General features: G+C 55.2%; 104 protein-coding genes, 2 tRNA genes and 1 pseudogene (1 of these 107 running past the window's edge). 35 read left to right on the forward strand and 72 right to left on the reverse strand.

Going from position 1 to position 115,343, the window contains the following annotated elements; genetic code table 11:
* Positions 1-95 precede the first annotated feature (95 nt).
* A tRNA-Ser gene (locus KF752_01945) sits at positions 96-177 on the reverse strand.
* 146 nt (positions 178-323) lie between these two features.
* Positions 324-1,637: a DUF1559 domain-containing protein gene (locus KF752_01950; GenBank protein ID MBX3420297.1), complete on the reverse strand. Its 1,314-nt coding sequence runs from the start codon at positions 1,635-1,637 to the stop codon at positions 324-326.
* A gap of 36 nt (positions 1,638-1,673) precedes the next feature.
* On the opposite strand from KF752_01950, the gene KF752_01955 reads away from it, so the two are divergent.
* The 7 genes from KF752_01955 (at position 1,674) to KF752_01985 (ending at position 11,747) form a co-directional block, all read left to right on the forward strand.
* Positions 1,674-3,077, forward strand: coding sequence for a choice-of-anchor M domain-containing protein (locus tag KF752_01955; GenBank protein MBX3420298.1), 1,404 nt, complete (start codon positions 1,674-1,676; stop codon positions 3,075-3,077).
* Between the two features lie 278 nt (positions 3,078-3,355).
* Complete coding sequence (locus KF752_01960; GenBank protein ID MBX3420299.1) at positions 3,356-3,970, forward strand: aminodeoxychorismate/anthranilate synthase component II; 615 nt, start codon at positions 3,356-3,358, stop codon at positions 3,968-3,970.
* A 72-nt stretch (positions 3,971-4,042) separates the two neighbouring features.
* Positions 4,043-5,554 carry a shikimate dehydrogenase gene (aroE, locus tag KF752_01965; GenBank protein MBX3420300.1) on the forward strand — a complete coding sequence of 504 codons (1,512 nt, stop codon included), beginning with the start codon at positions 4,043-4,045 and terminating at the stop codon, positions 5,552-5,554.
* 64 nt (positions 5,555-5,618) lie between these two features.
* Positions 5,619-7,397 (forward strand): VCBS repeat-containing protein, encoded by a 1,779-nt coding sequence (locus tag KF752_01970; protein ID MBX3420301.1) that lies wholly within the window; start codon positions 5,619-5,621, stop codon positions 7,395-7,397.
* Between the two features lie 265 nt (positions 7,398-7,662).
* Positions 7,663-9,267 (forward strand): hypothetical protein, encoded by a 1,605-nt coding sequence (locus tag KF752_01975; protein MBX3420302.1) that lies wholly within the window; start codon positions 7,663-7,665, stop codon positions 9,265-9,267.
* Positions 9,268-9,270: 3 nt separating this feature from the next.
* Positions 9,271-10,140, forward strand: a complete 870-nt coding sequence (locus KF752_01980) for an NAD(P)H-hydrate dehydratase (protein MBX3420303.1) — start codon at positions 9,271-9,273, stop codon at positions 10,138-10,140.
* Positions 10,141-10,550: 410 nt separating this feature from the next.
* Entirely contained in the window at positions 10,551-11,747 is a 1,197-nt protein-coding gene (locus KF752_01985) for a hypothetical protein (protein ID MBX3420304.1), read from the forward strand.
* 91 nt (positions 11,748-11,838) lie between these two features.
* Here the strand turns inward: KF752_01985 and KF752_01990 are convergent, their stop codons facing one another.
* On the reverse strand, positions 11,839-12,990 hold the full coding sequence (locus KF752_01990; GenBank protein ID MBX3420305.1) for a hypothetical protein: 1,152 nt from the start codon (positions 12,988-12,990) through the stop codon (positions 11,839-11,841).
* A gap of 478 nt (positions 12,991-13,468) precedes the next feature.
* Here KF752_01990 and KF752_01995 point away from each other — a divergent pair, with 478 nt between their 5' ends.
* From KF752_01995 to KF752_02010, 4 genes are read left to right on the forward strand one after another with little or no spacing between them, the layout of a single operon-like run.
* Positions 13,469-14,482, forward strand: a complete 1,014-nt coding sequence (locus tag KF752_01995) for an ABC transporter ATP-binding protein (protein ID MBX3420306.1) — start codon at positions 13,469-13,471, stop codon at positions 14,480-14,482.
* The gene (locus tag KF752_02000) at positions 14,479-15,354 is read left to right on the forward strand and encodes a hypothetical protein (protein ID MBX3420307.1); all 876 of its coding nucleotides are present in this window, start codon (positions 14,479-14,481) and stop codon (positions 15,352-15,354) included. The genes KF752_01995 and KF752_02000 overlap by 4 nt, the downstream gene beginning before the upstream one ends.
* Entirely contained in the window at positions 15,351-16,403 is a 1,053-nt protein-coding gene (locus KF752_02005; protein ID MBX3420308.1) for an ABC transporter ATP-binding protein, read from the forward strand. Before KF752_02000 ends, KF752_02005 begins: the two co-directional genes overlap by 4 nt.
* Entirely contained in the window at positions 16,403-17,191 is a 789-nt protein-coding gene (locus tag KF752_02010) for an ABC transporter permease (protein ID MBX3420309.1), read from the forward strand. The genes KF752_02005 and KF752_02010 overlap by 1 nt, the downstream gene beginning before the upstream one ends.
* Positions 17,192-17,307: 116 nt before the next feature.
* On the opposite strand, the gene accC is transcribed toward KF752_02010, so the two are convergent.
* The 6 genes from accC to nadA form a co-directional block, all read right to left on the reverse strand.
* Positions 17,308-18,657 carry an acetyl-CoA carboxylase biotin carboxylase subunit gene (gene accC, locus KF752_02015; GenBank protein ID MBX3420310.1) on the reverse strand — a complete coding sequence of 450 codons (1,350 nt, stop codon included), beginning with the start codon at positions 18,655-18,657 and terminating at the stop codon, positions 17,308-17,310.
* A 13-nt stretch (positions 18,658-18,670) separates the two neighbouring features.
* Positions 18,671-19,183, reverse strand: coding sequence for an acetyl-CoA carboxylase biotin carboxyl carrier protein (accB, locus tag KF752_02020; GenBank protein ID MBX3420311.1), 513 nt, complete (start codon positions 19,181-19,183; stop codon positions 18,671-18,673).
* Positions 19,184-19,237: 54 nt separating this feature from the next.
* Positions 19,238-20,338: an aminopeptidase P family protein gene (locus tag KF752_02025; GenBank protein MBX3420312.1), complete on the reverse strand. Its 1,101-nt coding sequence runs from the start codon at positions 20,336-20,338 to the stop codon at positions 19,238-19,240.
* Positions 20,339-20,349: 11 nt separating this feature from the next.
* A complete protein-coding gene (locus tag KF752_02030; protein MBX3420313.1) occupies positions 20,350-21,417 on the reverse strand; it encodes a sugar phosphate isomerase/epimerase in 1,068 nt (355 codons plus the stop codon).
* Between the two features lie 112 nt (positions 21,418-21,529).
* Positions 21,530-22,174: a class I SAM-dependent methyltransferase gene (locus tag KF752_02035; GenBank protein MBX3420314.1), complete on the reverse strand. Its 645-nt coding sequence runs from the start codon at positions 22,172-22,174 to the stop codon at positions 21,530-21,532.
* Positions 22,175-22,201: 27 nt separating this feature from the next.
* On the reverse strand, positions 22,202-23,350 hold the full coding sequence (gene nadA, locus KF752_02040; protein MBX3420315.1) for a quinolinate synthase NadA: 1,149 nt from the start codon (positions 23,348-23,350) through the stop codon (positions 22,202-22,204).
* Positions 23,351-23,605: 255 nt separating this feature from the next.
* On the opposite strand from nadA, the gene KF752_02045 reads away from it, so the two are divergent.
* A complete protein-coding gene (locus tag KF752_02045; protein ID MBX3420316.1) occupies positions 23,606-23,920 on the forward strand; it encodes a FliM/FliN family flagellar motor switch protein in 315 nt (104 codons plus the stop codon).
* Between the two features lie 137 nt (positions 23,921-24,057).
* Here the strand turns inward: KF752_02045 and KF752_02050 are convergent, their stop codons facing one another.
* From KF752_02050 to KF752_02070, 5 genes are all read right to left on the reverse strand, one after another.
* On the reverse strand, positions 24,058-24,795 hold the full coding sequence (locus tag KF752_02050) for a lipoate--protein ligase family protein (GenBank protein ID MBX3420317.1): 738 nt from the start codon (positions 24,793-24,795) through the stop codon (positions 24,058-24,060).
* 37 nt (positions 24,796-24,832) lie between these two features.
* The gene (fusA, locus tag KF752_02055; GenBank protein MBX3420318.1) at positions 24,833-26,929 is read right to left on the reverse strand and encodes an elongation factor G; all 2,097 of its coding nucleotides are present in this window, start codon (positions 26,927-26,929) and stop codon (positions 24,833-24,835) included.
* 137 nt (positions 26,930-27,066) lie between these two features.
* Positions 27,067-27,537, reverse strand: coding sequence for a 30S ribosomal protein S7 (rpsG, locus tag KF752_02060; GenBank protein MBX3420319.1), 471 nt, complete (start codon positions 27,535-27,537; stop codon positions 27,067-27,069).
* 101 nt (positions 27,538-27,638) lie between these two features.
* Positions 27,639-28,007, reverse strand: a complete 369-nt coding sequence (rpsL, locus tag KF752_02065; GenBank protein ID MBX3420320.1) for a 30S ribosomal protein S12 — start codon at positions 28,005-28,007, stop codon at positions 27,639-27,641.
* Positions 28,008-28,164: 157 nt separating this feature from the next.
* Positions 28,165-28,247 (reverse strand) — tRNA-Leu (locus tag KF752_02070).
* A 522-nt stretch (positions 28,248-28,769) separates the two neighbouring features.
* Here KF752_02070 and KF752_02075 point away from each other — a divergent pair.
* From KF752_02075 to KF752_02085, 3 genes are all read left to right on the forward strand, one after another.
* Positions 28,770-29,489 carry a zinc metallopeptidase gene (locus KF752_02075; GenBank protein MBX3420321.1) on the forward strand — a complete coding sequence of 240 codons (720 nt, stop codon included), beginning with the start codon at positions 28,770-28,772 and terminating at the stop codon, positions 29,487-29,489.
* Between the two features lie 227 nt (positions 29,490-29,716).
* The gene (locus KF752_02080) at positions 29,717-30,772 is read left to right on the forward strand and encodes a TAXI family TRAP transporter solute-binding subunit (GenBank protein ID MBX3420322.1); all 1,056 of its coding nucleotides are present in this window, start codon (positions 29,717-29,719) and stop codon (positions 30,770-30,772) included.
* A complete protein-coding gene (locus KF752_02085) occupies positions 30,773-32,974 on the forward strand; it encodes a TRAP transporter fused permease subunit (GenBank protein MBX3420323.1) in 2,202 nt (733 codons plus the stop codon).
* A gap of 135 nt (positions 32,975-33,109) precedes the next feature.
* Here the strand turns inward: KF752_02085 and trmB are convergent, their stop codons facing one another.
* The gene (gene trmB / locus KF752_02090; protein ID MBX3420324.1) at positions 33,110-33,760 is read right to left on the reverse strand and encodes a tRNA (guanosine(46)-N7)-methyltransferase TrmB; all 651 of its coding nucleotides are present in this window, start codon (positions 33,758-33,760) and stop codon (positions 33,110-33,112) included.
* Positions 33,761-33,878: 118 nt separating this feature from the next.
* Here trmB and KF752_02095 point away from each other — a divergent pair, with 118 nt between their 5' ends.
* Positions 33,879-34,706: a sugar phosphate isomerase/epimerase gene (locus KF752_02095; GenBank protein ID MBX3420325.1), complete on the forward strand. Its 828-nt coding sequence runs from the start codon at positions 33,879-33,881 to the stop codon at positions 34,704-34,706.
* 38 nt (positions 34,707-34,744) lie between these two features.
* On the opposite strand, the gene KF752_02100 is transcribed toward KF752_02095, so the two are convergent.
* Both KF752_02100 and KF752_02105 read right to left on the reverse strand, forming a co-directional pair.
* Positions 34,745-36,139: an NAD(P)/FAD-dependent oxidoreductase gene (locus tag KF752_02100; GenBank protein MBX3420326.1), complete on the reverse strand. Its 1,395-nt coding sequence runs from the start codon at positions 36,137-36,139 to the stop codon at positions 34,745-34,747.
* Between the two features lie 133 nt (positions 36,140-36,272).
* Positions 36,273-36,524 carry an acyl carrier protein gene (locus tag KF752_02105; protein MBX3420327.1) on the reverse strand — a complete coding sequence of 84 codons (252 nt, stop codon included), beginning with the start codon at positions 36,522-36,524 and terminating at the stop codon, positions 36,273-36,275.
* Positions 36,525-36,783: 259 nt separating this feature from the next.
* Here KF752_02105 and tkt point away from each other — a divergent pair, with 259 nt between their 5' ends.
* Positions 36,784-38,841, forward strand: coding sequence for a transketolase (gene tkt / locus KF752_02110; GenBank protein MBX3420328.1), 2,058 nt, complete (start codon positions 36,784-36,786; stop codon positions 38,839-38,841).
* Here tkt and KF752_02115 read toward each other — a convergent pair.
* The 3 genes from KF752_02115 to folP form a co-directional block, all read right to left on the reverse strand.
* A complete protein-coding gene (locus tag KF752_02115) occupies positions 38,793-39,599 on the reverse strand; it encodes a methyltransferase domain-containing protein (GenBank protein ID MBX3420329.1) in 807 nt (268 codons plus the stop codon). The genes tkt and KF752_02115 overlap by 49 nt on opposite strands.
* A gap of 114 nt (positions 39,600-39,713) precedes the next feature.
* Positions 39,714-40,739: an ABC transporter substrate-binding protein gene (locus tag KF752_02120; protein ID MBX3420330.1), complete on the reverse strand. Its 1,026-nt coding sequence runs from the start codon at positions 40,737-40,739 to the stop codon at positions 39,714-39,716.
* A 120-nt stretch (positions 40,740-40,859) separates the two neighbouring features.
* On the reverse strand, positions 40,860-41,636 hold the full coding sequence (folP, locus tag KF752_02125; protein MBX3420331.1) for a dihydropteroate synthase: 777 nt from the start codon (positions 41,634-41,636) through the stop codon (positions 40,860-40,862).
* 273 nt (positions 41,637-41,909) lie between these two features.
* Between folP and KF752_02130 the strand changes: the two genes are divergently transcribed.
* Positions 41,910-43,289, forward strand: a complete 1,380-nt coding sequence (locus tag KF752_02130) for a Gfo/Idh/MocA family oxidoreductase (GenBank protein MBX3420332.1) — start codon at positions 41,910-41,912, stop codon at positions 43,287-43,289.
* 296 nt (positions 43,290-43,585) lie between these two features.
* Here KF752_02130 and KF752_02135 read toward each other — a convergent pair whose 3' ends face one another.
* Entirely contained in the window at positions 43,586-43,885 is a 300-nt protein-coding gene (locus tag KF752_02135; protein ID MBX3420333.1) for a hypothetical protein, read from the reverse strand.
* 285 nt (positions 43,886-44,170) lie between these two features.
* Between KF752_02135 and KF752_02140 the strand changes: the two genes are divergently transcribed.
* A complete protein-coding gene (locus KF752_02140) occupies positions 44,171-46,651 on the forward strand; it encodes a YidC/Oxa1 family insertase periplasmic-domain containing protein (protein ID MBX3420334.1) in 2,481 nt (826 codons plus the stop codon).
* Here the strand turns inward: KF752_02140 and KF752_02145 are convergent.
* Both KF752_02145 and KF752_02150 read right to left on the reverse strand, forming a co-directional pair.
* Positions 46,648-47,700, reverse strand: a complete 1,053-nt coding sequence (locus tag KF752_02145) for a tetratricopeptide repeat protein (protein MBX3420335.1) — start codon at positions 47,698-47,700, stop codon at positions 46,648-46,650. The genes KF752_02140 and KF752_02145 overlap by 4 nt on opposite strands.
* Positions 47,682-48,380, reverse strand: coding sequence for a glycosyltransferase family 2 protein (locus tag KF752_02150; GenBank protein ID MBX3420336.1), 699 nt, complete (start codon positions 48,378-48,380; stop codon positions 47,682-47,684). The genes KF752_02145 and KF752_02150 overlap by 19 nt, the downstream gene beginning before the upstream one ends.
* Before the next feature lie 748 nt (positions 48,381-49,128).
* Here KF752_02150 and KF752_02155 point away from each other — a divergent pair.
* Together KF752_02155 and KF752_02160 are read left to right on the forward strand one after the other, a co-directional pair.
* Positions 49,129-50,268, forward strand: a complete 1,140-nt coding sequence (locus KF752_02155; protein ID MBX3420337.1) for a CoA transferase — start codon at positions 49,129-49,131, stop codon at positions 50,266-50,268.
* A 279-nt stretch (positions 50,269-50,547) separates the two neighbouring features.
* Entirely contained in the window at positions 50,548-51,975 is a 1,428-nt protein-coding gene (locus tag KF752_02160; protein MBX3420338.1) for an MATE family efflux transporter, read from the forward strand.
* 133 nt (positions 51,976-52,108) lie between these two features.
* On the opposite strand, the gene KF752_02165 is transcribed toward KF752_02160, so the two are convergent.
* The 3 genes from KF752_02165 to KF752_02175 form a co-directional block, all read right to left on the reverse strand.
* Positions 52,109-53,731 carry an AMP-binding protein gene (locus KF752_02165; GenBank protein MBX3420339.1) on the reverse strand — a complete coding sequence of 541 codons (1,623 nt, stop codon included), beginning with the start codon at positions 53,729-53,731 and terminating at the stop codon, positions 52,109-52,111.
* An 82-nt stretch (positions 53,732-53,813) separates the two neighbouring features.
* A complete protein-coding gene (locus KF752_02170) occupies positions 53,814-55,268 on the reverse strand; it encodes an FAD-binding protein (protein MBX3420340.1) in 1,455 nt (484 codons plus the stop codon).
* A 27-nt stretch (positions 55,269-55,295) separates the two neighbouring features.
* On the reverse strand, positions 55,296-56,480 hold the full coding sequence (locus KF752_02175) for an alanine--glyoxylate aminotransferase family protein (protein MBX3420341.1): 1,185 nt from the start codon (positions 56,478-56,480) through the stop codon (positions 55,296-55,298).
* Between the two features lie 280 nt (positions 56,481-56,760).
* Here KF752_02175 and KF752_02180 point away from each other — a divergent pair, with 280 nt between their 5' ends.
* Complete coding sequence (locus KF752_02180; GenBank protein ID MBX3420342.1) at positions 56,761-57,108, forward strand: DUF721 domain-containing protein; 348 nt, start codon at positions 56,761-56,763, stop codon at positions 57,106-57,108.
* Between the two features lie 62 nt (positions 57,109-57,170).
* Here the strand turns inward: KF752_02180 and KF752_02185 are convergent, their stop codons facing one another.
* From KF752_02185 to KF752_02195, 3 genes are all read right to left on the reverse strand, one after another.
* Complete coding sequence (locus KF752_02185; protein ID MBX3420343.1) at positions 57,171-58,070, reverse strand: hypothetical protein; 900 nt, start codon at positions 58,068-58,070, stop codon at positions 57,171-57,173.
* A gap of 13 nt (positions 58,071-58,083) precedes the next feature.
* Entirely contained in the window at positions 58,084-58,341 is a 258-nt protein-coding gene (locus KF752_02190; GenBank protein MBX3420344.1) for a hypothetical protein, read from the reverse strand.
* A gap of 368 nt (positions 58,342-58,709) precedes the next feature.
* Complete coding sequence (locus KF752_02195; protein MBX3420345.1) at positions 58,710-60,374, reverse strand: putative manganese-dependent inorganic diphosphatase; 1,665 nt, start codon at positions 60,372-60,374, stop codon at positions 58,710-58,712.
* Between the two features lie 222 nt (positions 60,375-60,596).
* Between KF752_02195 and recJ the strand changes: the two genes are divergently transcribed.
* Positions 60,597-62,396 carry a single-stranded-DNA-specific exonuclease RecJ gene (gene recJ / locus KF752_02200; protein MBX3420346.1) on the forward strand — a complete coding sequence of 600 codons (1,800 nt, stop codon included), beginning with the start codon at positions 60,597-60,599 and terminating at the stop codon, positions 62,394-62,396.
* Positions 62,397-62,412: 16 nt separating this feature from the next.
* Here recJ and KF752_02205 read toward each other — a convergent pair whose 3' ends face one another.
* Positions 62,413-63,723, reverse strand: a complete 1,311-nt coding sequence (locus KF752_02205; GenBank protein MBX3420347.1) for a glucose-1-phosphate adenylyltransferase — start codon at positions 63,721-63,723, stop codon at positions 62,413-62,415.
* Positions 63,716-63,994 carry a hypothetical protein gene (locus KF752_02210; protein ID MBX3420348.1) on the reverse strand — a complete coding sequence of 93 codons (279 nt, stop codon included), beginning with the start codon at positions 63,992-63,994 and terminating at the stop codon, positions 63,716-63,718. The genes KF752_02205 and KF752_02210 overlap by 8 nt, the downstream gene beginning before the upstream one ends.
* A 157-nt stretch (positions 63,995-64,151) precedes the next feature.
* Here KF752_02210 and KF752_02215 point away from each other — a divergent pair, with 157 nt between their 5' ends.
* Entirely contained in the window at positions 64,152-65,294 is a 1,143-nt protein-coding gene (locus KF752_02215) for a M20/M25/M40 family metallo-hydrolase (protein MBX3420349.1), read from the forward strand.
* Between the two features lie 66 nt (positions 65,295-65,360).
* On the opposite strand, the gene KF752_02220 is transcribed toward KF752_02215, so the two are convergent.
* Both KF752_02220 and KF752_02225 read right to left on the reverse strand, forming a co-directional pair.
* A complete protein-coding gene (locus tag KF752_02220) occupies positions 65,361-66,227 on the reverse strand; it encodes a type III pantothenate kinase (GenBank protein ID MBX3420350.1) in 867 nt (288 codons plus the stop codon).
* Positions 66,227-67,090 carry an aquaporin gene (locus KF752_02225; protein ID MBX3420351.1) on the reverse strand — a complete coding sequence of 288 codons (864 nt, stop codon included), beginning with the start codon at positions 67,088-67,090 and terminating at the stop codon, positions 66,227-66,229. The genes KF752_02220 and KF752_02225 overlap by 1 nt, the downstream gene beginning before the upstream one ends.
* 20 nt (positions 67,091-67,110) lie before the next feature.
* Here KF752_02225 and KF752_02230 point away from each other — a divergent pair, with 20 nt between their 5' ends.
* A complete protein-coding gene (locus KF752_02230; GenBank protein ID MBX3420352.1) occupies positions 67,111-67,275 on the forward strand; it encodes a hypothetical protein in 165 nt (54 codons plus the stop codon).
* Between the two features lie 7 nt (positions 67,276-67,282).
* Here KF752_02230 and KF752_02235 read toward each other — a convergent pair whose 3' ends face one another.
* From KF752_02235 to KF752_02250, 4 genes are all read right to left on the reverse strand, one after another.
* Positions 67,283-67,954, reverse strand: a complete 672-nt coding sequence (locus tag KF752_02235) for a hypothetical protein (protein ID MBX3420353.1) — start codon at positions 67,952-67,954, stop codon at positions 67,283-67,285.
* Positions 67,955-68,090: 136 nt separating this feature from the next.
* Complete coding sequence (locus tag KF752_02240; GenBank protein MBX3420354.1) at positions 68,091-68,435, reverse strand: DMT family protein; 345 nt, start codon at positions 68,433-68,435, stop codon at positions 68,091-68,093.
* Positions 68,436-68,460: 25 nt separating this feature from the next.
* Positions 68,461-68,874, reverse strand: coding sequence for a hypothetical protein (locus KF752_02245; GenBank protein MBX3420355.1), 414 nt, complete (start codon positions 68,872-68,874; stop codon positions 68,461-68,463).
* Positions 68,875-68,988: 114 nt separating this feature from the next.
* Complete coding sequence (locus KF752_02250) at positions 68,989-70,026, reverse strand: DUF1559 domain-containing protein (protein ID MBX3420356.1); 1,038 nt, start codon at positions 70,024-70,026, stop codon at positions 68,989-68,991.
* 506 nt (positions 70,027-70,532) lie between these two features.
* On the opposite strand from KF752_02250, the gene KF752_02255 reads away from it, so the two are divergent.
* A complete protein-coding gene (locus KF752_02255) occupies positions 70,533-71,978 on the forward strand; it encodes a DUF1501 domain-containing protein (protein ID MBX3420357.1) in 1,446 nt (481 codons plus the stop codon).
* Positions 71,979-72,105: 127 nt separating this feature from the next.
* Here the strand turns inward: KF752_02255 and KF752_02260 are convergent, their stop codons facing one another.
* From KF752_02260 to KF752_02355, 20 genes and pseudogenes are all read right to left on the reverse strand, one after another.
* Positions 72,106-73,476: a hypothetical protein gene (locus KF752_02260; GenBank protein MBX3420358.1), complete on the reverse strand. Its 1,371-nt coding sequence runs from the start codon at positions 73,474-73,476 to the stop codon at positions 72,106-72,108.
* Between the two features lie 252 nt (positions 73,477-73,728).
* Positions 73,729-74,748: a hypothetical protein gene (locus tag KF752_02265; protein MBX3420359.1), complete on the reverse strand. Its 1,020-nt coding sequence runs from the start codon at positions 74,746-74,748 to the stop codon at positions 73,729-73,731.
* A gap of 323 nt (positions 74,749-75,071) precedes the next feature.
* Positions 75,072-75,494: a DUF790 family protein gene (locus KF752_02270; protein MBX3420360.1), complete on the reverse strand. Its 423-nt coding sequence runs from the start codon at positions 75,492-75,494 to the stop codon at positions 75,072-75,074.
* Positions 75,495-75,564: 70 nt separating this feature from the next.
* Entirely contained in the window at positions 75,565-75,732 is a 168-nt protein-coding gene (locus tag KF752_02275) for a DUF790 family protein (GenBank protein MBX3420361.1), read from the reverse strand.
* A complete protein-coding gene (locus KF752_02280) occupies positions 75,684-76,127 on the reverse strand; it encodes a DUF790 family protein (GenBank protein ID MBX3420362.1) in 444 nt (147 codons plus the stop codon). The genes KF752_02275 and KF752_02280 overlap by 49 nt, the downstream gene beginning before the upstream one ends.
* 141 nt (positions 76,128-76,268) lie before the next feature.
* Positions 76,269-76,451 (reverse strand): hypothetical protein, encoded by a 183-nt coding sequence (locus KF752_02285; GenBank protein ID MBX3420363.1) that lies wholly within the window; start codon positions 76,449-76,451, stop codon positions 76,269-76,271.
* A 47-nt stretch (positions 76,452-76,498) separates the two neighbouring features.
* Complete coding sequence (locus KF752_02290) at positions 76,499-76,900, reverse strand: DEAD/DEAH box helicase family protein (GenBank protein MBX3420364.1); 402 nt, start codon at positions 76,898-76,900, stop codon at positions 76,499-76,501.
* Positions 76,875-77,189, reverse strand: coding sequence for a DEAD/DEAH box helicase family protein (locus KF752_02295; GenBank protein ID MBX3420365.1), 315 nt, complete (start codon positions 77,187-77,189; stop codon positions 76,875-76,877). Before KF752_02295 ends, KF752_02290 begins: the two co-directional genes overlap by 26 nt.
* Positions 77,190-77,408: a hypothetical protein gene (locus tag KF752_02300; protein ID MBX3420366.1), complete on the reverse strand. Its 219-nt coding sequence runs from the start codon at positions 77,406-77,408 to the stop codon at positions 77,190-77,192. It abuts the gene before it with no gap.
* A 427-nt stretch (positions 77,409-77,835) separates the two neighbouring features.
* Positions 77,836-78,159 carry a hypothetical protein gene (locus KF752_02305; GenBank protein ID MBX3420367.1) on the reverse strand — a complete coding sequence of 108 codons (324 nt, stop codon included), beginning with the start codon at positions 78,157-78,159 and terminating at the stop codon, positions 77,836-77,838.
* Between the two features lie 36 nt (positions 78,160-78,195).
* The gene (locus KF752_02310) at positions 78,196-79,272 is read right to left on the reverse strand and encodes an EscU/YscU/HrcU family type III secretion system export apparatus switch protein (GenBank protein MBX3420368.1); all 1,077 of its coding nucleotides are present in this window, start codon (positions 79,270-79,272) and stop codon (positions 78,196-78,198) included.
* A gap of 127 nt (positions 79,273-79,399) precedes the next feature.
* Positions 79,400-80,185: a flagellar biosynthetic protein FliR gene (locus KF752_02315; protein MBX3420369.1), complete on the reverse strand. Its 786-nt coding sequence runs from the start codon at positions 80,183-80,185 to the stop codon at positions 79,400-79,402.
* A 30-nt stretch (positions 80,186-80,215) separates the two neighbouring features.
* Complete coding sequence (gene fliQ, locus KF752_02320) at positions 80,216-80,488, reverse strand: flagellar biosynthesis protein FliQ (protein ID MBX3420370.1); 273 nt, start codon at positions 80,486-80,488, stop codon at positions 80,216-80,218.
* 81 nt (positions 80,489-80,569) lie between these two features.
* A complete protein-coding gene (gene fliP / locus KF752_02325) occupies positions 80,570-81,505 on the reverse strand; it encodes a flagellar type III secretion system pore protein FliP (protein MBX3420371.1) in 936 nt (311 codons plus the stop codon).
* Positions 81,502-82,356, reverse strand: a complete 855-nt coding sequence (locus KF752_02330) for a flagellar biosynthetic protein FliO (protein MBX3420372.1) — start codon at positions 82,354-82,356, stop codon at positions 81,502-81,504. The genes fliP and KF752_02330 overlap by 4 nt, the downstream gene beginning before the upstream one ends.
* Before the next feature lie 106 nt (positions 82,357-82,462).
* Positions 82,463-82,708: pseudogene (gene fliN, locus KF752_02335) on the reverse strand (flagellar motor switch protein FliN).
* Positions 82,709-82,978: 270 nt separating this feature from the next.
* Positions 82,979-83,527, reverse strand: a complete 549-nt coding sequence (locus KF752_02340; GenBank protein ID MBX3420373.1) for a dihydrolipoamide acetyltransferase — start codon at positions 83,525-83,527, stop codon at positions 82,979-82,981.
* 177 nt (positions 83,528-83,704) lie between these two features.
* Entirely contained in the window at positions 83,705-84,457 is a 753-nt protein-coding gene (locus tag KF752_02345; GenBank protein ID MBX3420374.1) for an OmpA family protein, read from the reverse strand.
* A 3-nt stretch (positions 84,458-84,460) separates the two neighbouring features.
* Positions 84,461-85,225, reverse strand: coding sequence for a motility protein A (locus KF752_02350; protein MBX3420375.1), 765 nt, complete (start codon positions 85,223-85,225; stop codon positions 84,461-84,463).
* Positions 85,226-85,230: 5 nt separating this feature from the next.
* Positions 85,231-85,473: a flagellar FlbD family protein gene (locus KF752_02355; GenBank protein MBX3420376.1), complete on the reverse strand. Its 243-nt coding sequence runs from the start codon at positions 85,471-85,473 to the stop codon at positions 85,231-85,233.
* A 496-nt stretch (positions 85,474-85,969) separates the two neighbouring features.
* Between KF752_02355 and KF752_02360 the strand changes: the two genes are divergently transcribed.
* Positions 85,970-87,943: a TolC family protein gene (locus KF752_02360; GenBank protein MBX3420377.1), complete on the forward strand. Its 1,974-nt coding sequence runs from the start codon at positions 85,970-85,972 to the stop codon at positions 87,941-87,943.
* Here KF752_02360 and KF752_02365 read toward each other — a convergent pair.
* Both KF752_02365 and KF752_02370 read right to left on the reverse strand, forming a co-directional pair.
* Entirely contained in the window at positions 87,900-88,703 is an 804-nt protein-coding gene (locus KF752_02365) for a PIG-L family deacetylase (GenBank protein MBX3420378.1), read from the reverse strand. The genes KF752_02360 and KF752_02365 overlap by 44 nt on opposite strands.
* Positions 88,704-88,750: 47 nt before the next feature.
* Entirely contained in the window at positions 88,751-90,106 is a 1,356-nt protein-coding gene (locus KF752_02370) for an MFS transporter (protein ID MBX3420379.1), read from the reverse strand.
* A 257-nt stretch (positions 90,107-90,363) separates the two neighbouring features.
* Between KF752_02370 and KF752_02375 the strand changes: the two genes are divergently transcribed.
* Entirely contained in the window at positions 90,364-91,068 is a 705-nt protein-coding gene (locus KF752_02375) for an HAD family phosphatase (protein MBX3420380.1), read from the forward strand.
* A 107-nt stretch (positions 91,069-91,175) separates the two neighbouring features.
* On the opposite strand, the gene KF752_02380 is transcribed toward KF752_02375, so the two are convergent.
* Positions 91,176-91,499, reverse strand: coding sequence for an HU family DNA-binding protein (locus KF752_02380; GenBank protein ID MBX3420381.1), 324 nt, complete (start codon positions 91,497-91,499; stop codon positions 91,176-91,178).
* 318 nt (positions 91,500-91,817) lie between these two features.
* On the opposite strand from KF752_02380, the gene KF752_02385 reads away from it, so the two are divergent.
* Entirely contained in the window at positions 91,818-92,933 is a 1,116-nt protein-coding gene (locus tag KF752_02385; protein MBX3420382.1) for an SMP-30/gluconolactonase/LRE family protein, read from the forward strand.
* Positions 92,934-92,943: 10 nt separating this feature from the next.
* Here the strand turns inward: KF752_02385 and KF752_02390 are convergent, their stop codons facing one another.
* Positions 92,944-94,275, reverse strand: a complete 1,332-nt coding sequence (locus KF752_02390) for a hypothetical protein (GenBank protein ID MBX3420383.1) — start codon at positions 94,273-94,275, stop codon at positions 92,944-92,946.
* A gap of 220 nt (positions 94,276-94,495) precedes the next feature.
* Between KF752_02390 and KF752_02395 the strand changes: the two genes are divergently transcribed.
* Positions 94,496-95,287, forward strand: coding sequence for a hypothetical protein (locus KF752_02395; GenBank protein ID MBX3420384.1), 792 nt, complete (start codon positions 94,496-94,498; stop codon positions 95,285-95,287).
* 38 nt (positions 95,288-95,325) lie between these two features.
* On the opposite strand, the gene KF752_02400 is transcribed toward KF752_02395, so the two are convergent.
* From KF752_02400 to KF752_02410, 3 genes are all read right to left on the reverse strand, one after another.
* On the reverse strand, positions 95,326-95,589 hold the full coding sequence (locus KF752_02400; GenBank protein MBX3420385.1) for a hypothetical protein: 264 nt from the start codon (positions 95,587-95,589) through the stop codon (positions 95,326-95,328).
* A 223-nt stretch (positions 95,590-95,812) separates the two neighbouring features.
* A complete protein-coding gene (locus KF752_02405) occupies positions 95,813-96,154 on the reverse strand; it encodes a hypothetical protein (GenBank protein ID MBX3420386.1) in 342 nt (113 codons plus the stop codon).
* 49 nt (positions 96,155-96,203) lie between these two features.
* Positions 96,204-98,363, reverse strand: a complete 2,160-nt coding sequence (locus KF752_02410) for a S9 family peptidase (GenBank protein ID MBX3420387.1) — start codon at positions 98,361-98,363, stop codon at positions 96,204-96,206.
* Between the two features lie 268 nt (positions 98,364-98,631).
* Between KF752_02410 and KF752_02415 the strand changes: the two genes are divergently transcribed.
* Together KF752_02415 and KF752_02420 are read left to right on the forward strand one after the other, a co-directional pair.
* Positions 98,632-99,918 carry an amidohydrolase family protein gene (locus tag KF752_02415; protein ID MBX3420388.1) on the forward strand — a complete coding sequence of 429 codons (1,287 nt, stop codon included), beginning with the start codon at positions 98,632-98,634 and terminating at the stop codon, positions 99,916-99,918.
* A gap of 235 nt (positions 99,919-100,153) precedes the next feature.
* The gene (locus KF752_02420) at positions 100,154-101,530 is read left to right on the forward strand and encodes a DUF1501 domain-containing protein (GenBank protein MBX3420389.1); all 1,377 of its coding nucleotides are present in this window, start codon (positions 100,154-100,156) and stop codon (positions 101,528-101,530) included.
* Positions 101,531-101,669: 139 nt separating this feature from the next.
* Here the strand turns inward: KF752_02420 and folE are convergent, their stop codons facing one another.
* The 3 genes from folE to KF752_02435 all read right to left on the reverse strand — a co-directional run bounded on the left by folE (position 101,670) and on the right by KF752_02435 (position 105,677).
* The gene (folE, locus tag KF752_02425; GenBank protein MBX3420390.1) at positions 101,670-102,260 is read right to left on the reverse strand and encodes a GTP cyclohydrolase I FolE; all 591 of its coding nucleotides are present in this window, start codon (positions 102,258-102,260) and stop codon (positions 101,670-101,672) included.
* Positions 102,261-102,544: 284 nt separating this feature from the next.
* Positions 102,545-104,359 carry a sulfurtransferase gene (locus KF752_02430; GenBank protein MBX3420391.1) on the reverse strand — a complete coding sequence of 605 codons (1,815 nt, stop codon included), beginning with the start codon at positions 104,357-104,359 and terminating at the stop codon, positions 102,545-102,547.
* Between the two features lie 82 nt (positions 104,360-104,441).
* Positions 104,442-105,677 (reverse strand): hypothetical protein, encoded by a 1,236-nt coding sequence (locus KF752_02435; GenBank protein MBX3420392.1) that lies wholly within the window; start codon positions 105,675-105,677, stop codon positions 104,442-104,444.
* A 196-nt stretch (positions 105,678-105,873) separates the two neighbouring features.
* Here KF752_02435 and KF752_02440 point away from each other — a divergent pair, with 196 nt between their 5' ends.
* The 3 genes from KF752_02440 (at position 105,874) to KF752_02450 (ending at position 107,514) form a co-directional block, all read left to right on the forward strand.
* A complete protein-coding gene (locus tag KF752_02440; GenBank protein MBX3420393.1) occupies positions 105,874-106,614 on the forward strand; it encodes a hypothetical protein in 741 nt (246 codons plus the stop codon).
* A gap of 72 nt (positions 106,615-106,686) precedes the next feature.
* Positions 106,687-107,241, forward strand: coding sequence for a hypothetical protein (locus KF752_02445; protein MBX3420394.1), 555 nt, complete (start codon positions 106,687-106,689; stop codon positions 107,239-107,241).
* Between the two features lie 15 nt (positions 107,242-107,256).
* Complete coding sequence (locus KF752_02450) at positions 107,257-107,514, forward strand: hypothetical protein (protein MBX3420395.1); 258 nt, start codon at positions 107,257-107,259, stop codon at positions 107,512-107,514.
* A 14-nt stretch (positions 107,515-107,528) separates the two neighbouring features.
* Here the strand turns inward: KF752_02450 and KF752_02455 are convergent, their stop codons facing one another.
* The 5 genes from KF752_02455 to KF752_02475 form a co-directional block, all read right to left on the reverse strand.
* On the reverse strand, positions 107,529-108,476 hold the full coding sequence (locus tag KF752_02455) for a deoxyribonuclease IV (GenBank protein ID MBX3420396.1): 948 nt from the start codon (positions 108,474-108,476) through the stop codon (positions 107,529-107,531).
* Positions 108,477-108,805: 329 nt separating this feature from the next.
* Positions 108,806-110,689: an arylsulfatase gene (locus KF752_02460; GenBank protein ID MBX3420397.1), complete on the reverse strand. Its 1,884-nt coding sequence runs from the start codon at positions 110,687-110,689 to the stop codon at positions 108,806-108,808.
* Positions 110,679-112,010, reverse strand: a complete 1,332-nt coding sequence (locus KF752_02465; GenBank protein ID MBX3420398.1) for a sulfatase-like hydrolase/transferase — start codon at positions 112,008-112,010, stop codon at positions 110,679-110,681. The genes KF752_02460 and KF752_02465 overlap by 11 nt, the downstream gene beginning before the upstream one ends.
* Positions 112,011-112,146: 136 nt before the next feature.
* Positions 112,147-112,347 (reverse strand): hypothetical protein, encoded by a 201-nt coding sequence (locus KF752_02470; GenBank protein ID MBX3420399.1) that lies wholly within the window; start codon positions 112,345-112,347, stop codon positions 112,147-112,149.
* Positions 112,348-112,627: 280 nt separating this feature from the next.
* Positions 112,628-115,343: the 3' portion of a serine/threonine protein kinase gene (locus tag KF752_02475; protein ID MBX3420400.1), read on the reverse strand. 278 nt of this gene lie beyond the right edge of the window; only the last 2,716 of its 2,994 coding nucleotides appear in the window; its start codon lies off the right edge, out of view; it ends in the stop codon at positions 112,628-112,630.

Below are 115,343 nucleotides of genomic sequence, written 5' to 3' on the forward strand. Positions count from 1 at the left end.
TATGTATGCTTGGCCAATCAGAACCAGGTCGACCTGAACGAACATGTCGAGTCAGGTGGATAACGGCGGGTTGCTTGCACGGCAACCTGCCCAAGCGGAGGGCACGGGACTCGAACCCGCAACTGGCAAGCCAGCAACTGATTTCGAATCAGCTCCCTAACCATTCGGATACCCTCCGGAAATTTGCTAGCCGGATGGTATTCTGGCTGTCGCGTTCGATTTCGACAAGGGCAGATAAATAGTTTGCCAATCTCTACAATGCTCGGCAAATCGCGGTAGGCGAATTGCAACATGAAATCACGGTGCACAATTGCGAAGGCGACTCATGGTACAGAGAGTTGCTCGACTTCGCCACCATTGCGGCTGCCGATGGCCCACCAGATCTGTCGGTCAATCGACGAAGATGTGAAGGTAACGCGACCGTCGCCCATCAGCGTATTGGCACCAGCGGCATGACGACTACTGGCGGTTACAATGTTTTCGCCGGTGTGCTCGCCTCCATATAGATGACAATTGCGACTGTTGATGCCAGGTGGATAGACGTGCATGTAGGTATTGGCAGCTAACGTCCAACCCGAAATCCAAGCCCGACCATGCGGCTTGGAGAAGACAGGATCCGGGTCATCCACCGCATCACAAAAGTTGATCCAAGCAGCCAAATCACGAGTTCGTCCAGTAGTGGCACCGCAATAGGACAACAGTGATTTAGGCGTGGCAGAAGTAATGTCGTAGTTCTGCCAACCCCAAGCTGACTGTGTTGGCGTGAGCGTTTGCATCAACCGTTCGGATACAGCAGCGGTGTTGGACAGTCCATCGGTTATATCCTGGCTGCGTATGTCGGCTTGATGCCAGCCGATGGGATTACGTGGATTGACTAGTCCCAAGAAGCCATTGTGTTTAGCAATCGGGGCCTGGCCGGGAAGCGACGACTTCATGGGCCAACCAACGTTGCCCGCATAACTGCCTGGCGCAGGCGAAGCGCTGCCCAGATCTTCGTTGCGCACCAAGCTATCGGATGGGCAGATAAAAGTTGGCACCAGCGTGGCTGCCGCGCGCGCGTTAGGGTGATTGGCGAGAATCCAGACGGAGCGATGGCTAGTGGCTGAATTCAAGTTGCACTGGGAGACCATCCCCATCCGGAAGTCGATTTGGTCATATAGGGCCGGCTGCTCGATCTGCGGTAGTAGCTGCGACAGCCAACTGTACAGACCACTCTGACAGTCGCTGCCCGAACCGGCCGCTGAAGTAGAAGAATGGGGGAACATCCCGAATGAGGAATGATAGTTGTGCAGCCCAAGTCCAATTTGCCGCATGTTGTTGGCACACTGAGTTCTCCGCATCGCTTCGCGAGCCGCCTGGACTGCCGGCAGCAGCAGTCCCACCAGCACTCCAATGATGGCGATGACGGTCAGCAATTCAACCAAGGTGAATCCAAGCTGTCGTTTGGCTCGTAGAGAATTCTTGTCACCGGTCATCTGCACTGCTCCGCGCGGAATATTTTGCCCACTTCGCTTGACACGTCCACCCATTAGTCTAGAATCGATTTGCATTTGCACAATAGGTGCATCTGCATGTCGCTTTACCGGGGCGGTTTGATCTGCCACATTACAAACGGTGAAGTCCGTATTGGAACTCATACTTTTCATTCCAGTTTTTGCGAGGAGCGTCTCAACATGAAATTCAATCTAATCGCTTTTGGTTGGCATGTCACTTGGCCATCTACAGTTAAAGCAGCGATGATTTGTGCGATGTTAGCCACGGTCAACTTGCTGGTGAGCGATGACAAACTGGCGGCGCATGAGATCGCGGTGGAGGGGCATTTGGATATAGGGGTCCTGTACGAAAGTGGGCAACTTAGCTGGCATATTTTGGCAGAGGAGGCCACGCAGGAGGGCGGAGAAGCTGGTGAATTAGAGGGGATGTTTGCACCCAACGAGCTTGCCATTCGAGTGCCGGACCTGGTTAAAATTGACTCGCCACCATTTCCTGGCAATTCATTGTTTACAGGCGCGACGACTGGACCTTTTTGGACAATTCCATCCTCGGGAATCGAAGGTGCGCCCTTTCCTGGATTCTCATGGGACTTAGGGCTTCCATCTCCTCCGCAGCTCGATTTGGGCCAATGGCAAAATGGTCGCTTGGTCATCCAGTTGATCGACGCTGACATGCCCGCAGGTGGAAATTTTTCTCTGTGGACAAATACCATCAACCATGTGTCGACATTTAACCCCGCGCTGAGTAACGCACCGTCAGTCAGTCCCGGTACGAACAGCTTTGTTTTATCGATACACACACATTACAACTGGGGGTTCACCGCTCCTGGAATCTACGATCTCACCTTCCGAGCTTCGGGCACACACAATGTGGACGGCTTCAAATCCACGCAGGCCACCTTCCGATTCTTGGTGGGCGACACAACGACTCTGGAGCCGCCAGCACAGGTTATCGCCACTCATGTTTACCATTCAATGTGGTCGGGTACGCCGTGGCAAGCCATCGATACGTCCAAGGTTCCCATTCGGGAGGGTTTGGGGCCTCAAACGTTGGGACTGGCACAACTGATCAACACCCAGCACGGCATCAATGGCTTTGTGTTTGAGGTTGAGCATCTGGCTGATCCGGGATCAATTACCGCCGGGGATTTTCATATTCAGTGGAGTCCGCAATCAGCGTATTCTGTGGAAAATCATCCGCCTGCGGATTGGCAGGAAGCCCCGGAGCCTGCTGTCAATGTCTACCCCTGGTCTGGCGACAGCCACCGCATTCTTTTGCAGTGGCCTAACGAAACGATTGTCAATCGCTGGCTGCGGCTAACGATGCTGGCCAACGCAAACACAAATCTGCCTGAACCTGCAACCTACTATGTTGGTCATTTGTTAGGTGAGATGACGGGACCGGACCAGGGCGTGTATACCGTTTCGTTCGCAGATATCACGCTGATTCGGCAAGACGTGAGCCTTACCGGAGGTGCGAACTTGGCAGCCGACATAACCAAAAATGGACTTGTCGCCTTTGCCGACATCACCGCTATGCGTTCAAGCGTCAGTCTGCAACTTTCCAATTTGACGGTTCCGTAGCTCGCTGGGTAACCCGACAAGCCCTTTGTCCAGCCAAGAACCGCTTAACGCTATGCTCATTTTCTGCTACAAATTCCTGTAGTACGAGCGGTGACTATGGCCATCGGCGTTAGCTGCTCTCCCCCAGATTACAGCTCCTGTCGCCAGACAGTAGCCGATATTTGCGGGAGGGCACTCTCAAAGTCCACGGTCTGACGACCGTAGCTACGAGGAGCATTACAGCAGCAGCTCGTAAATCACGTTGAATGAAATGAGTGGCAAGCTACGGTGGCTGGTGGATGATTCTAGTACTGGATAATTACGATTCGTTTACCTACAACCTAGTTCAGCGGCTTGGCGAGATCGATCCGAGCGTTGACATTCGCGTAGTGCGAAACGATAAGACTTCGGTTCAGGAAATACGTGCATGGGCTCCAGCACGCATACTGATTTCCCCTGGCCCTTGCTCGCCCAGCGAAGCCGGGATTAGCGTTGAAATTGTTCAGGAGTTGCAAGGGCGATTTCCGATTCTGGGAGTTTGCCTAGGGCATCAGTCGATCGGTCAGGCATTGGGGGGGCGTATCGTTCGAGCACCCCAGCTGATGCATGGCAAGACGGATCGAATTTTTCATGATGCAAGAGGCTTTTTTCAGGGTCTCGACAATCCGTTTGTGGCAACTCGTTACCATTCGCTGGTGATTGATCCGGCCAGCTTGCCAGAACAACTGGAAGCATCCGCCTGGACGCAGGCCCCCGATGGCTCGCGCATTATCATGGGGGTTCGTCATCGCAGCCTGCCGATCGAAGGTTGGCAATTTCACCCGGAGAGTTTTTTAACCGAACCGGGGATTGAGCTGTTGAAGCGATTTCTAAACTGGAATCCCCAATGCCAGCCGGCCTGTGCTAGCGGTTGACGGGCGACGGTGACGCGTCTTTTGAAACTCGAATTATCTCACATCCACCTGTTCAACAAGTAACCCACCAGCATGTTATGTGTCACGATCGGTCGCACACGACACACGGCGATGATTGCCGAATACGAGCACCTGGGGCAGCGCGGCGCTGATCTCACCGAGATGCGACTGGATTTTATTGGTCGCAGTGTGGACTTGCGCCGATTGTTGGCCAAGCGTCATACGCCAGTTTTGATTACTTGCCGTCGCCGCGAGGACGGAGGCCGGTGGGATCGGGATGAAGGCGAGCGATTGATGATCTTGCGCTCGGCGATTGCGACGGGTGTAGATTTTGTTGACTTAGAAGAGGACATCGCCGCCCAGATACCGCGCTACGGCAGTACCAAGCGTATAGTCAGCCTGCATAATTTTGAAATCACGCCCCCGGACCTGCCCGAAATTCATGCTCGATTGGCCAGATTGGATGCCGATGTGGTCAAAATTGCCACCCTGGCCAATTCTTTCGAGGATTGTATTCGCATGATGGAATTGGTTCGTAGCGCGCAGATTCCAACAGTTGGAATCTGCATGGGCGAAATTGGCATGGTGACGCGCATCTTAGCATTGCACTTGGGAGCCCCTCTGACCTACTGTGCTATGTCCAGCGAGCGAAAACTCGCTCCGGGTCAAATCTCTTACGAACACATGAAGGACTTGTACCGCGTCAAGCAAATCAATGGCCAGACACGGCTGTTTGGCGTGGTTGCCGACCCCGTCGCGCATTCGCTTAGCCCGCTAATTCACAACACCGCTTTTGCCCATCACGGACTAAACGCCTGCTACTTGCCGTTTCGCGTTCCAGCAGACGATCTGCCACTGTTCTTTGATTGGTGTCGCCAGTCGGGTGTGGCTGGTCTAAGCGTTACGATTCCACACAAGGAAGCAATGCTCAAACTGGTTGATGAAGCCGAATCCGCCGCAGTGGATATCGGTGCGCTGAACACCGTTGTCTTCCGAGGCGGTGCGTCGGCCGGCTACAACACCGATTACCGCGCGGCCATGGACTGTTTGCAGGCGGCATTAAAAACGCAAAAGACTGTTCGCAAGAGCGATGACCGTGACGATGACCTTCTGCGTGGGCGCAGTGTGCTGCTGTTGGGAGCAGGCGGCGTGGCACGAGCCATTGGCTACGGCGTTCGCCAGCGAGGAGGCAAGGTAATAGTGGCCAGCCGAACGGTCGCTCGTGCTGAAGAGTTGGCCCATGAACTGGGCGGCGAATTTGTACCTTGGTCAGAACGCCACTCAGTGGCCCCAGGTATCTTGGTCAATTGCAGTCCGATCGGTATGCACCCGGACATCGACAGCTCGCCTTTCCAAATTGGCAAGGGCTTCTCGGCAGATACGATCGTCTTTGATACTGTGTATAATCCAGAAAATACGGTGCTAATCAAAGATGCGAAACGGGAAGGTTGTTTTTTTATCAACGGCTTGGACATGTTCGTGCGTCAGGCCGCCTACCAATACAAGTTGTTCACTGGTCAGGAAGCACCGTCATCACTCCTGCGCGATACGGTCAAGCGCGCCACATCGCCCGTGAATTTTTAGCCAACAGATTTCTGCTTTGAAGCCCAGAGTCGATTTCAATTTACTTCTGCTTGCGAGTTTCAACATGACTGACCGCTCTCTTAGGCATGGGCGCGTTGCGTTTCCACGAATGCTGCGTCTACTCACTCAGCTGACTCATGCGGTCGCTGCGCCAGTTACGCTGGCCGTCGTGATCGGCGGTTTAGGGGCGGCCGAAAAACCTGCGCCGACCGCACAGGCAACGGAAATTACATTTGATCGCATTCAATTGAGCGATCAGTTCTATGCCGAAGGCGGTGCGATCGGCGATTTCAATGCTGATGGAAAGTCCGATGTAGTCGTTGGCCCATGGATTTATTGGGGGCCAAACTACTTAGATTCTTCGCGAATTTACGAAGGCGATGCGCTAGATCCAATCGGCTATAGCAAGAATTTCTTGATGGATGCTGGTGACGTCAACGGTGACGGTCTGGTGGATATCTATGTCATCGGCTTTCCCGGTGAAGAGAGTTGGTGGTTTGAGAATCCCGGAGTTGCCAATGTGCGCTCAATCTGGCCGCGCCACGTCATGCTGGCTTCGGTAGACAACGAGTCGCCACTGATCGCGGATATTGACCGCGATGGCAAAGCGGATTTGATCTGTAGCAGCGGGGGACACTACGGCTATGCAACTCATGCTGGCCAAGACCCACGACAGCCATGGCGATTTCAAACCATTTCTCCAAACAACAAGTACCATCGCTTTACACATGGCCTAGGAGTTGGCGACGTAAACAACGACGGACATCTGGATCTGTTGGAGAAAGACGGATGGTGGGCGAATCCTGGCCGGCAGACGCAGGATGTGTGGACGTTTCACGCCTTTCAGTTTTCGCCGGGCGGCGGTTCACAAATGTATGCGGTTGATCTGGATGGCGACGGTCGAAACGAAGTGGTCACCAGCTTGGCAGGCCATGGGTTCGGGCTGGTTTATTACAAAGCCTCTGACGCCGAGGCGACCAGTTTTGATCGTCACGACATTATGACCGATGATCCAGCCACAAGTCCGGTGGGCTTGGCGGTCAGTCAGCTGCATGCCGTGGCAATTGCCGACATCAATGGCGATGACGTGCCCGACTTAGTCACCGGCAAGCGCTGGTGGGCGCATGCCAATCAAGACCCTGGTAACGAGCAACCTGCGACACTACTGTGGTTGGAAACTCAGCGCTCAGGCGGGCGAGTTCGTTTTGTAGCTCACGTCGTGGATAATTCGTCGGGAGTGGGATGTGATATAACGACAGGCGATCTCAATGGTGACGGGCTAATTGACATCCTGTCTGGGACCAAGCGTGGGGCTCACGTTTTTCTGCAGCGACCATCAAAGATGGTTGTCGGCCAGCCACTGGTCGCTGCCCAAGCCAAACTGGATAGATTTGGCCAGCGACCGGCTGTGCAATCGCAAGCGATTGATGGTGGATTTGTGCCAGCACTCGACTCGCGTAAGCTGAATTTTGATTTTGAAGCCCCAGAATTATTAGACTGGGAAGCGCGCGGGCCTGCGGGCCGTCAAGCTTTGCAAGCAGGTACCATCGACACCGGTAGCGGTCAGCCCAATCTCGTCGGCGAGCTGGTTAGTCGACCTTTTCTATTGAGTCACGGTATGCTGAGCATTGAATTGTCCGGCAGCCAAGTGCCGGAAGTCTTTGTCGAACTGATCGCGGAGAGCACTGGACGCCGCGTGGCATATTTGAATCCAACTTCAGCCGACTTGATGACTCGGCAGGATATGGATGTCTCCTCGGCGCGAGATCAAATCGTACGATTGAGAGTAGTGGACCACTCAAATGCCGGATTTATTCGCTGCGACAATATCCGGATGCAGTAGTTTGACAGCCCAGTTGGGATATTGACCACGGCATTAATCAGGTGGGACGCGAATTGTGGCTGCTGCGTTTGCCTGGAACTCCGTGGACGATGTATACTTGAGGTACGTTGGCTATTGAGTTGCCCAACCATTGCCGACATAGCTCAGTAAGTTGTAGAGGCTTCGAGTAGTCGTGCTGCGAAGGCGACTTGTGATCCTTCACCCTCTGGCAAGTTTAGCTAGGGGACTTGAGTGCGGTTCCATAGGACATCCCAGGGGCTCGATCATGCAGCAGCTTCATCACCAATCTCGAATCGCACAACGACGTTTGATCGTCCAACGCTTTCTGAGCCTTGCACCTCAAAGCTTTGGTACGCTCATAGGGATAGCCAGTGTGGCAGTGATGCTTCCCAAAATCATGGCGCTGCCAGTGCCTGACGGAGTGTGGTATGGGTGTTGGCTTGGCTCTGCTGCACTCCTGGGATTGCTGGTCAATAGTGTGTTGACCTGGACCAGCCGACCTTCGCTGTCGGACACTGCCGCCGAAGTTGATCGGCGTTTTGGCTTGCGCGAACGCCTGTCTAGCGCTGTGTTATTGACTCCGCAGGATCAGCAGACATCCTTGGGGCAAGCGCTGATGGCGGATGCCGAAAGCCGCGCTGAAGTATTAGACGTCGCTTCACGATTTGGGTGGGGTTGGAATCGGCGGCTCCTTGTGCCATTAAGCTTGGGCCTGCTGAGCACGGGCTACTTTGTCATTCCCAATCGACAACCCGCAGAAGCTTCTACGGAATCGGCAACTCTGCCTGTCAAGCAAGTAAAGAGCGCAACACAGCCTCTCCTGGACCAAGTCCGACGAAAACGTCAAGAAGCGGAAGATAAACAGCATGATGAAGCCGCCGAGATGCTGAAACGGCTTGAGGGCGAGCTGGAGAAAATGCAGTCCAATGCCAAACTTGATACCAAGCAAGCTCTGGCGCAGCTGAATAACATTAAGAAGCAGCTCGACGAGCGACGTCAAGAACTGGGCAGCGCGGAAGCCCTGAAGAAGAACTTGCAGAATCTAGAAAAGTTTGAAAGCGGTCCGATGCAGCAATTGGCATCCGCGCTCAAAGACGGCGACTTCCAGAAGGCCCAGCAATCGGTGGACGAACTGCTTAAGAAGCTGAAGAGCGGTGAGATGGACGCCACGCAATTGGAAAAACTGCAACAGCAAATGGAACAATTGCAGAAAGCGCTCAGCGACGCCCAGCAAGCCCATCAGCAGACCATGAAGAATTTGGAAGAGCAGATTCGCCAAGCCCAGCAGACCGGTGATCTGCAACGCGCCGGCGAGCTGCAACGCAAGTTGGAACAGTTGCAGGCCATGGACAGTAGCTTGTCAAGAATGCAACAATTGTCCGAGATGCTGTCGCAATGCAGGAATTGTGCAAGCAAAGGGGACCAGCAAGGGGTACAGGATTCCTTGGAAAGCATACAGAGTCTACTGGATCAGATGGACGCCAGCGACAGCCAACTGCAGGATATCGACCAGTTGATGGACAGCCTTTCTCAATGCAAGTCGGGAATGTGCCAGGGGCAGGGCATGATGAACTCCCAAAGACCAGGGCATGGCTTGGGCGAAGGCCAAGGCGAGGGCGAGCGACCTGAAGAAGAGGAGGATGTTGACTTCTTTCAGTCTCAAGTACGTGCGCAAAGGAGGCAGGGTGAAAACGTGTATAGCGGCAAGATTGGTGGCGAGAATCGCAAAGGTGTGTCGCGTGTAGCCGTACAAGAAGAGATAGCGCGCGAGTTAGCATCTGAGCCAGAGCCACTGGATGAAACGCCTCTTCCACGTAGCCAACGCGAGCATACGCGTGACTACTTTAACGCGCTGCGCGAGGGCAAATAGTCTGTGCCGCCTCACTCGCTTCCGCGACTGGCACCTCGACCAGCCGACTCGCACAAAGGCGATTATGGTCACGCGCTGCTGATCGGTGGATCGCGTGGCATGGCAGGTGCCATTGCGCTGGCAGGCATGTCGGCGGTTCGCAGCGGGGCGGGGTTGGTTCGCTTGGCTGTACCGGACCCAATACTAGAAACCGTCGCCGGTTTCTCGGCCTGCCCCATGTTGCTGCCGCTGCCTGCTGATAGTCAGGGAGCGATTGCCGGTGAATCTGAGCAGTTTGAACATTGGTTGAAGCAAAGTTCCTGCATTGCATTGGGTCCAGGTCTTGGGCGCGGACCAGAGCAGATTCGATTCGTGCTCGATACACTGGCCTGGCTATCAGAGCATCGCCCCCTTTGCCCACTGGTAGTAGATGCAGACGGTCTGTTCGCACTTTGTCAGCATCCCAACTGGGGCTCAGCCATCCGAAATCCCGCCGTGCTGACTCCGCATCCTGGCGAGTGGGCAAGATTGAGCGGAATCCCGGCCGACAAAACCGCCGAACAAGCCGCCGTCGCCGAACAACTGGCTGCGGAATACGACTGTGTGATCGTGCTGAAAGGCCATCGTACCTTGATAACCGACGGAATCAGTAGCATTCGCAATTCAACTGGAACGCCCGCCATGGCTACCGGAGGTAGTGGCGATGTATTAACCGGCGTGATCACCGCCCTGATTTGTCAGGGACTAGCACCTCTGCCGGCAGCGCAGCTGGGGGTGCACGTTCATGGCCGAGCTGGAGAAATCGCCGCCCAGCGTGGCGGCTCTCATGTTGTCTTACCCACCGAGATCATCCAGTCGTTACCAGCAGCCTTGGCCGAGGTGATTGATCTATGAAATCCTGGGATGAAGCAATGAAAACGTATCCGTTCCCGCAGTTCGTAGGGTGGAACAAGCGGGGCCAGTGCCAATTGGAATTGAGATTCAAGTTTTGCGCTGATGACAAAGTTCATTTCACTGCACTTGCATTGGCCCCGCGCCGGCCCTCCACTGCCGTAAACCGTTACGTGCAATCTAGGTCGATAGGGCAAGTCGCAGCACGCAGCACCAGTGCTCCGGTTATCTGGTCGTTCAAACATCGGCCCATCGTTGTTGCAATGATGACAATCAGCCTACTCTGTATGGCAGGCTGCCGCCCACAGGATATCGCGGCGCCAGAATCCACATCTACAGAAACGCCTACATCGCTGGCAACTTCCAGTTCAACAGTCCCGCTTCGCGCCTGGATCGTGGCGTCAAGAGCGGACGTGGATGCAATTGACAGGTTGGCGCGAGCCGACACCGAGTTGAAAGTCGAATGGCAAATGATGACCCCGCAACAGTTTTTGGGGAAGCAGCAGTGCGCAGCCGATGTACTCGTATTTCCTTCGCGGCTGTTGGGTGAGCTTGTCCATCGGCAATGGATCGTTCGGTTGCCTGGAAGATTGCAGCTGCGTCTTAATTCGAATGAGCAGCAACCAGAGGCCAACGATTACGGTTCCCGGACTGAGTGGTCGTCGATACCAGCGGGGCAGCGTAGCGCCATCAGCTATGCGGGCGTGCAGTATGGACTGCCCTTGGGGTACTCATCGGTCAGCTTAGTGCGCAGCCCGAATGCAGAGGCCGTTGATAGCTGGTCAGACTTGGCTAGTGAGCTGCAGATGGATCGCACCGCCGAAGATTCGCCGCCGCAATCAAACGACGGCCAAGCGAATCAAGAGCAACCAGTGGTGGATGTTGATGCACTCGTCGATCGCTTTTTGACGATTGCCATCGGCCAGAGTCAGATCAATGCAAAATATGGAATACTGTTCGACGTCCGGACGATGAAGTCCAGGTTGACTGCCGACGAGTTTGTGTTCGCTGCCCAGTTAATGAAGGTGATGGCCGGGCAGCCGGAAGGCTTAACTGCCGTACTGGGGTCACATGCACAAGTTTGGGCCTGGGTACAGCAGCACGAGCAGCCGGTTTATGCACTGGTGTCGGCTACAGAACTGCCGAGCAGCGCTTGGGGGCTGGATCACGCTGTAACGGTGGAGTTGCCCGAAGTGCGTGCATGGAATAATGGTGCCGGCATAATGGTCGCATTAGCGACTGATTGTCGTCAATCGGCCCGTTCTCAGCGGTTGATCGAGTGGCTTGCAAAACAGCAAACCCTTGTGTCGCTGCGTCCCTTGGTGCCGGGAGTAGCCACCAACCAGCCTGCTGGCACGACGGCCGTCGATCGAATGAATCGCGCGATACTTGCCCGATTTGCCGATGCCAATTTGAGCTGTGAACCCCGCATTCCTCGAACCGAGGAGTATCGACATGCTCTTGCAGAGCAGTTGGCCCGGATAGTTATGGGAAAAGTCGAAATCGCCGACGGATTGAAAAACGCAGCGGCGGCCTGCGATGTAATCACTCAGCGGAATCTATCGTCACAGCGACAGGAATACGAAATGTCGCTGGGGTTGACGCTGTAGAACACAACGGTCGATGGTCGGAGCATCCGAGCCGCCAGAACTGTTGGCGGACGGATGGTCTCAACTGTCTATTGGCGAGACAACCACCTGACTAGCGATTCAATTCGATACCGAACGTCAAACCAGCCATAAACAGATGTTGGTTTGAACGATTCGGGATACCCGTCACAGGTAGATTGGTTGGCTCGCTGCCGCGCCAGATACCACGAGCGAAATCAACTACATCGATACCGCTACGAACTGCGAGGTATTTGGTCAACTGATAGGCAGCCTCGGCGCGGGCCTCAAATCCCCATACCAATGATTGATCGGTACGGTAGTTCTGAACCGTCTGAAAAGTTCCCAGATCCGTGTTGTCTAGATCTGCGAATATGAAGTTGAACGTGCGCGTGTTCGTTTGGAAATTGGCCGACATGAAGCCACGAAACTCGGTGCTTAGTCTCCAGCGATGATAGTGTGTGAAGTACCGGAATCCCAACTGGCCACCCAACATGCGATTGAGCGCCTCTTGTCGATCTGATTCCCAATTACCGAACGTAACTAGAGTACTATCGGGATCTAATGGATCTTCAAGCTCTTCAGTTAGTGTAAATGATTCTCTTCGAAAGCGATCTGTAAAACTGTCGTATCTCAGACCCACCAGCGGTTCTAGGATTCCACCATAGCGATACGGACGCTTACGCCAGGTCTTGTTGAGTTCAAAGTGATGCAACGCTCCCGAGTTGACGCTGTTGACAACTGGGAAGTTGAAATAATTGAACGCAGAATCTGTACCTTCTCCCAATGTCCCCAAGATTTCTTGGATGAACGCGAGCACGATATCGTAGTTGCCATCGATGATTTCAAAGTACGAAGTGTGATTCTGGTCGACATTCATCGAGCGGAACGAACCGAGCCAGCCGTGATCGTTCTCGCGCATAAATCCTACGTCGACTCGATGTCCCCATCCAAAGTCGCCAGCAACACCTCGGGGTGAAGCATCCGCATTGAACGATGCAGGCCTAGTAACCCACAGACTGGTAACATCGTAGGTGCCGAAGAATCCTGTGTTTGCTCGCTTGCGCGGCGACAGTTCGGCCAACGAGAACGAATCGACAGGCGCGAACCATTGCCAGTCTGGCTTGAATTCCAGCGGATCGGCAAATGGCAACTGATCAAAATGGACTTGCCCCCGCGCTATGGGAGCAACCATCAAGCAAGCCACCACCGCGATCCAGCGCCAAGTTTGTCTGTGTAGCGACATAACTGCCTTCCAACGTAGCAACGCAGGCACCCCAGTGCACCGCGAGCCGCTTATCGGACGCGATACACCCTCAATAAAATTCCGGTTGTGCGGATAGTATCGGTTGATCCTTGAAGAAGAGTTGAATCACTCTAGGCAAACCTTGCCGAAAACAGCGTTTGTTAACGGCGGTCCAGTCGCTGATGAACCCGGTAACCGCAGCTCAGGTAGGCTGGGAGGTTCAGTCATAAAGGCTTTCCATTTACAGCAGCTTGTCACGGATAATAGTAGCATTGCAACAGCTCAAGTGGCTGGCGGATTGGTAGCGATCGTCGCCAGTCGGCCGAACCAGCGCTCGTCCATCGTCGGGCGATGGTGGCTACGTTGCTGTCGCGCGACAACAGCCCGCCAGGTGGGTGACCAACACTGCTGTTTTTGACTAAAATACAGCCCACAGCCACAGCCGGATGAACCATCGCCAGCCCAGACCCGCTAACAAATGCCCGAAACGACCAGTGAATTCACGACACTGCCGCAGACCGAGAAGGGGTCGGCAGCCACGATTGTGCAGCTTGAAAATCTGCAAGTTCGCTATGGCGACTTCGAGGCGTTGCGGGGAATTTCCCTGAGTTTACCGGCGGGCGCCATCGGCCTGGTCGGTCGCAATGGAGCCGGAAAGTCAACTCTCATGCGACTTTTGCTGGGATTAATCGCTCCGTCAGCTGGCCAGGGGCAGGTACTGGGCATTGATTTGAAGGCCGCCGGTTCGGTTCTGAGACGGACGGTGGGCTACATGCCGGAAAACGATGCATTTCTAGTAGGCATGCGAGGTCTGGAGCAGGTGGCTCTAGCCGGCGAGCTGTGCGGCCTGGGGCAGCGGCAGTCGATTCGTCGCGCCCATGAGGTTTTGACCTATGTCGGCTTAAGCGAAGCCCGCTACCGAAACGTTGAGCAATATTCGACCGGTATGAAGCAACGCCTCAAATTGGCCGTCGCCCTGGCTCATGACCCGCAATTGTTGCTGCTGGACGAACCAACGGTGGGCCTAGACCCTCCAGGCCGCCAACGAATGCTAGATTTGATTGATGGCTTGGTAAATCGCTTCCGTAAGTCGCTGATCATTTCCACACACCTGTTGGACGACATTCAACAGACTTGCAAATACGTGGTCATGATCGAGCGCGGTCAAGTATTGTTTTCCGGCTCGCTGGCGACGCTGATGCGTTATGAACAGCCCCAGTATCGCTTGCGCTGGGACGGTGATGGCAGCCAGTTCTTGCAGTCACTTCGTAATCGTGGTGCTCGAATCCTGCCTGACCCTCGGGGGTTGTCTGCGGAGGAATCGCCTGAAAATGATGCTGAGGTACGGGTCGCTATGCCACCTGAATTCGACACGCGAGAATTTTTCTTGATCGCCGCCGAGTGTTCGCTGCGGCTGAGAACGCTTGAGCCCAACCACGAAGACCTGTCGGATTTATATCATCGCCTTCTGGAACAGGGGAAGCCAAAATGAGCGGCGATAATATAGGATATCGTGGAGTCCAGCGCGAATCATGGCCCTGGCTGCGGAGTGTGTGGGCGATCTTTCGCTGCAATATCCGCATGATTCTGCGGTATCGCTTGTTCTGGGTGATCATGGCGCTCAGCATGTTGCATTTTCTGGTGCATTATGTGCTGATCTATATCAAGGCACAGATAGCACTCGAAGGCGGTTGGTTTGCCGAAGTTGTCGATCGCTTTCAAGTGACCGGCAACGGAGAAGGCTATTTCAGCTTCATATCTCAACAGTCCAACGCCGTGATCGTCATGTTAGCCTATGCCTCCAGCGTGATGGTGGCCACCGATTATGCCGCCGGTGGCATCGTTTTCTACCTGTCAAAACCGATTGGCAAGTCGCACTGGATCGCAGGCAAGGCACTGGCACTGATGGCCGTGGTCAGTCTGCAAACGTTGATACCAGCCTTGATTTTGTATATTGAGTGTGGTCTCTATTCGCCGTCGATGTTCGACTACTGGCGCGAAAACAGCTCAATCGCCGTTTCCATCATCGGCTACAGTTGGCTCATCATGCTCGTGCTCAGTTCGGTGGCCTTAGCCGTTGGCGTCGTGTGTCGCCGGACGGCACCGCTGGTGCTGATGTGGGGTGCCATTGTGCTGGTGATTCCGGCTTTTGCTGAGATGCTGCGAGCCATCTTGGACAACCCCGATTGGATGCTGCTGCACATTCCCCGCAACTGCCGCTTGGTGGGCCGCTGGATGTTCCACATGCTGGATGAGGACCGGCGCACTCAAACTTATGATGCCTTGATTGTATTGGGTACAGTGACCAGTGTCGCGTGGCTGACTTTATTTAATCGCCTGCGGCCGGTGGAGGTGGTTACGTGAGTTCACAGCACACTTCGCATATGGTCCCGTCTGGCACGCCTACCCAAGGCGGCCAGCCGCAACACAAGGACCATGCGGACTTGACAGCGCCTTTGAAGCCTGCCGACGCCACGACAAGCGTTGCCTGCGAATTGCCGATTTGGATGGACCGCGTGAGCAAGTGGTATGGCGCAGTCATCGGGGTCAACGAAGTCAGCCTCCAGGTAGCGGGCGGCATCGTAGGCCTGCTCGGACCAAACGGCGCCGGCAAGAGTACACTCATGAAGTTGTTGACCGGACAACTGCGACCCAATCTGGGCCAGATTCGCATCTACGGTCAATCCGTTCGCTCTGTCGCTGCGCGGCGCAAACTAGGTTATGCTCCAGACGTCGACGCCTACTTTGAAGAAATGACCGGTCGACAATTTGTGCAGACGATGCTCCGGCTGGCTGGCTACCGGCAAAACGAGACACAGCACTTGGCTCAGCGCGCACTGGAAACGGTCGGCATGTCCGGCTCACGTGCAGATAAAGTACTGCGCGGATGTTCCAAAGGTATGCGACAACGAATCAAACTAGCTCAGGCCATTGCACATGATCCGGACTTGTTGATTCTAGACGAGCCGCTCTCGGGGCTCGACCCAGTGGGGCGCCGTGAGTTCTGTCAGTTGTTCAATGACCTGTCACGGCAGGGAAAGACGCTGCTGGTATCGAGCCATGTGCTGGAAGAGGTCGAGCAGATTACCGATAGCGTCATTCTGGTTGGCAGCGGCCGGGTACTGACGCAAGGTTCCTGGGGAGATGTTTCCAGCTTTCTCAATGACTTACCACAACAGGTACACATCGTGAGCGATCGGATACGAGAGTTTGTTGGAGGGCTGATTCAGTGGCCCGGAGTTATTGATGTCCACTTTCGCGGAAACGATCAATGCGTGCTGACGACTCGAGATCCCAGTGGGCTGTGCGCTGAGATTGGTCGCTTGGTTTGCCAACACCAGTATCGAGTTGACCACTTGGAATCCGAAGCGGGCTGGGCCGAAGCCCTGTTCCATTTGGCGGAGGCACAATAATGCGTGAATTGGCTGGATTGGTGTCACTGAGTCTACTGACCTTTCGTCGGCAAATCCTGGCGCGGAAGAGCTTTGTGGCCGCCGTGCTAATCGCAATGCTGACGATGGCCACCGGCATTTGGACGCAGCGCCGCCATCATTTCCACGAGCAGGACGAACTCGATCCGCTGATCGCGCAGCTCGATTTCATGACCAATACGGTGGTTGTACGCTTGTTCGTCTCCTTTTTACTGCCAATTCTGGTACTGACCTACGCTACAGCGGCAATTGGCGAGGAGCGTGAGGAGCGCACGCTGGTATATACCTTAATTCGCCCATTGGCTCGCTGGCGAATATACCTGGCCAAAGCAGCGGGTATCATGCCCATTGTGCTGCTGGCCTCGCTGGGTGGCTTTTCGCTCGTGTGTTTAGCTGGTGCCGAGGCTGGACACATCGCTTGGCGGGATTACTGGCCGGCCATCTTGTATGGCTGCCTGACTTACACGGCGCTGTTCTTACTGTTTGGTGCTGCATTGCCCAGACCGGTTATCATGGCGGTCGTGTATTCATTTTTGATTGAAGCCCTGCTGGGCAGTATGCCGGGAACGATAAAACGCTTGGCTGTTTCCTACTACGCTAACTGCATGATCTATGAAGCAGCCGCCAAGCACGGCGTGCAGCCCGAACAGTCGCAGTTCGGCAATATTAGTGGACACTCGGCAATGATCGTTTTGGCATCGCTCACAATCGTCTTGCTACTGTTGGGGGCGGCCTGGTTCCAGCGTCGCGAATACCGCGACCTGGCATAGCACCCTCAGGCGAGGGTCGGCGGCGAACGCGCGGCTACCGTCGCCAGACGGTGGGCACACTTGGTTTCCAGCCACTGCTGAGCGTGGCGGCTAGTTGCATCTGATGGTGGCGATCGTTACGGCTGCAGCAGCAGTTCACGCTCGACCCACTTGGTATCCACGTTACCCGAAATGAAATCGGGATGCTCTAAAACGCGGATTTGGAAACCGACTGTCGTGTGAATGCCTTCGACTTGCAGCTCGCGCAGCGCTCGCACCATACACGCGATGGCCTGCTGTCGCGTCGGTCGATGCACGATTAATTTGCCGATCATCGAATCGTAATAGGGGGGAACACTATATCCAGCGTGAACGTGCGAATCGAATCGCACGCCCAATCCGCCCGGCACAAACAAGTGGCCAATTTTGCCTGGACTGGGCTGAAAACCTTTAGCTGGGTCTTCGGCATTGATGCGGCACTCGATCGCAGCGCCCCGCAGAGTAATATCATCCTGACTAAACGGCAATGGCTCGCCAGCCGCGACTCGAATTTGAGTCTGGATCAAGTCGATGCCGGTCACCATCTCGGTCACTGGATGTTCGACCTGAATACGCGCATTGACCTCAATGAAATAGAAATTGCCTTGCTGATCAACAATGAACTCTACCGTCCCGGCATTCTCGTAACCAGCTGCGGCTACCAAACGGGCTGCCGCCTGACAAATCGCGGTTCGGGTTTTGGGGCTTAACAGCGGTGAAGGGCTTTCTTCGATCAATTTCTGATGGCGGCGCTGCACTGAACAGTCACGTTCGAACAGGTGACAGACCTTACCATGCTTGTCCGCGATGACTTGTACTTCTACGTGCCTCGGCTTGGTGACCAGTTTCTCAATGTACACTCCGGCGTTGCCAAAGGCGGCCTGAGCTTCGATTTGGGCCTGCTGCAACGCGGCCGGTAGCATATTCTCATTTTCGGCAATTCGCATGCCTTTGCCACCGCCACCGGCTGTGGCTTTAATCAGTACCGGAAAGCCAATATCTCGAGCAATGTGCAATGCATGTTGTTCATCAGTAATCAGGCCATCGCTACCGGGCACGACGGGCACTTTAGCTTCCAAGGCAACATTCCGCGCCGAATTCTTGTCGCCCAGACACTGCATCGCCTCTGGCGAAGGACCAATAAAGTCGAATCCACTGCTGCGACAAACTTCATTAAAGTGGGCATTCTCGGATAAGAAGCCATAGCCTGGATGAATAGCCTGCGCCCCACTGACCTCGGCAGCACTGATAATCTGCTCGATGCGCAGATAACTATCTTTGGAACGGGCCGACCCGATGCAATATGCTTGATCGGCCAGACGTACAGGCGCTGAATCACGATCAGCCTCGCTAAACACGGCGACCGATTCAATTCCCATCTCACGACAGGCGCGGATGACTCGCAGAGCGATCTCACCACGATTGGCAATTAAGATTCGATTATACATGCCGCTGTCGTCGCTATCCGCGCGTATCGATCTTGAACAATGGCCGATTGAAGTCCACGGCCTCTTCGTTCTTCACCAATATTTCAACGACCGTGCCGCTGCACTCGGCGGGAATGTCGTTGAATACCTTCATGGCTTCGACGATGCACAACACGGTCTCAGGACCAACTCTGCTGCCGATTTTGACGTAATCGTCGGCGCCCGGCTTGGGGCGACTATAGAACGTGCCGACCATAGGCGAACAAACCAGCTTGATATGCGGTCCATCCACAGGTTTGGCCGGTTCGGAAGAGCCCGCGCCACTTGCCGCAGCAGCCGATGATGCGGCAACCGGTTGCGATAGTGAGCTAGGCAAAAACACTGGCGAGGAACCCTGACCGCCGCGCGCCAAGCGAATCTGTTGATCGGCCTGCATCAGGTCGATTTCATTCAAGTCAAACTCACGCATCAACTCCAACAATTCGCGCAGTTTGTCGACGCTAAACACGTCTCCACTCGAGCTAGGGCTAGTCGACTTTTTCGTCATCTGTATTCCTATCCAGGCAAATCTAGCGATCGCGAACGGGCGAGCTAGCCCGCGCTAGCTCGACAATGTAACCAAGTTGGACTGCAAGTCGGTCGGCAAGTCGCTCAGCACTTCACAGCCGGACTGAGTAACCAAAACATCATCTTCAATGCGCACGCCGTACAAATCCGGAAAGTAAACGCCAGGCTCGACCGTAACTACCATTCCTGGCTCCAATTCACGCTCCTGGTTCTTATTGAGTCGAGGAGCCTCGTGGACTTCCAATCCAATGCCATGACCCAGCCCATGACTGAAGCGGTCGTTGATCCCGGCTGCTTCGAAAACTTGCCGAGCCGCACGGTCAACGTCACTCGCTCGAATCCCGGGCCTGATTACAGCGATAGCAGCCTGCTGAGCCTCCAAAACCGTCTGGTATATCGCTGTGAATTTGGGGGGGATTTTACTTGTCCAAAGTACACGAGTCAAGTCGCTGCGATAACCGTCAACGGTAGCTCCCCAGTCAATTAACACTAACCCACCGCTGCCCAAATTGGCATCTCCGGCACGCGCGTGCGGTAGCGCGGCCCTGGCACCGACAGCCACAATCGGCTCAAAGCTACAGCCACCACCACCCAGTTTGCGAATCGTCCACTCCAGCTCGGCGGCTACATCCCGTTCCGTGTGCGAGGTGGAAAGCGTCTTGCGCACGGCCAGGAAAGCTCGCTGTGCAACATCGATTGCGCGTTTTAGTATCGCAATTTCGTCAGCATCCTTAAGCTCGCGGAGGCTTTCGACTTGCACGCCACCTTTGTGCACACGCTCCGCTACGGACTGCTGGCATAGAACGTCAAACACTTCTACCGACATCGTCGATGTTTCGACGACCAGATCGGACAACCGACGTGCGCGAAGTTGTTGGCAAGTCACCTCGGCGATCGGCTCACCTGGCTGGCGTATCAGGCTGGGCAAGCCTGGACATTCTTGCCGAAGCTGCTCTTCAAAACGCCCGTCACTAATCAACAACTCCTCCTGGTCTGTCACCAGTAAGTAACTGTCTTCACCCGTAAAACCAGTTAAATAGCGGACGTTGGGCGCGTGCGTAACAAGCATCGCGCTGCGCCCAGCCGCTTCCAACAGTTGTCGCAGGCGATCGCGCCTGCGGCTAGTACCTGACATCCTGTCTCCTCTCAACTTCGCCCGAGCAGTCGGTCCAATGAATCGGAGGTCTGATAGATGAGTGCTTCGGGGTAATGCGGATACGGATGGAAGTATTCAAACGTCAAATAGCCGTCGTACCCGATTCGATCGAAGGCATCGACCACCGCTGGCCAATTGGTTGTCCCATCCAGCAGCGGGCGAAAGGATTCCAGCGATGAATCCGTCCCCTTTTTAGTAAACTCCTTCAAGTGAACATTTTTGATTCGCTTGCCTAAAATGGGAATCCAATGTTCAGGAAATTGAAACAACATGATATTGCCGGTGTCAAAATGAACGCGAACATGAGAGCTGGCGAAACTATCGACAAATTGCACCATCTCCATCGGCGACATCAAGTATCCGTTGAAGAAGATGTTTTCGATGTTTAAATATACCCCCAACTTCTCGGCACCCGGCAACAGCCGCGCCACCGCATCGCGAGCCCGTTGATCGCAGACATCGTTGGGGGTTGGCTGGTGATCGGCGCGCCAGGGCATGTGGACGGCACCAGGCACCACCAACAGATTCTCAGTACCAAGATCGTGCGCCGCCTGCGTCATTAATTCGGCCAAATGCATCCCGCGTGCACGTTCGTCGGGATCGTTACTGGTCAGCGGATAGGGCCAGAACAAAAATGAGCACAGCCCACTGATCGAAATACCTATCTCCTCGGACATTCGCCGAATTTTGACAAAATCCTGAGCTTTGGCCTGTGGGGACAGGTCACTGTCCAAGTCATAATTCAGTTCAATGCCATCGAACCCGGCGCGCTTGGCCAGCTCCAAACATTGCCTCAAATTCATGCGTTGAGGATATGGGAAGGCCCATAGGTTGATCGACTTTTTCATGGAATATCGCTTGTCGGAACGCGCCAGCGGAGCCGCTGAGACTGCGGTTGTCGCGCTACCGGAGGCCGGTGCTTCGCCTGCTCCGGCGACCGAATCTACTCCAGCGACAGACGCTGACACTGCCTGCGGACCGACCGCGCTACTGAGCGCGGCTGACGAAAATGCGGCGTAAGCCAATAACTGGCGTCGATCCATTCGCGAGAATTCCATGTTGCCCACTCCCCTGCAAAAAACTTCGAGGCCAATCGGTATCACCAAACCCGCCGCATCTCTCAAAGTACAGCCTTGGTCAGGGTGTCAGCTATAGCAGCATAGGCCGCTATCATGCCGACACTTCGCCGCCAGATTTTACCGCGTTTCCGTGGTAGATGTATCCAGCAAAGCGGGGAACTTGAGGCAAGTATTCCTGGTTCTGGCTGGTGATTTCGAATTCGGCCTGGCGAATCAAATCTGCAATGGGACGATTCAAATGACAGCCACCAGCCAATCGGCGCCAGATAGGAGTCAAGCGGTCCTGTGTGCGCCGCACTGCCGCGTCGGGGCTTCGGCCATGTTCACAGAACAACAATTGCCCTCCCGGTTTGAGCACGCGATACATCTGCCTGAGAGCTGCGGCGTAATCACCGATGGTACACAAAGTAAAAGTCAACAATACGGTATCTACAGTACTATCGGCTAGCGGTATATCTTCACCGGGCAAATTCAACCATTGCACGAATGAGTTACCAACTGGCAGCCGCGACTTCCTGACAGCCTTACGACGCATACTAGCGGATGGCTCCAGCGCGTACACCTGCTGGACTTGAGTGGGATCGTAAAGCGGAAAATTGATTCCCGATCCAGCACCGACTTCTAACACCGTACCGCGACAGCGTTGGACTACTTGACGACGCACATTCATGAGTGGCTGGGTCGAGCAACTCCAGTCAATGAGGCTTGGCAGAATCCAGTTTTCGTACACCCCCATCAGATCCCCCCGACGAAGCCGGCTCGGCTAACGCACCTCTAGCATACGTTGTAGGGCAATCAACGAATACCGTGCAGTCTCTTGGTCAACTTCAATGCGATTAACAATGTCGCCGGCCAGTAAATTTTCGACACTCCACGCCAAGTGCGCTAAGTCGATGCGATACATGGTCGCACACATGCAGACAACGGGAGACAGGAAATGAATTTCCTGGTCCGGATGTTCCTGTTTAATGCGATTGACCAAATGTAGCTCGGTACCAATGGCCCATTTCGTTCCCGCCGGTGCCTGCTGGACGGTCTTCAGAATCATGCTGGTGGAGCCTGAGATATCGGCCAAGTCATTGACCTCTTGTGGACATTCAGGATGCACCAAGATTTTTATGCCGGGGATTCGCTGACGAAATTGCGCTACATGTTCGGGACGAAACATTTGATGCACGCTGCAGTGCCCCTTCCACAACACGACGCGGCTGTCAACTATCTGCTGGTGGGTATTGCCGCCCAGATCGTCACAGTAGGGATCCCACACAGGCATTTGATCGTTGGTGATACCCATTTTCAGGGCTGTGTTGCGCCCCAGGTGCTGATCCGGAAAGAAGAATACCCGGTCACCACGCTGTTGAGCCCAGCGGATCACGGCCGCTGCGTTACTGCTGGTACAGACGATACCTCCATGTCGTCCGCAAAACGCCTTTAGACTGGCCGCCGAATTGATATACGTCACAGGAATCATTCGCGCGGTATCGACCACTTCGCCTAGCTGCTGCCAGGCATCTTCGACTTGACGAATTGCCGCCATATCAGCCATCGAACACCCGGCTGCCATATCTGGCAAGATAACAGGCACGCGCACACCGCTGCGCTCCTGCAATTTGTCGGGTCGATTGGCCAAAATATCCGCCGTCTCGGCCATAAAGTGCACGCCACAAAAAATGATGGTACGACAGTCACTGCTGGCCGCAGCTTGTTGACTAAGCTGGTAACTGTCGCCGCGCAGATCGGCATGTCGAATGACTTCGTCCTGCTGATAATGATGCCCCAGAATCAACAGGCTCTTGCCTAGCTGGCGCCGGCCAGCATCAATACGATGCGACAGTTCTTCATTGCCCAGTGGCTTGTAATCGGCTAGCGAAAATTTCCCAGGGGAGCTGGGAAGAATGGGAGCAATCGGCATCGTTTTGACTCTAGTTAACTCACCTCAAATGCTGGCAAAATCCGAGCACACACCGCTTATGCTAGCAATTCCTCCGTGCATCGGATTGGCACTGAAAAATTCCGCCACGGTCGACGAAGGCATTGGGTTGTGCACTGCCTGTTAAGCCGTAGGCCCGAACGCTGAACTCGTCAAGTCTGCTGACGCAAGCGACGATAGAGCATTCTAACCGGTCTGTCTGCTATCTGGCACCCGTCCTATTTTACGCGATTGAGCATGTCACAGCCACAACTGCTGAAGCCGTACTGCCAAAGCGTGTTGCAAGTACACGTTCCGGTGGTCGTGACGCTGGCCAAGAAGTCGATCCAGATCGACCAATTGCTCAAGCTGGTGCCCGGTGAGATGATCCAATTTGAAAAACCTTACGACTCGCCCATGAGCGTCGAAGTGGTCGATCAGCCAATTGCCGAGGGTGACATTGTAAAGGCTGGCGAGAAATTTGGCATCCGTATTACTCAGATCGTCAGCCCTAAAGAGCGGTTCATCAGCCTGACTTCAAGACCGCAAGTGGCCAAGCCTGAGTGCGGATAAGTGGACCGAGTCACCTGGGTGGCGATGTCCCGCAGAGTGCGGTAGTTCTCGGGTAGTCATTTTCGCCGGAGAGCGGAGCGTTGGCCCCAGTCCACGCTCCTGCCGCGTCCCAGCCGTCAAGATTATTCAGCTGCTGACTAACGCTGAAAATTCCAGGCATCCAGGTAGTAGCGTTCGGCACACAGCTTGGCGACAAGCTCCACAGGCGGATGTGGCAGTCGCTGATCCGCTTGCCACTGGCTACGCAGAGCTGAGACCACAGCGTCACCATCCACACCCAGATTGGTGATGAACTGCGAATGCGGACGCTTGGTCCGATAGTCGGGCTCGCGCGGCGGATGTCGCAACAGTCGGTCGACCACAGCCAAATCCATGTTCAGCAATAACGTTCCATGATAGAGCGCCCAATCGCGTCCCAGGCGTAGACTATTGCCACTGAATTTGCGATTATGCAATGTCAGATCGCACGTGCCTTGGAACGTAGCCTCTGGGCAGACGCGGATCAGTGCCTGCAACATTTGGCTCATGACAAACCGATGCAGCGCATCCAACATGCGCAGCTGTGGTCGGTAGCGCAAGTCGAGTAGTAGACTGTACATCAGGCAACCTGGAGCGATCACTACCGACGCTCCGCCACTGGGACGACGCAGAATCGAGATGCCTGACTGCTGTGCCTGTTGACGATGCACTTCAGCGTCTACTCGACTGCTCCTGCCAACTACAACACATGTCTGAGCCGATTGCCAAACACGGAGCACTTCGCAATCCATGGCGACTGCGCGTTGATTCTCATCAGGCTCGGCCGCCAACAGGAGCGCTTCATCCAAGGCCAAATTCTGTGCCGGTGTCGGCAGCGTCAAATCCAGGAACTGCATAGCGCTATCGTACGGCGGTGTAGCGCTGAGCGCTCAGTTAGGTAAATCCGAAGCCTTCAACGTCAGTTTCCGGAGCCGGCTGATAGCCTTGTGGCTCCATGGAGCAGCCCGCGCGGCCTTGGCTCAAGGAACGAATGGCCGACGAGTAGCCAAACAGTTCTTTGAGCGGCGCCAAGGCGATAATGCAGGTCATGGCACCACGCGCTTCAGTCGAGTCGATAATGGCTCGCCGTTGCTGCAAGTCGCCAACAATTTCGCCCACGTAGTCCTCGGGTGTAACGATTTCCAAACGCATTAAGGGTTCCAGGAGCGTTGGCCCGCCGGCCTGCAAGCCCAGTTCGAAGGCGTCGTTGGCGGCAATGCGAAAGGCGACTTCATCCGAGCCAACTTCGCGCATCTCACCACCGACCAACGTAACTCGCAGTCCGGTCAAGGGGAAACTGCCAATCAGCCCACCACCTTGTACGCGACCTCGCAGTTCTTCGATCACTGCAGTCTTCAGCGCATCAGGCAAAGCTGCCTCTCCAAACAACCGGTCTAAAACAATCGGCTGAGCAGATCGATCGTCCAACGGTTCCATCCGTAACGTGACACGCGCAAACATCTGCTTGTCGCCGATTTGACGATTGCATTGCCCTTGGACTTCGGCGGACTTGGCGATCGTCTCACGGTAGTTGACCCGCGGCTTGTAGAATTTGACATTCAAATTGAAGTCGCGCGTCAACCGGTGTTTGATCACGTCCAAATGCAGTTCACCCATGCCGCTGATCAATGTTTGGCCAGACTCGGCATTCTCCGCCGCATGGAAGGTGGGGTCTTGGCGCTTCAGCATCTCTAATACTTCAGCCAGTTTCTTTCGCTCTGTGGTGTTTTCCGGCTCGATGGCCATCGACAACACGGCTTGAGCGAACTGGATACTGGGTAGTTGGATCATTTCGCGAGTATCGCAAAACGTATCGCCTGTAATTCCATAACGTGGCCCGATAGCACAAGCAATGTCGCCACATTCCAGGACCTGCACTTGGCCTTGGCGGTCCTTTTTGGTGGCATGCAACTGCCATAGCTGGGCGACATTTTCCTTCTTATCACGATTGGGACAGTAGACTCGCGAGTTAGCCTCCAGCTTGCCGGAATAGACTCGCAGCCAATACATATCGCCTGTCTTGGCGGGAAGGATCTTAAAGACCAGACCGCAAAACGGCTCATCGACCGAGGGCTTTCGCGTCAATTGTTTGTCGGGTTTGTGAGGATCGATACCTGTAACGGGAGGTCGATCGAGCGGGCAGGGCAGGTAACTGCCAACGGCGTCCAGAACCGCTTGGACTCCGATTCCGTGCAAGGCTGAACCGCACACGACCGGTTGCAAGCTGCGATCGAGACATCCTTGTCGCAACGTCTGGCGAATCAACTCTGCGGGAATTGGCTTCTCTTCCAGCGCCAGCTCCATCAACTGGCTATTGAGCGAATATAGGGGTTCGAGCATTGCTTCGCGCCAGGCCAGCGCATCATCCATGAGATCATCGGGAATCGGTTCAATCTTGACATTTCGCCCGTCCTCGTCTTTCGGAAATCGGAGCGCCTGCATGTCGATCAAGTCGATGCAGCCAGCAAATGGCGTGGCCACGTGAGCGGGTCCCATGCCAATGGGAATTTGCACAGCCACGGGATTGGCGCCCAACCGTAGCTTTATTTCATCCAGGACGCGGTAGAAGTCGGCGCCTTCGCGATCCAGTTTATTGATGAACACGATGCGCGGAACTTGATAGCGGTCGGCCTGACGCCAGACCGTTTCGCTTTGCGCCTCTACGCCTTCGCGTCCGCTGAAGACAACCACCGCGCCATCCAAGACTCGCAAGCAGCGTTCCACCTCAGCCGTAAAATCAACGTGGCCGGGCGTATCCAGCAGATTGACGATGATCTCTTTCCACTTGAAGGTCACGCAGGCAGCATAGATCGTGATGCCGCGCTCCTGCTCTTCGGGGTCGTCGTCGGTCTCCGTAGTGCCCTGATCGACACCGCCCGCCTTGTGTTTGGCACCGCTGACGTACAGCATTCGCTCGGTGACCGTGGTCTTGCCAGCGTCGATATGAGCAATGATGCCGATATTGCGAATTTTTTGAAGTTCACGAGCCAACGGAGAACCCTGCAACCAGGCTAAATTGCTACAGACAGGCTAATTTCCTGCTACCGGGCTGACGGGACGCAATCCGGTGCTCGGCAGATGGATTCAGCACTCCAGCCAAACCGCGCTCGCAAACAACGCTTTCAACCCTACCAGGCAAAGTGCGCAAAGGCCTTGTTGGCTTCCGCCATGCGGTGCGTATTCTCGCGACGCGCCATAGCCACACCTTCCTTGCGGTATGCGGCCAGCAACTCGTCAGCCAGCTTTTGATGGGTCGCCCGGCCCTTCTTTTCGCGGACAGCTAACAGTAGCCAGCGAATAGCCAACGATTGCTGTCGATTGCGATTGACCTGCATCGGAACCTGATACGAGGCTCCCCCCACGCGTTTGGAGCGAACTTCGATGTGCGGCTTGAGGTTTTCCAGAGCTTGCTCGAAGACTTCGATCGGCGGCACTTCCGAAACCTTTTCGGCAATGATGTCCAACGCATCGTAGAACACCGAATAGGCGACCGACTTCTTACCGTCGTACATCAAGCAATTCACGAACTTGCCAGCCAACAGCGACTGGAATTTCGGATCAGGACGCAAAATTTCACGGCTGGCGGTAATCTTTCCCATGAGCTGCTAAATACCCCTGTTGGTGTGCAACCTTAACTGAATTGCGATGTTCTGAAGACTGACTTGTTTGAACTAAAGTGCTTGAACTGTCTCTCGGCCAACTACTTCTTCTTGGCACCGTAACGGCTGCGTGATTGCTTACGTCCGTTAACCCCCAGCGTATCGCGACAGCCGCGCACTACCTGATAGCGAACCCCAGGCAAATCGCGGACTCGACCACCGCGAATCAATACAATCGAGTGTTCCTGAAGATTGTGACCTTCGCCCGGAATGTAGACCGTAACTTCCTTGCCGTTAGACAAGCGCACACGAGTAATCTTGCGCAATGCCGAATTGGGCTTCTTGGGAGTCATCGTTCGTACTTGCAAGCAAACACCCTGCTTTTGTGGGCATTTTTCGAGCACGACCGACTTGGTCGTCTTGCGTTGAACAACTCGATTCTTTTTGACCAATTGATTGATCGTTGGCATAGGATTGAAATACCTGATCTGGAAACGAAGTACGGTCGCCGGATGGCGGTGCCAATTATTGGATGTAGTAATTGTTGACTGTGTTAAGTACTGCTGTCGGGCTTGCACTTGCACGGGCGATGCCTGACTGGCAACAGGCAGGCACGTGCGCGTCAAATACCAGAGGTGGGAGTCGAACCCACACACCCTTGCGGGCACAGGATTTTGAATCCAGCGCGTCTGCCATTCCGCCACTCTGGCGTGGTGCGGGCCTGGACAGTAGGACCGGGCTATGCACCGATTCGGACCCAAAAATGTAACCGAGCCGCCCTAGGTTCCACAAGCCCCAATTGTCCAAGCTATTCATGAAAAATTGCAAAACACTGCGCTAAAGCAGGCGAACGACAAAAAGTCGCCACTAGCTACGCCCAGCAGACGATCAAATCCCAGTTAGCCCAAGGTTTGGCAAAGGCAGCGTTAGGTAGGCCGCTGGCCTAACCTTAGCCAGAACATTCCCCCCATTCCTCCAATTCCGGATTGCGGGACTTAGCAACTAACAAGAAAAGCTGGCAGCATTCGAATAGGATGCTTGATCGCCGGATTGGCGATTGGCACAGCAAATGCCCGTTAATTGGAGTCTGGCGAGGACTGTGTCAACTTGGCAGACTGAGGGTTGCTGAGGCAGGCATGAGCTAGACAGTTGACGCCCCGAAGTTCGCTGGTTAGTGCCCTCAACTTAGCCCGTATGTTCCCGAAAGTGTCCGATTTGGAGCCAGATCACACATGATGTACTTTGACCCCATCTACTTTGTATTCATAGCTCCCGCACTACTGTTGGCGATGGTAGCTCAGTGGATGGTCCGCAGTGCCTACTCCCAGATGAGCCAAGTGGCGGCGCGGACGTCCGGATACGATGCGGCCCGTTCCATCTTGGACGCCAACGGGCTGCAAAGTGTTGGTATTCAGCAAGTTCCAGGTGAAATGTCTGACCACTACGACCCCAGGCACCGCGTGCTGAGACTCAGCCCCGGAGTTTACCGTAGCAATTCGATGGCCGCCGTCGGTATCGCGGCCCATGAAGCCGGTCACGCGATTCAGCATGCACAAGGCTATGCCCCGCTGGCCATCCGTAACATGGCTGTGCCCGCAGCCAATTTCGGTGGCAGTATCGGTACGATTCTGTGTATGGTTGGATTGGGTATGACTGGAGCCGCACAAGGTGCTGCCGGGATCGGCCCCACGCTGTTTTTAGTAGGCATCATTGGATTTGGCGCTACGGTGGCTTTCCAACTCATTAATCTGCCGGTCGAATTCGATGCCAGCTCCCGCGCCAAAACACAGCTGGTCGAATTAGGAATTGTCTCGGGACGCGAGATTTCCTACGTCAGCAAAGTCCTAAACGCGGCTGCGTTGACCTATGTTGCAGCCACGATGCAAGCGGTCATGATCCTGGCCTACTACATCTTTCGCTACCTGCTGGCCACGCAGCGCGGACGCGATTAGGGCAAGCGATCTTTGAGAAATTGATAGTAGCTACCGCTGCTCAAGAAGCCCGCTTTCCAGGCAAGTCACTTGGCGGACCAAGAACGTCCGGCTAAAGTGGTGCGACTCCACGATCCTGATTTGCCGCTGCTTGCGGGCTGTGACTGACCTGCTGAACCCAAGGAGAAACCTCGATTCTTGGGAAATAACTGCCCGTCTGGCCGCAATTTTTTAAAAGGTAAGCGTTCATGCGTGACTCGCAAGTCTTACGTCGATGCCTGTTCTTACATTTACTGCCTTTGGACCGATGGTTTGGCCAAATTCAGTTATTGACGGCCCTGGTCCTGCTTGCCACCATGGCGGGCTGTACGCGTAGCGATTCTGCGGGTTCGGCATCATCCGGCCAACGACAGTTCATCAATGTTGGCACCGCACCTACGGGTGGCGCGTTCTTCACTGTGGGCAGCGCGATTTGTGAAGTAGTGAACGAAAATCGTGGTGATTTGAACTGGCGCGTGGCCGCCGAGTCCACGGGTGGTTCCATGGAAAACATTCGTTTGCTGAGCCAAGGAAAACTGGAATTTGCGATGTCCAATTCTTCCATCAGTTACTTCGCTGTTCGAGGAACAGAAGGCTGGGAAGCAAAACACGACATTCGCTCTGTCGTTACCTTGTTTCCCAACATCGCCATGTTTGTGACGCTGGCAGACTCCGGTATCCAGTCGATCGCCGACCTCAAAGGCAAGAAAGTCTACTTGGGGCCAGAAGGCGCTGGCTTTGAGTACTTTGTCAAACCCATATTGGCTGCTCACGGCTTGCAACTGAACGATCTGGAGCCAACCTACGGCAGCCAGCAAAGTGCGGTAGACCTGCTTGGCGACCGCGCAGTCGCCGCAGCCATGATCGGCGGCGGCACTCCCAATCCTTCCTTGTCGCAAATGGCCCAGGCCAATAGTATTCGGCTGATCCCCTACGACGAATCGGCTCGGAAAAAACTGATCGACGACTACAGCTTTTTCGAATCCGCCTCCATTGCCGGAGGTACATACAAGGGCATTGACGCTGAGTTTGTAGGTCTGAATGTTGGCTCGGCGCATCTGATTACCCTCGCCAAGATTGACGATCAGAAGGTATACAACTTCGTGAAATTGATCTACGAGAACCGGGAAAAGATCACTCAGCGGCATAAAGCTGTGGGCAATCTGCGGCCTGACACAGCAGCTCGCAATAATGGCACCGAGTACCATCCAGGAGCCATTCGTTACTTCCGAGAAGTCGGCATACTGCCGACCGCAGGTGAATAAATGGGCAACAGCTCGACAGAGCCGCCGCCGACCACGTTCCAACAACGTTTTCGCGGTTACGTGTGTATCGTTGTCGCCGTTTGCCTCACACTGTATGTACTAATCGAAGTCAATTTTTCACTGCTAGCACCGCTGAAAGAATTGGCGGTTTTTGGTTCCGCCGGTGTCATTCTGGCCCTGCTGAAATTCCCCATGATCGGTCGCTGGCGTAACACCACGGCCTTGCATGTCTTGGATTGGGTGCTGGTCGTGCTAGCGATCGTCTGCTGCGGATACCTGTTGTACCACGGAACGCAGCTTGGCCAACGCGCTGCCCTGTATAGCCCGCTGGACCTAGCCGTCGGCGCCGTCGGACTACTGCTGGTTTGGGAGTCCACGCGGCGAGCCATCGGCTGGGCCGTGCCCTGCTTGTCGGTCATTTTTTTAGTTTACGCGCATGAGAGCATTGCGCAGCAGTTACCCGATTGGATGTTCCCGCACCGTGGACAAGATTGGCAATCGCTGATTGGACAGTTGTATTTGCGCACCGAAGGCGTGTTCGGTACGGCGTTGGGCGTAATGTTCAAGTACGTCTTTCTTTTCGTATTGTTTGGAGCATTGTTAGAAGCCAGCGGGTCGACCCGGTATATCATCGAAATGGCCTTGCGGTTGTTTGGCCAGCGATCCGGCGGTCCCGCCAAGGTATCGATTGTGGCCAGCGGACTGATGGGATCGCTGTCTGGCAGCGCCGTGGCCAACGTGGCAACCACCGGCGTGTTTACGATTCCCCTGATGCGCAGTGTCGGCTTCAAACCGCATATCGCCGCCGGCATCGAAGCCGCAGCGTCATCTGGCGGAGCGCTGGCACCACCTGTGATGGGAGCCGGCGCGTACATGATGCTGGAGATTATCAATCGCCAGCCTCCTGTAACCTATTTGGAAGTTATGAAAGCGGCCTTGATCCCCGCCATCTTGTACTATCTGTCGCTGTTCATGCTGGTTCATTTTCAAGCCAAACGTAACGATGCCCAGGACGACGCGAACCGCAAAGACCATTCACTGGATACTGATGCTGAAATTTCTCGAACTCTATCGTCATCAACCTTGGCATCTGGCCAGTCGGAGAGTGAACAACCGCCTCCCGTTCGCTGGTATGGATTTGAAGGTGCGACGTTCCTTGGCGCCCTGGCCCTGCTGCTGGCATTTCTGCTTTGGGGCGCATCACCGTTTCGCGCAGTCAGTTACGCGATGGCCTTCGTTCAGCTCATGATCATTCTCAGTCCGCAAACCAAGGCTTCCAAGCTGGCGCGTCTGGCCGCCGTTGGTGTTTGGTCATCACTCATCGTTTGTGCCAAATTCTGTTTTCCGAATCTAATCTCGTACTGGCCCGAAGCGTTGATCTGGTCGATGGCCGGATCGTGGCTGGTTGCGTTATGCTGGTCAACCTGGCGATCAAAAGTTTTGGACTGCCTGCGTTCAGCAACTAACGGCGGAGTTCCGTTGATCGTAGCAGCCGCCTGCGTTGGAATAGTCATTGGTCTGGTGTCGCGGACAGGCATTGGCACTGGTGTACCTCAAGCCATTATTCCCCTGGCCGGCAACAATCTGTTTCTTGGACTATTAGCCATCATGGTCTGCTCGCTCATACTAGGTATGGGCTTGCCATCTGCCGTTTCCTATCTGCTGTTGGCAACCATCATCGGGCCTGTATTTGCTGATCCGACGTTGGGCGTACCGATCTTGGCTGCTCACCTATTCATCTTTTATTTTGGGATGATGGCCATGGTTACGCCGCCTGTGGCCCTGGCTGGCTACGCAGCCGCCTCAATTGCCGGAACTGGCGTGATGCAAGCGAGCTGGGCGGCCTTCCGTTTTTCATTGGTCGGCTTTACCCTGCCCTACATGTTTGTCTATCGCCCAGCGCTCTGCATGATTGGTGACGACGGAGGCGCTCCGCTGGTGCTAGACGTTGTCGTCGCTGTCACGGCTGCTGTCCTTGGTATCCTCTCGCTGGCGGGAGCACTTTCCGGTTATCTGTTTCATCCGCTCAAGTGGCCGTTGAGAACTCTACTGTTTTTGGCCGCAGCCTGCGCACTCTTTCCCGATCGTTTCGATCTTCTTGGCCGCTATCTCCAGCTATTCGATATCATCGGAGCACTATTGCTGGCCTCCGTTGCTGTCATTAGCTACTCTGCATCCAAACGTGAGCACAGTGCAACTTAGGGTCGAATAAGCGCGACCGCACAATTTTGGCTTCCAACTGCGATACCCTAACGATTTTCAATCCATGGGCACTGGGTATCGGTACTCTCCAGCACTGCTGGCTGGAGTCTCACCAGGCAAGCGCCGTCAGGCAACCTACAATTCTACGGTCGATGAGCGCTTCTCAAACAGCGCCCTATAGACAGGCTGACTGTTCAGCCGTGCGCGGCGCTCGAAGTGCGTAGTGTAGTCCATGGCATGACTGGCCGCGCGCTCCGGTATGTAATGCGGACCGGCTAGTTCAGTCGTATCCATTACTTCGGCGCAGATGTGCTGGTAGTAGTCCAGTACATCGGTCCAGAAATGAAATTGCCCTCCGGAAACGAGCACGCGTTGAATGTCTTGCAGCGTTTGATCGTTCAGCACGCGGCGCTTCTTGTGCTTATTGCGCCACCACGGATCTGGAAAGTACACGTGAACGCGCTGAATTGACTGGTCAGGTACCGTCGAATGCAATACAGCCCGCGCATCGCCGCACAAGACTGTGACATTGGCCAGCCCCAAGCGCGCTAGTCGCTCGGCAGAACGGTGAGCGAACTTAGCTGCCAGTTCAATACCAATGAAATGCCGTTCCGGCTGCGCATGGGCAGCACTCTGCAAAAATAATCCTTTGCCGGATCCTATTTCCAGCTCTCTGGGCTTATCTGCCTGAGCGGCAATGATTGTCGCCCAATCCAATGACGCAGTTCGTACGTCGATAGCAGCGCCGGGGCGAGATGCTTGTGTCTTGCGAGACCGATGATTCATGACGGGTAAACCATAACCAGAACTTGCGGCCTTGGATAGACTGCTTTACAGTGGCGACGTTGCGTCGTGATTTGACGAAGACTGACTCGGACAACCGGACTTGCAAGTGGGGCCAACCATGCGTATGGCGTTGTGTAATGAATTGTTTCAGGAATGGTCATGGCAGCGCGCCTTGGAGCTAACGGTTCAGTGCGGCTACACCGGTTGGGAGATCGCTCCGTTTACCTTAAGCGACAGACCAACTGAGTTACCGTCCTCAGAGCGCCGCCGATTGGCCGCGCAAGTACACAGTGCCGGCGTTGAGGTCGTGGGCCTGCACTGGTTGTTAGCTAAGACGCAAGGCTACCATTTGACCACTTCGGATGAGGCTACTCGAAGTCGAACAGCAGATTATCTGTCGCAGTTGTCGCAATTGTGCCGCGACTTAGGCGGTAGCTTGATGGTGCTCGGTTCGCCGCAGCAGCGCAACTTCGACCCGCAACAGATGAACCACCACAGGGCGACCGATAACGCCGTTACGGTATTAGAACAACTGCTTCCCGCACTTGAGCGGCATCAAGTCACGCTGGCCCTTGAGCCGTTGGGGCCGGGCGAAGGCAATTTTTGGAATGAAGCCGCACAGGTGGTGCAGGTCATCCAGAGGTTGGATTCGCCTTGGATTCGCTTGCACTTGGACGTCAAAGCCATGAGCACCGAGCCGCAGCCAATTGCTGACGTGATCCGCCACAACGCGGTCTGGATGCACCACTTTCACGCCAACGATCCCAATCTGCTAGGTCCTGGAATGGGGGATGTCGACTTTCAGCCAATCTTTGCGGCGCTCAAGCAAGTCGCCTATCAGGGCTGGATCAGCGTAGAGGTATTTGACTACCGGCCAGGAATTGAAACCATCGCCCGCGAAAGCATGCGCAACATGCGCGCCGCCATGCAAGCCAGCGGACTGTAGAGGCCCCGCGTGTTGATTAGCAACCTGCGGGTTGTATTTCAGTTTTCGCGCAGGCAGTGCATGTTGGCCATGGAGATTCCGCTGACGATGGCACCGACAATGCCTACAAAGCCTTGATCTGTCCCGCAGAGAAACAAGTTTTTCAGATGTGTCGTACCATCCAGCTTCTTATCGGGGGCACCGTAGACCGCCCCGTTTTCGTGCGAAGTGAAGCGACGAATCGTCTTGGGAGTGAACACGTCAGTGTCCACCACATGCCGGCGGAAGTCGGGCACAAATCGTACGGCCGAGGCAACGCTGCGGTCATACCACCACATCTTCTGCCGCTGATATTCTTGTTCGTCCAACTGCGTCCAGCGATCAAAGTCGGCGATCGTCGTTAGGCGGATAATGCCGTCTTGCAAATTACCAAGCTCACTCGCGTATTGATAATTATTGGGACTGCAGATCACGCCGGTGCGGGCGTCACACAACTGGCCTACGGGTCGCCGCCACTCAAAGGTGGGGCTGTCATTGTAGAACACGATAGTCTCACCAAAGCCCACCTCTTTGGGCTGTTTATCCAGCACCGATATCGACTCGATGAATGTCAACTGACCAGCGGATTGCAAAGGAGCGGTTTGGGTCAGGTCACTGCACAAACGCTGGGTTTCCAACATTCCGGCGCTGGACAAAATTCGCTTGCCCTCCAAGAATTCGCCATTTTCTAAAACGACTCCGATGGCACGGCCATCTTCCACTTTGATCGACGCCACTGAACTGCGGAGCTTCAATTCACCGCCCAGCGCCCGAAAACGACGCACTAAATGCTTCAAAATCAGGCGCACACCGGCCAACGGTCTGGCAAAGCCTTCTAAGAAAATACTGCGAAACATAATGCAGAATTGGCCAAAATCCATATCATCTTCGCGCGCGTTGCCATACCACATCAGCGGGCACAACAGCATTTCAACCAGCAACGGATCACTCAGGCACTGGCCCAGGAATTCTCGCGCCGAGCCACCGAAATTATCTTGCGATAGATCGTCGTAGTCGACCAACTGCTCGAGCAGCTTATCGAAACCGGCTCGCTGCGTGGGAAAGTTGCGGGCAATTTCGCTGCGCAATAGCTCGATATCATTGTTGAACGCCAAGCGAATCCCGGGGAAGGCGATGGCCGATCCAATTTGCGGAGCTAGCTCGAAATCTTCCCAGCGAAATCGCAGCTGCCTGAGCAACCGCGCCAAAGGCCCTTTTTTGGTACCCGGTGGCGTAAAATTGGTGACTGCGTGCAGGCCAACATCGTAGTTGCGGCCACCCAGACGATAAAATCCATTCAAGCCACCGATCGTCCAGTGCTTTTCAAGAATGCAAACCTTCTGATCATAGTACGCTAGCCGAATGCCGGCGGCCAAGCCTGACATTCCTGCACCAATGATGATCGTGTCGTACACGGAAATACACCCAGACTCGGTATCAAACACCTGGTCGCAACGATTCGCCATGGTGGACGCGCTGGCCCAGGAGTGGCAGCAGAACCGGCACTAGGCGATCCGAAGCACCACCGATGGCCTACTTTTGGGATGGCTAGATTTCTGCCATCTTGGGCTCAAGGTATCGGACCGTGCTGGCCATGCTGGCTAGTTGTGGATAATCTTCTTCGGGCACGTGAATGCGGTGGCGCTTGCGCAGCTCCATCACGATGTCCAGAAAATCCATGCTATCCAGTTCAAGCTGCTCGCGAAACGTGGCGTCGTCGTTCAAGTTGCTCAGGTCTTCATCGGGGGCGATATCACTGAGAATATCCAGGATTTCATCGCGAATTTCGGTCGGACCCATCGGTCGTCGGCTCCTCAAATAATTTCTAGAACACCCTACCACGGCTCATCGTTGGCCAAGGCCCGTTTGGCGACTGGCAAGTTGCCGGGGAATGATACTCCACAGGCTGTGTTTCGCCTAGGCTTGACCGCCTCGCACCTCTCAAGATCGGGGCTGCCGGTTGAGATTGATGTTGTAAGTTGCCGTTTCGCAATTGCTTGAAACGGCGATTCGGGGTATCTTCGCAAGCAAAATTTGCTTGGAAGCGAGGAAAAAGACTATGCGCCATTCTACTACAACCATTGAAAAGCTGGTTGTCGACACGATTCGCACTTTGAGTATGGACGCGGTTCAAGCCGCCAACAGCGGACATCCGGGCACGCCTATGGCGTTGGCCCCGGTGGCCTTTCAGCTGTGGACCGGTTCACTGCGTTTTGCTCCCGACCAGCCGTTCTGGCCAGGCCGCGATCGATTTGTGCTCAGCTGCGGCCATGCATCGATGCTGCTGTACTCGCTACTGCACTTGGCAGGGGTCAAGGCCACCGACGATCAGGGCCAGGTATTGGATCGTCCCAGTATCACCCTTGACAACATCCGCCAGTTTCGCCAGTTACACAGCCCTTGCGCTGGCCACCCTGAGTACGGCGAAGCGGCAGGCATCGAGACCACCACGGGGCCGCTCGGTCAAGGCGTGGGCAATAGTGTCGGCATGGCCATGGCCGCCAAGTGGCTGGGCGCAACCTACAACCGCCGTGACTTTGAGCTGTTCAACTACAACGTCCATGCGCTGTGTGGCGACGGTGATCTGATGGAAGGTGTCTCGTATGAAGCGGCGTCGCTGGCCGGGCACCTGAAACTGGGCAATCTGTGCTGGATTTACGATGACAATCAAATCACCATTGAAGGCGAAACACATCTTGCCTTTAGCGAAAATGTCGAACAACGATTCACAGGTTTGGGCTGGAACGTACTACGTGTGGCCGACGCGAATGACCTAGATGCCTTGGCGGCTGCCTTCGAGTCGTTCGAAGGCTGTACCGACAAGCCGACTTTGATCATCGTCCGCAGTGTCATCGGTTTTGGGTCTCCTAACAAAGCCAATTCGCATTCTGCCCACGGATCGCCGCTTGGCGAGGATGAGATCAAGTTGACGAAAGAATTCTATGGCTGGCCGGACGAAAAATTCCTAGTCCCCGCCGAGGCCGTCGAATACTTTGCCGATACTCTTGGCAAACGTGGACATGAAGCCCATGCTCAATGGCTCTCGTTGTTCTCGAAATACCGCGCCAACTACCCTGCTGAGGCGCAACAATTGGATGCACTGTTTGCACGGCGATTGCCGGCTGGCTGGGATAGCGGACTGAAACCATTTTCCGCCGATGATAAGCCGATGGCCACGCGCGTCAGTAGTGGCAAGGTGTTGAACATGCTGGCTCCACATCTGCCGTGGATGATCGGCGGTTCGGCCGATCTGGCGCCCAGTACGATGACGCTTCTGGGTGGTCAAAGTGACTTTAGTAACCACGATTATTCTGGTCGCAATTTTCGATTTGGAATTCGCGAACACGCTATGGCAGCGGCTCTCAATGGCATGGCGCTCAGCGGCCTGCGACCCTTTGGGGCAACTTTCTTTGTGTTTACCGACTACTTGCGTCCGAGCATGAGACTCAGCAGCCTCATGCACCAGCCGGTGCTGTACGTACTGACGCACGACTCGATTGGCGTTGGCGAGGATGGTCCGACACACCAGCCCGTCGAGCATCTGGCGGCTTGTCGCGCGATCCCAGGGTTGTTTGTCTATCGTCCGGCCGATGCCAACGAAGTCCTGGAATGCTACCGAATCATCATGCAGCGCGGCGATCAGCCCGCCGCCCTGGTTTTGTCACGTCAGAACGTGCCGACGCTCGATCGCTCGCGCTACGCTCCTGCAGCCGGCGTGCAGCGCGGCGGATATGTGCTGTCGGATTGCGACGGCCAGCCAGACTGCGTTTTGATCGGCACTGGAACCGAGATTGAGCTGTGCTTGAAAGCCGCCGAAGAACTGTCCAGCCTGAGCATTCGAGCTCGCGTGGTCAGCATGCCTTGCCAAGAGCTGTTCGACGAGCAATCTGCCGAGTACCGGGATAGCGTATTGCCGCCAAGTTGCGCGACGCGGATTGCGTGCGAAGCTGGTCTGAGACAGGGGTGGGACAAGTATATCGGCCACGACGGCTATTTCGTGGGCATGTTTGGATTCGGCGCGTCAGGCCCTGCAGGAACCCTGTACAACCACTTCAAGATTACCGCTGATCAGATCGTGGCCTGCGCGCGAATTGCCGTTTCGGGTGGTGAAGAATAAGCGGTGCGGAGAGCCACAATGCGCAAGCGGCGATAGTCGGCCCACCACGCTCCATCACGCCATAAACTATCGCGCACGCGGCTTTCGATCCGGATCATCAGCTCTGGCCACAACTCGACGGGCACGCTGGCCAGCGTTTGGTGGCGAAACATTCGCAACCAGTTCTGCAGTCCGTGCCGCGCGTCCTCCAGTCGCGTGGGACGATCGAACAGTTCTGCGGAGCGAACTTCAAAGCCGGTCTGCTCCAATAGCCCAGTGTATTGGCTGATGCTGGGAAAATAATTCTCGGCTGACACCGGTTGACCGGTCATTTCCAAAATCACATCTTGCAATGCACCAACGATTCGCTGCACGTTACCGCGACCGCCGAATTCAACAACCAGTCGTCCAGCCGGCTTGAGCAGTGCCGCCATACACTGAGCGGCTTGCTCGGCGCGATGCACCCAATGCAATGCAGCATTCGAAAAGATGGCGTCGAAGGTCGGCTGTCCGTGATACTTGGAAATATCAGCCTCGATGAACTGGATATGGGGATAGAGCCGATTGGCCTGGGCAATCATTTCCGACGAGCTATCCAAGCCCACTACCTCTGCACCGGATAACGCGATTTTACTTGTCAGGTGTCCAGTCCCACAACCGACGTCCAAAATCCGCTCGCCTGCCTGAGGTGCCAACAGCTCCAATACTCCAGCGCCCAACTGACTCACAAAAGCGTGCTTACCGTCGTACAGTCCGGCGTCCCACTGGGTTTTGCTCATTAGAAGTTACCCTCCGACTTGTAGCTACGCTCGCCAGAACATGAACCTGGATCGACATCCCCGCTGCCTGCGCGACAGCAACTGCCCCAAACTTGCTTCGTCATCCGCGCCACCTTACAGCTCGCCCACATCACTACGCAAAAACTCGGTAGTAAAGGCTTTCTCCGGAGCAGCGCGTTCTGTAGTGGATAAGCCCAATTCGACGAACTGCTCTGCCAAGGTGCGCCAGCGCTGCAGACTCATCTGGCCGATGGTGCCAGCATCCGTATCCTGCGGCAGACACAGCGGTCGCAAAGCTTTTACGCCTTCCTCCAGCGCCTGCGCCGTCATTGCGTGCGTGTTGAGTTGCAGGATCAACGCATTAGTCTGTTCAGGTTGTTGCAAGTATTTTTGCCAACCTTGCTGACATGCGTGGACCATGCGTCGGACTAAGTCCGCATTTTGCGTTATCGACTGCCGAGTCGCCAACAAACACGAAGCGTACGGATTAAAGCCCACGTCCGATAGCATCATGGACCGCGAATTCACGCCTTGCTGCGCAGCCAGAAGCGGCTCGCTAAACGAGTAGGCTTGAATCGCCGTATTCTTGTCGGCAATAAAGTTGGCGATGCTGCCGGAATAGGGCACCACCTTGACATCGCGGAGCAGCCCCAAGTGCTGCATATAATCCACGAATGGACGGCCGACATTGGCTTGCAAAGTCATCCCAGCCAGGCTGCTCAGATCCTTGGCCGCTGATTCGGCATGAACCAAAATGCACCGTGGCGTATTTTGCACCGGCGCCAGCAGCGCCACGATGTCGGCCTGCTGCTCACGAAACAGCAATACATCATCGGCATTACCGATGGCAAACTGCGCACGCCCGGTCAACAGCTCTTGAGCCACCGGAGAGCTGGGGCCGCCCGGACGAATCTCGACGTCCAACCCAAACTGCTCGAAGATGCCATGTACTTTGGCAGCGTAAAATCCGCCGTGTTCGACCTCGGGATACCAATTAAGCATCAATACAACAGAATCCAGCGTTTGGCCGTCGCGCGAAGTGGCCTTGGAGGATTCAGTAGAGCCGCAGCCAGTGAGCGATGCCAGAAACGTCAGGCTCAGAACGGTTAGTAGTTGATAGCAGCGATGGAACTTGCGCATGGCTAGATTAATTGTGTGTGATTTGATATCGAGAGTACATAAATGCGAACAAGGGTCTTGGTCAGCTGGAGCTAGCTTGGGCTGCGGCGACAAACCGTCGATTGCCGTCGCCGTGGTGGTTCATTCATAACACAGGTTGAAGCAGTGTATTGCATCGACCGTAGCGGCCACGTCGTGGACTCGCAACACATGAACGCCACGACAAGCCATGGCCAGGCTGATGCCCAGTGTACCAGCATCGCGACTCCGCTGCGTGTCACCGATCAACTTTCCGACAAATCCTTTGCGCGAATGCCCGATCAAGATTGGATAGGAAAGCTTAAGAAGCCGCTGCACCGACCGCAGTAATTCTAAATTGTGCTGATGTGTCTTACCGAATCCAATGCCTGGGTCCAGACAAATGCGATCGGGGTTGATTCCTTCCACTTGCAGTTGAGTGGCACGTCGCTGGAGATAGTCGCAGATATCCGAGACGACGTTGTCATAGTGCGGATTGTCCTGCATCGTTTGTGGACTACCCCGCATGTGCATAACACACACGCCCACGCGGGAGTCAACTGCCAGCGGCAGCATTTCAGGATCGCCCTCCAGTCCGGTAACGTCGTTGATGATCTCAACCCCCAGATCGATGGCTGCCTGCGCTACCGCTGATTTCGAGGTGTCGATCGACAATGCCGCTGAGGCGCGGCGGCTGAGGGCTTCCAGCACAGGGACGACTCGCCGCAGCTCTTCGTCTTCAGTTACTGGATGGCTGTAAGGTCGCGTGCTCTCACCACCGACGTCCAAGACGTCCGCCCCCGCATCTTCCAAACGCAGCCCATGTTCGACGGCCGCCAAAGCCGTCGGGAATTGGCCGCCATCGGAAAAACTATCGGGTGTCACATTGACGATGCCCATGATGGCCGGCCGCTGCCAAAATTCCATTCGGCGAGTGCGCAATTGCCAACTCGGAGCGTATTCGGGATTAAGTTGACGCATGGCTCACTCTGACTTTCTGGGCAATTAAGGCACTGAATTGGAGGTGAAAGTGCCATAAGAAACTGGCCAGCCTATCTGTATTCGGTTGGCAATCATTGTATGCTAACGTCAACTGAACCGCAGGGGTTGAGCGGGTCCAATCGCGACTGTCGTAATGCCTGACGGCTGACCAATTTCACAGGACATGGAATCATGCAGCGCAGAACTTTATTGAAGGCGGGAGTAGCTGCCGGCCTGTTTCACATCGTGCCAAGGCATGTGCTGGGTGGTCCAGGGCATGTGCCACCTAGCGAAAAGATTCACTTGGCCTTGGTTGGCTGCGGCGGTCGAGGACGCGAAGTACTGAAAGACATGATGACCCACGACGATGTCCGAGCCATCGCCGTAGCTGATCCAGCTAGAGACTTCTCGACAAAGAGTTACTACTACCGCGACGCAGGCGGTCGCGAGTCCACTCGGCAGTTGATCGAACAGCGTTATCAACCTGACGACGCTGGCTTTCGCTGTGCGGCCTTTGCGAACTTTGAAGAACTACTGAGTGAAGTCAAAGACCTGGATGCCATCATCTGTGGAACCCCCGATCATTTGCACGCCTACGTAAGCATCAAGTCCATGCGCGCGGGCAAACACGTGTACTGCGAAAAACCGCTCACTCACAACATCTGGGAGGCGCGTGAGGTGGCACGCGTGGCCGCAGAAACCGGCTTGGCGACCCAGATGGGTAATCAAGGGCACTCCTCCGAGGGCATGCGCAAAACTGTGGAATGGATTCAAGCTGGTGCCGTCGGCACAGTGCGTCACGTCAAAGCCTGGGTCGGTGCCAAACGTTGGAATCCGACGCTGTCAGGTCGGCCTACGGATCAAGAACCGACGCCCGAAGGTTTGGACTGGGACCTGTGGTTGGGGCCACGCGAGCCGATTGCGTTTTCTTCCAAATACTTCCCAGTTGCCTGGCGAGACTTTTGGGCTTTCGGTAACTCGAACATCGGCGACTTTGCCTGCCACGACCTGGATGCAGCCTGCTGGGCGCTGGACCTGAAGTATCCGACACGAATCGAATTCTCGCCGGCGGGAACGTGCAACGCCGATATCGGTCCGCATGGCTGCATCGGTTATTACGAATTCCCAGCCACTGCCCATCGCGCCGCCGTGAAGGTGACGTGGCATGACGGTGGACTGTTGCCCCAACTTCCCAAGCAGTGGCCCAAGGATCAAAAGTTTCCAAGCCGTGGGGTACTTTTCGAGGGCGATGAAGGCGTGCTGTACTGCGGTGGTGCCGGTGGTGCTCCGCAAGTGGTGGGTCGTCCAGATTATACAGGCCCTGAAGCTTCGATTCCGCGCGTGGCCAGTCACTCTCGCGATTGGCTGGATGCCATTCGAGGAGGACCAAACACCGGCAGCAATTTTCAGTACGGTGCCAAGTTGACCGAACTGGCCATGCTGGGCGCGCTGTCGCTGAGAACCGGACAAGCCATCGACTGGGATGGCCCAAACATGACCGCCAGCGATTGCCCCGAAGCAACCGAGATTATCCGCGAGCCCTACCGCGCTGCCTGGTCATTAAACTCATAGCGTGCAGGGAGTGTGCAGCGATCGGCCCCGCAACTCGCGGCAAGATCAACGATGGTCGCGCACGACCCCCATCGTCCGCGCACCATTGGATGTGATTGCTGAGCGCGCCAGTTGCGGTAATTTCTTCGGTCGTGACATATTCTGCAGGTCGTGCAATGGCAACCCCGTGCCCCACGGCGCTTATGGTATCTTGGGTAATCACCAGGGTGCGTTTGAGTACAAACGGCAGATCGACGTTTGATCGTCGTGTGAGCACGACCGAATTGTCACGGCAATCGCATCACAACATGCTACGGCTACGATCCGCCTAGATTACGGAGCATCGACTCGAATTGGCGCTGCATGTTGTTCAGGCCTGTTTCGACCATCAAATCCTGCTTTTGAGACTTGATAATGGCCAGTGCCAGGGATTGGTTCTCTTGCCAGTCCTGGACATTGAAGCTGCGAATGTCACGATAGGGGATTTCTAACTTAGCGGCGATCTTCGGAACCAGATGGAAGGATTCATTCGAGCGAACGACATAGTAATTCTCGGACACTACGATGCCCACAGCGCCCACGATGACACCAAACAGAAATGTGCTCAGGCGACTCATGCTACTTAAGATTCCTGGTGAAGATTAAAACGCGACCCTTGGGTCCCACTATAACAAGCCGGTTGACTAGTACAAATAGAGAATCTTGCGGGCTATGCCGGGATGTTTGCTGGCTGGGTCAAAGACGGGCCTAGTCAAGAACCGTCAGCGGGCACAGAATAGCGGGTTGGCAGACACGGCAATTGGGCAATTAAATAATTACGTTCGAGCGGCAATTTTGACTCTCCTATTTAGATTTTGCCTGCGGGACGCCGCCCCGCACAGGCTGATCGTTCGAGATGATACGTGGATAGACGCTTCTTTACTTGGATGATGCTGACGACAGGGCTATTTTTCCTGTACCTCAGCATGCAAAAACCGGCTGACGTGAAGCCCAAGCCAGATGGGCCCGCAAAAGCCGATGTGGTCGAAAAAAATCCACTGCTGCGCGATTCGAATCAAGCTGGCAATGCGGAATTAACAGCTGCTGAGCCGTCCGGCGCTCTGCCTGAACAGGAGACACCGGCAGCAGCGGCCGTGGAACGGGCCGCCGACGGGTTTCCTTCCCGGTTGGTCACACTGGGTTCAATGGACCCACAGAAGAAATATAGTCTGCTGCTGACGCTCAACACCGCCGGTGCCAGCGTCGAGCGCGTCGAGATGGTCGGGCAGTCATCGCCCGGTAAGTTGCTGTACAAATCGTTGGAACACACCGGCGGCTACTTGGGTTATCTTGGGCTAGGCGAATCTCTAAACGGATTGCGTGTTCGCTCTGTACCAGACGGTAGCCCCGCCGCACTTGCACGCTGTGCTGATGTACAGGGCGGACTACAAGTCGACGATCTGTTGCTAAAGATACAAGACTCAACCGTGGTGACTCCAGTTGATGTCGAAGCCTGCTTGCGAACCATGAAGGCGGGTCAGGTGGTCGAGCTAACCATTAAGCGTGGCGAGCAAGAGCTGAGGTACTCGACGCAACTTTCTCAGGCTCCGCTAGATGTGTTGCGATCGGTGCCATTTGCCAGCGAGGTTATTCCGGGCAACCGAGAACTGGGCGGACTGCGCACCACATTGGCCGCGATTGACGGCACACAGATACCGAGTGGCAAGATCGTGCTACCTGCACTGGCGCGAACTTTGGAAGCTGACTGGGAAGTTCAGCCTGTGGACGTTCCGGGGGGCAGCGGTGTCCAATTTCGTATGCCCCTACAAAACATGTTGGCGCAAACGGAGCACCCGAAGCTGGAACTTGTCAAGCGCTACCGACTACTTCCGCAATCGGAGTCAGCCGATGGATTCCTGCTTGATCTGGAGACCAGTGTTGTCAACAGCAACGATCAACCTGTGAAAGTCGCCCTGCGCCAAGAGGGACCGACGGGACTGTCGCTAGAAGGCTGGTGGTATTCGGTCAAGCTTAGTCAGAGTTTCTTCAGTGGAGCCGGGCATCGCGACGTGGCTTTGTCCGATCACACCGGCGTGCACTCATTGAAGACGACTCGCGACGTTTTTTCGTTTGCCAAGAGCAACGCAGCTCAACCGCATTCGATCTTTTTTTCCGAGGGCGAACCGGCTGAGCGACGCAGCCTGAGATATATCGGGCTCGATTCGCAATATTTTAACGCCTCGCTGATGCCCTATGAAAAATCGCCGGAATCATTGACGGAATTGGCCCGCGCTGGTGGGCGTGTAATTGGCGATGTGGAGTCGATCAACAAATCGCAGATACAAGCCGCCAACATCGGCTTCTGGATTGACACGCAGGAGAAATCGCTGGCCGCTGGCGAAAGTTTCACTCAGCGCTATTCGATCTTTATTGGACCCAAGGACAGCCAAGTCTTGAGCCGCTACGGATTGGAATTGGCGATTGAGTACGGTTGGTTCCCGTGGGTCGCCAAGCCGTTGGGATGGTTGCTGCATCTGTTTTACAACATCGTCGGCAACTATGGCTTGGCGATCATCATGCTGACGGTCTGTGTGCGATTGGCGATGTTTCCGCTTGGCCGGCGAGCGGCCGTCACCGGGCAACGCATGCAGGAGTTGCAACCGGAGATCAAGAAGATTAACGAAAAATATCCAGACAACATGGAAAAACGGGCGAAGGCCATGCAGGAGCTGTATCGCAAGCATGACTTCAAACCTCTGGCTGGTTGCCTACCGATGTTTATCCAACTGCCGATCTTTATTGGCCTGTATCGCTGTTTGAGCGTGGATGTTTCCTTGCGCCAAGAGCCGCTGATACCTGGGCTGGAATGGTGTTCGAATCTAGCTGGTCCAGACAGATTCTATGACTGGAGCAGCTGGATGCCTGAGATCATCGCTGGTCGCGGAACAGGTTGGTTCGGTCCGTACTTTAATATCTTGCCGATGGTCACGGTGGTGCTGTTTTTGGTGCAACAGAAGATGTTGATGCCCAAAGCCACCGACCCGCAAACGCAGATGACGCAGACGATGATGAAATTCATGACCATCTTCATGGGCGTGATCTTCTTCAAAGTGCCTGCTGGCCTATGCGTCTATTTCATCACGTCCAGTATTTGGTCGTTGGTCGAACGGCAGATCGTTAAGCGCACCTTGCCGCCACCCAATACGGCAGCGACGGCCGACAGTGCTGCAGCCGAACCACCACTCAAGCCGCGAGGCCGATTGAGTGAACGAGAGCGAAGGGAAATTGAACCCGACAAACCGAGCGCCATGGAGAAATGGCGCAGCATGTTGGACAAGCCTTCGGTGCGATCGGGCACACAGCGCGGGCAATCCAGTCGCAAACGCAAGAAGAAAGGCAGCTAGAGTTCCAGCGACGGCTGGCGCGATAATCGTGCCCTGGCTTCATCGGCCCACGAACTGGCCGGGGCCAGCTCGATGAACCGCTGCCAGTGCTGGGTGGCGGTGTGTTGTTGATCGAGTTCATCAAGCGTCCGCGCCAACAAGAAATGCACATCTGCATAATCAGGATAGAGCGCCAGCGCGCCTTGGAAAGCTGCCACGGCTAACTGGGGCCGGCCACACTCGGCCAACACGCAACCCAAATTGGCGCGGGCCTCAACCAGCATCGGATCCAGCTCGATCGCCATAAAATAGCGTTCGCGTGCTCCGCCTAAATCGCCTTGGCGATACATGACTTCGGCGAGTTGAAAGCAGATTTCAGCGTCGGGGCCAAACTGAGTTAGGATGGCTCGATAACAGTCAACCGCCTCGTCCAAGTCCTGCCTGTCTTCGGCTGCCTCTGCTGCTTCCAACATACCGGCCAGCGAATCGAGTGGAGCGGCCGGTTGCGTTGCGGCTGGCTGCACGAACTTCAACGTGACCACTTCGACGGTCGGTCTTTCACTGTTTTGGGTAAAGCCAAAGTGAATCTGACCGGTAGCATCTACTTGCTGTGAATCTAACTCCAACACCAACCGCTTGCCATCCAGCAAAATTGGCAGACTGCCCAGCGACTGGGCGGGCACGCCGGGCAGTCGTCGCAGAGCCGTGATCTGTTGGACAATCGACTGTGTTGTTAGGCCCTGCTTGAGCCACTGCGACAACGTTTTCGCGGTGGATAACATGGCATAATCGAAATAGGGAATCTTGTGAACAACTTGAGTCGATTGAATCAAGCCAGCTCGGTACCACAAGCGGATAGCGCGCACCGATATTCCCAACATCTGAGCCATCATGGCCGGTGAATACAGTTGCAGTGTGGGCGATTGTGCCGGTTCGGTGGTGCTGTCACCGGCAGTTCGAGAAGTACGCGTTACCATCGAGTTGACTTTCTTAGATTCAAGCGTGTTGGCGACGTTCGGTTGCGCGATGCAGGGCAACAACAGCCAGCCACCTAGTAGCGCAGCATGCAATAGATGGCTCGCACCGCATCGCGCCAACCGATCTTCTTGCCTTCATGAAAGCCACGTCGCCAATAGCGAATGGGACGCTCGTAAAACCTGGCTCGGCGCCGCGCCAATTTCACCGTCAATTCGATTTCAATACCAAAGCGGTTTTCGCGTAGGTCGGGCGCCAGCTCTTGGATCAATTCGCGACGTATAAGTTTGTAACAGGTTTCGACATCGCTTAAATGCAGGCCGGTGCGCAGATTGGATAGTTGCGTAATCCAGCGATTGGCCAGCGAATGCCAGAGTGGCGAAACCGGGCGATCGTGATGGCCAAATCGAGTTCCATACACGACATCCGCGCGGTCTTCGATCATGGGCTGAATCAAGAAGCGAAAGTCTTCTGGATCGTACTCCAAATCCGCATCTTGGACAATCACGGCCGTGCCGGTTGCGATACCAAAGCCGGTTCGCAACGCGGCACCTTTGCCCTGGTTCCGCTGATGTAATATGATCCGCAAATCGTCGGACGGAGGTAGCCGTTGCAGGCAATCACGTGTGCCATCTTGGCTGCCATCGTCCACCACGATAATCTCCAGCGGCAATTGGGTCTCGCGCAGCCGCTGAATAATCTGAAGTATGGTATTAACTTCGTTGAAGACCGGCACAATCACACTCAGCTTGAAGTCTGCAGGTATCGCGAAGATGCCCAATCGTCGGCATACATCATCCGTTAGCATGTGGTCCAGTCGATGCGCTTGCGATGCGCTCAATCGCACTTCATGCGAGTCTGCAGCAGTAGTGCTTGCCGAATTGCTGGCAGTACTTGACTGGTTGGCTGTGTCCGACTGATGATGCATAACGAGGGGTGAATTTCCAGTGATGTGGGGTCAGCTCGAGTGGTACCAAAGTTTCGCAGCCAAGCAAGTGGTGTTGAGGCTGGTACACCAAATCTTTTCTCCTGCGCTACAGCCCGAGCACATTATACAGGATATCGTGATCGTTTCGCCGTGTGTGCGAGATGTACTTTGTAGCATGTTGAATCAACAGCGAGAACAACAAAATTTTTGGCTACCGTGATTGACAATCTGCGCGCTACTTCACACAATCCTAACCATCTCGTTCGCAACCTTCTCGTTTACGCATCTAGTGGATTGCTTCGGTGTCACGACGATAGCCTGACGGGCCTGTCGTTTTGATGAGCCCCTTTAGCTCACTAGCGCATACAAAGGTACGTAATGTCTATTCTGACTCAGTCAACTCTGACCCAATTCAGAATCGAACATTGTCTCTTAGTCGTTCACTGTTGCTTGTCATGCCTAGGATTTGCCTCCGCTCCGGCACCCAGGGATGAACTACTAGGCAGGATTGCCGAATTTGCCGTAAGCTTGGAAGCGCGCGCGGTATGCATGACCAGCAAAGTCCTTGGCAAATAGTGCCATTGTAAGCGGCAGGATGCCGCACTTTTTCTATTTTCGCCAAGCCCCCCGGCTATCCGCTTTTACGATCGGCAAGAATATGGCTCCGCTGGATGGCTGTCGCATCATCGACCTGTCGCTTCTGTTGCCTGGTCCACTGGCAACTCTCATTCTGCGCGACCTTGGGGCACAGGTAACCAAGGTCGAGCCTCCGTTTCCTGGTGACACGATGTCGCTGTGGCCGCCCAAGGTAGGTTCGGTATCGGCAAGCTACATGGCACTCAATCGCGGCAAGGAAGTCGTGAGTCTAAATCTCAAAGACACCACCGATCGCGAGCGGTTTTTGGAGCTGGTACGTGGAGCCGATGTTGTCGTCGAAGGGTTTCGACCGGGCGTGATGGACAGACTGGGATTTGGTTATCAGCAGTTGTGCAAGCTTGATCCGCGCATCATTCTGTGCAGCATCACTGGCTACGGACAGTCTGGCCCCTACAGCCAACGGGCAGGCCACGATTTGGGATATCAGGCAATGGCTGGCGTCTTATCGCTGACCGGAGGAGAACAGCCGAGTGTTCCGCAGTTGCAAGTTGCCGACACAGCGGCCGGCTCCTACGCCACGGTTATGTTGATCCTGGCAGCCCTCATAGAACGACAGCAATCCGGTCACGGTCGCCACATCGATGTCAGCATGTCCGAGCAGCTGCTACCACTGATGACCGCCGCGTATGCCATGGCTGGTGCCCTTGGGAAAGATCCTCGGCGCGATGGAGAATTGCTGACTGGCGGAGCCCCCTGCTATCGCATCTACCGCACCAGCGATGGTCATCACGTAACGCTGGGAGCGCTCGAACCCAAGTTTTGGCAAAAGGCGGTCAGACAATTGGGACTACCCGAATTGGCGATGTCGCCTTACCACGGTGGGGCGGGAGCCGACGCAGTCATTCAACAATTGACTGAACTGTTCGCGTCGAAAACCCGAGAGGAGTGGATCACGATTTTCGGCTCCAGCGACGCATGTTTTGAACCTGTGCTGTCGCTGGCTGAAGTTCGTGAGCATGCTCATTGGCAGGCTCGCCACAGTTTTGTCACACTACCAACCCCCGATGGTGGCGGTTTGCAGGTACCTAAATTGCCAGGTTCACTAGCGGGTTTCGACTCTCCAGAGGCGGACCAGTAAGCGGGCGTGGCTCCGCTCGTCAGAGCGTACAGGATTGGAAAAGTAGAGTGCAGACGCATCGAAGGCAGGACCCACAGCCCCACCGTCTGGCGACGGTAGCTACTGCGTCAACAATAGCTGCCGAAGAGCGGCCAGAGCGCGGAAGTAGCATTTGCCCGAACCTGCCCGTATACTGATCGGTCCAAGTAGGCAGCTCAAACGTCGAACAATGCCACACTGGCTGCCTGGGCATGGCGCCGCGTCCGGTGTTTTCCCAAATTCGCAAAGCACCACTCGGTCATGTTAAAATCGCATCCAGTGACCAGCCGCAACCTGTCCACTTGGTGGAAACAGCCAGCCGGAGGCCGCGAAGTACTGCTGGTTTCGTTGCCTCTAGTCATTTCCAGTCTGTCATGGACGGTGATGACCTTTGTGGACCGCATCTTTCTGAAGTGGCTGTCGGGCGACTCGATGGCCGCTGCTTTTACCGCATCAACTGTGTGGTTTGTGTTACTGTGTTTGCCGCTGGGGATCTGTGCCTATGCTAACACGTTTGTTTCTCAATACTTCGGGGATCGGCAGTACAAGCAGATTGGCCTGGCCGTTTGGCAAGCTATTTGGGTAGCCCTTGTGGTCAGCCCGTTCATACTAGCTTTTAATCCACTGGTTCCACAGCTATTTGAATTGGCCGGGCACACGCCCGCCATACGTAGCGAAGAAATTCGATATTTCCAGGCTCTCAACTGGGGCGCCGCAGGCATGTTGGTGTCGCAAGCTGCAGCAGCCTTCTACAGCGGGCGCGGTAAGACTCGCATCGTGATGGTGGTTGATAGTTTCTTTGCAGTCCTAAACGCGGTATTGGACTATGTGTGGATATTCGGTTACTGGGGCTTTCCCGCAGCGGGAATCGCGGGTGCCGGATATGCCACTGCGGTTGCATTGACACTCAAGGCCATTGTGTACCTAGTACTGATGTTGCGTGAGCCACATCGCGCCGAATTCGGTACCGGAATTGGCTGCCGATTTGATTGGTCGCTCTTCAAAAAGATGTGTTACTTTGGCGGTCCCAGCGGGTTGCAGATGTTGCTGGATGTCGTGGGGTTCAGCACGTTTATCGTTCTGGTAGCGCGCCTGGGCAACCTCGAAGCCGAAGCCACCTCGATGGCCTTCAGCATATCGACGCTGGCTTTTATGCCTATTTGGGGATTCGGCATGGGGGCGGGCATCTTGGTAGGGCAGCACTTGGGCGAAAATCAACCGGACTTGGCCGCCCGAGCCTCGTGGAATTCCTTGGCTCTGGGGATTGGCTACATGTCGCTGATTTCCGTGTTGTACATCGTGGTACCAACATGGTTCTTGTGGTGGTTCTTTGCGGGCACCGAGCATGCTCACGGGTTGGGCTCAGATGTAGGCGTTTTGGCGACTAAGCTGCTGCAGTTCGTTGCGGCATACAACCTCCTGGATGCGACCCTCACGATCTTGGTCAGCGCGATCAAAGGTGCAGGCGATACGCGATTTGTGCTGGGCGTCAGTCTAGTGATGGGGCTCGTGCTGGCCGTGTCGAGCTGGCTGGCGGTCGAAGTTTGGCAGTTTGGTATCTACGGCTGCTGGGCTTTGATTGTGGCTTGGGTTTGGGCGTTAGGGATCATCTATCTGCTGAGATTCATTCAGGGCAAGTGGCGCGACATGCGCGTCATCGACATGACCCACTCAGCACCACTGGCGTAGATCAACCGCCCGAAACGGCAGCCCTAGATGCCAACAGGGATTGCTCGTGGAACCTTACAAGCCATCGCCGGGTGTTGCGGCAAGCCCAACGCGAAGGCCTCGTATTGCCCTGGCTCGCACCTGACAACCGTGGCTACTGATTCGCAAACAAATCTCTAGCCATTTGCTGCAACGCCTTGAGGTCCAGTTTGCCGGTTCCCAACATGGGGATTCCAGGAACTTCAACGAAGCTATCTTCGCTGGGCAAATAGATATTGGGTAACCCTTTATTGGACAAGCCCTTGACGATGTCACCGGGTGTTAGCGAAAGACCAGGTGTATGCAAAACAACCAAACGTTCACCGCGCTTGACATCAGGAACCGAAGCCACGGCCACGCGCTGCCGGCCCTCATCGTCCAAGCCGACCAGTTCATTGATCGAATCTTCGATCAGCACGTGCGGAACCATCTCGCCGCCAATCTTGGAAAATCGACTGAGCCGTCCGGTAATGTAAATGAATCCATCTTCGTCGATCTTGGCCATGTCGCCGGTACGATACCATTCGCCGTGCATCACATCTGCGGTCAAATCAGGTCGATCCAAATAGCCCTGCATAACGTTCTCACCACGAATTTCTAGCAATCCGGATTCCCCAGTCGGCAACGGTTGGTCAGTATCGACCGAAACAACGCGTGCCTGCACGTGGCTGTAGGGCAATCCGACGCTGCCTTCGCGCAAACCCGATCGGTTGGCAGTAGCCCGCGACTTGGGCACGTTCACGCTGACGATCGGACTGAGTTCCGTAGTTCCATAGCCCTCCACGGGACGAACGCCAAACCGCTGTTCAAACTCTTCGGCTACCGCGATTGGCATTTTTTCTGCCCCCACGACCACGACCTCAAGGGTCTTAAACTGTTCTGGCTCGACGCGACGAATATAAGATCTCAGGAAGGTGGGAGTGGACAGCAGGATGGTGGCCTTAAATTCTTGCGCCAATTTGGCGATGGGCCGCGCTTCCAGCGGGCTAAAGTGGTAGGCGCAACAGCACTCTAGGCACAGTGGGGTCCACAGCGTCACCGTGTATCCAAAAGAATGAAAGAAGGGCAAAATCCCCAACACCATGTCGCGTTCGCTCAGTCGGATTAATTCGTTAACGCCGTCGATATTGCTGGACACATTCGAACTACTCAGCACAACACCTTTCGGAAACCCAGTCGATCCCGAAGTAAACAGGATGGTCACGGGGTCGGAACTACGCAGATGCGACAATCCTAACGCACGATGCAGCGATGTGGCCGACCGCAGTCGAACATTGAGCAGCGCCGATAACTTGTCACCCAAGGTGATCTTGTCGCGGACATCCTCCAGGAATACTTGCGGGGCACCGACATCCAGCCCTACCTTTTCAACGAACTTGCGACTGGTCAGCACATGCTTCAAACCAGCCAGTTCGCAGCATTGTTTGAGCTGGGCTGAGCTGGCTGTGTAATTCAGATTGACGGCTACTCGCCCAGCCAAGCTGACCGCCAGATTGACGGCCACGCCGGGGACGGTGGGCGGCAGGAACACTCCTACGCGCTGCTCGTCGTCTCCCAACACTTCGCGCAGCAAGTAGCGGCGCAGGGCCAAGCTACGAATCAGTAAGTCGCGGCTGGATAGCTTGACACCGGTTGAGTCGGCAACTTTGATGGGTTGGTTGACCGACTTGAGTCGCTTGAGCGCTCGTAATGTGACGTGTTCGTCACTGGGCTTGCCGAGTGGTTTGGCGTCGTGCATGGCTGAACTACTCCATCCTAAAAGGTCCAGTTGACCGAGTAAAACCAGATCATCGATTATTCTTGTGTGGCCGAGTTGCGGACTACATGCGGCTGGCCACCCCTTGCTGTTCCAGTGGGTGCAAGCCATACATTCCGAGCGATGCCGCTTCGGCAGAGGGGAACATTTTACCAGGATTGGAGATTTCGTGGGGATCGCAGGCGCGGCGGAGTCGTTTCATGAACTGGATGGAGTTTTCCGAGAACATGCCTGGCAAAAACTGCCGCTTTTCCATACCCACACCGTGTTCGCCGGTAATGGAGCCGCCAAGCTCGATGCACAACTGGACAATTCGGGCCGCCAATTCTTCGGCGGCCTGTAATTGGCCTGGCCGGCTGCCGTCAAACAGAATCAGTGGATGCAGATTGCCATCGCCAGCATGGAATACGTTGGCTACCCGAATTTCGGCTTCTTGACTGAGCCGCTGGATTTGAGTTAGAGCGTATCCGAGCTGGCTGCGCGGCACCACACCATCCTGGACGATAAAATCTGGACTCAATCGCCCCACCGCCGAGAAAACGCTCTTGCGGCCCTTCCATATCGTGGCTCGCTCAGCCGCAGACTGCGCGACATGAATGGCACTTGAACCACTGGCTGCCAGCAGATCGTCCAGTATCTGTCGTTCGGCAGATACGGCATCGCGGCTGCCATCCAGCTCGACAATCAACACTGCTTCAACGTCTGGAGGATACTGAGCACCGACGGCGGCTGTGGCAGCTTGCATGCTGAGTCGATCCATAATCTCAATCGCCGCTGGCAATAGGCCACTGCCAATAATCTTAGCGACCGCTTGGCCAGCGCGTTCCAATGTTTCGTAGCCAGCCAACACCGTGTGATAACTTTCCGGTTTGGGTAACAACCGCACCGTAAGCTCGATGACAATGCCCAATAGTCCCTCGCCACCGACCATTAGACCGACCATGTCGGGACCGATTGCCTCACCACCTGCTTGACCGACTGTAACGACTTCACCGCTTCCCAGGACCACCCTCATCGCCAAAATATGATTGCTGGTCATGCCGTACTTCAGGCAGTGCGCTCCCCCCGAATTAAAGGCCACATTGCCGCCAATCGTGCAAACCTGCTGACTACTAGGATCAGGCGCGTAGTACAGTCCGGCATGTTCGACGGCGGCTGTCAGCTTGGAGTTAATAACGCCAGGCTCGACGATAGCCAACCGGTTCTCCAGATCGACCTTTAGGATTCGATTCAGCCGATTCAGAGCGATAACAATGCCATCGGCATGAGGTAACGATCCACCAGATAGGCTGGTGCCGCTACCTCGAGCTACCATGGGAACGCGGTTGTCATGGCACCAACGCACAAGCTTGATCACCTCGTCGACCGATTGCGGTACGACAACCGCTCGCGGTTTCACCGCAAAGGCGGTCAGACCGTCGCTTTGAAAAGCGGCCAGAGCACAGTGGTCGCTCTGCAGGCGATCCGGCGGCAGCAGATTGCTCAATTGAGCTAACAGGTCGTGGCTGCTTAGTTGCATTTGAGACCGAGCCCCTGAATTTTACGTCTAAACAGAATCGATGGACATTAGTGCCTCGCTGGCGGCCGCTAGACCAGTTCCCGGACTTCCCAGTTTGCCGTCCCGATACAGGATTTCCCCCAGCGCCGACAGGATCAGCATCACATGCCGCTGAGTGCAACTACTGCCCATGAGCCCAATTCGCCAAACTTTGCCCTTGAAAGGCCCCAATCCAGCGCCAATTTCGATACCGTAATCGTTCAGCAGCCGCTGGCGAACAGTCAGGTCATCGACCCCTTCGGGAATGTAGACAGCGTTGAGTGTCGTCAGCGATGACTGGGGAACATAGTTCATTCCCATCGCTTCCAAACCGGCTCGCAGGGCCGCATGATTTCGTTGATGGCGGGCGACTCGCTGTGGCAATCCTTCTTCCAAGATCATTTGCAAAGATTCCCGCAATGCATAAGTCATATTGATCGGCGCGGTGTGGTGATAGACGCGGTCGCTGCCCCAATAGTTGCGAAGCATGGTGATGTCCAGATACCAACTGGTGACTTTGTTTCGCCGACGATCAATGCGCTGCAGAGCCCGGCTGGAAAATGTCACGGGCGACAATCCAGGAGGACAGCTCAAACATTTCTGCGTGCCACTATAACAAGCGTCCACTTGCCATCGGTCAATGGGGACGTCAATGCCGCCCAGACTGGTAACCGCGTCCAGGAGCAATAACCCGCCATGACGTCCAACGATGCTTGCGATTTCGTCCATCGGTTGATGCACACCGGTGCTGGTTTCGGCGTGTACGATTCCAACAATTCGCGTTTGCGGATGTTGCCGCAGGGCTTCTTCGATTTGCTCAGGTTCAATAGCACTGCCCCAGGGAGCCTCAACCGTGTGTACGATGGCCCCGTACCGCTGAGCGACATCCCTCATGCGCCCGCCAAAGACTCCGTTGACGCAAATGATGACCTCGTCACCAGGCTCGACCAAATTGCACACGCAGGCTTCCATACCCGCACTACCGGTGCCCGAAATGGCCAGAGTCATTTCATTTTGGGTTTGAAAGACCTGACGTAGCATCGACCGAGTTTCATCCATGATGCGCAAATACTCGGGGTCCAAGTGTCCGAGCGTAGGGGCGGCCAGGGCTTGCAAGACTCGCTGCGATACGTCGCTGGGTCCAGGGCCCATCAAGACTCGTTGTGAAGGCCGGAGTGCTGTGAAGTCAGACATGCGTACTTTCAATTCAAAGGAGAATTTTGGAGATGTTGGAAGTCAGATTGTACCACAACCTATTGTTGCATCAGCCCAGTTCGCGGTAGGATTCTTGTTCATAAAAGTGAGCAGCGATTCGCCATAAAGCAGTCAGTCATCGTCGCCCTGACAGTAGCACCCAGGCTGGTCCGCCGTCTGGCGACGCTAGCTACCTTTAGGCCGCTCGCCACAGTGCAGTTTCAAAATGCGTTAATCGCGCAGCCAATCGAACTCTAACGCAGCCGGTGGTGGTATTACAATGACGCCAGAGCAACGCGAGCTGTGGGATCTACAGCAAATAAAACAGCGCCCGAGCCGAGTTCGCGCCAAGCATATCGGGCACTCCATGAGGAACCTCATGGCCCGCCATGGCTTGGCACAAACCCAAGCAGCCAACGAGCTGGCGGTAGCCTGGCAATCCGCCGTGGGGCCGCAATTGTCTGCGCTAACAAGGCCGTGCACGATCCAACGCGGCGTACTGCAGGTTCTCGTGCGCGACAGTTCGGCACTGCAAGAACTACAGCTCTGTCGCAAACAGGTGCTGGCAGCGCTCCAGCAGGCCCTGCCGCAAGCCAACATCCGCGATCTACGCGGCAAGATCGCTTGACGACTCCATGGAGCCGAGCAGGCTCGGTGGCACTGGCGAGTCTGCGTGACTTGGCGGTGGTACTACTGGGGTAGTCGCACCAATTGAATCGCACGAATGTCCATCAGAGCGCCGTTGAGAATCTCCAATGGCCGAACTTGAAGTTGATGAACTCCCGTCTCACCAAGATGAATACTCTCTAATTGCAGCCAGCGAAAGTCCTGGAAGTGTCCGGTTTCGACTACTTGAAATTCGACGCGCGCGGCCGCCGATGAGCCGTTAGACGGCGTGATGCTCAATTCCGCTCGACTCCCACCGTGACCGGCACCGCAGCCTTGCAGTATCGCCACATTGAATCGCCCTGGGCGATCTAATTCAAAGCGCCACACTGCTCGGTCCGTGGCGTTGGTCCAATAGCCCACAGTATTCTTATGCGGTTGAGGTTCATACCGTAACTTTGCACCTAAGGTCTCAGCCACATGAGCCGGCAGATAGAAGCTGCCATCAGCCATCTGTGCGATCGGTTTAACTTCGTGAAGTAACTCAGGTGGTGCATCAAACTCCAATTCTATCCACGCTCCAGGCTCGGGTACCTTGGCTGACCGAGGCCACTTCAGCAGCCAATGGTTAACTTCGGGCTGCACGGAAATCGCGTCTGCAACAGTTGCATCATGCCAACGCACGCTGCGAAGTGGAGCGGCGACACGTGGTACTTGTGCGGGCTTTCTCGATTGCCAGTCCACCCACACGAATAGTCGATTGTGGACTCGGAAAAGATCGGACGTATCGGGAACGGGTTGAGCCTGTAGGGGCGGAGCGCCAGGCGCCGATTCAGATGGCGCGACCTCAACTGCCACAGCGGGATCGTGCGCCAGAACTGGCTTGGCCAGCAAGCTGCTCAAGCCGACCAATAGCACCAAGACTATCCCGCACACTCGCCAACGAACGCCAGTTGCGAGGATACCCCCTGGAGAACGAAACATGTTTGGCTACACCTTAGACCATTTGTGACAGTAACTTGGCAACTAGTTCAGGATTGTCCTGCTGTTTCAAGTGATCAATTTGTGCCGCCGGAACACCCGCCTTTTCCAAGTTCTTTTCAAGCGACTGCCAAACCTTCTTACGCTTGGCCCCCTGTGTTAAATACAGTTCTGTCACCAGTTCGCTGGCGCGTTGCAGGGCAATAGCGTCACGATTCTCATAGAAGCGCTTGATCACCTTTTGCTGATATGCCGAATAGTTCTTCTCGGTCATGGTGCTGTTCTCTATCGGTTCGTGCTGTATAGGAATATATGGCGTCTCATAGCTCAGCAGAGACAGGACAGAAAGCTCCAATTTCATTCATTGAAGGCCCAGGTAGAAGGGACTAATCGGCCACGAGTCCTGGACCGATGCACTCTTGTGCGCTGGATTGGCGTTGCCGTGCGCGGCCGGGGCGTATTGTATCAGATTTTCGCACGGCCTACGACCACGTGCTGCCAATGTCACCTGGCTGAAATGTTTCCAGTCATCTAGCGAACCGCAGGCCCAATGGCGGCTGTCGCTACCAAGAGACATCTAGTTGAGAACGGCAGTCGTCGGAGTGAAGGGAGACCCATGATCCGCGATTCACGTCTGGGCATTCAACGCGAACTGGCCAGCCGAGTGTCGCCCAACAATTTGGAGATCAGTGGTAAAAGCTGCTTCTTGCGACTGACGACACCATCTAGGCGATATAGACATCGCTCCAGTCGTGGGTAATTCAACTCTTCGCCAAAGTCAGGTTCGCCAGATAAAAGCAGCAGGCTGCCGTTGGTAATAATGTCGGTTACCAACAGTGCGCTAAAGTCCAATCGGCGCTGGCGAGCTAATTCACCCAGGGCCACGAACAACTCTTCGCGCCGATCCCAAAACAGGTCAAATCCAGTCTCTTCAATTTGGGAAATGGAAAAGCGATGCCCACGCTCCTCAAACTCTTTGCAATCTTCGTGCAACACATTCTGAGCCGAATGTGTCCGCAGAGCCGAACCGACTGCAAAGAAGTCATTCACAAACTCGTCCATATCTACTCGACACAATCCGCTTAACCAGCTCAACATCTCCCGGTCCACGTCGGTAGTCGTCGGTGATCGCAGGCGCAGCGTATCGGAAATGATCCCTGCTACCATGCACAACGCTATGCTGGATGTAGGTTCGAGGCCGGCTTGACGAAATTGTCGCGCCACTAGCGTACAGGTAGAACCAACGGGCTCGTTGATGAACCGAATCGGTTGTTCAGAGCGCAACGAACCTCCCAGTCGATGGTGGTCCAGCACTTCGATAATATCGGCTTCAGCAGCGCCTTCGACCGCCTGAGTCAGTTCGTTGTGATCCACCAGCACCAGCTGCGGCTTAGGAGGATTTACGAGGTCCGACTTAGACAATACGCCGTACAACATGCCTTTGTCGTCCAAGACCGGAAACAGCTTCTGACGAGTCCGAGCAACCCAGGTTCGCGCGTCGGCGATTTGCGTCTTGGCCGGCAAGGTTACGCAGACCGCCTGTACCGCCGTAGCGATCCGTCGCGCCGATTTGATGCGCATGGTTGTTGAAGCAGTATCCAGAGCGCACGAAATCACTGTCACCTTATTCATCTTGGCCAGCTTCATCAGCCCGGCCGACAATTCGTAGCCGCCAGTGACTACCAACACTCGTACACCATGCTCCAGGGCAGGCAAGTGAATGGTAGGGCGATTGCCACTGACTACGATCAATTGCCGCGCCGGGAATTGATGCAAACGCTCGGTGAACCCCTCGGCACTCATAGCCCCAACTAAGATCATCAAGTCGATCACTTCATCTGGGTCGATGGCTTGTTGTAGCTTGCCGCCTAATACCGTGGCGATATCTCGAATTGATGCTGTGACCTTGCGTGCGGCCAAGTGATCCGAATCACCTTCGAAAATGATTCTCATGAGGTCCAGCAGGGTCAGTAGTCCAAGCAATCCACCGTCACGATTCAAAACTGGCATAGCGCTAATATTGTGCTGCTGCATGCGCTCGTAGACCTGCGAAAAAACTTCGTCTTCGTAGGCGACTACCGGGCTACGGCGGCAAAAATTGCCTACTTCAGGCCGCACGTCCATCACCATGCGCGGTGGCGACATGTCTGCACGGCGGAGCACGTATTCGGTGCGTTGATTGGGCGGCCCGCAGCAAATGGCTACGGCATCGGGCCGCACCGTGCGCCTTAACAAGTCGGCATAGGCTAGTGCCGCGCAAATGGCATCGGTATCTGGATTGCGATGTCCTACTACAAGCAAACTCATGCTGGCGCTTGGCTCCGGTGATCAGGAATTGTATGGTTTCAGGGCTACATTCTAGCCGCCGGAGGCTTTTGCACTGAGTGGGGCAGGGCGTCAAAGAACGTAAGGAACATGAAATTGACTGCAATGCATGTCTGTCGTGCCTGGGAATTTCCAGTTAGCTCGGTAAGATAGGTGCGGCTGGTGTCCCGGCTTTCAACGGACACAGTTCAAAATCGCCAGCGGATGCGGGGAACTGTCGGGATGGCAGACAAGAAATGGAAATTCGTTCCGCACGATCGTGTACTGATCCAGCGGCTTTCAGAGCAGGCGAAGATATCCCCAGTGGTCGCGCAATTGTTGCTGCGCCGTGGAATTTCTGAACCCCAGGCCGCTCAAGAATTCTTGGAAGCCAAGCTATCGGGACTACGTCCACCCGAAGAACTGCCCGGCGTTCCGCAGGCCGTCGAACAGATCATGCGTGCTCGTGATGCTGGACATGAAATCGTAGTGCATGGGGATTATGACGCCGACGGCATGACCGGTACCGCAATCCTGTTTCGATGCCTGAGTCTACTGGGGTGCAAAGCCAGCTATTTTTTACCCAATCGCATGGAAGAAGGCTACGGCTTGCATGCCGATATCGTCGAGCGATTCGCTGCTCAGGGCAAGCGGATGATCGTCACCGTCGATTGTGGCATCGCCAGTATCGAGGCAGCCGATCGCGCTCGACAGTTGGGGGTGTCAGTCATCATCACTGACCATCACCGCTTTGGTGACCGACTGCCAGCGGCTGACGCCATCGTTCACCCGGCGCTGCCCGATGCAGGGTATCCGTTCGTCGATTTATGCGGAGCAGGAGTCGCCTTCAAGTTGGCCTGGGCGCTCTGCCAACACCACACTGGGTCACCCAAAGTCGCCCAGCACCTGCGTGATTTTCTGCTGCAAGCCCTGGGACTGGCCGCTATCGGTACTGTGGCCGACGTTGTGCCGCTGATTGACGAAAATCGAATACTCGTCCGTAATGGACTCAAGATGCTGGCCACCCATCCTCCGCTCGGCGTCAAAAAACTGAAGGAATTATCTCAGCTTAGTAGCAAACTGGCCCTCGATTCAGAAGACATCGCCTTTACATTGGCTCCACGCTTGAACGCGGCTGGCCGATTGGGGCAGGCGCAATTGGGCGTAGAGTTGCTAGTGACCCAAGAGGAGGCACGCGCCGCCGCGCTGGCCAGCTACATCCTAGAACTGAACGAGACTCGCAATAAACTGGAACGCTCCATTCACCTTGCAGCTTCCAAGCAGCTCAAACAAGTACACTCTATCCAGGACGACCCAGCCTTCGTGCTGACTTCGCCGGGCTGGCATCCGGGAGTGATCGGCATTGTGGCCGCCAAGCTGGCTGAAAAATATCATCGCCCCGTTGTGCTGATCGCTCAAGATAAACTGGGTACCAAGCCGGCAATTGGCTCTGGCCGCAGTCCTAACGGCGTCAATCTGCATCAGGCGTTGCTGCAGTGCCGCGAGCTGCTGGTTAGCGGTGGCGGACACGCCGCTGCCGCCGGTCTGAAGATCAACGAAGGCAATTTATCCACGTTTCGCGCAGCGTTTTTGGAGGCGGTTGCCGAGCAGTCGTCAGATGTCCAACACGGAGCTGAATTGGAATTCGACGCCGAAGCCGCCTTGGGCCAGCTAGACTTGTCCACCATGATACAAATTGAGCAGCTTGCACCGTTCGGCATGAGCAACTCGCGACCTCTGTTTTGCGCCACGGCCGTTCGCATGGACCAGCCGCCCAAGCCGTTGGGAGACAGCGGTAAGCACCTCAGTATGCAGCTTGTGCAACATGGCTGGAAGATGCGCGCTGTGGCCTTTGGACATGCTGAAGAATGGTTGCCAACCCTTATGCAACACACCGACGACTTGATTGATTTGGCGTTTCGTCCAGTGATCAACGAGTATCGTGGCTTTCGAAAGGTCGAGCTGCACCTGGTGGATTGGCGGCTGCACAGCCAGCAACCTGCCAGCTTGCTGTCAGTCGGTTAGACAATGGCCAAGTCTCTTATCCGTCTAACTGAAAACCGTCCGCCAGAATTCCACCCTTGCACAAGATGGGAATGCCATCGCGAATCAAACAGGGAGCTTGCGCATCGCTGCTCTCGGTGGCCTGACGATTTTCGATAGTCACGTTTCGGCCAACTTGAACATTCTTATCTAGAATGGCACCGACGATTTTCGATCCGTCGCCAATCCCCAGCGGCGGCTGTCCCAGTTGCTGGTGACGAGCCAGATCCTGAGCTGTATCCATGAAGTCGGCACCCATGATAATACTGTCTTTAATGGTCACGCCGTCACCGATCACGCACCGCAGTCCAATCATACTATTTTCGATGACAGTCCCCTGGCCGATGCGGCAGCCATCGGCAATCAGGCTGCCGCGAATGGTCGCTCCATTAAGAAGTGACGGTGGCAAAAACCTCGCCCGACTATAAACCGGCTCATCTTGCTGCCAGAAATCGAACGGTGCATTGGGTTTGGTCAGTGACAAATTGGCATCGTAAAAAGCCCGAATGGTTCCAATGTCTTCCCAGTAATCGTCGAATAAATGCACCTGAACCTTGCGACTGCGGATGGCAGCCGGGAACACCTCTTTGCCAAAATCTCGGTAGTCCGTTTTGGCAAGTATTTCAAACAACAGATCACGCTTGAAAATATACAGTCCCATACTGGCTAAACAATCGCGACCTTTTGAGTCAACGCCTTGGGCGTCGATCCATGCCGGATCCATGCGTACCAAATCAAGTTCTTTGTCAGTCTGTGGCTTTTCCAAAAACCCTGTGACTCGACCGCGCGCATCGCAGCGCATCACGCCGAGCGCGCGCGCGGCCTGGCGCTGGACGGGCAAGGCGGCGATGGTCACGTCGGCTTGGTTGAGAATGTGCGTCCGCAACATGTCCGCATAGTTCATACGGTAGAGCTGATCGCCTGACAGAATCAAAATGTACTCAATTCCGCGCTGATCGACATGCCGCAGATTCTTGCGAACGGCGTCAGCGGTACCTTCGTACCAATCCGTACCGCCCTCCATTGTCTGCTGCGCCGCCAGTAGTTCGACAAAGCCTCCGGAAAACTGGTCAAACCTGTAAGACTGGCGAATATGACGATGCAAAGAATTTGACAGGAACTGCGTCAGTACAAATATCTTGTTGATATTGCTGTGAATGCAGTTGGAAATGGGAATGTCGATCAAGCGGTACTTGGCGGCCAAAGGCACCGCTGGCTTGGCTCGATACTGTGTCAGCGGGTACAAACGCGATCCGCGGCCTCCGCCGAGGATCAAGGCAGTAACTTTACGCGGGTCGACATCAAACATCGTGGTGCTCACCTGACACAATCGTGGGAGAATCTTCTCGTTCGTTGGCACGGGCAATAGTTGTCGCAGCCAATTCATTGCCGTCAACATAGGCGGCATAAGTGCTCGTCACCCCTGGCTTCGAAAGGCAGCATAACACCAGCCGCGACTTGGCGAAAGGACCGATGGCCTGAAGCGTTTGCAAGTTAAGCCCGCCAGTGATTGAAAATGAATTTTCCATAAAAAATCGTTGAACTAAGCGTGCGTTCGTTAAATCATTGACCGATGGCACCCAGGTTCTTCGGGATTGCAACCGGTCGCCATTACGGCAATTCGCCAACCTTTGATTGCAAACGATGATTAACACACCTTCCATGGCGCGGTACGATAGGTCCAGAAGTGCTTGACGCGGTTACGAAGATTGATGATCACAAAAAGTCACAACATCCATGGATCCCCTAACGCTTGCTCAACAGCTGATCAACTGCGATTCGGACACTGCATGCACCAATGCCCAGTGCGCATCGCTGATCCAGCGACTGTTGCAACAACGCGGCTTTGAGGTTCATACGCTTGCCTATCGCGATTTGCACGGCTGTGAAAAGGTCAACCTGTCAGCCGTGCGGGCGATTGGCAACTCTACCGTGGGCGGACTAGCCTTCTTCTGCCACAGCGATGTGGTTTCCAGTGACGGCTGGAGAGTCGCCCATGGTGCCGGACCGAACGATGCTGCCGTGCACGATGGCCGGTTGTGGGGTCGCGGTGCCTGCGACATGAAGGGCCCCATTGCATCGGCACTGGCGGCGATCGACCAGCTAGATGCCGCCGATCAGCGTGCCCCCATTTATTTTTTCGTGACGGGCGACGAAGAATGTGGAATGTTGGGCGCTGAGCATTTAGTCAAACGATGTCCGCTCTATCGCCGGGCGGTAACGTCACAGTCGGTAGGTATTGTTACCGAGCCTACCGAAATGCGTGTGGTCAATGCGCATAAGGGTGGCTGCCGCTTTCGAGTTGTGGCTCACGGCGTGGCTGCACATAGTAGTACCAGTGGCGGACTCAACGCCAATTGGCAGCTTATTCGTTGGCTCGGTCAATTGCAAACGTTAGCACAAGACATTGAGAAAAACCCGAGCCTGCTCAATCCCACCTTCGACCCCCCGCATTTGAATTTGAATATCGTCATTCGCAATCAACCTGCGGAATTCAATATCTCGGTAGGTCAAGCTAGTTGCGAGGTATTTTTGCGCACCATGCCGGATACACAATGGCAGCGCTTGGTCGACCAGCTGACCACAGCGGCCCGCGAAATGCGGCTGGAAGTCACGGCGATCTCCAGCCTGCCACCACTTTCAACGCCCGCCGATCGACCATTTGTTATTCAGTCACTGGAAACCGTCAAGCAACAGGCCCCGGCAGCGATTGGCTATGCCACCGACGCTTGCCGCTTCAGCGATATGCAGGACTTAATTGTGCTCGGTCCAGGCAGTGTCCATCAAGCACATCGCTGCGACGAATGGATTGCCCTCGATCAACTGCAGCTTGGCGCTGAAATCTATTCCAAGCTATTGCGGCAGTTCGTTGCCAATTAGGTAGCGACCGTCGCCAGAGGGTGGAGCCCCAGTTCACCCAGCGTCTTGGCGGCGGTGTCTACTGGGTTACTTTTGCTGCTTGCCTAAGGGGCTATCGGCTAGAGTGCGCAGACCCTGCAGCACTAACTGCGGCACTTCCACGATTGGACCGTCCAGATGCGGAGCCAACACCGGACCATCACCGCCGCTGAGCACGATGGGTACCTGGGGTCCATACTGCATCCGATAGCGATCGACCAAGTGCCTCACTCCACCAACCAAACTGCTGGACGCTCCCGCCAACATCGCCGCTTGGGTATTGCGTCCGGGCAACGGCGGTAGCACCATCAGCTCGCTGGCTTCCACCTCCGGTAGCAAGTCCGCTGCACTGCCAAGCAAACGCAAGATCATCGGCACTCCGGGCAAAATCGCTCCGCCTTGAAAGGCATCGTGACGGTTCGGTTCGGCGTGTTGATCATCAACTCGAATTACCAAATCAACGGTTACTGCAGATCCGGCTTGAATCACAATAGCTGGACGCTGCTGAACGACACGGCTGGCGGCTAGCGCTGCTAACAATCGATCAATTCCGACCTGGTGGGGCAAATCCACGTCCACTCGCAGAGGAATGCTGCGATAATCCACCACCTGCATAGTTTGGCAGGGCACCGATTGCAGGAACCTTTGCAATACGGCAGTAGCCGGCCGATTGACGCTGCTGATCCACCACTGTGTATTCTGGCGGGAATCGATCAGTGGTTCAAGCTGACTCGTCCACCGCTCGTCGTCCGGAGCATACGTCTCCTGGCCATTGGACTTCACAAAGCGCAGCCAATTGATTCGTAGTGGAGTCGCCAGTGGAGCCTGCGGATCGAGAGGCAACCGCACCACGCGAGCACCGCTGTTACCGATGTCGACCGCCAAGCGCTGGTCTTGCGTTTCATGCTGATTCATCACAGGTCGCCAACACCGTACATCGGCTTGATGACACGCGTGTAAAAGCCACCTCCCAGCACAGCCCCCAAAGTCGGCGCAACGATGTAGACTGTTAACCAACTCCAATCGCTTCCCAGGGGCAGCGCAATTTGCCCCCACCCAGCCAGCGACGAGAATAACCGCGGCGCGAAATCGCGGGCCGGATTGAAACAGGCCTGCGTTACCGGAGCGATAACTGATATCAACAGGGAAACCGTCAATCCGATAAAGATGGGAGCTGTCTTTGCGCCCGGGCCTCCCTGATTTCGTAAATCGGTCATTGCCAGCACCATCACAGCTAAGATGGATGTGCCCAATAGTTCGGCGAAGAATGCACCGGAATGCGTGACTGTTTTGCGTAACTCTGCGTGCTCATCGGCGCGATACGGCGTTGTACCGGCTGCCAAGCCGCCTGGCGCTGGAAAGAATTCACCGTAACAACAGGCTGTGATCTCGCTGCCGGGTTGGCCACGCACCACCTGCTTGATAGATTCTACGGCCGCAAGCTTCGGCGAAAAAATTGCGTACAGTGCTGCCGCTGCCAAGAATGCTCCCAACAACTGCGCGCCGATATATGGTAAAACTCGCTCGCCAGGAAATCGGTTCCAACAATACATGGCCACCGTGATCGCCGGGTTGATATGTGCTCCGCTAATGCCACCAAAAGCATAAGCCGCCAGCATGATTGCTACACCCCAGACAATGGCGACTTGCCACAGGCCCGCTTGAGCCCCGAACAACACGGCTGCATGTACGGCACCACAGCCGAAAAAAATAAGTACAAACGTCCCAAGAATCTCTGCGATGACACAGTCACGCAAAGTCGGTTGCGGTGCATTCAAGTTGCCCTCTCCCCAGTTTGATGTTTTCCGTCAACGCTGCCGGCTGGCCAGTCAGCTCGATCGCTGGCGGCGTCAGTACGTTAGCTATTTTACATGACGGACGCAACCACACTGGCCATGCGGTCACCAACTTCAACATCATCAGCAGTGCTCAACGACTGTTGGCAGCCATGGGCACTTGGTGAGAAAGTACTAGTTGCTCGGCTTCCAAAAGAATTGCCGATCAGGCATAGTGTTCAGAGGTGGCGCGTCGGGATATGTACCGTCGAACCACGGCTGATTCTGATAATTGGGCTGCAGCGGAAAACCTTGTGGATTACCACCGCCCCAAGGTGCTTGCCAGCCTGACGGTCCAAACCCCCAGCCCGGTCCGCTCCACCCGGGCCCACCACCATGTCCGGAACCACCACCCACGGGTCCAGGTGGCATTGGGAACCCAAAGCCGAGACCGCTACCGAAGAACATGCCGTATGGAGTGGGTGGTCCCCAGGCATCGTAGGGTACTCCGTAGGGTCGATATGGAAACCGCCAATGTTCGTAGGGCACAACCGGTGCTCCCCACTGCTCAGTCACGTGATAGTTGTCTGCCGATTGACCGGCTTGCAGAGTACTGCGGAAGTGGCGATAGCCGCTGCGCACCACGTCGGTTCGATTGGGGCCCATCGGTTCGACCGGCGGCGTATGTTGGTCAACTCGGCAGCCTGTACAGCTGTGGGTGTAGGTTGACTGCCATGTCATCCACTCACCAGCTGCCTGGCGCTGTGAGAATACAATCGTGATCATCGCTAGCGCGGCGCTCAACGATAAACGTCGACCGGCAGAATGTAGCCGAGAGGCAATAGATTGATTGGTCCGCTTGGTCATACGTTCCAGACTAGTCTGACTGTCCGAAACGCAAGTCCTCGCAAGGCACTTACCTTAGAAAACAGCTCGGTGAGCTTGCAATTTGACGACTCTGCCGCCGATAGCGGCCACTTAACCCGCACAACGCGCATTTTCGTTACATGGCTGGCGCAGCTTTACCTTGAAAGATAAACCAAGCTCCCAGCGCAATCAGCCCAAAACCGGCCGCGTGACGCCAGCCGAGTGGCTCTTTGAGTACCCACACGGAAAAGCCGGCGAAGACCAGCAGCGTGATGATCTCTTGAATCGTCTTTAGCTCGGCCGCCGAGTAAGTCGCATGCCCCCAGCGATTAGCCGGAACCGCAAAACAATACTCGACCAGCGCAATACCCCAGCTAGCTAGGATGACTAACACCAACGGCGCCGCCTTGTACTTTAAGTGACCATACCAGGCCAGGGTCATGAAGATGTTCGAGATCGACAGGAGCAATATAGGCATCATGTTCGTCGACATCATCGAGCATCTGCTACTTTGGGTAGTCATTCAGATCGATTGTCACGGATTCCATCCCGGGCCTCACTTCGATTGCAATCGGAGTTGAAGCCGCAAAACCGAACGTCGCACCAAAGCGCGGCGGCATAGGATTGTCGCGACTATTGAGTGCCTTGAAATCCTGCAACGTCACCCGATGCCAACCAACTAATGCCCCCGACTGTTGCTTATCGCCGTACAACTGCAAGGTGAAAGTTCCGTCAGCTGCCGTATCAGCAAAAGACAATGGACCGCTCAGTCCCTTTTCTGGGTCCGGCAAGAACTCAACGTGCACGTACTCTAGCGGCTTGCCGCCCTTCACAACTTTTCCGCTAACTTCAGTAATTGCCTGATTGCTTCCGCAGCCTGAAACGACAACCAGAAGCGCAGCAGTTAGCAATTTTCTCATAGATGTCCTGCGTGTTTTGCGGCACCCACCAATTTGTCGTGTAGGTAGAAAATGCCGCTTGAAGTTGCAAATCTCAAACTCTGCTCTCGAACCGAAATCACCAAGCCCCCATGGCTAATAGTCACCAGCGATGATTTCGCCTTTGGCTTTGGTGGACAGAGCCTGGTAAGTTACCAAGTCAACTCGATCGGCAACGAACCGAACGGAGCCATCGGAAAGACCAAAATTCGCGCCGCCAGAATGACCACTACCAAAGGCAGACATTCGCTGGTTAACGCTGGGGTACGAAGCGGACGCGTTGGCTGCCGTGCGAAAGTTGAGCGGCACGAATGTGCTACCGAACGTATGGGTAGTTCCATTGCCGCCACCGTACCAACCCCAGACTCCCCATTTAGCAATGGGATACCTACTAAATTTCGTTGGATGATTGTGCAGAATACGGTCAAAATTGTCATCCTTGTGGTAGCGTTCTCCAAACATAATCGTGCTACTGGTACCATCGGTGATATCGGAGATTTTCGAAGCCTTAGCGTCCCTGGTCAATAACGTTTGGTTAGCGAACGGTTTTGAATTTGGGCCGGTCATGAAGAATACTCCATTACAATCCATGACTGTATCGCCAAAATAAGTTGAGTAGGTTCCAGCACATCCCACATAACTGGACATGCCAAAATGGCCCAGACAATAACCGGTTCCGGTATAGTCGAGCTGCGCAACGTTACTGGGTAATGGATCGGTCGGACACAGCAGCGTTGGAATCACGCTAGCGGTAATTGCCTTCGTAGTGCGTTGCGCAGGACTAGAGCCGGCTTCGATAGCGTTTGAATCCGCGTCTGCCCAAGTCTCTTTAAGATTCCAGCGGTCATAAATGGTATTGCCTTCCATATACGGAAGCAATTCGACGAAAAGCGTTCGGCCGAAAAACTGAGACGGACTAGTTGACGAAGTCTGATACAACCCGCCGGGAAATCTACCTAGCGCACTTTCGTGATTGTGACATGCCACGCCTAATTGTTTGAGATTGTTGCCGCAACTCATTCTGCGAGCAGCTTCGCGAGCGGCTTGAACGGCGGGCAAGAGCAGTCCGACCAGAATGCCAATAATGGCAATGACTACCAACAGTTCAACCAACGTAAAGCCTCGGCGACCCAGCCGACGCGGGCTACTGCAATGCCGGCGCATCATAATGGTGTCCATAGTTTCCTCGCTTGTCGTTAACTTCTGTACGACTACCCAAACCAGATGGAAAAAGAAAACACGCCAATTAGCTTAACGATCTACGGTGGCTTGGCAACTAAACCCGATCCAGTTCATCAGAATTTCAAGTACCCGTTGCCCCTGGAGTCGATAGTTCTATTTCCCATTCGACTCCTCGGCAAATCGCAAGGTCGCCGGCTGGCCCCATGCAGCCAGGTTACGGCGCACTTCAACCGCAGTGCGCTTGCGCCCGGTTTTCCCCGAAAAACTCCAGATATTCTGATTGACTAAACAACGTTCACCGGATCATTCAACGGCGGCTATCAGTAAAGTTCTATTGCCCAGCGCAAGTTGCTATACTATTGACTGGCAGCATTTCGAGCCCCTCCGGGGACTGCAGTCCTCAACACTTCCGCCGAGACGGCGTGTTGCCACCCAAGCCTGAGAATGACTGACTACTGATGTCTGCGAACTCCACTACAAATCCGCTGCAGTCAGGTCGCCAGCGCCGTCGAGATTTCTTGGTGGCTTCGACATGCGGCTTGGCGGGATTGCCGCTGGGTGCTCCAGGATCGGTGCTTGCCGGCCCCACTGGCACCGGCGAGCGGCGTGGCGGTCAAGCAAAATCGGTGATTCTGTTCTTCTTATGTGGAGGTGCTTCGCAGATCGATACTTGGGACATGAAGCCCCAAGCGCCCGCCGAATACCGTGGTCCGTTCGCCGAATGTTCCACGTCAGCGCCCGATGTTCGACTGTGTGAACATCTGCCAATGCTGGGACAGCAAGCTCATCATCTGGCCGTCATTCGTTCGGTGGGAGGTACGGTCAATACCAACGACCATCACGCCGGCTATTACTACAATTTGACGGGCCACGCAGCCGATCCAACCTTTCAATCACTGGGTAACGACCGCCGGCCCTACGCGGATGATTGGCCGTACATGGGAACTGTCGTGGCCTCACGCCGACAACCGCCACCAGGCCTGCCCGGTGCAATCACGCTGCCGCACATGCCCAGCAAAGCTCCCTACACGCGGCCCGGACAATTCGCAGCCAAGCTGGGCGTGCAATTCGATCCGCTGTACGTCCACGGCAGCCTCAGCGAACCGCTCAAATTTCAAGCTCCATCGCTTTCATTATCGGGCAACGTTACGCCACAACAACTTCAGTCACGCCAGCAGTTGTTGTCAGCGCTCGATTCTGCTCGACGACAATTCGAATCGTCTCCCGCCCAGCCGGCCTGGAAGCAACAACAGCAGCGAACGATGGACCTGCTGTTGTCATCTCAGGTAACCACTGCGTTCGATGTCAGCCGCGAACCTGAGTCGCTACGACAGCGCTACGGTCAGACCGTCAATAGCATGAGCTTGCTGCTGGCCCGGCGGCTGGTGGAAGCCGAAGTCCCATTTATCACCGTGTTCTGGAAAGAGAACGAAGCTTTCGCCAAGCAGTGCGCCAGCGAGGGAGCTTGGGACACGCACGGCAATAATTTTGAGTGCCTAAAAACACACTTGCTGCCTGAATTTGATCGAGGCTTTTCGGCGCTACTTGAGGATCTGCACCAGCGCGGCCTGCTGGAGCAGACATTGGTGTTGGTTACCAGCGAAATGGGCCGCAAGCCCAAGATTGGCGATCCGCGATCGGGCGGTGCCGGTGGAACTGGGCGAGATCATTGGACGCATTGTTTAAGCGTGTTGATGGCCGGTGGTGGCGTACGCGGTGGTCAAACCTACGGTTCATCCGATCGCCTAGGTGAATATCCGGACCAACATCCGCTGACGCCAGCCGACATTGTCCAATCAGTCTATTTTGCGACGGGCACAAACAACTTGCTGGCTCATGATTCTCAAGGGCGCCCCTATCATCTGCTGGACCAAGGCCGCCCCATCGCGCCGCTGTTTGGTTAGGTCCAAAGGATTGAATGTGGCCACGGCCACCAGTCCGTGGACTGAGAATGTACAAGGGTCGCAGCCAACCGGCCTTTCCACTTTCTGGCGGCAGTGTCTGTATGCCCCAACTCTCTGGCGAGAGCAGCTACTGTTTACTTGCCTGAGCGGCATCCGTTGACAGCGATGACTCGCCGCCTGGAATTGCTAACCAGTGGTTCAGTAGCGTTCCGTCAATCGACCATAGTCGGACTCTTCCATCAAACCCGCCGCTCAGCACGTGACCTGCGGCGATGTTGACTGCGACAGACGTTGCCCAATCGGCATGTCCCTCCAACTTGGCCGCGATTTGATTGTCTTTCAAATCCAGTTTGACGACTTGCCCGGTCGCGCACGGTATGAGAACAAATCCATCGCCGCGCGCAACGTGAAATCCTGCAGAGGGCAACGCGACATCAGCCACTCGGCTACCGTCCGCCGCGTTCCACCGATGCAGCTTGCGATCTTCTCCGACAGATAACACGTGCGCTCCATCAGGCGTCAGCGCAATCCCGCGCACCGGCGAAGCATGGCCGGAGTAGCTGCTGATCATTTGTCCGGCGTCCAGGTCAAAAACCTTGGCGGTCTTGTCGCGACTGGCCGACACCAACCGCTGCCCATCATCGCTAATGGCGATGGCAGTAACCCAGTCTGCGTGACTGGCGTATGCATTCTGCAGTTCCAAGGTATGGAAGTTGACAATGCGCACACTGCCATCCGCTGCGGCAACCCCGATTTCATCTCTACCTGGACGTATGACAACATCCAGCACCACATCAGACAGACGCACTGGGACGCCAACTACCACACCGCTCGCCCAGTCCACCATGCGTACCTCACCGCTTCGACCGGGTTGACCACCTGCCACGGCCAGCAACGATTGATCCGATGTAAACGCCAACGCCATGATGCGTTCCGGTAAATTAGAAATGCGTCGCAACAACTGCCCGGTGGCACAATCCCAAATGGTTAGCTCATGATAGCCTGCACAGATCGCGTGCTTGCCATCGGGTGAAAAGGTCAGGGCAGCGATGGGCACTGGCCCGTAACTATCGGGTGGCGGTGGGTAGACTGGAGGTGGAATAATTGCTGAGAGCAACTGGCTCGCATCGTCAGCATCGTACTTCGCTCCCGACGCGATCCATTGGCTGACTTTCTGAATCGACTCGGCATCCAGCGGATCGCTATCCGGAGGCATGCGTTCCGACGGATCGTCGGCCGTCATTCGCTGCAACAGCAGGCTGGCGTCGGGCTGCTGTGCCATCAGTGGTGATTGCCCCGAATCACCGGGCTTAGTTAGCTCGGCAAAGCTATCCAGCCGATAACCGCCCTCAGATTTCTTGGCTCCATGGCAAGCCACACAGTGTTCCAACAAGATCGGTGCCACAGAACTGCGAAATCCTGCCTGCTCATCAACCTCCTGCGCACCCAACCAGTTGCTGCCATAGAGCGCCACCAGCAACACTAACGATGGCCTCATCGCATTGAACTTCAACATTCGCGAGATTCTTCTGATCATGTATCAACCGACAATCGATGGCCCCGAGTCACACCCTGCGAGATGAATGGCGATGCATGACTACTAAGATTCTCGTTTAAAAGCACAGTGATTTCAATATGTGCCTGGCCAGCGATTTCTCAAAGACGTTTACAAGCCTAGAAAATCTGGGGATTACATCGTATCCATGATCACACCAACTGCCATCAGTGACACACTACGTGCGTCCGATACTTACCGTGGGCGGACTTCGTAGATTAGGTGATGCGAGACGTTGTCTTCAGGGACGAAGTGGAATCGTAAAGCGCCAGCGACTGATTCAACATAACATGGGTTTTGCGTGATGACCCGAGCGGCAGGGCCTTCTGTGAATATGTCCACGGGGATTTGATGCACAGGCTTGAGAGTCGCTAGATCAAAGAGTTCAATACCACCCAACGAGTACTTGCCACCACCGGGTTGACGATAGTTGGCTAGCCCAGAGCAGATGGCTAGACGATTGCCGACAGTTTGGCAGTCCTGATAGTCGATGTAGTGCTGAGACAGAAGTTGATAATCGTTACCAGCGGTAACTGACGACTCTTGAAGTGAATGTTCCGAAGTCTGGCTCGGTGCCGTACGCTGTGCACTGTGCAACTGGTGACTGTCGTCCAGCTGCCAGGCATAGATGCGTCGTGAGCCCCAACTGAAGCCGATCAACCGATTCTCAATTGGATCGCGCACGACGGCCCCGATATGATCTGAAATGCGAAACAGCGTTTCAGCCTTCAAACTATTGATTTCCACGCGATAGATAATGGTGCTGCTGTCTGGGCGGTATTCAGCCACCGGCACCCAGATATATTGCTCATCGCGATCGATTCCGCCGGGATGATAAAGGCTGCCTTCGCCCACTCCACTGCGCCGCACCTCCTGTCCGCTGTCATCATAGGTGATCAGAAACCCTTGGCCAGCAGTTGCCTGGGGATTGGCGGCTGAACCATTGGCTGCGTTGTCAGTTCGCGTTGGTTTTTGGACGGTCGACAAGTAAAACAACTCACCTACGCGCGTTAAGCCTTGTGGATGATACGTATCGAACGCCAGCGGCTGGCGCTTGATCAGCTTCCAGCTTGCGCGACGATCCAGACGTCTAAACAACTCAGTGATTTCGGACGACTCAATGTGAACATTGGGATCTGATTGGGCTATCGACACCTGAGCCGAGAAAGTCATTGCCAGGACGAATGACGCAAGCCACCATTTAGCGAATTGCATTGAATCACAGCCGAATGTGTTTTTGGAGAACGGCATGTTTGGGGGCAATAGTGCTATCTTGCGTTCCTGCAAACATTTGCCTGGGTGGCGGAGGGCTTGGGCGAATTGCTTCATGATAGTACTGGCTGGACGAGGTGTCTAAATCGACTAATTCTCACCGGATGGCTGGCCGATGGCAGCAGCTAACTTGGCGGCCAGTTCTGGTAGTGAGACTTTGTCTTGTACCACATCACAGACGCTTGTAGCTGAGCTGACAACGCAAACAAATCCGCTTGTCGATCTTGCTGAGCAATGATTCAAATAGTTTCATCCGCGAATTGCAGTTAGGTATGCAGTTTCGACTGAATATACTCGGGCGTCCAAAAGCCGATGATCTCCAGATGGATTTGCTTGCCTGACTGGTGCGTCCATAAAAAGTCAGGCAGGAGAATCTTTTGGTACCGTTCTAGCAGGCCAGTTTCACGCTCTAAAGCCCAGCCGTTCACAGGACCTGCTTGCCACTTGTGCATCAAATCGGCTTCGATCTGGGAATCGAACTGGTCATCCGGCTCAATGGGTGACCTCAAGCCATCATCACTGGACAAGCGGAGCTGGAGAAAGCGACCAGCATTGCCCACCGAGACTTTGGCAGCCAATCGCCAATGTTGGCAAGCTAAAAGCATGGGGATCATCTTGGCCATGGCCACGCCGCGTTGGTCGTAAAGCGCTGGCCGGACCGTTGAGCGTGAATTGATACTCGTCTCCATTGTGTCGGACCATATGCATTAACCCCGTCAGTTTAATGGCGCGCACGACGAATTTCAAATCCGACTTGGCTCACACGGTCAATTGCGTTGCCCGATACAGACAGACTTGCACCTGAGCCACGTCGTACCGAGCCAACAGTGCCGCTGGACTGTCGAAGCCCGCAAGGGATTCTAACGGATGGAATTCAATCACGTCAGCGAACAGCTCACGCTCGATCTGCTCCCGGGGCTGACCCATCTGTGCGGCAATCTCTCGCTTAACCGCCCAGTGTTGCGATTCGATCCCCCCTCCGCCTTGAAAACCAAGGGATGTCGGGCGGCAGCGGCCTGGAAGACTTGCTCTCTTAATTTGGTCGCTCGGCGACCGCTATCGGAGGCGTACTGACTGGCATCATCCAATAATTTGATGATGGCCGACATGCGTCGTGATGAACAATCCGGCAGTTGATCTAAAATGTCCTCGGCGTGTTGGTGTACGACTTGTCGCGTGGCCCCCACGCTGTCTGCATAGGTCTTCAACAACTGCTCGGCGGCGGCCAAGTAATGTGCGTGCGTGGATCGAATCAGTGGACCGGGACGGATCAAACCGTTGGCGAAATCGAATTCTGCCAAGGCTTCTTGCGAGGTCAGCATGTGTCATCCATCCCTGACAGTTGCCTGGGGCTTGGCAGCTGTTGGCTGCTGAGCTGCATCGTCGGGGCGGCGTTGGTAGACATCGCTGCGACGTCGTGCGCGCGAGCGAGTATTCTCGCTGGTTTCCGACAGCACGACTTCTTACAACGTTGCGTCGCCATAGGGCGACTTGCGCAGCACGCGCCCCAATCGCTGTCGGGCCTGTCGAGTCGAACTGCTGCCGCCAATTACGATGGCCACTTTGGCGTCGGGCAGTTCGACGCCTTCGTCCAAGATTTGATTGGCTACTTTAGCTAGATACTGACCCGATTCAAAGCCACTCAATATGCTGTGCCGCTCGCGTTTGCCGCAATGACTGAGTAAGCAGGGAATTATTGACTCCAATTGAAGGCAACGTCCTGTCGGCCGCGCACAAAAACATACCGACGGACCTGCTGCGCAAGTTCGTCGTAACGCGCCTGCTCAGTGGCGGACAAGGTGACTGGTATGCGCACCACGCGGTAGGTTGCCAGCCAGCTCCCAGCTGCTTCCTGAACTTGCAACTGATAGCAGTTGGGCCCGATCAGTTTAGCCAACTCGGCTTGTCGGCCATCGCTGCGCAGTGGAGTAGCCGTGAGGCCGAGACGGTACGGGGCTGCCGACATTAAAGCCGCTTCGCGATAGAGATTTCCAGGTAGATGATGGCACTCGTCGAATACTATGAAGGCGAAACGATTGCCCAAGTTCGCCATATAGATCGCTGCGCTATCACATACGGAGCGCTGCGCTGTCATAGGTCGTGACCGACACGGCCCGCACGTCAAACGTAGTGTCGCCGATGATTCCAGCATCGTCGTCGAAATAGTCGCGTATTCGGCGATGCCATTGGTACATCTGATCGCGAATAGGAGCTATAACCAGCGTGGACATGGCCAGTTTTCGAGCGATGAATAAGCCGACAACCGTTTTGCCTGTGCCTGTGGGCATGACCACCACACCGCGCTGACCCGCCGCTGTAAATGCATCCACCGCCATCTGCTGCGGGGCCTTGAGCGGCGGCAAGTTATTGACGGACCAAGCCACCTACTGCCAACGGGGCACATCAGAGCTGACGCGACCAGCAACGCTCCCCAGCGATCGCTGAACCTCCGCCAGCCACAGCGCATCGGCGCGGTACTTTCCGACGCGAGCATCCAGCAGCCACGGAGCGCTTGGAAAAACACGCTCGACAGCGCGGGCACTGAATTCATTCGGAAGCAGTGTGCCTTGATCAAAGGTGAGGGTTGGCAATTCTCGGTTCATTGGTTGCTCGACATCCGTGCTGGCTTGGTCAAGCAGACCTCATAGTCTAGTTGGTCGCCAGTGTAACCCTGGAAGGGTCAGAACAACATCAGTCGTAGTGTGGCAATAGCCACTGGCTACTTGGGGCCATGCATGGTCGGAGATCCAGCGACCAGTAGATTCTTGCCTTTGAGCTAGCAGACGCCACGAGGAATACGACTCGGACACTTCCGTCGAACGTGGCCTTTCCGAGTCGCCCGACGATGAGTTTGTGGGTAAGTGCCTGGCGGAATTGAAAGCGACGATTGTTACGTTTGGTAAGCAAAATAGCCATCGACCATCTGTATGACCGCTCCAACTCTGGTCCACCTCAGACGAAGATATAGGCGGTTGTTTCCGCCAAGAGCATCAGGACATGGAACCTGTGGTACTGCACGCGAGTGCAAGGTTATCTGTAGTCATCCTTAAATTTCTTGCTCATGACCGGCATTTGGTCAGGGTTTTCACGCCAATGCCATTTCCAGGCGCGCTCTGTTTTCGCCTGCCGATCGACTTCAATCACACCTTCGTCGTTTTCGACCCAGCCTACCAATGCTGACCTGAAGACGTCTGCCGTGTAGTCAGTTAGGTTGCCCGTTTTAGACCGACAACCCACGTGCGCTATACCAATGCCAATCGCCAGAATCCAGGTGGAGATTCGAGAACCCGATGTCAGGTAGACGCGAGAAGTTGGAACAACAGCCATAGTTGGAACCAAAATGTGACTAGACATGCTGGTGTCACTTGAGCTCATCCATGTCAACTGGACTTAGCCGGCGACCGGTAGTTTCTTGCCTTTGAGTTGATAGACGTATCGCAGAACTTCAGCCACGGCGGCATATTGTTCGCTGGGGATCATGGCACCGATTTCGACATGTTTGAAGAGTGCTTGCGCCAGTGGCTTACGTTCGATGACCGGTACACCATGATCCAAGGCCATCTTACGAATGCGAGCGGCAACATGCCCGGCACCCTTGGCGACCACAATGGGAGCAGGCATGGTTTCGGCATCAAATTTGATGGCAATCGCCAGTTCGGTAGGGTTTGTGACCACGACATCGGCACCGGGTACCGCTGACTGCATGCGATTGATGACTAATTGACGCTGGACGGCGCGACGCCGAGCGATCAACTGGGGATCGCCGTTCATCATTTTGATTTCTTCGCGCATTTCCTCGTCGGTCATACGCAGATCTTGGGTGTGACGCCACCACTGAAAACCGTAATCAAACAGAGCCAGCAAGAACAGCAACATCGCCACACGCAAGCACAAATCCAGTAATGTGCCCCACACCAAGGTACCAATCTCGCCAACGGTTAGCGTGTGCGCTCCTTGAATCGTATCCCACTTACCCCATAGACCCACAGCGATCACACTGGCGACCATCAAGATCTTTGCAACCCCAAAGGAGACTCGAACCGCATTTGGCAGGTCAAATAGTCGCTTGATGCCTTTGAGCGGATTGATATGGTTCAAATTGAAGGCAATCTTTTCGGGCAAGAACACAATGCCACTTTGCCCCCAACTGGTCAGGACGATGACCAAACAGATACCAAATAGCAGTGGCCCCAATGAAGCCAGTGTCTGCAGTAGCGACTGGCCGATGAAACCGGCTGCCGAGCGTTGGCTGAAATCCCAATAGCGATCCTGAGTCAAACCTGCGCGAATGATTTCCGTTAACGAATGGGCGATGTTCGGTCCCCACCACCAAAGCAACGTCACCGCAACTAGCAGCAATAGCGAAGAGGCCAGGTCCTGGCTCCGCGCAAACTGTCCTTGCTCGCGCGCCTTCTGACGGCGGTACGGCGTGGCGTCATGTTTCTTTTCTCCAGCAGACTCAGCCACAAACTACCTTTCCCTACAACCGTTCACATCTAAGTTTTCTCGCATACCCGCCTGGGCATGGCCGCGCGTCTTCGGTACACGCGCAACCTGATTGGCACCTGCTTGAACGTGAACTTGGTTTACGCCTTCAGCGAACGGCGATGGCACGTTGGCAACTGTCAATCCAAGTGGCCAGTTCACTCTGAAACACCCAGCTCATGCTGCCCAATGACACGAATAGGACGATCATGAGGGCACTGATGTTGAGATTGAAACCGATCGACAAAATATTCAGTTGAGGCAATGTTCGTGCCAGCAAGCCTGTTACGATGTTCGATAGAAGCAGGGCGATGGCCAGTGGCGCGGCCGCGCGCAAGCCAACGACGAACGAATGACCAAGCATGATTTGCAATTCAGGTAGCCAGTGCTCCTGAAAACTCACTCCGCCTGCAGGATATTGTGCAAAACTTTCCATGGCGCACTGCATGAGCATCCGATGCCCACCCAACAACAGCAAGGTCGCGATCGCCAATAGACTCAGCAGATTCGACAGCACGGGAAGATCTTCTTGGGTACTGGGATCGATGGAAACGGCAATGTCCATACCGGAAAGATTCCCAATGGCGTGGCCGGCCACTTGCAGAGCCACGATAGCCAGCATGATGACACTGCCTAATAGTACGCCGAGCATCAGTTCACCGACCAGAGCAATCACCCAGTGTAGGATGTCGCCAGGCATGGGGGTTGCAGCTGCCGAGGCGATGGGCATCAGCAGGGCAGCCACAGATATCACCAGTAGCGCGCGCAATCGCATAGGCAACCCGCTGGAATTGACCGGTGGCGACAGCATCAGTACGGGGCCAATGCGTGCCAGAATCGACACGAAAACCCACAGCGGTTGACCAACTATTGCGACTAGTGATTCACCCAGCATCGCTTGGTTCTCTATGGACCTACAGACGTGTTACTTGTTCACGACGGCAGGAATATTGATGTACGCAGTGCGCGTGTAGTCAACCATTCGATCGGCGATCCACGGCAAGCAAAAAACAAGCGCCAGGATCATTGCCACAATCTTGGGAACAGCACTGAGCGTCTGATCTTGGATCTGTGTGACTGCTTGCAACAGGCTAATGACTAGGCCCACCACCATGCCGATGACCAACAGGGGGGCACCGATCAGCATGGCATTCATCACCGCGCTGCGAACGAGTTCTACGGCAATTCCTGGTTCCATCGTTGTATTTCCTTGTAGATTGTGTTGTCAACTGAGTGTGCGCGACTTTCCAGTGCCATGCACCGACCGTTGAGGGTGGACCTAGCCGTATGTCCCAAAGCTTTCCAGCAGCATGGCGACAATCAAGTGCCAACCGTCGATAAGTACGAACAGCAATAATTTGAATGGCAGCGAGATCATTGCCGGTGGCAGCATCATCATCCCCATCGAGATGGTGACGGACGCAACCACCAAGTCGATTAACAGAAATGGCAAGAAGATTTGAAAGCCCATCAAGAATGCTGTCTTGAGTTCGCTCAACATATAGGCGGGCAGCAATACTTGCAGTGGGACTTCTTCAAAGCTCTTGGGCGGCTGAGCGTTTGGATCGTTGTAGGCAAAGAACAGGTGAACGTCGTCGTGGTTTCCAGCCATATTGATTTGACGTCCCATGAACGTTCGAAGCGGGTTGACTCCAGCCTCCCATGCCTGCTCAAGCGTCATGGTGGAATCCTCGGCGGTGTAAGGCACGATGGCATCCCGATACACCTGATTCCAAACTGGTGCCATAATAAAAATCGTCATGAATATCGCGATAGAAGTGATAATCTGGCTGGGCGGCAACTGGCCGGTACCCAAGGCCTGCTTGAGCAGCCCCAACACCACAATGATCCTCACATAACAGGTCGTCATCAGCAGGATGGCCGGTGCCAGGCTCAGTACCGTAAGCAGCAAGACGATTTGTAGGCTGCTGGACAAGCCTTCGCGACTGGTCCATTTTTCAGGACCGGCCAGAAAGAAGCTTTCGCCGGCGGTCGTCGGCTCCGCACCGGCTCGTTTGAAGGTTTCAGATACTTGATCGAGCAGTCGTCCGGCTTCAGACTGCGTGCTGAGCGTCTGGTCGCTCTGAGCGAGTTGTGGCCTAAGTTGCTCCTGTGCATAGGCTGATGGGGCAACTACTGTCGATTGGCTTAAGAGCCAAGCTAGGCACAGACTGCCGCAAGTAGCCCAAGTACGCACAGTCATCCGGCCGGTCATACTCGGGCTCCTTGAGTCAGTATCTCGCGGAACGATTGAGCCATGCTGTCGGCCTGTTGGCTTTCACATAATCCAGCAATACGGTCGACTTCGAGTGGATCGGTGATTTCACTGATTGTCCGTGCATCGCCTTGAACTAGGCTGACCAAAACCAACTTGGGACCGAAACGCAGCAGCACCATTTGTTGTCGAGGAGCTACCGGTGCGCGCCCCAGAACTTGTACAACATGTTTGGGCAAGCCACGCCCCAGAGTGTTTCCGAATGACTTGCGATACAGCCAAGCACAGCCCAGGAAAAACCCGATCACCACCGCCAGGCTGGAACCGGCTGAAACCAACATTTTCACAGTGCTACTTCCGCTGGTGGATTGGACGGGAGCCGCTTGCGCGCTGCGTGGTTGTAATGGCGTGTATAGACCTTGCTTATTGGTCGTTGACGGACCAGTAGACGCTTCGTAATTGGCTGTAACCGCGTGACCACTGCCGGCCGGATCGTTGAACCCAGCCCGTTGATTGACGACAGCCGACGAGTTGGCGGTCAAGCGTTGATCGGAAGAGGCTGGTTGACTGGCAGAAGCGGTAATCACTCGTTGCGGTCGCTGAGTAGTTACTACTGGCGAGTTCTGAGCTTGAGTACTTCTGAAGTCGTGAGAGGATTGCGAATCGTGGCGGCCGCGCATCCAAGTGGTTTCTGGATCACTGGTTCCACGGAGTTCGTCAGCGGCTGCCAGAGAGCGTTGTCGGCTTTGGAAGTTTCCGTTGTAGTCGGGCAGCGATGGCAGAGGCTGCTGACTGGATGGTTGTTCAGCGGGAGCTGGAACGGCTAGAGAGGTCGCGAGAGCCAGCCCCATTAAGCCACAAAACCAAAGTGATCTTACGCGGCGATTCAGCCAGGCAACTCCCTCAGAGAACATCAGCGACATCCTTGTCGTTTGCCGCACGGGCCGGCCCGCGCGATTAAGTCGGACCGAACAGGTCGGAGCCCACCAACTCAGCTACGCGGACGCAAAAGTTATCGTTCAGCACCATGATCTCGCCACGCGCTACCAGGCGACCGTTAGCATAAAGGTCGACGGGGTCGCCGGCTAATTTATCAAGCGTGACCACCGAGCCGCGACGCAGCTTAAGGACATCCTCCAGCAGCATCTGGGTGCGCCCCAACTCAATCTTCAAATCCAAATCAACATCACGCAATAGCTCGATCGAGCACTTTTCAGGCGGGCCTTCGTGGCCTACTAAATCCTCTAAGTGAAAAGGCGTCGGGGGTGGCGCGCCTGCTTCGTCCAAGGAATCTAGGGCTTGTTGAGCATCCCGCAGCGCTTGTGAAGCTTGGTTAATCACCTGCTGACTGCCCGGCGCACCCGCAGCTTTGGCGCTGCCAACTCCATCGGCTTGAACCGAGTCTTCTTGATTAGTTGCCATGCTGGGGAGCCTCCAAGCGCCAGAAACGCGACAACTGTCTACCTAGACCAGCTATTCTTCTATCAAATCGTAGTTGTTGAACACTACGCCCAATAGAATTGGCGTTTCGAATACCTCGTTACTTGTCGCAAGTATGCGGCGTTGAATCAAGCCCAACTGTGATTCCTTGAGTTCCTCCAAGGTCGCATTGCGCAATTCCATCATCAGCTTGTGTCGGAAACGGCCTTCGCGTTCGGCAAACAACGCTGCCAGCTTTGCCCGCTCCTCGCCTTTGACGGTCCCGCGCAAATCAAATTCCACTCGATAATTGCTATCACTACCGATTGGTGTAACAGGAATACCGAACTGACCTAAATTGAATTCCTGAATAGCTTTGTTTTTGTCAATGACTTCCTCGTCTTTTGCCTTGAGCCTGGCCTCCAGCTTTTCCACTAGCCGACTTTCGGCCAGAGCGGCCACATCGTCGGCGCTCGGTACCATCAAGAAAAAGATCAACGTTTCGGCGATGACGATCAATGAAATGAAGCCACCCACGAGAAACTTGGGCATCATTGATGGCTTGGTCGTGGTTTCTTTGGTTGCTCGTGCGTCGGTTGACATGGCTAGTAGTCCAGTCCAATGAATGCTGTCATTTGCGAGACAATTTGGCAGCAGCTGGTTGGTTGAATTCTGAAATAAGTGATAGGTGGCGTGTTAGTCCGTTAGATTTGCAATAGCGGTAATTTGTCGGGACGCAGACTTCCTGGAAAGTTGCCTAGGCTGTCTGTGTGAACAAGTCTACGGATTCAACACTTTCTGGTGGCGTTCTTCTTCAGTTCCAGACAATTGATTCACCGTTTCCTCTAACATAAACACTTCGACTCGCGGATTCAGTCGCATGCGTTCTGAGTCACCGGAGGCGTACATCGGCTCCCAAGCGCCGGCTGACGACAAACGAATGCGTTCCGGTGGAATCTGGTGTTTTTCAATTAGGTATTGCATCACTGCCCGTCCTCGTCGGTACGATATGTCCATAGCGCTAGCCTGAGTTGTCTGCGACGCGGCCAGTTGCGGCGCAGCGTGTCCACGTATTTCGATTTTTTGGGGTTTACCAATCAGTTCAGCAACTTGCCGATCTAGAGCAGCACGGTTTTCATCATCCAATTCGTAGCCATCGTTGCCGAAAAACAAAACCGTTCCAATGCCCGTGCTACTGCCAGGCCGAACGATCCGCACCAAGGGTTCTTCGCCATCGGGAGCCCGTGTGGGTACACCACCTTTGTGTGTGTCTTTTCTCTTGGCACGGCCCATAGTGGACATGACTCGCAACTCGCTCTCGCGCGGTTTGTGCTTCCCTGGTGACAGACTGTCGATCACCTTCACATGACCGAATTGCGCGCGAATGGATTCCACGATCGCTTGATACTGGTCTTCTTTTTTGATTTCGCTCATCGAAACCAGCATAATGAAGAACGTCAGTAGCAGGCTCATCATGTCCCCGAAGGTTACAACCCATTCGGGAATCCCGGCAGGTGGATCTTCTTCAATCATCCGCTACTCCTTGACGGGGCGTTTCTTGGGATGAACGAAGGTCAATAATCGCTGCTCGATGGCCCGTGGACTTTCGCCCGACTGAATGGCCAATACGCCGCGAATTACCAGTTCGACTGCACACAATTCTTTCTTGCTCAGCAACCCCAGCTTCTCAGCAAATGGTTGGAACACTACGTTGGCGGCGATGGCACCGTACAGCGTTGTGATCAAGGCTACGGCCATACCGGCACCAATACTGGATGGATCTGACATGTCGGACAACATCATAATCAGCCCCAAGAGGGTACCGATCATCCCGTAGGCCGGAGCAAAGCGAGCCAACTGGTCGAAAATTGAGCGTCCCTCTTTGTGCCGCCGAGCCAGTGCCTCCATTTCGGTCCGCATGACCGATTCAATTGTTGCCGCGTCATTGCCGTCGACCGCCATCTGCAGTCCGGAGCGGATTACGGGACTTGATACGTCTGCCAACTTACTTTCCAGCGCCAACAAGCCGTCGCGGCGCGCGGTCTCGGCCAGTTCTACAAGTTGCTTGATTAAGCCCAGCAGATCGTCTTCTTTGTTAAGAAACGATTTGATGAACACCATGGGCAGAGCCAACATGCTCTTCAACGGAAAGGCCATCATGGCCGCCGCTCCCGCACCGCCGACCACGACCAACACCGACGGTATGTCGATAAACGCGGAAAATGGGGCGTTACCCATGAGGATAGAGCCAACAATCAGCGCCCAGGCAAGTAGGAATCCGATGAGTGATGTAATGTCCATGCCAGTTACTCTTGATCGATCGTGCTAGCTGTCGGCCCTAAAGTTGTATGCCCTAAAAAGGACGGGAACATGCCTTTGCGTTGTTGATAGTCAAGTGACAGCTCAACCACTCGATCCATGGCTTCCGTAACGACAATCCGCTCGCCGGAAACCAAGGTTACGTAGGTGTCTGGGAGTTGTTCGACGTAGCGAATCAGATCGGCGTTCAGCACAAATGGCTGTCCATCCAGTCGCGTCAGCTTGATCATCCCGTTCCTCTGGTGACGATGCTGGCGGAACTCGGCCAGTTCGGTTACCGCACCGGGTAACCAGGGTTCGAAGCAAGCCTGACAGTTCCGTAAATTCACCATCGAAGCTTAGGTTACAGCTCAGATTTCTTGAACAATTCACCTTTGCCCACAGCATTTGACTTGCTTCCACTGCCAGCACATTCTGCGCAACCGTCTCGACCGTTGCGTTTCCCTGCTACCGGCAAGCGGTTGGTGGAGCACTTGAACAGGTCCATCGCCTGAGTACCGATCCTGAATCGCGCTCGCATGGCGCGGCATGACCAATCGGGCACTGTCGGCCTGATAGTCTGTAGCGATTATCGCGAATGCCCGGTTGATATCATTAATACTTGTCGAAGGGCTAGCAACGGTCGTTCGATTCTTGTCGATTCACAGGCCGATACTGCTGGTAGCGACTGTCCTCTGTGAAGTCGTCGTCACCAGATACTCTCGCGGCGTGTGCTGAGCAAGAAAAATGCGCATTCATCAACTTCGATCGATGTCCGTTTGGATGTTTACAGCCTGGATCGTAACCACGGGCTGCCATCCCAAAAAACCCTTCCGGTTTCGCGATACATGGGATAGCACTCCAAGTTACGTCAAGACTGTGGCTACGGAAATTGAGTACCCGAAGGTTCAGTCCTATTTGAATGCCAATACAACGCAAATTCCTGAGCCGCTACGATTGGAGAATCCGGCTGAACTGCCGAACCGCGAATTGTTGCTGCCCGAAGCCATAAACCTGGCACTCAGCAATGGCGACATCCTCCGATCACTCAACGCCAGCGTCGTCCAAATCAACCCGCTGGGTGTGATCACTAAATTCAATCCAGCACTTGCCGAAGCTGACCCCAGAATCGGCGTCGAAGCGGCGCTGTCCGCCTTTGATGCACGCGTGGCGGGACGGTTTTTCTGGCAGGCTGACAATCGCCCGGTGAATATCGACATATCCGACCCCATCATCGGGCTCTTCCAAGTCGCCAATTTTCGAGGCGACCTGGCAAATTTTAACTACGAGATAACCAAATTCACCGCTACCGGAGCCCGATTTGCCGCGCGGCACGTGGTGGGTTATGACTACAACAATACTCCGAACCGCTTATACGACGGTGCCTTTAACGGCTGGTTCGAAGCCGAGTGGCGTCAACCACTGTTGCGGGGGGCGGGCGTGCAGTACAACCGCATCGCCGGACCAGGATCGCCCAATGGGGTCTATAACGGCGTATTAATTGCGCGAATCAATGCCGATATTACGCTGGCTGATTTCGAGGACGGGATCATCAATTACGTTAACGAAGTCGAGTCGCTCTACTGGGAGCTGTATTTTGCGTACCATAATTTGGAAGCATTGGTCGCAGGTCGTAATAGCGCTCTCTTGACATGGCAGCGAGTCAAAGAGCTTGAACGCGTCGGAGCTCGCGGTGGCGACGCCGCCTCCGAAGCTCAGGCTCGATCGCAATACTATGGTTTTGACGTCCAGGTCCGCGAGGCGTTGACCGGCCCGCGCGGTTTGTACGCCATCGAGCAGAATCTGCGGTACCTGCTCGGCTTGTCGGCAACCGATGGCACACTGCTCAAGCCGGTCAGCCAGCCGATGGAAGGCTCGGTTGTCTACGATTGGCAAACATCGCTGCGCGATGCGCTCACCTGCCGCGTCGAAGTCCGTCGCCAAAAATGGGGCATTAAACGTCGCGAACTGGAACTGCTGGCAGCGCGTCTCAACCGCCGTCCGACGCTCGACTTGGTCAGCCAGTATCGTTGGCGCGGATTCGGCGACAATTTGATCGACGGCTACGCAGCCGAGTCCTCCAACAGTCTGTATCAGGACATCTTCTCAGGCAAATACCAAGAGTGGTTCGCCGGAATCGAGTGGGGTTATCCCGTCGGAATGCGTCAGGCGGGCGCTGCCGTGACCCATGCACGGTTGAGCCTGGCGCGTGAACAAGCGATTCTTGAAGAATCGGAATTACGAATTTCGCACGACCTGAGTACCGCATCGCGGTCGATTGCCCGTGCCTACAATTTAATGGAGGCCAATTTCAACCGGCAACAATCCGACCGCGATCAAGTTGCAGCCTTACAAGCTCGTTACGAAGGCGGCTTGGACAATATCAACTTTCTGTTGCAGGCACAGCAACAGTTGGTGGCGAGTCAGTCCGCCTTCTTCCGTTCGTTGGTCGATTATCAATTGGCGCTACGTGACTTTCACCGTGAGAAGGGATCGTTGTTGCTCTACAACCAAGTCAATCTCAGTGAAGGGCCGTGGGCTAGCGAGGCCTACGAAGATGCTCAACAGCGCGGGCGCTTTTTCGCTCCACGTACCCGACCCAACGTAACCGTCCCCAGGCCGGTCAGTGGCGGTAGCTTTGATCCTACCAGCGTCGGAACTGGCTGGTCCTCCGAAGTTACTTCAAACCCGGAAACAGTCGTTGAAGCTTCTCCAGGGTAGGCTGCGTGGCGTACTGGCTAATTTCATAGGCTTCGATTTTGACTTCTTGCGCCAGCGGCAATCCGTGAGCTACCAATTCCTGAGCGAAGAATTCTCGTCGCTTGCGAAACAGCGCCGACAAATACTCTGCCAGCCATTGACGGCGCTGCTGGCTGCCTGATGGAACTTCGATCTGATCGTGATAGGGCAACCATTCGAACACTTGCGATGCATGGCATGCGGCCATGTCGACCAGTGTGTTGAATTCATCGGAGATTTCTAAGATTACGTCGGCTCGCAACTTACACGGCCTAGTAAAGGTGTCGGTCATGTAGGCTACGACTGGGTCGCTGCGCAGCGCTGGCTTGTCGGCGCACACCAGCGGTACTGTAACCAGGTAGCTGGCGTCCTGGACCGCCAGACCCACTGCACGATGATCCGGATGATAATCATACGGTCGATGCGTGATGACCAGGTCGGGGCGGAAATCACGGATTTCGCCAATAATCGCCTGACGCACTTCCAGGCTGGCAGTTAATCGCGCATCGGGAAAGCTCCACACCGCCGACAGTGCGCCAACCCGCTCGGCCGCAGCCAGCGCCTCGGCCCGACGTACGTCTATAAGTTGCTCTGAGGTTAGTCGATGATGACCACTGCGGCCGTCGGTTACAGACACTATTTTGACGGGAGAACCTAAGCGACAATAGCGTGCTATTAGCCCACCGCACAGAATTTCTGCGTCGTCGGGATGCGCTCCAATCACCAACAAGCGAGCTGACATGCGTTGCACCGGGAATGAAAGATCGGAATAGCGAACCGCCCTGGACTTCAATTCTCAACGGCCGCCAAATCGCTGGGAGTTCGCGTGTCCAAGCGGTAGAACAAGGCGAAAGGCAGGACCAGCGCTCCCATCATCCAGAACACGCTGGAAATCGGGCACTGAACTGTACCGGCCAGCCATTCAAACAACTGATACAGAGGGCCGGCCAGGAGAATGCCTACGAAATTGGCCTGATTCATGGTAGCGATCAAGCGGCCCTTTAAGCGCATGGGCGGTCGCGATTGCAGGAAGACCATGACGGGAATCGAAAAGATCGCCGCAAACACGCCTACGCTAATCAGGCCAATCAAACTACCCCAGTAGCCAAGCACGTGGTGCTGTCCGCTCCACATGCCAAGCAGAGCCAGCGAGACGAAGATTCCACCTAGGCCGATATTGACTGCTGAATTGCCCAGGCGCGAGCGGCAAATAGAACTGGCCAGCGGCGAGCCGAACATGATGCCCAGACCAACTCCGGCCACCAAGATACTCGTCTTGAATTCACCCACGGCCAACTGTTCCATCCCCAGGCGATTGACGGTGGGGACTGCCAGGCCGGATACCAGCCAGAAGACACTGGAGACCATAATAGCTGCCAGCAGTGTGCGATCCTGACGAAACAGCGCCAACATATCACGGCTGACTCCCCAGCAATCTAAACTCAAGCGCAGCTGAGGATTAGCTGGCGGCGTCAGGCGAATCATCCGCGCCGTCAGGGTTCCCACGATCGCGATCAGGATGCAAATCGCTAGACCACTGACCAATTGCTCAGCCGAATGGCCTCCCATCATCTGCTTGAGCAGTCCAGCGGCAACGGTGCCCAGGATGATGGCCAGAAACGTGCTCATCAGCATTAGCGCGTTGGCTCTGGCCAAATCGTGATGAGCAAACAACTCAGGCAGTATTCCGTATTTTCCAGGGCCAAAAAATGAGCTTTGGGTAGCCATCAGAAACAGCACAATCCAGGTGCCGGTTTGACCAAATAAGCCGTACATTTGGAAGGCTAACAGCCCCAGCCCCATAATGGCGATCTCAGCGTACTTGCACCAAACGATAATTGGAGTCTTGCTGTAACGATCGGACAGATACCCCGCGAATCCACTGAAGAGCACAAACGGGAGCGCAAAGATTGCAGCTGCCCAACCTTGCACGTCGGCCTGCTCAGTCACTTGACCGACGGTTACGTCAGCAGTCGCAGCGTCGGCGGCCAAGGCCACAGGCAGAGCCAGCAGCAGCATCAACTGCTTGTAGAGATTGTCATTGAAGGCTCCCAGAAACTGAGTGGATATAATTCCCCAAAAGGAGCGATCCGAGAATAACGGTGGTCGATGTTGTGCGTTCTTCACCTGAGCATCCCTCAACATTGTGTTATCCTGAACCTACACCCACCAACTAATCGCCAGGAATTCGTAGTCCGCTAATGACCAAGCATTTCAAGCCGGCATTGTGCCCGTTTCCGCAGATTGCCGATAGACCGATTTGTGCAGCAGCCTGTTTGAATGTCGATGGTTTCGAACCTCGGCCATGCCACGTCCTGTTCAGCTGATTGACGATCGCCACAATGTTCACAACCCGCTGTTCACCGAGCGCGGGACCGCACGAAACACTATCTGGAATCAACATGAATCAGCCGCCTAGCCAACCAACATCCTGGCCTCACCCCTTGCGCGCCGTCGCTTTCGATATGGATGGCTTGCTGGTCAATACCGAACAACTCTATACACAGGTGGGCCACGTCTTGCTGGAACGCCGCGGCAGACGCTTCACTTCGCAGCTCAAGGATGCCATGACTGGTCTACCGAGTCCGCAAGCCTTTGAATTAATGATCCAGTGGGAGAGCCTCTCAGATACCGTGGAGACTTTGGAGGCTGAGTCGGATGCCCTGTTTGCCGAGATATTGCCACAGCAACTTGCGTTGCTGGAGGGAGTTCATCAACTGTTGGACCATGTGGACCGGGCTGGCTGGCCGCGATGCGTTGCAACCAGTAGCTCGCCGGGATTCGCAGATAGCGTCCTCCGGCTGGTTTCGATTCGCGAACGTTTTGACTTTGTCATTACCGCTCATGATGTGCCGCGCGGCAAGCCGCATCCGGACATTTATCATGCGGCAGCACAGCGTATGGGCGTGCCTACTGAGCAGATGATGGTCTTGGAAGACAGTCACCACGGCTGCAAGGCTGGGGTCACCGCCGGCGCGTGCACCATCGCCGTGCCGGGAGAACACTCTTGCGGACACGATTTCAGCGGCGCACATTGGCGCGCTCCATCGCTGCTCGATCCAACAATCGTCTGGCTACTGGCTGGCAACTTGGGCCCCAAGCCCTAAAACAGCCAGGGGCAAGTCAACATGCATTGACTTGCCCCTGTCAGAAATTCCGGTGCTCGACTGCGACGGACCTGTCCCGCCACCAAGGTCGCCCAGCCGAAAATCGTTTAGACCATTTCCTTGAGCTTCTTCAGCGGTCGTACGCGAACCACTACTGACGCTGGCTTGGGAGCCGCCCAAATCATCTCACCAGTAGCTGGATTGCGAACTTGTCGCTTGGGCAGTGCTGGCTTGTCTACGGCAACGATCTTGCACAGATTGGGAATCTGGAATACTCGCGGCCCCTTCTTGCCAATCTGCTGAGCAATTTCCTGAGTCAATGCATCGAAGAACTCAGCAACTTGCTTCTTTGTCATTCCGGTGCGTTCGGCCAAGCTATTGAAGACCTCTGTCTTCGTAGCTGGCTTCTTCTTGGCTGAGGCTTTCGCCATACGTTCAATCCCTTTCAAGTAAGTGGAAGTCCAGTGGGGAAGTAAATGGATACTGTGCACAGATTAAAGGCCGCGACGACCAAATTTCAACGGGGCAAATAGCGAAAACAGCTAAAAAGGTACGTTTTTCCAGGGTTTTTCTGGTTTCCTGAGCTTTCCGACCGGTTTTCATCGTCAATTTGCCGACTTGACATCCAATTTTCACGCACTCCGAAGAATGCAAAAGCTAGCCCCCGGGTGCCGTGTTACAATGCCCGGGTTCGATTCAAGCTACTTGTGTCCAACGCCATTTAATCGTGAACTTTCAGGGCTGGTACTATGAAACGCACGGTACGACGCATCGCATACGGATTAATAGGACTAGTCGCGTTACTGACAGCGTGGATTGTCAAGACTGCGTATGACGCTGGAGAATTCAAAAGCCTTCAGCCGCACTTTGCCGGCCAGAAACGAACAATTACCGATGTTGTGGGGGGTGAGGATATCACTATCGACCACGCTCGGCAGATCGCCTACATCAGCGCCGACGATCGACAGACTCGCGCCCGCCAACCCGACCAAGCTGTCGGAGGCATCTATCGGCTGGATATCAGCGATGTTCATGCTCAACCAGTGTTGCTGAAGCGACAGCCGAACGAGCCTATCGCTCCCCACGGCATTTCGCTGTATCAATCGCCCTCTGGAGACAGCCATTTATTTGTTGTCGACCATCAACTGCCCGAACATCGCATCCTGCACTACGTCGTCGAGCCCAACGCTGGACTGCGATTGGTCAACACCTTTCAGGACGCGACCTGGATGATTAGCCCGAACGATGTAGTGGCTATTGACGAGCAGCGATTTTATTTCACCAACGATCATGGTTCGGCGACTGGTTGGGGCAAGTTTTTTGAAGAATATCTGCAGCTTAGTCGTGGCAGTGTCGTGTACTACGATGGCAAGGGCTACTCGAAGGTGGCAACGCAAATCGCATATGCTAACGGAATCAACACCTCTGCCGACGCCAGTTACGTGTATGTCGCATCGCCGATTGGTAAACAGCTGATAGTCTATCGCCGCGATCAGGCTAGCGGGAAGTTAGAGAAACTGCGAACTGTGCTGCTCGGCACAGGAGTTGACAACATCGAACGCGATACAGATGGCAACTTGTGGGTGGGCTGTCACCCCAAGCTGCTGAGCTTTGTCCGCCACGCGAGAGATACCCGCCGACTGGCTCCGTCGCAAGTACTCAAGCTAACTCGCAAAGGCGAACATGACTTTAGTGTTGCGGAAGTATTTCTTGACGATGGATCCCAACTGTCCGCTTCCAGCGTGGCTGCCGTTTCAGGATCGGTTATGCTGATTGGACCGGTGCTGGATAAGAAACTCTTGCGGTGCAGTTTGCCGGCCGAATTCGCTGACGGCGCTAGGGCACAGCAGGCAAGTGACCCATGAAGCCCACCAGCTAATCTGCCAGTCGCCGGCCAATGATCGCGCGAGTGCGAGATCCGAGCCGAGTTACCAACAGTGTTACGCTTTGACCGGCTGGCTGTTGAAGCTTCTGCTGTTCTCGACTGGCATCTAACTTGAGCAATCGCGACTTGACTTCCACAGGGCCGATGTGATGCTCACGCAACCAACTGCGAAGCTTGCGCTGGTCCCAAGCGATTGTGTCCAGAACTTCAAACCCTTGGGCCCAGGGAGTGGAAAATCTCATGTCGCCGGTATAGTAGCCTTGCTCAGATGTGATCGCGGTCAGCCCGTGTTGAGCTGCCCACGCGGCCTGTAGTCCGGCTGCATGCAGGCTGGGATGCAAATCGTAGACCATCGCTCCAATCTGTTCGGTTACCGGCACACGGGCTGTATCTTCGCGCCCCCAAAAGACAACCGTAACGTAACTTTCGCGGTCAGCCGATGCGGGCACAACAATAGCAGCCGCGCGGCGCTGATCCGGCGATTCTACTAAATGATTCGTGGAAGCGGTGCTCAACTGCTGAGTTACATTGGCCTCTGCTGCGCCGCTGGCCAGCGCGTGAGATGCCCGTTCTTCACCGGCCTCAATAGGCTTCGCGTTGGTCCACTCCGCCAGACGTGCGCGCTCGCGCAATTTACCAAAGAGCAACCACTGTTGACGGCATTCGCGATGGTTGCCCACCCAAACTCGCGTGCTCGAATTATCCACGACTTCTTCAAGCTGCCCGGTCAACTGCGTCGCAGGCGCGATCTTGACTAGGCTACCTTGGGTTTGTTGGATCAGAGGCAGCAAATCGACGAGTGACGGAGAAAACATGTCAGCCCGTAGCGTCTTGTTGCCGGTCGGTCGCCGATCGGGATCAACATGCAACCACTGTGCGCCCCGGAGTGACTCCACACTTAGCCTCTCGGCTATGGCGGTCACCGTTCGCCCCTGCGCCCCTGCGTTATTGGCCGTCAGGGCCGCCAAGAACACATCACTATCGACAGCCATGACCGGTCCACGACTGGCCAAGGCCATCGCATCTGCGCCCGCACCACAACATCCGTCGAGAATCATTTCCTCTGGCGGAAACAAATCGGCCTTGCACAATGCAGACCACCAATCGCTGGCCTGCGCCAAGCTGCGGTCGGTCCACAGCCATTTGTCGGGATGCGGAAACCGATGGCGACTTCGCCAGCGTAGTTCCGCCTGCCGAGTCAACACAGCTCGCTGTGCAGTACTCAATCGGCTGCGTGTAATCAGCTCCGGCTCCGCAAGATACGCACGCCCATGCGCTAACAACCAGCACTGCAAATCATCTAGCGTGACTTGTAAATTCAAACCGACTTTTCCTACGCTGGCCAGGCGAGCTGACCTGTTCAGTTGTAACGAATGTGCCTGCCATTCGGTTGGCAAGTCACAGAGTGATTGTAGCGGTCCGGAAGCTGACGCAAAGTCGAGGCGAGATAGTATTGAGCAACTGCCGATAAGTGATTGATGAACGATTGCTGGGTTTTGTCAGTCAAGCAGGTACCGCACGTCATTTGTCTTCGAGCTCTGTATGTCTGAAACATTGTTGCGCAAGCCGCTGACTGGACTGCTGCTATTAGCAAGCGCTGCCGGAGGTCCCTATTTGTGGTACGAAACCGAGGTGGGCAAGCATAGTCGTCAAGCTTGGCAGTCGGTGGCGGGGACGATGGGCGTCTCGGATGCTCAAGACAGAGATTACAGTGCGGTCGGCTATGGAACCGGCCCTGCCGGATCAACCGGTTCTCTCGGCTTACCGGGTGCAGGTGGCCTTCAGTCGGCAGCCAATCGTCTGACTGTTGATCCGTTTCAGCCTAATCCCCACGTGATGGAGCAATTGCCCATTGCCACCCTGGCAGAAGTATTGCGATTTGACGTGACTCCAGACTGGGTCATGGGAAGATTTCCACGCGTTTCCACGGTGCTATCCGAAGCCCAACTAGACGGCCTGCGCGTGCCGCTGATCACGGGTACGACTCCAAGCGATTTAGCCGGCACGTTGACTTACTATTTTGACCGTTACAAGCAGCTCAAACGATTGACCGTTCATGCTGCCGTGGGCGATCCAACGCGTTTCGTTGCCGAGCTGCAACAAGCCTATCAAATGTCTCAAGAACCGTCGCTGGGTGGCAACTTATACGTCATCAAATGGAATGGCGCGCCGACGAGTCTACTGCACATCGCACCTGCAACCGTAGTCTATGCCGATGCGCATTATGCGCGCTTCAATCTCTTTTTAGAACTCAACCAAGCCGGTCTGGAATATGGCCTCAGCCCCGAGGCCCGCCAGTTGGTCGAAGTCGGCCGTCAAACAAACCGCTGGTAAGGCAAACTGTGCGGCTGAGTATCAGCGTCTAATTCAACCTAAGTACCCCAGCGCTGATCGCCGGCGCTTTGATTGCGTTTGCGGCTGTAGTACACGTGTGCGGCGGCCCATGTCAACACGACGAGCGTCACCACGACAGCGATGATTTGAGCCACATGAATCGGCTCGCTCAAATAGTGCCGCAGTGAATTGCCATCACCGTTAGCAGCCGAACCGTGTCCTTCGTGAGCCAGCGCATGTGGTGCGCTGAGAAACAAAATCGCGACGGTCGCCGTTAGCAACAGCAGGGACTTAGATGACATGGGAGGCGTTCCAAGGTTGGAGTAATGCGACAGCACTTGCTGGAAGCACTCAGGTTGAAATCCTAGCTTGAACCTGCCTGATCGACAAGGACCAGCCTCAACACGTTGAACGCTTCAAAGGCCCAATCCGCCAAGCCGAATTCTGACCTGCTGTCGTTCGGCAGATTCGCGCCCCATTCAACGGCAGATTCGACGCTCCCTTTGACTTTCAAGCGTCCGGCGCTCAGATTTGCTGAATCTGTTGGACGATCGAGAGTAGTTGCTGGGCGCGGATCAAGCCGCCCACGGCTTGTACATAGTCGATGGTGGCTTCGATTTCGGACAGCGAAATGCGAGTTTCTTCGGCCGGCACAACGGCCCCGTCAGGCAATGTAGCGGCTACGACTGCGGTTCGCGACCGGCGGCGAATGGTTTTGCGTTTGAGTTGAGCCTTGGCGTTGGAGACATCGGCAGCGGTCACACCAAACTCAGATAATGCGTTAACCACATCGCGATTGCGGTCGTCCGGATGTCCGCGCAGGTACTCTTGAATGCGTTTAGATTTGCTCAGTTGCTCGCGGCTCATCGACTTCGACTCACTTGAGTGGCATGGATGGAATGGCACGCTATTGAGGCTAATCAACAGGACCGGGTTTGCAATAGGTTGCCAGCCAATCGAAAAATACTCGTCCCCATAACACGCTATTCTGAGGCTTGATGACCCAGTGTCCTTCTTCTGGAAAATACAAAAAGCGACTGGGCACGCCCTGCACCTGTGCGGCGGTGAAGGCTTCAATACCCTGCGTGACGGGAACCCGAAAGTCCTTTTCCCCATGGATAACCAGTAGCGGTGTCTTCCAGTTTCCAACGTACCGATGAGGCGAAAATCGACTGTAGCGGTCCTGTACGGTTGGACTAAGCCAGTAGGGACCGCCCATATCCCAATTCACAAAAAACAATTCTTCAGTCGCTCCATACATCGACTCCAGATTGAAGACTCCGCAATGCGAAACCATCGCGCAAAATCGGTCGCCGGAATTACCCATCAGCCAATATGCCGTATAGCCGCCAAAGCTCGCGCCAATGGCCGCCACGCGCTGTGCGTCGATAGAGGGCTGAGCGATCATGCCGTCAGTAGCCGACAAGATATCCTGCATAGCTTGCCCACCCCAATCGCCACTGATTTGATCGTTCCAGCGCCTGCCAAAACCAGGTAGTCCACGGCGATTGACGGCCAACACAACGTAGCCTTTTGCGGCCATCAAATGAAAATTCCAGCGATATGAAAACCATTGCCCGATCTGGCTCTGCGGTCCACCCTGACAATAGGTCAGCATCGGCCAACGACCAGCCGTAGTTGGATCAAAGTCTGGTGGCACCACCACCCAGCACTGAATCGACTGTCCATCGGTCGCTCGAAAGTGCTGCTGTTGTACCGTAGGTAATTCCAAGCCAGCAAACACTTCTCCGTTAACGTCAGTGATCGTCCACAGTTGTCCGTCCTGGGTGTTCAGCAGTGCCAACTCGACTGGCCGCAACATGTTTTGTTGTTTCAGCAGCAGCCAAGGACTGTCAGGTACTGTGGCCACGACCGAAAAATCAAACCAACCTTGCGAAAGCTGTTTTAGGCCCTGACCATCAGCCCCCAAACGATAAATCTGTTTGGTGCCTTGCTGCTCGCTTGAAAAATACACCCAGCTTGCATCGTCAGCCCAAACGGTTTCGTGAGCATCTTGATCCAGACCCTGGGTCAGCTCGCGCTGCTGGCCACTGGATAACTCGATCAAAAAAATGCGATTGCGGTCGGCTTCAAAGCCACCGCGCTGCATCGAGTGAAAAATCAGATAGCGTCCGTCTGCCGAATACCTGGGCTGCATGTCATAGCCGGGCATGTCGGGCGTGACCAATCGCAATTCACCGCCGCCGGCAGGCACCAGATAGATGCCGCTGTCGGTACTCTCCGCCGGGTTGTCAACCAACTTCAGCGTCAATGCCAGTTGCTGGCCGTCGGGCGAAAAGGCAAACTGATCTGCACCGCCGTGCGGCGGCAGAGGACAATGATTTCGCATATTGGGCATTAGGTCTATAGCCTCGCCAGCCGTACCGTCCTCTGACAGACGGGCCACATGCACATGCGAATAGGTGTAGTCGTGCCACGCGTTCCAGTGGCGATACATCAACGAGTCGATAATCCGGGCATCGGCTTTGGGCAGATCTGGATAAAGTTCGTTGACGGTAGCATCAAGCTTGATGTTCACCGAGAAAGCAATGTGATCTCCCTTGGGCGAGGCCTTCAAATTCGCGATCCCCTGCTGAACATGCGTAATCTGCCGGGCGGTGTCAGGCGCAGCCGGGTCCAGCATCCATGCTTGCGGCTTGGAATTCTCGTCTGCACCTGGAGCAATATAGAGTAGTCGAGCCCCTTCGGGTCGCGCGATCCAACTCAAGGAGCCCAAGCCTTTTACGCCCTCGAGCAATACTTGCGGCCGGCTGGATGCTAACGAGGTTCCCAATCCTTTTGAGGTGACACCACTGGGCTGCGTGACCAAGCTCTGGAGATATAAGGTCACGGTTGAAGAATCATCTGCCAGATTATAGTAGGTCACTAAATATGCAACTTGGCTGCCATCGGGCGAGACCGCAGCGTCGCCAATGCGTCCTAAGTCGAACAGCTTTTCACCCGTCATCCGCCCGGTGGACTGCGCCTGGGCAACCAGGACCGAAGTTGCGGCGCAAGACAGTGGGACAGCCAGAGCTACGCCCAGTGCCTGAATGAATCTGGAAAATCTGTGCATGATCGGTTGTGTCCGCTCTTGGTGATTGATGGATTCTTTAAAAAATTCGCCTGGGCGATTCTGCACGACCAATATAACCTTCACGGGCGACGGCTGCTGCCCTCGAAGGCTGATCGTCAGACAGATATTATACTGCTGGCTTCTGTGAGCTCTGAGCGGACCAGTAATGACGACAATGGCTCATCGTCAGCCGATTCCACCATCTGTCCAGTTGCAGGCTCGCCGCCTTGTTTGGCCATATTGTTGACTTTGAATCGCAAATCTACTGATGTCGGATTCTACCCTACGTATCCAGGCTGATTTTCTTGTCATCGATCCTTGGCGCATTTTGACCAATGCGCAATTGGTGATCCGTCAGGGTCGAATCGCTGAAATCCATGAGACGCCACAGCTGGCCGCAGACATTCATTGGCCGCGGAGGGTTATCTTACCGGGCCTAATCAATGCCCATACGCATCTGGAATTCAGTGATCTGGCTGAACCATTTCCTGCCGGAAGGAGTTTTCCAGAGTGGATCGGACAGGTGATTGAATATCGTCGCCATCAATCAGCGCACATGAGCCCCCCGTGGCAGCAGCAAATTCGCCGCCGCGCGATTCGCAGTGGCTGGGCCGAATGTGGCAACACAGGCACAGCGCTGCTGGTAGATATCGTCACACCGCCGTGGCAAGCGAACATTTTTGACACTGCGAACATCAAGGGAGAGATCGGAGATACTGCCTGGAATCCTGACTGTATGCCTAAAGTCATCGCCATGCCAGAACTGCTGGGGTTAGACTCGGCGCGATTGGCGGCTTCGGCCCAGTGTGCCAATTTGATTCTGCGAGACGTTGCTGAAATGAGCCAACACCTCTGTGTGCTGGGATGTGGCGTGTCGCCTCATGCTCCATATTCGATTCGCAATGGCCAAGTCCAACAGCATTTAGTGGAGCTTCCTGTACCGATGCTCACAGCAATGCACGTTGCAGAAAGTGTGGACGAGCTGCATTGGATTCAGACACGCGAGGGCGCGTTTGCGGAGTTGTACCGGCAAATGGGAATTGCCGTGGATCAACCACCGATGCGAATCGGCGAAGCGATTGAACTGCTAGCTACTCAACCGCGCAGCCTACTGATACACGGTAACTATTTGAGCGAATCTGAGCTCGATCGTATCGCCGACGCGTCGATCGCCATTGTCTATTGCCCACGCACCCATCGCCATTTCGGACATCGCCCCTATCCGTTGACGTCAATTTTGTGCCGAGACATCCCGCTGTTGCTCGGTACGGACTCGCGAGCCAGCAACCCTGATCTAAATTTGTGGTCTGAGTGCCTGGAAGCGCGGCGCTGCCATCGGCAATTGTCGGCTGCAGACGTTCTGGCGGCAGTGACATGCCAGGCCGCCAACGTCTTGGGCGTGGAGAACGATTTTGGGACTCTGGACATTGGTCAAACGGCGTGGCTCAATCACTTACCAACGCCCGATGGGGCCACTGCCGAGGATTTGCTGGAACGATTACTGGCCCCAGATTCGACCAACCATCCGCAGCCGGCTCGATGGAAGTGGGATTGAACCTTCAGGCACGCGGCCCGATTGTAGCCAGCGTCGCCAGACGGAGAAAATGCAAATCATTCGCCGTCTGGCGAGGGTGGCTTCTGGAGTTTACTTGTTGGCCGCTCGCTTAGCATCTGGCTTTTTGCATGCGGCTGTCCCCGGTGGCGGCCAGATGGTGTATGCTGGATAGCTGTGCGGACCACGCTTTTGTCCATTGTTTCTGTCGGTAACAAAAACGTCGAGGCGACAAGCGATGTTGGATTTTATTGGCCGAGGAACGGCACATACATGCACTGGGGCTACTCGCAGAGATTTCCTGCAAGTCGGCACTCTGGGTGCTGTTGGATTGGGATTGCCTCAATGGTTGCAAGCTCGGGAAGAAGGACGAGTCGCGCCTGAGGGTGATCGCCGCTCCTGTATTCTGATCTTCAATTTGGGCGCGCCGAGTCAACTAGACACGTTTGACATGAAGCCGGATGCGCCGGCGGAGGTACGCGGCCCCTTCCAGCCGATCGCTACTGCCGTCTCTGGTATTCAGCTCTCTGAGATTCTACCGCAGCACGCCAAGATCGCTGACAAGATCGCCTTGGTGCGTTCCTGTTTCCATCGCGGTGCGGCGGTACACGATGCCGGCTGGCAGATTATGCAAACCGGCCGATTGTTTACCGGCGGCGTCGATACACCTCACATGGGTTCTGCAGCCTGGTATTTGCGCGGCTCTCGTTCCGACCTGCCTCCGCATATCGTTCTGCCGGAAACGATGGGGCGGGGAGGTGGCAACTTGCCTAATGGTCAAGCCGGAGGGTTTTTGGGCAAAGCCTACGATCCGTTTTCGCTGATGGCTGATCCATCGCAGGAGAACTTCAAGGTCCCAGATCTCTTGCCGCCCAGTTCACTGCCAGCCGCGCGTGTCGATCGCCGCCGGCGATTGCGACAGGCTGTCGAAGAGTCCATGACACAGTTCGAGGCCAGTGAGAGCGCTCGGCTGATGAACGAACATTTCGAGACCGCCTATCGGCTGATGTCTAGCCCTCAGGCGCGCGATGCATTTGATCTGTCCAAAGAATCATCGCACATGCGTGAGCGGTATGGCATGAATCGCTTCGGCCAGTGCTGTCTGCTCGCCCGACGCCTAGTGGAAGCCGGCGTGCGATTCGTGACGATTAATACCTTCCTGACCGTGTTCGACGAAATCACTTGGGACATCCACGGCAGCAAACCTTTCACCTCAATCGCCGGCATGAAGAACATCGTGGCTCCCATGTACGATCAAGGCTATGCTGCGCTGATCAGCGATCTGTCCGAACGTGGACTGCTGGAGGATACGCTGGTAGCCAATTTGGCGGAATTTGGTCGCACTCCGAAGGTCAATCCGGCGGGCGGGCGAGATCACTGGCCGCAGTGCTTTACAGTCTACTTCGCCGGAGGTGGCGTGCGCGGTGGGCAAGTGGTTGGGGCCAGCGATCCAATCGGAGCGGTGCCTGCTGATCGCCCCGTCGAACCACCAGAGGTTGTAGCGACTATCTTCAAGAGTCTCGGACTAGACCTGTCCGATCATCTGCCCGGCCCCGGCGGCCGGCCGTTCCCAATCGTCGATACCGGATTTCGCGAGATCAGTGAGCTATTCTAACGCGAACCCGCAATGGGCAGGGTGGGCCGGCGCGGAGCGGAACCCGTTTGCAATTGAGGTCCAACGCATTGTGAACGATCAACGAGAGACGAAGATTTTTCGCAGTTCACCGCCCCGCTGGTCCTACGCCACGAGACACTCATTCTTTGTGGTTGGCGATTAGACTCAAGATTTCTGAGCGGCTGGCTGGATTGTCGCGGAAAATACCGCGCATGGCGCTGGTAATACACAGGCTACCCGGCTTGCGCACACCGCGAATGGTCATGCAACTGTGGGTGGCTTGTACGACCACCGCCACCCCTTTGGCGCCCAGATGCTGTTCGACCAGATCGGCCACCGTTTCCGTCATGCGCTCTTGAACCTGAGGTCTTCGCGCCACCGATTCGACGACGCGGGCAAGCTTGCTCAGCCCGACCACCTTGCCGTCCGGCAAATATCCAATGTGAGCGCGACCAGTGAATGGCAGCAGGTGATGCTCGCACATGCTGCAAAACGTAATGTCACGAACCAATACAACTTCGTCGTATTTTTCAGTAAACACCTTCTGCAGATGTACGCTGGCGTCTTCGCGCAATCCGGAAAACATTTCGGCGTACATACGAGCCACTCGAGCTGGTGTTTCATGCAGGCCCTCGCGATCTGGGTTCTCGCCTACTGCCAGCAAGATTTCGCGAACGGCTCGTTGTAATCGTTCATGGTCGATGGAAGATGCGGAATCGACTGCTGTCATCGAAGTATTGCTTAATTGGAAAGGAAGTCTGCGTTGTTAATGATTCAGTTAATTAGTTAATTCGTCAGATGCCAGTGGTAGGCCGGCGCGGGGCGGGACCAGTGCACATTTTAGGTCCGGCATGATCCAAGCGAACCACCAGGCAAAAAACCTCTAACACGACTCACCGCCTCGCTTGACCCAACCGGCCCACCATACTAATCACGCGAAGTAGCCTTCGTCGCCAGAGGGTGGCTAGGACTATGTCGTTGGCCCAACAGTACTCATCGAAGTTCAATCGGCCTTTAACTTTCGGCCCACTTGGGAAGCGGAGCTACGTATGTCGCGGGCAGTCCCGAATCGGGATGTATCAGTGTAATCGACTTTGAATGCAAACACATGGGCGGATCGTTCAGTTGAAGCGTGCAATTGCTACCGTGGGCTCGATCCGGCAAGTACAGGGGATCGCCGACGATCGGGTAGTGCAAATCCCACAGGTGAACACGAATCTGATGCGTCCGTCCAGTTTCGGGGAAAGCTGCGATCAGACTTGTGCCGTCGCTCAGGCGACTTAACACTTCAAACCGCGTCGCACATAGCTGCCCCGTTCCCGGTACCGCGATGCAGCGCTGGCCCTGCGGCGTGGGTTGTTCGCTGATTTCCGCTGAGTGTGAGATGGCGTTCCACGCGGGATGTCCCAGCACGCGAGCCAGGTACTCTTTGCGCACTTGTCCGGCCGCGAACTGCGGTTGCACACGTCGGGAAGCTTGAATCTTGCGACACAACACGATCACGCCCGAAGTGTTGGCATCCAGTCGATGCGCGACTCGCAGTTTAAGCTGTGGATAGGCCTGCTCCAGTATCCAACTGAGCGTATTGCGATTAAAACGGCCGCAGGGGTGTACCGGTAGTGGAGCTGGCTTGTCGACGACTACCAGGCTGTCATCCTCGTGCAACAGTACAATGTTCGGATTAATCTCCGGCTCGACGGTTTCCGGCTGATGATGCACGAAGTGCTGCCCCTCCCGCACAACCAAATCGCTGGTAACAGGCTGGCCGCCACAAGTCAACTGACCGGCGGCGATCCAGTGCATCCATTGCTCCGCAGCGATGCCAGGTTGATACTGCACCAGGAAATCAATCAATGTCAGCCCCGCCAGTTTTCCAGGCACGTACACGCTGCGATAGTTGTCGTAGGGCTGTGTTCCCGGCTGCTGCCGCGCCACCTGGTCGATGCGTTGCTGCTGTTGCTGAAGCTGCTGGGCAGCACATTGTTCGGGCGATTGATAACAGTGAGGACAAGATTCGCCCAGTCTGTAAAGCGACGACTGAAGGTCGGCAGGGTGCAGAACAGCCTGACAGGCATAACACAATTGATCGCCGGTTGGCTGTAGCTGTGGGTCCAACGCCACGCGATCATCAAACACAAAGCACGAGCCATCCCAGTGAGCGCCGCCCACTTCTTCAAAGTACTTCAGAATGCCACCATCCAGTTGGTAGACGTTCTTAAAGCCAGCCTGCTCCATAAGCGGCCCAGCTTTCTCGCAGCGAATGCCACCGGTGCAAAACATGACGATCGTCTGTTGCTTGGCCGCTTCCGGTAATCGCCTGATAGCTTGGGGGAAACTGCGAAAGTGATGAATGTCCAGGTGCTGCGCATCCCGGAAAGTACCCAGTTCAATCTCGTAGTCATTGCGCACATCCAGCAGACACAATGGCCGGCCCTCGTCCAACCATCGTTTCAACTCGTGTGGCGGCAGCTTGGACGATGTCCCTTTGATCGGATCCACTTCCGACACACCAAAGGCGATAATCTCCTTCTTAATGCGAACTAACATGCGTCGAAACGGCGGTGCGCTGGAGAGGCTTTCTTTGGGCTGCATTCCCGCCAACAGTGGATCGCCGTCTAGCTGCTCAAAGAAGGCTTCAATTCGCTCGCGTGGTCCCGCCAGGAACATATTGATCCCTTCGGGGCTGAGCAGGATCGTACCTTTCAATTCCAGCGATTCGGCCAGCGACTTGAGCCTCAGTCGGCGTCCCGGCAAATCGTCCAACGGCACAAATCTGTAGGTCGAGATATTCAATATCCCACTGGCGGGCTGGTCCAGCGCTGTATTCATGGGCTTGGGGACAATGGGAGCGTGACAGGATATTCGAAGGATCGAACACTATTGTGCGCGGATTGTGCCGCACGTGAAGTCGTTATTGGGGCGAATTGAGAACGCCGGAATCCGATTTCGCGGGACGGATTGACGCACTGTGATCTTTCAGCGAACAGGCTAGCCCAGCTTGCTGACAAACATGTTCTAACAACTGCTGACTAGTGACGTTTTCGACTTTCAATTGCACCAAGCGATTGCGCTGGGCTACCGAGCAGTCGTCGGACCACCGCAACTGCCATCCAAAATTCTTGGCCAAGTTGCCCAACACCACTTCGACCGGCACCGGTTCCTGAATCTCCAGCGAGTATCGCTGCGGTTTGCTAGAGCCAGCCCGCTCCGGTGGTGGCAGACCGGAGGCCAGTACTTGCCAGTGTAGATTAGTTTGCCCCTGTACCCGCCAGCGTCCATCCGGTGAACGCTGCAATACTTCGCCTGGGAATTGACCGTGCAAGTGCTCGACCTTCGGCTGGCTGAGCGTAACTTGATACCAATCCTGCCACTGCGTGACGGTATCTAGAGCTTGTGTTTTAAGTCGCAGTGCAACTCCGCTCCTGTACGCGCGATTGTCGCTCTGCCGATCGTCGCCAAATTCACGATCCAGCATCGCTTGCAGATCAAAGCCGCCCAGCAGCAGGCTGATTTGAGTTGCCAGCGAACAAGCGGGCAGTTGACCGGCGTGAAACAAATCGTGGGGTAGTTCCACCGCTGACTCCACGTTCCAGTTGTTTAGGATGATTCGCAGCAATTCATTGGAACTAGTCAGGGCGGGCCATTCCAGTGGTTGTGACCGGTTAGATGTGGTCTGGCCTTTGCTGGCCAACTGGCCATGCAGTACAACGGCGGCTCGTTGCATGCGCGCCAGACAATCCGCTGGTGCAATCAAGTAGACATTCTCGATCAAACCTCCGGCAGCTCCCGTTGATTGCGCTAGTCGATCGAGCTGCTGTCCCAGGGTAGCCGATTGATCTGCGCTGCTTAAACTGACCAACTGTCCAGGGTCGATTCGGCGGTCGATCCAAATGCAAATACCGTATTGCTGCGAAATGCTGGCGACGGCGATTCGCAGCGGTTGATCCATCCACAAGTTGCATTCTCTCTGCATCTGCACCAGCGCTTGCCGACTGGTAGAACGCAACAGCAAATTAAAGGCGTTACGGTTCTCTTGAGCATTGGCCCAGGGCGTTATCCACAATCCGGCAACCAGCATCCAACCCGCTCCCCAGCCTAAGACTGCGCTTCCAGTCAAGAGGCCAAGTCGTGCGGGAGGATTCGGCATATTAGTCCTGAGAGTTAAAATCGAACCAATCGCAAGTTTTATCAGGCCGCAGGCCTACATCACGCTTATGCTGACAATCTACCGGCATGATGGGCTTACGGCGTTTCACGGTCCACTCCGTCAGACTCTCCAGGGCGGCAGCCGACGCAGAGATTGATTTGCCGTGGTGGACGATCCAATTATACTGGAGTCAAAGATGTTTGTCCCGATCAGCCAAACGGGCATGGATGTGGCTGAGTTTCCCCCAAAGTGTACTAGCCAAAGCAACCCATCAGTGCCCGAGCCAGCCACACGAACTTCGATCCTTGTGAAGTACTATCATCGCTACCTTAGCGATGGGGACACGCCGCGCTTGATTGTTGCCATTGCGCGACGGTTTCTACCATCTACGCTGCAGCGGCTGTTGACCGACGGTGGCGTTCAAGAGCGTCGTGCAGCCGCGTTGGCCATTGGCTTGTTAGGCGACAACAGCGACGTATCGTTCTTAGGCCCGCTTCTGCGCAGCAATGATCGTCGCTTGCGCTTGGTAGCGGATGACTCGTTGCGAGCCATCGCTGCGCGCGAAGGCTCTGCCGAGCAACGGCAGATTTTGGAGCGAGTGATTCGCTACAACGAATGCGGCCATTACGCTAATGCGATTGAACTGGCGTCCGGCGTGATCGACTCCACCGGCGGTACGGCAGAATTTTTTCATCAGCGCTCGCTGGCGCTGTTTCAGCTTGACAGCCTGGATAGCGCAGTTGCGGATTGCTTGCAAGTGCTAAAACTGAATACTTATCACTACGCGGCGATGGTAGGCTTGGGCCACTGCTACCTGGAACGCCGCGACTTGGTCAAATCGTTGCATTGGTTCCGCCAGGCGCTGGATGTCTACCCTGACTTGGAGCCGGTACGCATGCAAATTCGCCGATTGCAGCGAGATATTCAAGAGCTGTGACCCGCGAGCCGATGGATAGCTTGTGCGGTGTGGGGCGATGCGGTAGGCTGAACGGTTTGAGGGAGTAAACCGGTGGGGCGCACGCTATCCCATTCACAGCAACTTGACGATCTGATCGCGCTGTTCTACGTTGACCCAGCTCTATTGGGACAATTTCAAAGTATCACGGCGGACCAGTGCCCCACCGTGTATCGTCGCCTGTTGGCGCACACCGGGCACATGACCCTTACGGTCGAGCAACATCACGGACAGCCGGTTGACGTTCAGGTTCTGGCCGATCGCCAACTTGGCTCCACCTACCAGCGCCAGATACTGCTGCGACGTCGATCCGATCAGCGAGTCGTTCAGTTCGGCATTGTCAGCCTGGCCCTGGATTCGCTGTCTGAGCAGGTGCAAGCCGCGATTACCAGCAAGCAGATTCCGCTGGGCCGCATTCTGATCCAGCACGATGTGCTGCGACAGGTTCATTTGAGCGACTTATGGCGAGTCGAGTGCGGCGACGAACTGGCCGCTTATTTTGCAGTCCCGGCGGGGAGCGTCACCTTTGGTCGCACCGCGCAGATCGCTGTGGGAACGACGCCGGCTGTACAGCTATTGGAAATCGTGGCCCCAGAGACGGACCATTAATGGAGCTTGCCTGACGTGCCAACTGAACCACCTCAACGCCCCAACACTGCTGAGTTGGACATCAGCTCTGATCCCCCCCTTCTCGGTCGCCGCTCGTCATCCACAGGACAGAGTGCCAAGCCAGTAGCTCGGCAACCCGTGCGTATCTTTTTCGGCTGTTGCCGCGCCTATGCGCTGCTGACACCGCCACAGCACGTGCTGGTTGGAAAATCCGATTTATGGCGCGCTCACTGTCCGCGTTGCGGCGAACTGGTCGAAGTCTTTTTTCAGTAGTTGGCAGCCCGTCGCTACCTGGAAGCGGCTAGAGAGCGTAGAGCAGCTAGATTGCGCTCATCCCAATCGACACCGTTGTCGTCCACCCCTTTTTCCGTTTCCAGGTACATGGGAAGCATCCGAAACTCGGGGGCGTGCAGAAACAACTGCCATCCCTCCTGACCGATGCGGCCCAGGCCAATATGCTCATGGCGATCGACGCGACTACCGCAATCCTTCAGGCTGTCGTTAGCATGCACCGCGCCAATGCGCTCCAGCACACGATACTGACGCAGTTCATCGATCATCGCTTGTAGACCGGCCGGCGAGCGAAAATCGTAACCGGCAGCCAGCGCATGGCAGGTATCCCAGCACACGCCCAGCAGTTCACAATCGAGCGTTTCCAACAGCCAACCCAATTGCTCGATTTTCCAACCCAGACAACTTCCTTGGCCAGCCGTGTTTTCCAATAGCAGGCTACAGCGTTTGGGAGCAACCCGCCGGAGCGCCTCGCTAACTCCGCGCACGATATTGTGCATTCCCTGCTCGGGCGTAGCCGTCGTATGCGAACCTGGATGCAGCACGATACCATCCAGGCCGAGCTGTTCAGCGCGACTCCATTCAATCACCAACGCCGCTACCGACTTTTCCCAGAGTGCCGAGTCGCTCGACGCCAGATTGATCAAGTAGCAGGCATGGGCGATAGGCGCAACCAGTTCGGTAGTCGCCAGATAGCTTCTAAACTCTGCAGGATCTTCGCTCGCCGCACCACCCACACGACCAGCGCTCGTCGCCGATTCCAGTGTGGCAACTTTAGCGGAACGGCTCTTGACCGAACGCAGCGGAATCAACCCTTGGGGAGAAGGCCAACTGCGTGGCGAGCTGACGAACACTTGTAAGCACTGGCAGCCCAACTGCTGAGCCCGATCCACGCCCGCCAACAAACCACCGGCACAACTAACATGGGAACCAAAGCAATACATACTGTCCAAATTCGTAACTGTTGACAGAAGGGCAGGGGAGCAACAAGTCGAACCCAGTAAGGCACGACCCGGCCGGGCTAATGCATTCAGTATCAGATAGACTCCAGTAGCTTGGAAGGCTGTCAGAGGGCATCGAGCCCCAAATTGGTTCAACCCGGCGCGGCCCCACCAGTAGTGTGGCAGAGTCTTTCGTATACTTTCCTAAAATAAAACCCTCCAGTGTAGACATCACGTTTTACTGAAGATTGTCAACAGACAACCACCCGATTGGCAATGACGACTAAATAGAAGGTAATCAGCCTACTTGCGACACTCGAAGTTGATGACGATTATTCGATGCGACGGATGCTGAGGTAGAAGACGGGGGAAAGCAATTGTCCTTTGGCATCCTCGAAGTAGGCCTGCAGTTGCGACGGTCCAGCTTGACAGTCCAGTTGAACGAGCGCTGCGCATTGATCCAGTTCTACCGGAATGCGGTGGGCTTGGTCGCCCAGTCGCAAAGTGGCCGATGCGATGGGCAGGGCCGCTCCAGATTCATATCCAGCATGATCAGGCGTCTGCGCATCGCTGGGAGTCCACGTAGGCGCGGCCGCGCCTAGCGCCAGTCCAGACTCCAGGGGCCAGCGTCGCAACTGGAACTCGTAGGTTGCATTTCGATCGAATTCGATATCCCAGATTCCTTTCCGCTTGACGTCACCTTTCCTCACCCGCTCCAGGCTGCTAAGGGCTCCATCTCGCCACTCGGCACTGCTCAGCATTACCAACTCTTGAGCCGGATTGCCGACAACGACTCGGGATCGCATGCGTGTCAGCGGCTCGACCTCGGACCACCACCGGTCATAGGCGGCTCGCAGCTCAGCAGCTTTTTCCGGATAGTCATCGATCAGGTTGTTCTGTTGCCGTGGATCTCGGTCCAGGTCGTACAATTCCGGCCCACCTTCTGCCAAGCCGCGAATGTCGGAGAGCAATCGCCAAGAACCCTGTAGGACACAGGTCATACGAAACGGCTCTGGGAGTCCATATTGCACGATTAGCGTCCGCTCAGGCGCATCGCCTTGGAACCTCAGCGACTGCACCAAACTGATACCGTCGAAGTGACATTCCTCAAGCGGCTGGGCAGCACAAAGTTCCAGTATGGTTGGCAAGAGGTCTTGCACCTGGGTCAATCCTTGGAAATCTCGGCCTTGACCGTCGCCACCTAACCCGCCTGCTGGCCAGCGAACGAAACATGGAACGCGATGCCCACCTTCGGTCATACGCGATTTACCGCCGCGCATCCCAGCGTTGTAGTGATCAATCAGTGCGTAGCCACCATTGTCGCTCAAGAAGATGACCAGGGTGTCTTCCATGCTGCCGGTCGACTGAAGAAACTTTTCCAAACGGCCCATGTTCAGATCAACGTTGGCCAGCATCGCCAAGTATCCGATTTGACCTTCGGTCAACTGAGGGAACTGAGGCCGAATTGACTCGCGCATGTGGCGGGGAGCCCATTGAGGGCCATGCACTACGTTCAGCGGAATATAGCAAAAAAATGGACGCTCCGCCGACAACTGCTCACGCATCCATGACATAGCTTGCTCGAAAAATATGTCGCTGCAGTAGCCAGAGAACTGTTGAAGCTGGTCGGTGTGCGTGCGCAAGGTAGGATCAAAGTAGTCATTGCACCAGTAGTCCGCTATGGAACCGATTTCCTGCAATCCGAAAGTAAGCACCCGCTGAAAGCCACGATCCTGTGGACGGTGAGGATAGTTTTCTCCTAAATGCCATTTGCCAAATATGCCTGTGGCGTAACCTGCGGCCTGCAGATACTGGGGCAGCAAGGGAATATCTCGACGCACCAACATCCGCGAACTGGCCACGATGCTACTGCCGTTGCGCATCGCATCTAAGCCTGTTAATAGCTGACCGCGCGTCGGAGAACACATGGGGGCGGCGTGAAAGTTGGTCAGTCGTATCGAGCTGGAATGCAATCGATCCAGGCTGGGCGTCGCGATAAACGGGCTGCCATGGCAGCCAATATCGCCATAGCCCATATCGTCGATCATCACCAAAACGACATTCGGCGGCGGTTTGAATTCAGTGGCCGCAGATGTACCGGCCGTAATTACGCCAACACTCAAAAACCATAGCCATCCCGCCATCAGCCGCCCGTAGATTTCATTGGAACTACAGTGCCCTTGGTCGGAAGGTATAGGTTGCTTGCTAGTCGTCATCCTGGCCGCTTTTTCGTTCGTTGGGTGGGCCATCCGCGAGCAAGACAGGCGCGGGCAGATTGGCCAACAATTGATCAAAGAATTGCCTAGCGACAGTTACCTGGGGATCGGTTGAGTCGGTTACCTCTAGATATCCTTGACCGTCGCGGTAGTTGCCACAGTCATACAGACGACCTGGACGCAGCGGTGAATTGTCTTCAAGCAACCAGCGCTGGGTGCGTAGAATTCTGCGGTCGGCTTGATATGAGAATATCCAAGGCCGTGTCGTTTCGGTTTGTCCAGTCAGAAACGGAGCCAGTGAGACTCCGTCGATAGGATGCTGAGGCGGCAAGTCTATTCCGGCAAAGTCGGCCAGCGTCGGCAAGATGTCCGAAAGATCAGACAACTCCATCGTCGAACCTCGCGTTTTTACAATACCTGGACCATCAATAATTAAGGGCACGCGCGCTCCACGTTCGGTGGGCTCGGATTTGCCGCCTCGGCCCGAGCCATTGTCTCCTGTGAAGATGACCATCGTATTTTCCTGCAATGCATGTGTACGTAATGCGTCTACGATGCGCCCAACTATTTTGTCTGCGTATTCGACGTTGGCGGAAAAATGCCGTTTATCCTTGTCGAATTTCTCGTTCTCCGTTCGAAGGCTGTCTGGTGTGGCGACCCAGGGACTGTGTGTGAGAGCCATTGGATAATAGATCAAGAAAGGATGCTGTCGATTGCGTTGGATGAATTCAACCACAAACTTAGCAAATATGTCGGGGCCGTAGTCATCGACTGTGGTGGGTACCCATTTCCCGTTTCGAATAATGCTGGGATGCCAATACCGAGACCGAAACTGGACGCCTGCTTGTCGAGCCAATCGCCGTTGATCGTCGCTGTAGTATTCTCCAAATGCCCAGCAACAATATTCGTCGAATCCACACTCCCGAATCAATCCAGGCGGTCGCCCAGACAACTGCCACTTGCCGACCATGGCCGTAGTGTAGCCTGCATCTTTGAGGAGTTTGGAAAAGGTTAAATGTTTAGCGATATCGTCCACACCTGCATGTTTCTCGGGAGGTCCACCGCGACTTCCCGCAAAGTTGTAGACTCCGTTTCTAGCCCCGTACTGTCCGGTCATGATCATAAAACGAGTAGGATGGCAAACTGGACAGGCAAAGGCCGTTTCGAACTTAACCCCGTGCTCGGCAAGTCGGTCTAGATTGGGAGTTCGCTGAGTAGGATGGCCATAACAGCCCAGTTCGCTGGCACTCAAATCATCGGCCATGATGACAACGAAGTTCGGTGGCCGTGGCGGAGCGTCATCGCCCCGCGCTGGAGTCATTAGCCCGGTACAACATGACAATACAAGAGCAAGCAAGCAGAGCATATTCCTGTGCAACCATCTCATAAAACAGCGAGTCACGATTTTATTCTCTATTAAGCGGGAAACCTCAAGCCATCGGCTCTTGAAAAAGGAACTAGGGACGCTTGCGCTCGAACGGTTTGCTGGCTTCCGGACCTTCGTCCAATATTCGCGAAAGCTCCGACAACAGCGGAGCTAGGTCTGGCCAGCCAGCCAGACTTTTTCGCTCGTGCGGATCGGGTTCATGGTCGTACAATGCCAGCGATCCATCTGGGGTGTCAATGGTACTCCATAGCAACCGATCGACATTTTCCAATCATCGGCCCTCAGCAGCAAGACGCTCAACCCTCGTCCTGGCTGATCATACCTGCCAACTGTGGCTGGCTTTGGCCGCCTGCAACCTGGCGCAGTATCCAACGGTCGTCACCAGCAGGACGACTGCGACAAGCCGCTGAGCCACAGGTAGCCCTCCCCGAAAAGATTCAATGGGGCTAATCTACACGTCATCATTCTACCTGGAATCACCTCAAGTTTAAGCGAAAACTTCAGTGTCGCGCATCGCTGGCGGGTCTTGCGCAATAAAAAGCTGGATGTGCTTAAAGATTCGTGTTTTGGCTTGAGGTGCTAGAGCCCTCAGCTCGACGAAGATGCTCGGCGGCAATGGATTGAAAATGCGACGCACGCTCTGCGTTGCCCTGCTGAGTCAATATTTCGGCAAGTTGCCGATAGTGCTCCCAGAGTGATCGATGGACAAACAGCATGTCCGGTGACAGTCTGAGAATTTGTTCTAGGGATTCAATGGAGGAGTCAACTAGTGCCTGGGCTTCAGCGTACTGCTGTGCCCGTAGCAAACTGTCCGACATCGACTCCTGCATCTTTGCCAACCACAGTCGATAGGAGAGTGCGTCGGGGAACTGTTCGACCAGGGCTGCTTGCAATTTTACAGCGGAACCGTATCGAACTATCGACTGGCTCAGGATACTCTGTGACTGCTCCGTGGACTCACTGTTTACTGATCGAAGCAGGGCGGTACCCAACCGGTGATTGATATGGGCTAGTGAGTGTGCGTAGTCGGGAATGTTGGGATGTTCGTTGACAAGGCTCTCCGCCAGAGCCACAGCCTGCTGTAGACGCTCGATCACCTCTGGCAGATGAGCGTTGCGCAAGCGACGCATGTCGATGCTGGCGTATGTGTCGCTCAATTCATTCTTATATTCCGCCACTCCGGGAAATCTGCTGATCAGCCCCTCCAGTAGCTGGATGGCTTGCGTGATATCTGGCGATCGGAAGTCACGAGCGCGTTCTCTGTAGCACAGCGCCATGAGATAGAGATACTCGGGATGATCAGGCTCTTCTGCCTGAACTAAGAGTGCTGACAACAAGTCGATGGCTTTGTTAAGATTCTCCGCTTGATCTTCGGAATCACCTGCTGGTGAATCAGAATGTCGACTCAAGGACGATGGCGGTCGAACTGCAGGCACCGCATGGCGACTACCGACCGAATCTCGACCTGGCATTCCTGGCCGTCGTTTGGAGAGCAGGTACCAGGTGCGTGCCAATTCGAATCGCGTAGCATCCGATGCTGCTGCCTCTCTGGCGACGGGGGTCAACATGCTCTGTGCTGTATTGAAAGATTTCTGGGCATCCTCCAACCTTTGCCAGGCTCGATAGACAATTCCCAGGTCGTTGTGAAGGCGTGCCACTTGCCAGGTGGTAGTTGCAGGCACGGGTGCGTCAGCCGCCAGCTGCTGGTAACGAGCGATACTGCTCAGGTACGCTTGCTCTGCTTGATCGTATGCTCCCAGCCGCAAGTGGATGTCGCCAACGCGACGACTAGCGTCCGCCGCTTCCACGAGGAGCGTTGGACTATCGATGTCCTGCTGGGACAGGCGATCATAGCAGCTCAACAAGTCTGCCAACAAGGCAGCCGACTCTTTGGACAGCACGGGCTGGTCGAGCACTGCCGCATCTTTCCCCTCGGCTCCGGCCAGGATCGAATTCTTGCGCTGCGCCATTGGATTAGGAGCCAGTCGATTGAAAACCCGATCCAGGGCTTCGCGCAATATTTGCAGGGTCGATTCCGCCTTAGCTTTCTCCGCTTCAACAAGCTGCCGCTGCTCGAATTCTCTAGCCAGTGCAGCTTGGGTGCGGATGTAACCCGTACTGGCGGCAACAGCAACCAGAATCAGCAGCAACAGTGTCAGACCCGATAACGATGCAACTGCTGGATTGCGGCGGCACCATTTAACCAGCCGCTCGACAAGCGTAGCGGGCCGCGCCTGAATGGGGCGATCTTCCAGGAAGCAAGCCAAATCTTGTGCCAAGGCCCCTGCCGAAGCGTATCGCTCCCCGGGTTCACTGGCACAGGCCTTCAGCACAATCGTTTCCAGGTCGCGGGGGATTGAGGAATTCAGTTTGGTGGGTGGCACGATCTGCCACGCTTGCCCGGTTGGAACGGGCAAATGCGCACTTCGAGGATCCTGCAGGGCCGGCGACAGCGTGAGCATCTCGTACAGAGTCAAGCCAAAGCTGTAAATATCCGAGCGATGGTCGGCCGCACCGCGAAACTGCTCGGGCGACATGTAGCGCAGTGTACCCACAATATCTCCGGTGCGACTGACATCGTCATCTTCCAGCGCTTTTGCCAGCCCGAAATCAGCGATCCACACGGCCCCATGGCGATCTAACAAGAGGTTACCGGGTTTGATATCGCGATGCAGAACTTTCTGACGGTGCGCATAGTCCAGAGCACTGGCGATCTGCCAACCGATTTGCGCGACACTTCGACAATAGTTGGTGCCGAGCGAGAAGGCTGTTCCCTGTTCAATGTCAAACTCCAGGTCGAGCATAGGCGGGTTAAGGCTGTCGGCCCGCGTTGACGTAATAGCGGTAGAGGCCGCTTCAGTTGATTGCGCTGCCGAACGAAGAAAATTCGAACGCCTGAAGACTCCGCTTTTTAAGGCCGACACAACTTCAGAGATTTGCTTGGCTCGAGCATCTCCCCAGTGTGTCAAACTGCTACTTAATAGCCTGGCATCCGTTCTTAGTCGTCGATTGATATCTAACAATACTTCGTCCAGCCCCACCCCTTCGATCAATTGCATCACATAGTAATGATGCCCCTCACAGTCACCGACACCGAACACCGGCACAATATTCGTATGGTGCAAACTCGCAGCCATTCGAGCCTCACGATGAAAACGCTGCAAGTGTTTGTCGTTCAGCAGAGCCTGTCGGGCCAGTATTTTTACAGCGACCTTTCGCCCCAGCGTTTCTTGATAGGCTTCGTAGACGATTCCCATACCGCCGCGC

The sequence above is a fragment of the Pirellulaceae bacterium genome (assembly GCA_019636385.1).
Lineage (GTDB): Bacteria > Planctomycetota > Planctomycetia > Pirellulales > Pirellulaceae > Aureliella.

Coding starts and splice junctions, on each gene's coding strand:
- KF752_02370 (MBX3420379.1), bottom strand. CDS start 90,106: ATGTTGAGGGATGCTCAGGTGAAGAACGCACAACATCGACCACCGTTA.
- KF752_02260 (MBX3420358.1), bottom strand. CDS start 73,476: ATGAGGCCATCGTTAGTGTTGCTGGTGGCGCTCTATGGCAGCAACTGG.
- KF752_02465 (MBX3420398.1), bottom strand. CDS start 112,010: ATGACTCCAGCGCGGGGCGATGACGCTCCGCCACGGCCACCGAACTTC.
- KF752_02215 (MBX3420349.1), top strand. CDS start 64,152: ATGGATCCCCTAACGCTTGCTCAACAGCTGATCAACTGCGATTCGGAC.
- accB (MBX3420311.1), bottom strand. CDS start 19,183: ATGACGAAAAAGTCGACTAGCCCTAGCTCGAGTGGAGACGTGTTTAGC.
- KF752_02435 (MBX3420392.1), bottom strand. CDS start 105,677: ATGCCGAATCCTCCCGCACGACTTGGCCTCTTGACTGGAAGCGCAGTC.
- KF752_01970 (MBX3420301.1), top strand. CDS start 5,619: ATGACTGACCGCTCTCTTAGGCATGGGCGCGTTGCGTTTCCACGAATG.
- KF752_02165 (MBX3420339.1), bottom strand. CDS start 53,731: ATGCACGACGCCAAACCACTCGGCAAGCCCAGTGACGAACACGTCACA.
- KF752_02045 (MBX3420316.1), top strand. CDS start 23,606: ATGTCACAGCCACAACTGCTGAAGCCGTACTGCCAAAGCGTGTTGCAA.
- KF752_02030 (MBX3420313.1), bottom strand. CDS start 21,417: ATGGAATTCTCGCGAATGGATCGACGCCAGTTATTGGCTTACGCCGCA.
- KF752_02350 (MBX3420375.1), bottom strand. CDS start 85,225: ATGGACATTACATCACTCATCGGATTCCTACTTGCCTGGGCGCTGATT.
- KF752_02080 (MBX3420322.1), top strand. CDS start 29,717: ATGCGTGACTCGCAAGTCTTACGTCGATGCCTGTTCTTACATTTACTG.
- KF752_02400 (MBX3420385.1), bottom strand. CDS start 95,589: ATGTCATCTAAGTCCCTGCTGTTGCTAACGGCGACCGTCGCGATTTTG.
- KF752_02175 (MBX3420341.1), bottom strand. CDS start 56,480: ATGTCTGACTTCACAGCACTCCGGCCTTCACAACGAGTCTTGATGGGC.
- KF752_02170 (MBX3420340.1), bottom strand. CDS start 55,268: ATGCAACTAAGCAGCCACGACCTGTTAGCTCAATTGAGCAATCTGCTG.
- KF752_02120 (MBX3420330.1), bottom strand. CDS start 40,739: ATGCGCAAGTTCCATCGCTGCTATCAACTACTAACCGTTCTGAGCCTG.
- KF752_02340 (MBX3420373.1), bottom strand. CDS start 83,527: ATGTCAACCGACGCACGAGCAACCAAAGAAACCACGACCAAGCCATCA.
- KF752_02255 (MBX3420357.1), top strand. CDS start 70,533: ATGTCTGCGAACTCCACTACAAATCCGCTGCAGTCAGGTCGCCAGCGC.
- KF752_02105 (MBX3420327.1), bottom strand. CDS start 36,524: ATGGGTCCGACCGAAATTCGCGATGAAATCCTGGATATTCTCAGTGAT.
- KF752_02185 (MBX3420343.1), bottom strand. CDS start 58,070: ATGTTTCGTTCTCCAGGGGGTATCCTCGCAACTGGCGTTCGTTGGCGA.
- KF752_02360 (MBX3420377.1), top strand. CDS start 85,970: ATGCGCATTCATCAACTTCGATCGATGTCCGTTTGGATGTTTACAGCC.
- KF752_02290 (MBX3420364.1), bottom strand. CDS start 76,900: ATGACAGCGCAGCGCTCCGTATGTGATAGCGCAGCGATCTATATGGCG.
- KF752_02085 (MBX3420323.1), top strand. CDS start 30,773: ATGGGCAACAGCTCGACAGAGCCGCCGCCGACCACGTTCCAACAACGT.
- KF752_02265 (MBX3420359.1), bottom strand. CDS start 74,748: ATGCAATTCGCTAAATGGTGGCTTGCGTCATTCGTCCTGGCAATGACT.
- KF752_02275 (MBX3420361.1), bottom strand. CDS start 75,732: ATGGGTCAGCCCCGGGAGCAGATCGAGCGTGAGCTGTTCGCTGACGTG.
- nadA (MBX3420315.1), bottom strand. CDS start 23,350: ATGCCGATTGCTCCCATTCTTCCCAGCTCCCCTGGGAAATTTTCGCTA.
- rpsG (MBX3420319.1), bottom strand. CDS start 27,537: ATGGGAAAGATTACCGCCAGCCGTGAAATTTTGCGTCCTGATCCGAAA.
- KF752_02245 (MBX3420355.1), bottom strand. CDS start 68,874: ATGAGAAAATTGCTAACTGCTGCGCTTCTGGTTGTCGTTTCAGGCTGC.
- KF752_02395 (MBX3420384.1), top strand. CDS start 94,496: ATGTCTGAAACATTGTTGCGCAAGCCGCTGACTGGACTGCTGCTATTA.
- KF752_02280 (MBX3420362.1), bottom strand. CDS start 76,127: ATGCTGACCTCGCAAGAAGCCTTGGCAGAATTCGATTTCGCCAACGGT.
- KF752_02130 (MBX3420332.1), top strand. CDS start 41,910: ATGCAGCGCAGAACTTTATTGAAGGCGGGAGTAGCTGCCGGCCTGTTT.
- tkt (MBX3420328.1), top strand. CDS start 36,784: ATGCGCCATTCTACTACAACCATTGAAAAGCTGGTTGTCGACACGATT.
- KF752_02365 (MBX3420378.1), bottom strand. CDS start 88,703: ATGTCAGCTCGCTTGTTGGTGATTGGAGCGCATCCCGACGACGCAGAA.
- KF752_02345 (MBX3420374.1), bottom strand. CDS start 84,457: ATGATTGAAGAAGATCCACCTGCCGGGATTCCCGAATGGGTTGTAACC.
- KF752_02160 (MBX3420338.1), top strand. CDS start 50,548: ATGTTAAAATCGCATCCAGTGACCAGCCGCAACCTGTCCACTTGGTGG.
- KF752_02050 (MBX3420317.1), bottom strand. CDS start 24,795: ATGCAGTTCCTGGATTTGACGCTGCCGACACCGGCACAGAATTTGGCC.
- KF752_01995 (MBX3420306.1), top strand. CDS start 13,469: ATGCCCGAAACGACCAGTGAATTCACGACACTGCCGCAGACCGAGAAG.
- trmB (MBX3420324.1), bottom strand. CDS start 33,760: ATGAATCATCGGTCTCGCAAGACACAAGCATCTCGCCCCGGCGCTGCT.
- KF752_02305 (MBX3420367.1), bottom strand. CDS start 78,159: ATGTCTAGTCACATTTTGGTTCCAACTATGGCTGTTGTTCCAACTTCT.
- aroE (MBX3420300.1), top strand. CDS start 4,043: ATGTTATGTGTCACGATCGGTCGCACACGACACACGGCGATGATTGCC.
- KF752_02195 (MBX3420345.1), bottom strand. CDS start 60,374: ATGAGTTTGCTTGTAGTAGGACATCGCAATCCAGATACCGATGCCATT.
- KF752_02315 (MBX3420369.1), bottom strand. CDS start 80,185: ATGCTGGGTGAATCACTAGTCGCAATAGTTGGTCAACCGCTGTGGGTT.
- KF752_02155 (MBX3420337.1), top strand. CDS start 49,129: ATGCCGCACTTTTTCTATTTTCGCCAAGCCCCCCGGCTATCCGCTTTT.
- KF752_02430 (MBX3420391.1), bottom strand. CDS start 104,359: ATGAATACAGCGCTGGACCAGCCCGCCAGTGGGATATTGAATATCTCG.
- fliQ (MBX3420370.1), bottom strand. CDS start 80,488: ATGGAACCAGGAATTGCCGTAGAACTCGTTCGCAGCGCGGTGATGAAT.
- accC (MBX3420310.1), bottom strand. CDS start 18,657: ATGTATAATCGAATCTTAATTGCCAATCGTGGTGAGATCGCTCTGCGA.
- KF752_02075 (MBX3420321.1), top strand. CDS start 28,770: ATGATGTACTTTGACCCCATCTACTTTGTATTCATAGCTCCCGCACTA.
- KF752_02235 (MBX3420353.1), bottom strand. CDS start 67,954: ATGACCAAGCGGACCAATCAATCTATTGCCTCTCGGCTACATTCTGCC.
- folE (MBX3420390.1), bottom strand. CDS start 102,260: ATGACAGCAGTCGATTCCGCATCTTCCATCGACCATGAACGATTACAA.
- KF752_02440 (MBX3420393.1), top strand. CDS start 105,874: ATGTTTGTCCCGATCAGCCAAACGGGCATGGATGTGGCTGAGTTTCCC.
- KF752_02420 (MBX3420389.1), top strand. CDS start 100,154: ATGTTGGATTTTATTGGCCGAGGAACGGCACATACATGCACTGGGGCT.
- KF752_02270 (MBX3420360.1), bottom strand. CDS start 75,494: ATGGAGACGAGTATCAATTCACGCTCAACGGTCCGGCCAGCGCTTTAC.
- KF752_02455 (MBX3420396.1), bottom strand. CDS start 108,476: ATGTATTGCTTTGGTTCCCATGTTAGTTGTGCCGGTGGTTTGTTGGCG.
- KF752_02375 (MBX3420380.1), top strand. CDS start 90,364: ATGAATCAGCCGCCTAGCCAACCAACATCCTGGCCTCACCCCTTGCGC.
- KF752_02025 (MBX3420312.1), bottom strand. CDS start 20,338: ATGTCAGGTACTAGCCGCAGGCGCGATCGCCTGCGACAACTGTTGGAA.
- KF752_02205 (MBX3420347.1), bottom strand. CDS start 63,723: ATGTTTGATGTCGACCCGCGTAAAGTTACTGCCTTGATCCTCGGCGGA.
- KF752_02355 (MBX3420376.1), bottom strand. CDS start 85,473: ATGATCAAGCTGACGCGACTGGATGGACAGCCATTTGTGCTGAACGCC.
- KF752_02460 (MBX3420397.1), bottom strand. CDS start 110,689: ATGACGACTAGCAAGCAACCTATACCTTCCGACCAAGGGCACTGTAGT.
- recJ (MBX3420346.1), top strand. CDS start 60,597: ATGCGGGGAACTGTCGGGATGGCAGACAAGAAATGGAAATTCGTTCCG.
- KF752_01990 (MBX3420305.1), bottom strand. CDS start 12,990: ATGTCGCTACACAGACAAACTTGGCGCTGGATCGCGGTGGTGGCTTGC.
- KF752_02095 (MBX3420325.1), top strand. CDS start 33,879: ATGCGTATGGCGTTGTGTAATGAATTGTTTCAGGAATGGTCATGGCAG.
- KF752_01960 (MBX3420299.1), top strand. CDS start 3,356: ATGATTCTAGTACTGGATAATTACGATTCGTTTACCTACAACCTAGTT.
- fliP (MBX3420371.1), bottom strand. CDS start 81,505: ATGACCGGCCGGATGACTGTGCGTACTTGGGCTACTTGCGGCAGTCTG.
- KF752_02010 (MBX3420309.1), top strand. CDS start 16,403: ATGCGTGAATTGGCTGGATTGGTGTCACTGAGTCTACTGACCTTTCGT.
- KF752_02380 (MBX3420381.1), bottom strand. CDS start 91,499: ATGGCGAAAGCCTCAGCCAAGAAGAAGCCAGCTACGAAGACAGAGGTC.
- KF752_02190 (MBX3420344.1), bottom strand. CDS start 58,341: ATGACCGAGAAGAACTATTCGGCATATCAGCAAAAGGTGATCAAGCGC.
- KF752_02415 (MBX3420388.1), top strand. CDS start 98,632: ATGTCGGATTCTACCCTACGTATCCAGGCTGATTTTCTTGTCATCGAT.
- KF752_02115 (MBX3420329.1), bottom strand. CDS start 39,599: ATGAGCAAAACCCAGTGGGACGCCGGACTGTACGACGGTAAGCACGCT.
- KF752_02410 (MBX3420387.1), bottom strand. CDS start 98,363: ATGCACAGATTTTCCAGATTCATTCAGGCACTGGGCGTAGCTCTGGCT.
- KF752_02035 (MBX3420314.1), bottom strand. CDS start 22,174: ATGGGGGTGTACGAAAACTGGATTCTGCCAAGCCTCATTGACTGGAGT.
- KF752_02220 (MBX3420350.1), bottom strand. CDS start 66,227: ATGAATCAGCATGAAACGCAAGACCAGCGCTTGGCGGTCGACATCGGT.
- KF752_02330 (MBX3420372.1), bottom strand. CDS start 82,356: ATGGGGCTGGCTCTCGCGACCTCTCTAGCCGTTCCAGCTCCCGCTGAA.
- rpsL (MBX3420320.1), bottom strand. CDS start 28,007: ATGCCAACGATCAATCAATTGGTCAAAAAGAATCGAGTTGTTCAACGC.
- KF752_02240 (MBX3420354.1), bottom strand. CDS start 68,435: ATGATGCCTATATTGCTCCTGTCGATCTCGAACATCTTCATGACCCTG.
- KF752_02230 (MBX3420352.1), top strand. CDS start 67,111: ATGTTTTCCGTCAACGCTGCCGGCTGGCCAGTCAGCTCGATCGCTGGC.
- KF752_02180 (MBX3420342.1), top strand. CDS start 56,761: ATGACGCCAGAGCAACGCGAGCTGTGGGATCTACAGCAAATAAAACAG.
- KF752_02405 (MBX3420386.1), bottom strand. CDS start 96,154: ATGAGCCGCGAGCAACTGAGCAAATCTAAACGCATTCAAGAGTACCTG.
- KF752_02000 (MBX3420307.1), top strand. CDS start 14,479: ATGAGCGGCGATAATATAGGATATCGTGGAGTCCAGCGCGAATCATGG.
- KF752_02300 (MBX3420366.1), bottom strand. CDS start 77,408: ATGAACCGAGAATTGCCAACCCTCACCTTTGATCAAGGCACACTGCTT.
- folP (MBX3420331.1), bottom strand. CDS start 41,636: ATGGGCATCGTCAATGTGACACCCGATAGTTTTTCCGATGGCGGCCAA.
- KF752_01975 (MBX3420302.1), top strand. CDS start 7,663: ATGCAGCAGCTTCATCACCAATCTCGAATCGCACAACGACGTTTGATC.
- KF752_01955 (MBX3420298.1), top strand. CDS start 1,674: ATGAAATTCAATCTAATCGCTTTTGGTTGGCATGTCACTTGGCCATCT.
- KF752_02385 (MBX3420382.1), top strand. CDS start 91,818: ATGAAACGCACGGTACGACGCATCGCATACGGATTAATAGGACTAGTC.
- KF752_01950 (MBX3420297.1), bottom strand. CDS start 1,637: ATGAGTTCCAATACGGACTTCACCGTTTGTAATGTGGCAGATCAAACC.
- KF752_02135 (MBX3420333.1), bottom strand. CDS start 43,885: ATGAGTCGCCTGAGCACATTTCTGTTTGGTGTCATCGTGGGCGCTGTG.